Raw genomic sequence first — 115,343 nt, forward strand, 5'->3', positions numbered from 1 at the left:
GATAGGAACGGCAAAATTTTTTACACTTCTACTACTTCTTTATCACACATCAGCAAAATCACAGGGCATCAAGCAGCTTATGAGTGGCGGTGGCATCATCATTGTGGCACAGACGGTAATTCCACAGCTTACCACTCTGTTCTCATAATTCATGGGCGGGATCATTGATAAGATTACTGAATTCATAAAGGAACTGTTGCAGGGGTGGGTGCTGACCAATTTTGAAACCATGTTTACCGATGTCAATGACAAGGTAGGCACGATTGCAGGGGAGGTCAGCAAAACTCCCAGCACATGGAACTCCGTCATTTTTGATATGATAAAAACATTGTCCGACAACGTGATGATTCCCATAGCGGGAATGATCATCAGCTTTGTACTCGTCTATGAGCTTATTTCCATGGTCATTGACAAAAATAATCTGCATGACTTCAATACAGCCATTTTTATCCGCTTTTTTATGAAAGCGTGTATTGCGGTCATGCTTCTTAGCAAGACTTTTGACATTGTAATGGCGGTTATTTGATGTGGGAAGCCATATCGTAAATTCTGCCGCATCAGCGATTACCGGAAGCACCAGTATTGATATGGCAAGTACGCTTCAGACGATGTTCAATGAGCAGTTTTCGGAAATGAGTATAGGCGAGCTGTTGGGACTTGGAATGGAGACCATGATCGTCAGTTTATGTATGAAAATCATGTCAGTCCTTATCACCGTTATTCTTTATGGGCGAATGATTGAAATATATCTTTATGTATCAGTAGCACCTGTTCCCTGTGCAACCGTAACCAACCGGGAATGGGGAACAATAGGAACCAATTATTTTAAGGGACTTTGTGCCCTTGCATTTCAGGGATTTTTTATGATGGTGTGTGTCGCTATCTATGCAGTGCTTGTGGCTGGTGTGGCGGTATCCGACAACCTGCATACGGCACTCTGGTCGGTGGCAGCATATACCGTTATTTTATGCTTTTCACTCTTTAAGACTGGTTCATTATCGAAATCTATCTGGAATGCGCACTAAGGGAGGAACGATATGGCAATATCCGTACAAGTGACGAAGGATTTGTCCGGTATCAAGACAAAAGTGGCACTGAACTTGACAAAGAGACAGATCATCTGTTTCAGCGATGCGGCAGTAGCCGGGGTACCCTTGTATTTTTTAACCAAGGGACTGATCGGAACATCAGCCGCATCACTTCTTATGATGGGAGCAATGCTTCCGTTCTTCTTTTTTGCAATGTATGAGAAAAACGGATTTCCGGCGGAGAAGATTTTGTATTTTATGCTCCGGCAGAAGATACTCACACCGGGCATAAGACCATACCGGTCAGAGAACTTATACAAGCAGTTGGAAGAAAAAGAAAAATTACGAAGGGAGGTTCGTTATCTTGAAGAAAAAGCAAAAGGCAGAACCGGGAAGCCGCAGGAAAAGCAGTTATAAAGGCAATAGCAGGAACAACAGCAAAAGTGGCGGTCTTACCTTTTCAGAAAAGAAGCGTCTTATACAGTTAAAGCATATTTTATCGGGAAAGATCATTGAGAAAGAAAAGCCGACTACCGCACAAAGGACGATCACTTTTGAAAAGATGTTCAGGGACGGTATCTGTCAGGTCAGTCACCATTATTATACAAAGATGGTGGAATTTTTTGATATAAACTATTCGCTTCTGGAAGTAGATGAGCAGGCGGATATACTGGCACAGTACAGTAAGCTCATCAATTATTTTGATCCGTCTGTGAAATTTGAACTGGTGTTATTCAACCGGCAGGTCAACGAGCAGATGCTTACGGAACAGTTTGACATTCCGTGGCAGGAGGATGATTTTAACGACATTCGTGAAGAATATACGGAAATGTTAAAGAATCAGGCGGCAAAGGAAAACAATGGTATCATCAAATCAAAATATCTGATTTTTGGTGTAGAAAGCAACGGCTACAAGGAAGCCAAGAGCCGCCTTAACAACATTGAAAAAGATGTCATACGGAACTTAAACAACATAGGAACCCTTGCGAGGGGACTGGACGGAAAGGAAAGACTGCGCATCCTGCATGAATATTTTAACCAGGATACCATGGAGCCTTTCCGTTTTTCATTTAAGGACTTGGCAGAATCCGGCAAGTCGGTCAAGGACTATATTGCACCGCCGGGATTTGATTTCCGCTATCCGAACCGCTTCAAGTCGAGAAATATGTATGGCTGCGTATCCTATCTGGATATTATAGCTCCGAAGTTTACGGACGAGCTGATCAAGCAGCTTCTTGATATTGATGCCAACCTTACTATCTCCATGCACATGCAGACGGAAGATCCGGTAAAGGCAATCAAGAAGTTAAAAGCGGTCATTTCCGATATCCAGAAAATGAAGATTGAGGAACAGAAAAAGGCAGTCCGGAGCGGTTACGATATGGATATTCTTCCAACGGATATTGTGACCTATGAAAAGGACACGCTGGAATTTCTGGATGACCTGAATACGAGCAACCAGAAGATGATTAACATGACATTCCTTATTACCTGTTATGGCAGAACCAAGCGGGAATTGGAGAGTTTAATGCAGAGGGTGTCCGGTATCATTCAGCAGGCAAACTGTGACCTTAGATGTTTACAGTATTTACAGGAGCAGGGCCTTATGGCATCTGCACCGATTGGGTGCAATGAAACCGGAATTGAGCGTACCCTTTCCACAAAGAGTACCGCAATCTTAGTACCATTCTGCACACAGGAATTGTTTATGCCTGCATCGGCAATCTATTACGGATTAAATGCACTCAGCAACAACATGATTATGGCAGACCGCAAAAGGCTCCGTACACCAAACGGAGTTATCTTAGGTACTCCCGGAAGTGGTAAGAGTTTTAGTGCAAAGCGTGAGATTTTAAGCTGTTTTCTTATCACAAAGGACGATATTATCATCTGCGATCCGGAGGGAGAGTATTTTGCTCTTGTGGCAGCACTACATGGACAGGTGGTAAAACTTGCCACCAATTCCAAAGACTATCTGAACCCTATGGATATACAGTTATCCCATAAGGGGGATAAGGAAGCGTTAAAGCTGAAATCCGATTTTATTATTACTCTGTGTGACCTGATTGCAGGCGGCAAGGATGGATTGCAGAACGATGAAAAAGGTATCATCGACGAGTGTATCCGTCATATTTATGATAAGTATTTTGAAAATCCGGTGCCAGAAAATATGCCGCTGCTGGAAGATTTATATGATGCCCTGTTAGCACACAAAAATCCAAAGGCGGAGCGTATCGCAAACAGCCTTGTGCTGTATGTGCATGGTTCCCAGAATTACTTCAACCACCATACCAACGTAGACAGCGGCAATCGTATCATGTGCTTTGACATCAGAGACTTGGGAAATCAGTTGAAAGAGCTGGGTATGTTAATCGTGCAGGATGCGGTTTGGAACAGGGTATCGCAGAACAGGGAGCGAAAGATTGCTACCCGTTATTACTGTGATGAGTTCCACCTTCTTCTGAAGGAGAAGCAGACAGCTATTTACTCCGTGGAAATCTGGAAGCGTTTCAGAAAATGGGGCGGTATTCCGACAGGTTTGACGCAGAACGTGGGCGATTTTCTTCATTCTGAGGAGATTGAAGGTATTTTGGGTAACAGCGATTTTGTGTATCTGTTAAATCAGAATGCCAAAGATCAGGCAATTCTCGCTGATAAACTGGGACTTTCTGATAAGCAACTTTCCTATGTCACCAACTCCGAGCCGGGAAGTGGTCTGATACTGTTTGACAATGTGGTAATTCCATTTGTAGACAAATATCCGACAGACACCAAGACTTACAGAATTATGAATACCAAGCCGGAGGAATCGGTGCAGAAGGAGGACGCAGTATAAAATGGCAGAAAAAAGACAGAAGAAGCAGGTGGCAAAGGCATTTGAAAAAGAGACATTTTCCAAGGATAAGGAAGTGACTGGAGCAAAACACACAGAACACAGGCAGGATAACACCTTTTCTGTGGAAAACCAGTTTAGTGCCAGCGAGAAGCCTGTGAGCAATCTGCCAAGGGATGCGAACCATGGCAGTCGTACAGGAAAAGCAACTTCTGGTCACAGCATCCAGAAGTCGGAAGCCGAAGCGGAAAAGGCATTCTTAAAGGAAAACAGCTTCATGCAGGAGGAACAGTCAGAAGATTTTGACACGGTTTCTGATAACATGATTGAAAACAAGGTTCATGTCAGGGACACCTACCAACGGTCTGAGGAAAAAGGAAAATATCACAAAAGGCGTGTGCAGAGAGAACACGCACACAGAGAGCGTGCAAAGTCAGAAAATGCAAAGCAGTCCGATTATGGAGATTTTCAGACAAAGGATGCCACATTTTCGCAGGGGCAGACGGAAGAATTTACCGACAGAAAAGTACAGAAGGCTTTTGATAAGTCAGAAAAGAACCGCCGGAAGTTACAGAAGGCAAAGGACAAGATGCCGAAAAAGCGGCAGTATGAGATGAAACGTGTCTTTGATGAACAGACCGGAAAAGCAAAGTATGTGGTGGTTCCGGTGGAAGTGGAGAAGCCATTCAAGCCTGACGGACTTGGGAAAGCTGCGGTTCACAAACTCCAAACCGAAAATATGTATTTTGTGCATCGAAAGATTGCAGAGACAGAAAAGGACAATTCCGCAGTTGAGGGCGCACATAAGACAGAACAGCGGGCAGAAGATGTTTATCATTACATGAAATACCACAGAAAGAGTAAAGCACAGAGAAAGCGTGACCGCCTAGAGCGATTGCAGAAAAAGCAGGTCACAGCAGATATGAAGCTGGAGTATGAGAAATTCATCAGTGAAAATCCACATCTAAAGGGCAACAGTCCTAAGAAGCAGTTACAAAGGCAGCTACAGAAACAGCGTATCAAGCGTGAGTATGCCAAGGCAAGGTGGGCAGGAGCAGAAGCCAAGACTGTAAAGGAAACATTTACAAAGACAGCCAATGTTGCAACCGGGATTGCAAAGAAGTTACAGGAAATTGCCACGAAAAATAAAACACTGATTATCACAGTGGGTATTTTTGCACTTCTGCTCATTATGATCATGTCGGCATTATCAAGCTGCGGTTCCATGTTTACCGGAACTGTGACAACAACGATGGCAAGCACATATCTTAGCCTTCCGGCAGAGATTGATGCAGCAGATTTATCTTTTACAGAAAAGGAAATGGAGCTGCAAAACAAGATTGACCGGATTGAAACTGATTATCCGGGATACGATGAATACGATTATAACCTTGGTGCAATCGGGCATGATCCGTACACACTGATCAGTTATCTTTCCGCAGTCCATACGGAATTTACTGCCGCAGGAATGGAGAGTGAGATTCAGGAATTATTTGATGCCATGTATTCACTTACTACTGAGGAAGTGGAGGAGACACGGACAAGGACAGTCACAAAGACCGGAACCAGAACAGTAACAAATCCGGATGGAACTACCTGTACCGAGGAATACGAGTATGAGGAGGAAGAAGAATATACCGTAACAATTCTTCGTGTCATACTTACGGTCACACCGCTTGAGAGCATTGTTGCTGGACGCATGGACAGCGAGCAGACGGAAATTTTTGGAGCTTATACGGAGACAAAGGGCGGCTTACAGATCTTTGCTTCTCCGATTGATTATTACTGGTATTACTATATCAGCAGTTATTATGGCTACCGGAAAAATCCAAATACAGGAGACGAGGAGCTTCACAGGGGTGTGGATATAGCAGTACCGACCGGAACCATGGTACATGCAGCACATGACGGAACGGTAATAGAAGCGGCTTACGATTCCTACTATGGGAATTATGTGGTGATTACGGACAGCAAGGGATATACCACGAAATATGCCCACATGGACAGCCTGAATGTGTCCGCAGGGCAGAGCGTTAAAAAGGGTGCTAACATTGGAAAAAGTGGCAATACGGGAAGTAGTACTGGAAGTCACCTTCATATCGAGTGTTTGTATAACGGGGAGTATTATAACCCGTTATTTTACTTTGAAGCAGGAGAGCAGACCATTTATGGAGAAACACCGGGCGGCACCGGAGGAGGAGCCGGCAATGTGATACCACCGGAATCTTATGATGATGCAACCGTACAGACGCTTATGCGTGAAGCAAACAGGTATCTGGGAATGCCATACACCTTTGGAGGAACAGCTCCGGCAAATTTTGATTGTTCAGGCTTTGTATGTTGGGTATTTACAAACAGCGGCGTACATAACCTGCCAAGAACCACCGCACAGGGCATTTATGACCAGTGTACTCCGGTATCAACGGCAGACGCAAAGGCAGGGGATATTATCTTTTTTACCGGAACTTATAATGCGGGACGTCCGGTTACACACGTTAGCATTTACTGCGGAAACGGTACGATGGTGCATTGCGGAGATCCAATCCAGTATACCTCAATCAATACCTCTTACTGGCAGAGCCATTTTTATGGTTTTGGAAGATTGAATTAGCGAAGGGAGGAATTATTTTTGTCAGTAGAGCGAATCAATTCACAGCTTAAAAAGGTCAGGGAGCAGATAACACAGCTACAGGCAAAGGAAAAAGACCTTGCAGAGCAGAAACAGATGGCGGAGGATGCCGAAGCCATGAAGATCATACGAAAATATAAAATCTCATCCGAGCGATTGCAGATGCTTAATAAGCTCAGTGAGGATGAAGTCAGAAATTTATTACAGAAACGGGAACAGGAAAAGGAGGATTCGACCAATGAAAATGAAGAAGTTATCCGTTAAGGTACTAATGTCCCTGATACTGTCGGCAATACTTTTTTGTATGCCGGTCGGGGCATTTTTTGCAAACAGGGCAAATACTGTGGAGGTTCATGCGGAGGATACAGCAGAGCAGAAAATAGAAAGTGCGGCAGAGGAAAGCAGTGCAGAAAGCACAGCGTCCGGTAATGATAACAAGGACAGTTCCGGTAGTGGAGAAAATCACACAGAGCAGTCCACAGAGAATACAACGGAAAATTCCACAGAAGGCACAACCGAGGAAACACAGCCTTCCGCAAAATGCATCTGCAAGGAAAAATGCAGTCAGTATGCGGTGGATGAGGATTGTGAGGTGTGTGCAAAGGATTATAAGGAATGTGCTTATATCAATCCGAGCGTAAAAATTACAATCAATACACCTTCTGGGTGGCATAACGATACCACGAAAGTAACAGTCAAGGTGGAGGATACTATTGTATCCGGCAATTTTACCATTCAGACAGTAAAGGCAAAAGTCGGACAGAATGGAAGCTGGACAGATATTACCGAGGATATGTACATAGAGATTTTCGAAAACAGCACCATTTATGTGCAGGTCACAGACCAGAAGGGCAAGACCTACGAGAAAAACCGCTATATCAAGTGCTTTGATTTTACCAAGCCTACCTTAAATGCGGCAGTCAGCGATGGTCTATTGAGTATTCAGGCACATGATACGGATTCCGGTATCAAGGCAATCTATGTCAATGGCTATGAGTTTACGGAGCATACGAATGGAGCCTTGAATATCCGTCTGCAACAGTTCGATTCAGGGTATCAGTATTTCACGATTTCAGCAATGGATAATGCAGGAAATACCTCAGAAATCTATAAAACAGCCAATCCGTATTACACCGATCCGGAGAATAAGGACAGCAATGAAAAAGATTCGGCACAGCAGCTTCCGGTGGATGCGTCAGCAACCAAGCCAAGCTCTGCAACCGCACAGGTCACAGAACATACAAAAACGGATGTGAATGGAAATACAGTTTCCCAGACAGGCAGTGGAGCAACTTCAGGCAGTTCCGCAACAGCAAAGCAGTCTCCAAGTACGGGAGATACTTCTAAGGATGCAGACCAGAGCAGTGACAGCCAGACCACAGAAAAAGGCAAGGAATTTTACACAATCCAGACTGCATCAGAAAAGGTATTTTATCTTGTGATTGATCGTGATGGGGAAGATGAAAAGGTGTATTTCCTTACAGAAGTCAGTGAAAACGACCTGCTGAATACCACAACGGATAACAGCGAGACACTTCCGAAAAACTCTACGGCTTTGGAATCTGCAATTCCTACCAAAGACAGTGTATTGTCAAATAACAATGCAGATACCACAGGAGAGAAAAAACAGGGAACGGAAAGTGTTGAGGGCAGTACCGAAGAAAGCACGGAGGATACAAGTAAGCCGAAAGAGGATACCGCAAAAGCAGATGGTTCCGGCTTTACATATATTTTAATAGGCATTGCTGCGGTAGCTGTGATCGGAGTGGTATATGTTGTGAAGTCCAAGAAGAAAAAGGAAAACTTCATTGATGAGGATGAAGATGAGCTTGACGAGGACTACGATTATGATGACGAGGACGAAGCCGAGCAGGATTCCGATGAAGCATTCTTAAATGGTGGAGACGACAGCGACAACGATAATGATGTAGAAAATGGGGAGGAATAGTGATGGAGCTTGTAATTGCAGAGAAGCCGAGTGTGGCACAGAGCATTGCGGCAGTTCTTGGTGCCACACAGCGTAAGGACGGATATTTGGAAGGCAATGACTATCTGGTATCATGGTGTGTGGGACATCTGGTAGAACTGGCACAGCCGGAAAGCTATGAGGAAGCATGGAAGAAATGGAGCTATGAGAGCCTTCCAATCATTCCGCAGGAATGGCAGCATGAAGCGAAAAGTGATACAAAAGCACAGTATCAGATTTTGAAAAAGCTCATGCATGATGACGGGGTGGACGCAGTTGTGTGTGCTACTGATGCCGGAAGGGAGGGGGAGCTGATCTTCCGCCTGACCTACAACATGGCAGGGTGCAGAAAACCGATGAAGCGGTTATGGATTTCTTCCATGGAGGAGAGTGCTATCCGTGACGGCTTCCATAATCTTCGCCCAGGCAGCGACTATGATAACTTGTATCATTCAGCATTATGCAGGCAGGAAGCAGACTGGCTTGTGGGTATCAATGGAACAAGACTTTTTACGGTATTATATGGCGGTAAGGCATTGAAGGTTGGCAGAGTGCAGACACCGACACTTGCTATGCTGGTGGATCGTGAAAGTAAAATCATGAATTTCAAGAAAGAAGCCTATTATATGACTCACATCATGGGAAATGGTCTGGATGCGGTACTAGAGCATATCAGTGATAAAACGGAAGCAGAAAGAATTGCAGGAGTCTGTGAAAACGGACAGGCTCTTGTCACTTCCGTGGTAAAGGAAGAAAAGTGGGTAGCACCGCCGAAACTCTATGACCTTACCACTCTCCAGAGGGATGCAAACCGTCTGTTTGGTTTTACTGCCAAGCAGACATTGAAATATACGCAGAGCCTTTATGAGAAAAAGTTAGTGACTTATCCAAGAACAGACAGCCAGTATCTTTCCGATGACATGGAAGGTACTTCAAAAAATGTGATCGAAGCGATTTTCAATTCTCTGTTATTTGAGCAGAATATCATGTTCAATCCAGATATAAAAAGGATTTTGAACAGCAAGAAAGTGACGGACCACCACGCAATCATTCCTACCATGGAGATCATCAAGCAGGACTTAAAAGCAATACCGGAGAGTGAGATGAAGATACTTTCCCTGTGTGCCAACCGTCTGCTGTGTGCGACCGAGGAGAAGCACATTTATAATTCCACAAAGGCAGAGCTTACCTGCAATGATACAGTATTTAAGGTATCCGGCAAGGAAGTATGGAAGAATGGATGGAAGGAATTTGAGGATTTCTTCAAAACTTCCTATAAGACCACAGAAGATAAATCAGATGCCGAGGAAGAAAAGAAGCTGCCGGAGCTTTGTGAGGGCATGACGATTGCAGTGGAGCAGACAAAGGTTTCCGAGCATTTCACACAACCGCCAAAACATTACACTGAGGACAGCCTGCTGTCCGCCATGGAGCGAGCCGGAGCAGAGGATATGGGCGATGAAGTGGAGAGAAAAGGACTTGGCACATCTGCCACCAGAGCCGATATCATAGAAAAGCTGGTAAAAGACGGATTTGTAAAGCGTGAGAAAAAGCAGATGATTCCGACAGAGGATGGAATGAAGCTGATCACGATACTTCCGGATGTAGTAAAATCTCCGAAACTGACTGCTGACTGGGAGAATGAGCTTACTCTGGTATCTAAAGGAGAAGTTGCTGCAGAACAGTTTATGTCTGGTATTGAAACTATGGTAAGTGATCTTGTAAAGACCTATCATAGCGTTAGCGATGAGCAGAAAGCCATGTTTGGTGCAGGAAAGAGAACGCAGGAAGTGCTTGGCAAATGCCCGAAATGTGGAGCCGATGTAGTCAAAGGAAAATTCGGAGCGTACTGTACCGGAAAGTGCGGTATGAATGTTGGTAAGGCACTGGGAGTTACACTTTCAGATGCACAGGTCAAGAGCCTGCTTCAAGGGAAAAAGATACTTGTAAAAGGATTAAAAGGCAAGAAAGGCAGCTATGATGCTTATTTGATTCCGGAGAGCATAGAGGAGTTTTCCTATACGAAGGATGGAAAAGAAATCAAGGGATTCCAGTATAAGTTTAAGATAGAATTTCCACCGAAAAAGGACAAATAGAAGAAAACAATTCCAAAATAATTTGTAAGATTTTATCGAAAACTGTCATGTATATAGTGAAGGGAGGACTTTGGCATGAATAAGGAAAAAGAAATAGATATGCTGAAAGAAAAACTTGACTATTATACGTTGGTAGCCACCGATGAGGAATTTGATGCCGAGGAAGTTATAAAAATTGTAAAAAGGCTGGAAGAACTTGAACCGACAGAAGCACCGGAAAAATCTGTCGATGAATTTTTGGACGATTTCTGGAAATATTGCGAGGAACGAGGAAGGGAGGAAAAAATACTAGAAGAATTTCGGAAGCAGAAATAGCTGTATCTATGATGAAAAAAGTGTGGTATTATGAGAGAAAGAAATTTGCAAATCGGAATTGACAGAGGTAATGAAATGTTTGAAGAATTAGGAATTAGTTTTGGCACAGCACTAATCGTCTTACTTGCATTATATTTTATAATTAAGTGGGCGGTCAAAAATGGAATAAAAGAAGCCTATAGGGATATTACAGGGAAAGTCACTACCGAGGATATTGAGGCAGAACAAATATGTAACGAAGAGGAAAAATAGTTAATAAAGAGAGGTGCATATGCTATGCCAGGTATACTCGTGGTTGAAGATGATGAAAATTTAAATCGTGGAATTACATTTTCACTGAAAAAATTCGGATATGAGGTTTTTTCAACAGAATCAGTGAAAAAAGCGAAAAGAATTGCAAGTGATAATAATGTGGATGTTACCATTTGTGATGTGAATCTTCCGGATGGGAATGGACTGGAATTTGTAAGGTGGATGAGATGCAATTATAATACATACATTATTTGTCTTACAGCACTAGATCAGGAGATGGATCAGGTCATGGGATATGAAGCAGGGGCAGATGATTATATTACAAAGCCGTTTAGTCTTTCGGTACTTCTTTTGAAAATAGAAGCACATTTCCGCCGCAGACAGGAGAAAACGGAAGCCGGAAAGATGATTTCGGGAGATATCGTATTTATCGCAGGAGAAATGAAAGTCCTGATAAAGAGTCGTGAAATCAGTCTGACAAAAACGGAGTTGAAAATGCTGACTTTTTTTCTTCAGAATCCGAAACAGATTCTTTCAAAAACACAAATATTGGAAAATGTGTTTGATCTGGAAGGGGATTTTGTGGATGAAAATACAATCGCTGTCAATATCAGAAGACTCCGTGAGAAAATCGAAGACAATCCGGCTGCACCGGTCTATATAAAGAATATCAGAGGTCTTGGGTATATATGGAATCAGGAGGTAAGGCAGTGACAAAGAGATATCGCAAGAAGATTACAGTAGTGCTCTCCTTGGTATTACCTGTCATATTATTGTTTGCAATATTAAATTGCTTTACCACGTATGTGTTTTATGAAGATTATAAATATAAAATAAATCTTATGACAAAGATTGCTGCAAAGGGAGAATTTTCTGGGCTGGATGCTGTTTCGGAATTGCTTAAGGATAAGGATATTGAAACTAACGAACAGGGAAGGCGATTATTGGAGCAATATGGATACTGGGGGAATAAAGGGAATGCATTTTATTCGCAATTCCGGCATCAAGTTATGGTGACCGGTGCTGTAAGCACTGTGATATGCGTGCTTCTTTTGACTTTTTTACTTTATTGGAAGAAAAAAGAAGATGCGTGTCATCAGAAAATTTTAGACCAGTTGGAAGAAATTCTGATCAGATTCCGTGAAAATAAATTTGATGATTTACTGAAAACGGAAAATCATGCAGAACTGGAAAAATTGAATGACCAGCTTGAAGCAATCGGACATCATATTCAGTTGATAAAGGAAGAAGCAAGGGCAGAAAAGGAGAACACGAAAGAAATGGTTTCTGATATTTCTCACCAGTTAAAGACACCGGTTGCAGCTTTGGATACATGTTTTAGTGTGCTGATGCAGAATGACTTAAGTGCCACAGAACAGGAGGAGTTTCGTATCCGTTGTCGGAGTGCTCTGGATGGACTGGAGACATTATTGCAGTCGCTTCTTGAAATATCCAAGATGGAAACTGGACTGATTCAGATTAATAAGAAAAAACTTCCGCTTATGGATACTGTCATATCTGCTGTGAACCGCACTTATCCTAAAGCGGATGAGAAAGAAATTGAATTCGTTTTTGACTATGAAAAAGAGCTGGAAACATGCACGATTATGCAGGATAAAAGGTGGCTTGGTGAAGCTGTGATCAACGTTCTGGATAATGCGGTCAAGTACAGTCCGTGTGGTTCAAAAATATTTATCCGGTTACAAAAAAGAAACTATCTTGTAAGAATGGAAATTGAGGATCAGGGAATTGGTATTCCGCAGAATGAGTATCACAAAATTTTTCAACGATTTTACAGAGGAAGTTCCAAGGAGGTCATGGAAAAGAGTGGTACAGGAATCGGACTTTTTTTATCGAGAGAAATTATCGAAAAACACGCAGGTACGATTACGGTAACCTCCGGCAAAAAGAAAAAAGGAAGCACATTTGTGATTCAATTACCATATGTTGGTTAAATTTTAAGTGAGCAGAAATCTTACAATTCTGTAAGATTTCTGCTCGTTTTTTGAAAGTGAAATGAAAGATTGTCCTGATACAATTTGGATGTAGGTTGAAAAATGACCAAATATATAAACAGGCAAAGAAAGCGTGCTGAAAAGGTACGCTTTACAGAATTGAAAAGGAGGCAACACATGAGTGTGATATTAGAAACCAAGCAGCTTTGTAAGTTTTATGGCGCAGGTGAGAATCAGGTCAAAGCGGCCAATCAGGTGGACATTCAGATTGAGCAGGGAGAATTTGTCGCAATTGTTGGAAAGTCAGGTTCCGGTAAAAGTACATTACTTCATATGCTTGGAGGGCTAGACACCCCAACAAAAGGCAGTGTTACTTTAGCAGGGAAAGATTTATACAGGATGAAGGAAGATGCCCTTGCTGTTTTCCGCAGAAGAAAAATCGGATTTGTTTTTCAGGCATTTAATCTGGTTTCATCTGTTAATGTCTGGGAAAATATTGTACTGCCACTGGGGCTGGATGGAAGAAAAGTGTATGAAGCGTATGTAAATGATATTATTGCAACTCTGGGGATTGAAAACCGGATTTATAATCTGCCAAATCAGTTATCCGGAGGACAGCAGCAGAGAGTAGCAATTGCAAGAGCACTGGTGAATCGTCCGGAAATTATATTTGCAGATGAGCCGACAGGAAATCTTGATTCTAAGACCAGTGATGAGGTAATCGCTCTGCTTAAGATGACAGCAAAAAAATATGGACAGACAATTGTAATGATTACCCATGATGACGAAATTGCACAGGTCGCTGACCGTATTCTGGTGATTGAGGACGGACAGGTGGTGGATTTCAGATGAAGACAATAAGCAGGATTGCATATAGCAATGATAAAAGGAACAGGACAAGAAGTATACTGATCATGATGGCAATCTGTCTGACCACGATGCTGCTTGTTATCATCAGTACTGTGGGAAATGGGGTAATTCATTTACAGAAAAGTCAGGCGGCAGGATCATATGGAAGCAATTATGGTCTGTTTGTTTCCGCAGACGGATCGCAGTTAAAAGAAGTAAACCACCGTGCGGAAATAGATGCTACAGGCACTATGTGCACCGAAGGTATCATAAAAGACAATGAAAAAGGCGGGTTTGTCTGCATGGATGAGACTGCAAGAAAAATGCTTCCTTATAATAAAGAATATGAGTTGAAGGAAGGAAAGTATCCGGAAAAAATGCAGGAAATTGCCGCAGGAAGAGCATTTTTTCGTGCAATGGGGTATGGTGATGTAAAGATCGGAGATACGGTTACACTGGATTACCGCGCAGGGATGCAGTCAGAATATAAGCCGGAAGAATTTGTTGTCAGCGGAATCCTATATGATCGGGATGAGTATACCATCGAGGCATCTTATGTTGCTTTCGGGTCACAGGAGTTTTATGATGAGCACGTCGCAGAGAATGACAGACAGTATAATATTTATTTTACTTTAAATGATTCTGCAAATGTATCTATGAATAATATTGATTCGGTTATAAAGCAGATTGCAGCAGCTTGTGGGATCGAAGAAAAAAACGTTATAGTCAATGATCTCTATTTGCAATGGGTCTTGCAGCCGAGTTATGAAACGATTGCGGTATGCGGGGTTTTGATTCTTGCAATTGTACTTTTCTCTGTTGTGGTCATTTATAATATTTTTCAGGTCGGTATTGCCAACAAGATACAGGAGTATGGAAAAATCAAGGCTCTGGGAGCGACAAAAAAGCAGATGAAACAACTGATCTTCAGAGAGGGTATGTTTTTGACAATTTCTTCAATACCAGTTGGATTGCTTCTTGGTTTTCTGATTGCAAAATGCGGTTTTAACTGGCTGGTAGAACAGGGAAACCTTGTATCAACCGGAACTGGCTCTATGGGAGTCCAAAATCAGCAGATGCCACTGTTTTCCCTGCCTGTTATGCTTCTATGTATTTTCGTGTCATTTTTTACCGTTGCTTTGGCGCTGTGTAAACCAATGAAAATTGTTTCACGGATTTCACCTATCGAAGCAACACGGTATTTAGAAAATGCAGAAACACACAAAAAAGGAAAACGAAATGGCAGAAAAAATGTCACCGTGTTTTCTATGGCAATGGCAAATATAACGAGTAATCCAAAAAGAACCATTGGTACCATCCTCACACTGGGGCTTTCCTGCGCATTGTTTGTGATTATCTCTAATTATGTAGGAAATATTGATACGGAGCATGAAGCATGTCTTTCCGTTAATCATGGACAATTTGAACTGCAGCTTGACTATTCTGCTGAGTACGATGAAAGATATCCGGAGAATAATCTGGATACGATTCTGACGGATAATCCATTGAATGATTCAATGATTGAAGAAATCAAAAGCATTCCAGGAGTGACAGATGTCATGACGAGAGAGATTGTATCTGTAAATCTGAACGGAACAAGATTTCCGGCTGATATTGTGAGTAAAAATGATTTTGATTTTATGCGCCAAGACGGGGATATTGGCTCTATGGACTATGATCAGGCGGTAAAGAATGGTGAAATTTTCTTTGGTTGGTTGATGTGGATGGAACAAGATGGATATGCTCCGGGTGAATCCATTGTATTTGACTTTGAGAATGGAAGTGAAACCTATACCTATCAGGGAAAGATTGCAGGATCCTTTGTAAGCGCGGACACTTATCTTGTCATTCCGGAAGGTGTATACCGTTCCATGAATCCGAGGGGGACAGCCTATAGCTATCTGTGGGTGGACTGTGATAAAAAAGATGTTGCATCTGTGGAACAGAGTCTGAATACTTTGATTTCTAATACTTCGCATATAAAAATGGATACCTATCATGCACAGTTACAATCTGCAGAATTCACAGCTCGCATGATGAATCTTGGCTGTTATCTGTTTATGGCGGTTGTAGGACTCATCGGTTTTATGAATATGGCAAACACCATAATCATGAATATTACGACAAAAAAGCAGGAATATGGTGTATTACAGGCTGTGGGTATGACAAATAAACAATTAAATTTATGTCTGCAGTTACAAGGAATGATGTTTACGGTTGGTACCATATGCGTAGCTTTGATCATTGGTCTGCCGCTCGGCTATGCACTTTTTTCCTATGCAAAACATAATGGAATATTTGGAATGAATATCTATCATGTTCCAATCGTACCAATTTTTATTATGATTTTTTTGGTCGGTCTGTTGCAGATTGTACTTTCCTGCGTTTTAAGCAGTAATCTGAAAAAGGAAACGCTGGTAGAAAGAATAAGGTATGATGGATAGCAAGTAATATGTAATGAACTAGGTCTTAACGAAGAGGAGAAATAGATAACTTCCAGTTGTGCGCCCAGCTAAGGGTGTGTAGTCAAGCCGGTGGGATTCCGGTTTATCCAAGGTTTAGCCAACCAGATAATAGCGAGTCTTGGGATGATGCCGGTAACGGCATCTGACAAGCGTAGACAGCAAGAAAGCAGGGTTGAATAGTGATTGAGCTTCGAAACATTAACTTCAGTCGGTCGACGTCTTAATTGGTGCGGAAGACAATATCATGTAATGCGATATGGCGAGTGTTATGTGGCACTGCGGAGTCAGAGAACCAATCATGTTTTACATTGTGAATACACATCAACTGGGGAGAACCTGCCATTTCTCGAAGAAGAGTATGAAATTGCAACTGAAAACGGAGTATTTCAAATGAATGATAGGTGGTCGGACAATCCCATAGTACTGTAGAAATCGGGCAATGCCGATGGAGGGAAGGGGATTGCATAGTAAAGGTCTTACTGAGGACACATTATCCGTACTCAGGGACGGAGGAAATAATGGAAACGAAATTAGTAAGAATAGCTGAGATATCGGCAACATCAAAACATCCTATATTTACATCAGTGTACCACTTGATAAATGAAGATATGCTAAATCAATGCCATAAGGAATTAGATGGGAACAAAGCAGTCGGAATTGACAAGGTAACTAAGGATGAGTATGGGAAGAACCTTGATAGAAATATCAAGGAACTGGTACAGAGGTTGAAAAACAAATCCTTTAAGCCACTTCCGTCACTGAGGGTATATATACCTAAAGGAAATGGAAAGAAACGACCATTAGGGATTGCTTCCTATGAAGATAAGATTGTACAAATGGCAGTGAAGAAAATACTGGGAGCTATTTATGAACCGAGATTCCTAAACTGCATGTATGGATTCAGACCGAATAGAGGGTGTCACGAAGCAATAAAAGAAGTATACCAACGGATAGGCTATGGAAAAATCAGCTATATCGTAGATGACGATATCAAAGGTTTCTTTGACCATATCGACCATGATTGGATGATGAAGTTCCTTGAATGGAATATACAGGATAAGAACTTATTGTGACTAATACGTAAATACCTTAAAGCAGGAATAATGGAGCAAGGAAAATTCGAGCCAACAGAGGAAGGTTCGGCACAAGGCTCAGTAATGAGTCCGATGCTTGCAAATATATACATGCATCATGTGCTGACGTTGTGGTTTAAGCTGGTGGTGCAAAGGGAAATGCAGGGAGAGTGTTTTCTCGTCAACTTTGCGGATGATTTTGTTGCAGGATTTCAATATAAGTCAGAAGCTGAAAGATACTATAAAGAGTTAAAGGAACGAATGGAAAAGTTTGGACTGGAGCTGGAAAGTAGTAAAAGCAGACTGATTGAATTTGGGAGATTTGCAGAGCAGAATCGTAGAGCAAGAGGATAATGTAAGCCTGAAACATTTGATTTTCTGGGATTTACCTTCTACTGTAGCAAAACTCGAAAGGGAGGTTTCGTGCCAAAGGTACAGACTTCAAGGAAGAAGTTTGAGCAAAAGGTTAGAGCATACAAGAACTGGATTTACGATAATCGAAATCGACCAATGCGAGAAATAATTAAAGAGTTGAACGTAAAACTAATTGGACACTATCGGTATTATGGTGTTACATGGAATTTTCGGAAGATAACAACATTCCGGCATAGAGTACAACAGTTTCTATTCAAAGCCATGAATCGGAGAGGTTGTAGACGGGCATACACATGGAATGGATTTGTGGGAATGCTCAAGTATTACCCGTTAGCAAAACCTAAAACGTACTATTGTTTATATTGAAGTGAATGTTACTATGAGGAGCCGTATGCGGGAAAGCCGCACGTACGGATCTGTGAGGGGCTAAGATTGAGAGGTCTTAGTCTACTCGACTGTCGGTGCAACACTAATACCACACATAACTAAATAACAACACAGCGTCAGAGCGTATGGGAAAACTGTACGCTCTATTTTTTTATCAAAAACGGAGGAAAACACATGGAAGAAACAAATGTAACAATGACTACAGAGGAAATGCAGGGTGAGCCTGCAACAAAAGAAAATGAGACAAAGGCGGAGAAGTTTATCCGTATTGGCGAGTACCGCATGAACAAAGCGGTGGATGCCATTGGTAGGTTGGAAAATCTTGCAAACCGAGGTTCCTATGAGTATACATAGGAACAGGTAAATGTTATGTTTCAGGCATTAGAGGGGAGGGTTGCAGAAGTTAAGGCAAGGTTTATGCCTAAGAAAGTGGCTGAGAGTAAGACTTTCAGCTTCGGTACAACGGAATAGGAAAGTAACGGGAAGCAAAGGAAAGGCAGTCATGTAGTGTATGTGGCTGCCTTTTTGTCGTATCTATGACAGGAAGGAGAACTGTGTGAGAAAATATGATTTTATATCGGCTCTGGCAAAAGAGACAGCAGCCGAGGTTGTCAAAAATCGTGAGGAATGGATGAAATACCTTACTACAGCGGCGAGATTATACAAGTATCCGTTCCGGGAACAGCTTTTAATCTATGCACAAAGACCGGACGCAACAGCGTGTGCTTACATAGAGCTGTGGAATGAGCGTATGCACTGCTGGGTAAATAAAGGTGCAAAAGGTATCGCACTTTTGGATGAGGATGATGCACATGGAAAGCGCCTGAAATATGTTTTTGATGTTTCAGATGTCCATGCGGCAAGGAGAATCGGACGCTATCCGGAACTTTGGGAATTACATGAGGAACATAAGGAAGATGTAATTAGGCGTTTGGAGCAGACTTATGGTGCCACAGATGATAAGAAGCTGTTTGAAGAAAGACTTATGGAGATAGCTGAGAGGATTACGGCAGATTATTATGAGGAATTGTTGTTGGATTCGCAGTACATGATCGAGGGCAGTTTTTTAGAGGGACTGGACGAGCAGAATGTCGGTATCCGCTTGAGGGAGACATTATCGGACAGCATTTCCTTTACAATTTTATCTGCCTGCGGTGCAGATATGCAGGAGTATGGTTCGGAGTTTGCTTTTGATTTTATTCACGAATTTAATTCCATGGATACCCTTGCGGTACTTGGGGATGCAGCCAATGAGCTTGCAAAACCGGTACTTTTAGAGATTGGAAGAACCATAAGGGCATATAACAGGAGCCACGAACAGGAACAAACAGAAAATTTAACGCAGAAAGGACTTGCAAATACTTCTGAAATAGACTACAATGCGTTAAAGCGAGAGCGGATATGAGGAATATATTGACAACAATCAAAACAGCGTAGAAAGGGGCAATAGCGATGAATCTGACATACGAGAAGAACGGGGATTATCTGATTCCGACATTACAGGCGGACATTCAGCCGGAGGGAACGATAACGAAGTACGGAATGATGAGGGGGAGTTATCTGAAGGAGAACCACAGGGGCGTGTACTCAGCGTTTCTTCTGAAAGGGACATTGAAAGAACACCTGCTGACGATCCAGAAGCAGGCAGAGGAGAGAATGGAGAAGCTGATAAGCCAGATGGCGGCAACCGAGGGAGTGACCGAACAGCTCAAGGAAGCCGATCAGATGCTCTGGGTAGCGAAGATGAACAACATTCAGAGCAGAGCCGAGGAAGTGGTATTGAGCGAGCTGGTATACAGCCTGTAACAGATACCGATGATCTTCTCCGGGGAGACGCAGCGGAACATACCTTTACACAACTTAGCCTGTTTCCTTCTTTTGAGGAGCAGGTCGGAACAGTCGCAGCAGCGGAAGCAAGTATGAAATATACCATGCCCGCTGCTTTTTCTTTGCCACAGAATGAACTTGAAACCATTCTTCGCAGTGGCGGAGGAAAACAGCATAGCAGGAAGCGTATTTTTGCAAAGTACACCGAGGGCAGAAATGCCGAGCAGATGGTAGAGTTTCTGAAAAATGAGTACGGACAGACCGGAAAAGGTTTTGAGATTAACGGCAATCCCGTATCGGTGTGGTTCGATGCGCATGGTATGAGTGTCGGCTATGGAACACAGGCAAGGGAAACACCGATTGTCACGATGGATTGGGAAGATGTGGAGAGCAATATCCGCTCTATGATTGAAAATGGTACATATATGAGTGCCAGTGAAGCATTTCTTGTGGACACACAGGAGAGAAATCGGGTTGCAAACCAGATCTATTTCTTCCTGCGAGATGGAATGGATGAAATGCCGGAGGAGCTTGGCTTAAAAGCAGGAAATTATCCGGAAAGTGAAGCAAAGCTCATGGAGCTTCTTTCCAAGCATGAGGGCAGGTAACAGCTTAAAAATATCTTGGAAGATGCGGCGGAGCGTCTTGCGTCTGGTGAAGCCACGCTAAAATGGCGGCATGTGAAATCACCGGAATATCTGTTATCGGAGATTGCAGACCTTGACAGGGAGAGACTGGAGTTTCCTTTGCCGGATACTGTTGATGTGAAGCAGGAAGATTTTATCACACAGGATGAAATCGACTATGCACTTGGCAGGGGAAGTGGATATGAGCATGGTGCTTTTCGTATTTATGAGTATTTCATGGAAGGGCATGACCAGAAGGAAGCGGTAGCCTTTCTGAAAAAAGAATATGGCATCGGTGGCGGTTCAGGTGGACTTCCGGGCAATGATGATTCCCATAATGAACATGACGGAAAAGGTATCCGGCTGGAAAAGGGAAGTTATGGCAATCCGTATGCAAAGGTGCTTTTGAACTGGAATGTTGTGGAGAAAAGGCTTCGTGAGCTGATCAAAGAGGATAAATACTTATCTCCACAGGGGAAGGAAAACTATAAGGCTTACAAGGAAGAACAGGCAGAAAAGGCAAGACAGCGTGAGCTTTCCCGTCTGGAGCATGGACAACGGCTTGAATGTAAGAAGGACATCGAAGCTCTGATTGCTGAGAAATTCAACGGTTTTGTGCTTCCGAGGAATACCGCAGATGAAATCGTCGATAAATATGGTATTGACTGTGTGGAATTTGTTCTTGCAAATACGGTTACGCATTTTGATTATGACGGTCGCTTTTCTCAGAACAATAAGGACTGGGCAAAGGGCATCGTTGCGGAAAACGAGTGGCAGAACAATGACCTGATTTTAAGTACGCACCCAGCGGTGTTAGATGGCTTTACCAATCAGGCAAGAAGATATATCAATGTGATTCGGGAAAAAGAGAAAGAAGCACAGGAAACAGTCACGATTGATGGATATGAATGTATTCCGGTTGATGAGTGGGGCAGTGAAAAAGAGAAATATCTGCTTGGAAACGGCATTGAGGACAGCAGTTTTTATTATGCACAGGTTAATGGGAAAACTTTTGAATACGACCATAAGCCGGAGCGTAGCGAGGTAGAGGACGATTATATCAATGCCATTGCAGAGGAAGATATTGACCGACACGAAGCAGAAGTGTTTTCACGCTTTGAGGGGACGGATGGTATCGCAGAGCCGGATGAAACTGAGCCACAACAAGAATTTTCACAAGAGAAATCACAGAAATTATCATGGTATGTGGTACATGATGCAGATGATGAATATGGCAATCCGACACAGTGGAGTGCCACCTTATCAGAGGGAGTATTCCTTTGGATTGATAAGGAAGCGGACGGATATGCGATTTATGATACAGCAGACACCACCCGTCCGGCATTGGAGACATTTTCGACTTTGCAGGAAGCAATGGACTGGGGCAATGAGCTTGCAGAAAGTGGCAGGGAAGCAGAAGCGGAGTTTTCTGATGAAAGGGAACAGACCGAAGATAAACTGGACAGTATAGATATGCAGTCTGCCCGTGAGCGTCTGGAGAATGGTGAAGCAGACCGACAGACAGAGAAAATGCTGTCACAGGTGCTTACCGGAGAATGGGAGCCGCTTACACCTTCAGCAGAGGAGAATAAGACTGTACAGGAAAAAACTGTGGCTGCACCGGATAAAAGCAACGCTGCTAATTACCATATCAGTGATGATCGTTTGGGCGAAGGTTCTCCAAAAGAAAAATTCCAGAGAAATGTTGCAGCAATCAAACTGTTGGAGCAGATCGAGGGCGAAAGTAGATATGCAACACCGGAAGAACAGCAGATTTTGTCACAGTATGTCGGTTGGGGTGGTCTTGCTGATGCGTTTGACGAGAGCAAATCAAACTGGTCAGCAGAATATCACCAGTTAAAGGAACTGCTATCACCGGAGGAGTACCGCATTGCAAGGGAGAGTACCTTGAATGCCCATTATACAAGTCCGGTCATTATCCGCCAGATGTACGAAACATTGGAGAAAATGGGATTTTCCAAAGGAAATATACTGGAGCCTTCCATGGGCATCGGCAACTTTTTCGGTATGATGCCGGATTCCATGAAAGAGAGCAGGCTTTACGGAGTAGAGCTGGACAGCATTACCGGACGCATTGCAAGGCAGCTTTATCCGCAGGCAGATGTGCAGATCAAAGGCTTTGAAAAGACTGATTATCCGAATGATTTCTTTGATGTGGCAATCGGAAATGTGCCTTTTGGTCAGTATAAGGTGGCAGATAAGCAGTATGATAAAAATAATTTCCTGATACACGATTATTTCTTTGCAAAGACGTTGGATAAAGTGCGTCTCGGTGGTGTGGTTGCTTTTATCACAAGCAAGGGAACCATGGACAAGACAAGTCCGGAGATCAGAAGATACCTTGCACAGCGGGCAGACCTGCTTGGTGCGGTGAGACTTCCGAACACCGCATTTAAGGCAAATGCAGGAACAGAAGTGACTTCGGATATTTTATTTTTCCAGAAGCGTGACCGCATGGTGGAGCGTGAGCCGGACTGGGTACATCTGGGAGAGGATGCAGATGGCATTGCAATGAACGCTTACTTTGCAGAGCACCCGGAGCAGATCGTAGGAAAGATGGAAATGGTATCCGGTCCTTATGGCATGGAAAGCACCTGCAGGGCAGATGACAGCAGACCTTTTGCGGAGCAGTTAGCAAAAGCACTTGAAAATATTACAGGACAGATTGATACGATTGATCTGGATGAGGAGCTTGCGGATGACATGAGCAGGCAGAGTATTCCGGCTGATCCGTCCGTTAAGAATTTCAGCTATACCGTAGTCGATAACGAGGTATATTACCGTGAAAACTCTGTGATGAAGCCTGTGGAAGTATCGGACACCGCAAAAGAGCGTATCAAGGGCATGGTGGCAATCCGTAACTGTACACAGGAGCTGATTGATATGCAGCTTGAGGAATATTCAGATGCGGCAATCAAGGAAAAGCAGGCAGAGCTTAACAGCCTGTATGATAATTTTTCTAAGAAATATGGTCTGATCAATTCACAGACGAATAAGAGAGCCTTTAATCAGGACAGCAGTTATTGCCTGTTGTGTTCTTTGGAAAAACTTGATGATGAGGGCAATTTCAAAGGCAAGGCGGATATGTTCACGAAGCGTACCATTAAAAGGGAAGAGGTTGTCACAAGTGTGGATACCGCAAGTGAAGCGCCGGCAGTATCTTTAGCAGAGAAAGCCAAAATCGACCTTGATTATATGGGAGAGCTTACCGGAAAAGATAAGGATACACTTACCGAGGAACTTCGTGGTGTTATTTTCCAGAATCCGCTTACGGATGTGTGGGAGACAGCAGACCAGTATCTCAGCGGAAATGTGCGTGAGAAACTTGCCATAGCAGCAACTTATGCAGAAAATCACTCGGAATATGCCCCAAATGTACAGGCTCTTACGCAGGTACAGCCGAGGGAGCTGGACGCATCGGAGATTGAGGTGCGTATCGGTGCCACATGGATTGATCCAAAGTATATCAATGATTTTATGCGTGATATTTTCCAGAACCGGAACATTTATTCCGCAGGGATACGATTGGTGTGCAGTTTTCGGGTGTAACCGGAGAGTGGAACATTAAGGGGAAGAATGCAGACTTTGGTAATACGCTTGTAAACATGACCTATGGTACAAGCCGGGTAAATGCCTATAAGATACTGGAAGATTCCCTGAACCTCAAAGATACGAGAGTATATGACACCATTGAGGAGGATGGAAAGGAAAAGAGAGTCCTCAATAAAAAGGAAACCATGATTGCAAGCCAGAAGCAGGAAGCAATAAGGGAGGCATTTAAGGACTGGGTATTCCGTGATCCGGAACGCAGGTAGACACCTGTGGCAAAATATAATGAGCTTTTCAATTCCACCAGACCAAGAGAATATGACGGTTCGCATCTAAAATTTCCGGGCATGACACCGGATATTGAATTAAAGCCGCATCAGAAAAATGCGGTTGCTCATGTACTGTATGGAGATAATACCCTGCTTGCACACTGCGTTGGTGCCGGAAAGACCTTTGAAATGACAGCGGCGGCAATGGAAAGCAAGCGTCTGGGACTATGCCAGAAGTCATTATTTGTAGTGCCGAACCACCTGACTGAACAATGGGCAAGTGATTTTTTACGGTTATATCCCGGAGCAAATATCCTTGCGGCAACGAAAAAGGATTTTGAACCCGCCAACCGTAAGAAATTTTGTTCCCGTATTGCAACAGGTGATTATGATGCCGTTATTATCGGGCATAGTCAGTTTGAAAAAATCCCGTTATCACAGGAAAGACAGGCAGCCACAATCGAAAAACAGATTGATGAGATTGAGCTTGCTATTGATCAGGCAAAAAGAGACAACGGGGAGCGTTATACCATTAAGCAGATGGAAAAATCGAGGAAAGCATTGCAGATGCGGCTTGACAAGTTAAATGACCAGAGCCGTAAGGATAATGTCGTGACTTTTGAGCAGTTGGGTGTAGACAGGCTGTTTGTGGATGAGAGCCACAATTACAAGAACCTGTTCCTTTATACGAAAATGAGGAATGTGGCAGGTATCACACAGACAGAAGCACAGAAGTCATCTGATATGTTTGCCAAGTGCCAGTATCTTGATGAAATCACAGGCGGCAAGGGTGTAACTTTTGCGACCGGAACGCCAATTTCCAACAGCATGACGGAGCTTTACACGAATATGCGTTATCTTCAGTATGGAACGCTTCAGAAGCTGGGACTGGGACATTTTGACGCATGGGCGGCTTCTTTTGGGGAAACACAGACTGCCATAGAGCTTGCACCGGAAGGAACCGGATACCGGGCAAAGACAAGATTTGCGAAGTTTTTCAATCTGCCGGAGCTGATTGCACTTTTCAAGGAGAGTGCGGACATTCAGACACCGGATATGTTAAAACTTCCTGTGCCGGAAGCAGAATATGAAAATGTGGTTCTAAAGCCGAGCGAGTTCCAGAAAGACATGGTAGCGTCCCTAGCGGAACGTGCCGAAGCAGTCCGGGACAGGCAGGTACAGCCTTACGAGGACAACATGCTAAAGATTACCAATGACGGAAGAAAGCTGGCACTTGACCAGAGGTTGCTCAACGATATGCTTCCAGATGAGGAAAATTCCAAAGCGGCAATCTGTGTGGAGAAAGCCTATGAGATATGGGAAAATACCAAAGAGCAGAAGTCGGCACAGTTGATTTTCTGTGATTTATCGACACCGAAGGGCGATGGCACTTTCAATGTTTATGAGGATATAAAAAATAAGCTTATGGAAAAAGGAGTGCCGGAGCAGGAGATCGCATTTATCCACGATGCCAATACAGAACCAAGAAAAGCGGAGCTGTTTGCAAAAGTAAGAAGCGGACAGGTTCGTTTTTTATTAGGTTCCACCGCCAAAATGGAAGCCGGTACGAATGTGCAGGATAGATTGATTGCACTGCATCATCTGGATGTGCCTTGGCGTCCTTCTGACATTGAATAGCAGGAGGGAAGAATCTTACGACAGGGTAACCAAAATGATAAGGTAAAGATTTTTCGTTATGTTACGGAAGGTACGTTTGACAGTTATTCGTGGCAGCTCATTGAGAATAAGCAGAAATTCATCGGACAGATTATGACCAGTAAGTCCCCGGTGCGAAGCTGTGAAGATGTGGACGAAGCGGCACTTTCCTATGCGGAGGTCAAGGCACTTGCCACAGGCAATCCCCACATAAAAGAAAAGATGGATCTCGATATTCAGGTGTCGAAGTTAAAGCTGATGAAGGCAAACCATACCAGTCAGAAGTACAGGCTGGAGGATAACATCACACAGCATTATCCGCACCAGATCGCTGTTTTCAAGGAACGTATCGAAGGTTTTACCGCTGATATAGAAAAATATGCGAAGAATAAGCCGGAGGATAAGGAGCAGTTCTTTATGCAGATGGGCGGAAAGTCATACACCGATAAGAAGGAAGCTGGAACTGCAATCATAGCCATGTGTAAGGAAATCAAAGGCATCAATGCCAGTGCGGATGTAGGGGAATATCTTGGATTTAAGCTGAATGTAACTTTTGATTCTTTCAACAATAAATTTGTAATGAATGTCAAAGGAGCCATGAGCCACCCGATGGAAGCCGGCGCTGATCCACTTGGCAATATCACCCGTATCAACAATGTACTGGAAGCCATGCCTGCACAGCTTGAGGAAGCACAGACGAAGCTATCCAATGTGGAACATCAGCTTGAAACAGCAAAAGCAGAGGTAGAAAAGCCATTTCCACAGGAAGCGGAGCTTTCAGAGAAACTGGAGCGTCTGGCAGAGCTTAATGCCCTGCTTAACATGGACGAGAAGGGTGATGATGCGATTGTCATGGATGACGATGCTGCAGAACCGGAAAAATCACAGGAAGATGTGAAATCGGTGGATAAAAAAGGTGATGAAGTCGCTGATATGCCGGCAAAGCAGAGTAACCTTGGAAAAACGGTTACGGATAGTAAGTTGTCAGACCGACCAGCAGAACGGACTTCATTGCAAGAAAGGCTCGCAGCAATGAAGGCAAGGGTGTCCGGGACACCTGCAGGAAGGGATGCGGCAGATAAGGCAAAGAAGAAAGAAGAAATCTTATAGGAAAATCTATTTTATTCCCAAGTTTATTCCCAACCTTTCAGCACTATTTGAGTTGGGAATATTAAAAAGAATTATATCAGTTGATGTAGGGGCAGTCCGTAGTGGCTGCCCTTTATCGTACAAGGATGGAGGTCATTTATGGCAGATAATAATACAGAAAAACAGTGTGTGCAGGAGCTTACGGATAAACTGGAGCAGGGATTGCAGGACTTATTCAATAGTGATAGTTACAGAAATTATCTTGCTACCATGTCAAAATTTCATAATTATAGTTTCAACAATACGCTCTTAATTGCAATGCAAAAGCCTGACGCTACGTTAGTGGCCGGATACAAGGCTTGGCAGAAGAATTTTGAGCGTCATGTAAATAGAGGGGAAAAGGCGATCCGTATTCTTGCACCTGCACCCTATAAAATCAAAGAGGAACGGGATAAGATTGATCCGGTCACGCAGGAACTTTTACTTGATAAGCACGGAAATCCACAGAAAGAGGAAGTCGAGATAACAATTCCGGCATTTCGGGCAGTATCCGTTTTTGACCTATCTCAGACGGATGGAAAGCCGATACCGGAACTTGCCGCAAAGGAGCTTCTTTCAGATGTGGAAGGGTATCAGGATTTGATTCGTGCAGTAGAAGCCATTTCACCAGTACCGATTGAATTGGAGGAGATAGCCGGAGATTCCAAAGGCTATTATGACAGAGAAGCAAAACGGATTGCGGTACAGGAAAACATGAGCGAGAGCCAGACTTTAAAGACCATGATTCATGAGGTGGCTCATTCCAAACTTCATAGCAAGGAAGTGGAGCAGGGTGAGCAGATGAAAAAAGACCGCAATACCAAAGAGGTGGAAGCGGAGAGCATAGCTTATACTGTTTGCCAGCATTTCGGAGTTGACACCTCCGATTATTCCTTTGGGTACATTGCAGGATGGAGTAGCGGAAGAGATACCAAAGAACTTAGATCTTCCATGGATACGATACGGAGAACCGCTTCGGAACTGATTACCGGGATAGAGAAACAATTACAGGAATTGCAAAGGGACAGTGAAGTATCGCAGGAACATACAAAGGAAAATATTCTTTTGATACAGAATACCGACCTTTCAGAGTTTAGTCTGCTTGATGTTTATGGTATGGACAGACTGGAACTGATGCAGGCACTATCAGAAATGACGGATGACGACAAGTTGAGCATACAGGCGTATTTGGAAAGCAAGGGTGCATGGACAACGGAAATTGGCAATCAGGATTCCAGAGAGTACGGAGAGTATCATCTGGATGTGCGTTATAACACGGATACGGATGAGCTGATTGATATGAAGGAGAGGAAGGCGGTCTATGATAAGGCAATGGAACCAATCAATGCCGATGATGTGGTTGTTAAGTTCGCTTCCGCCTTTGAAAGCGAATGGGAGGTCTTAAAAATCACAAATATGTCGAGGGAAGATGTTGGGAAAATTCTCGAAGATATGGCTGCTCTGGATGAAAATGAATGGGATGGAAATTACCTTTCATATATGGAAAAGCAGGGAGCGAAAATTACGTTACTTGCGTCCAGTAGTAAGGGATTAAATGGAAATATGTCGGACTTTTGGGATTATGAATACAATTTTGACGCAGATCTGACGGATGTGGAGGAACTGTCTGCCATGCAATAGGCAGAGCATATCATTAATCGGTTGGAACATGGACAGCCAGCTTTTTCCGATGATAAAAGAAATTTGATTGTAAATTATGCGTACAAGCTGGGGAATGTGGAGAAAACAAGGGAGCTTGCAGAACATATCTATGCACAGGAAGTGGATGGAAATCAGGATGTTGCATTAGCAATGATTGATGCACAGGCAGAAATCGACGCACTTCCGGATAGCATGATCAGTATATCCGAAATGCAGGAATATGGCTATACATGGAATGAAATGTTTCCTCTGACACAGGAAAGGGCAATAGAACTATTTGACCATGATCTGCCTGTGTATCTTCTGCATACGGACGTCTCAGAGACTACTGTATCCGACAGAAAACAGATTGAGAAACATGACGGGATGTGCGGTATTGAAAAGGGAGACTGGCTGAATGAACGAAAGCTCCAGATGATGCAGGAAGAAATTACAGAGAGTGATTCCAACAGGGAAGCACAGCTCTTGTATGGAAATACCGATAAATATGGCATTTATCAGTTAAGGGATGATCCTAAACTGGATAAATTTCGTTTTGAGGGAACGGAAAACCTGAAGCGTATGGGAATAACCAAGGACAATTTTGATGCTGTATCACCGGAGAATTATAAGCTCGTGTATATGGGAGAACTTGCAGAATTGCAGGGACAGACACAATCGGAAACATTGGAAGCAATCTATACAAAGTTCAATATTGATCACCCGGCAGATTATAAGGCACACTCTCTTTCGGTCAGTGATATTGTAGTACTGCATGAGGATGGCGAGAACAGCGCACACTTTGTTGATTCTTTTGGATTTACGGAACTGCCGAAGTTTATGCTGACATTGGAAGGTAAGGAGAACGAAATACAGACAGAGCTTGCGGTACATATCGCAGACCGCTATATCCTTATGCATGAATGTGATGAGGGATACGATTACTCCATTCTGAATGAGCAGTATCATTTACTCGATGGTGGTGTTTATGATAATCCGGATATTACGATTCAAAGAGCAATGGATATGGTAATCGCAGACCTGAAGGAACCACGCTTTTCAGCGGTTACAGAGCAGTATTATCGTGACGAATATTTGCAGGGAGAAGTATATGCGGGTTCTGAGGTCGAGATTGTAGATTATGAGGAGCTTTCAGAAAAAGCGGAGGAAGTAGAACAGGCGGACTTGGAAGCGAAGCAGGCAGAATTTAGAGAGAACAATCCGGATGTGGTTGCAGGTTTTCGGGCAAAGACAGAAGAATTGTTTCACAGTCTGGACGGACAAAGTGCGGATGATATTGAAAAGACGGTATATGCCTATGTGCAGTCGCAGATTGATGAGTATGGACTGTACGCACAGATTGTAGATGTAGTGGTATCCGGGAGCCGATGCAGAGGTCTTGAACAGGATAATTCGGATTTGGATGTAGTTGTGGAATACACAGGCTCTACCAGAGAAGATGACCTTTTCAATATGCTACATGAGGACAGCATTTATATCGCTGGTATTCAGGTGGATATTAACCCAATTACAGAGGGCAGAACCGGAACACTGGAGACTTATCTGCCTGAGGTGGAAACCTACCTGCAGGATAAGGCACAGCAGGAGCAGATCAACAATCAGCTTGTCACGCAGGGGAGAGAATTGGTGCAGGAACAAAACGCACCTGTATCAGAAGAAAAAGTGGTTTCTGAACTGGAAAAAGAGCCTGTGATTGAACCAGAGACAGTCCATATTACATTTACGGTTGCTGAGTGTGGAGAATTTCACAATATGGGCGAATACCATGAGGGCATTGAAACGATAGAAGAAGCTATGAAACTCTATAATGCCATTGATCCATCCCAGATGCATGGGATTCCTTCGATTGGTGTTAATATGCACGTTGAAGGGACAGAAGAATGGGAAGATGAGCAGGTGGACATTTTGAGTGGAAAGTGTATTGATGTTGATTTCCTGAATTACACACCGGATCTTCGTGACACACCAAAGGTGCAAGACGCAATTAAAAAGCTGATTGCGGCATATCCGGAGAAAGATGTGATTGATATGGAGACAAAAGAGCAGAAGATACAGACACTTGCGGCAGAGCTTGACCAGTTATCCTATGATATTGACACTTTTGAATACAGAGATTCGGTGCCGGACAGGGAAGCACAGGTTCAGATGATTGCAAATGATATAAGAAGTGGCAATGTAAAGCCATTACAAATTTTTTTGCAGATATCTATTGATGAGGGGATAGATGCAGACAGCGAAAGACAGGCAAAGGAATTGCTTGCAAAGCTGGCAGAATATAAGCCACTTGCCAAAATCGAGGAGATTGAGGAACAGAATTACAACATGATTGATGACAGGCTCAACAATGGCGTGGAGAAATTCAATCGTGAGGAAGAAAAAAAAGAACAGCAGGAAAAGCCGCAGGCTCGTTCTTGCTTAAAGGAGCGACTTGCAGCAAAACAGAAGGAAGTGGCACAGGAGAAAAATAAAGATTCCAAAGAGCAGGATAAAACTAAAAAGACGAACAGGGAGGAAATATAGGAATATGAATAATACATTTACGGTTGAAGAAACAAATCTGATATGCATTTTCCAGAGTGACAGCAGAACAAAAGTAATTAAGGATATTCACAAGGCAGTCGAGCATATCGACGATGATGATCTGGTGGAATTGTCGGTACGTGTTGTGAAAAAACTGGAAAACATGAGCGATGAGGAATATGTCGGATTGGTACTGGAAGCGGCAGAATAAGGGAAGGCTCGCAGGTAGGTGTATTGTACGCCTTTCTGTGAGCTTTTTTCATAGGTGTTTTTATGGGACACCATGAAATCTATAATGAAAGCAGAAAGAGGAAAGGAAAGGATGAAAATATGATGCACAGATTATATTATTGGATGTGGAAGTCGATTGGAGATAAAAAGTTTTGTAAGCATTGTTGCCTATTCTGCAAATTCTATGAAGTTTGCAGGCAGGATGGGAGTTGTTCGTAAAAGATAAACCTACCCTATAATATTCCCTATATGATACAAATGTGGTAAAATTTAGTCAAGTTTTTATCATAAGGGGGCGAGATATGTGCCAAAGGGGACTAATCAGAAGTTAAAGCTGTATTATCTTGCAAAAATCATGGTAAACAATACCGATGATGAACACGCAATGACTTTGCAGGATATAAAAAATGCACTGGAGCAGTATGAGATTACCGCAGACAGGAAAAGTCTGTATGATGATTTTAATGTGCTGCGTGATATTGGGATAGACATTCTCGGAGAACAGCGTGGCAGGAGCTATTATTATCATGTAGGAAAGAAAAAATTTGAGCTGGCTGAACTGGAATTGTTGGTAGATGCAATCCAATCATCTAAGTTTATTACAGTGAAAAAATCACATGAACTGATTCGAAAATTATAGAGCTTTGCAAGCGGATATGAAGCATCAAAGCTTCAGCGACAAGTGGTGGTTACCGGACGTATCAAGACTATGAATGAGTGTATTTACTACAATGTGGATGCGATACATTCAGCAATCGCCAACAATCGGATGATACAGTTTCAATATTTCCAATGGAATACCAAGAAGAAAATGGAAATGCGTCATAACGGATAGTTTTATAAAATCAGTCCATGGGCATTGACATGGGATGATGAAAATTATTATCTGGTCGAATATGATGCACAGGCAGAGAAAATCAAGCATTATCGTGTCGATAAAATGCGGAAATTGTTGATAATGGAAGAAAAAAGAGAGGGCAGAGAGTATTTCAAACAGTTTAACCTTGCCTCCTATGCAAAAAAGAACTTTGGGATGTTCGGAGGGGAAGAAGTAAATGTGCGTATGCAGTTCTCTAATGATCTGGTAGGTGTTGTGATAGACCGATTTGGAAAAGATATTATTATATCTCCGGCGGATGAAGAACATTTCATAGTAAATGTGAATGTTGCAATCAGCAGTCAGTTCTTCGGATGGGTGTTTGTACTCGGAACTGGTGTAAAGATATTAGCACCTGAAAATGTAGTAGAGCGTATGAAACAGGAAATAGATGCGTTGCATGATTTTTATAACAAATAATGAAGGGAAGGGAGTTGCCATATGGGATTATATGAAGATGATGGGGAATTTATAGATGATTTAATCGCATTTGACACTGCGAATAAATATGAGAAAAGCCGTAACAGCGGAAAAAAGAATGGCTGTTATATTGCTACTTGTGTATATGGCAGCTATGATTGTCCGGAGGTATGGACACTTCGCAGATTCAGAGACGATGTATTATGGGGAAAATATTCCCAGATAAAAAGGATGATATATGGGAAAGCCGCATGTACATGGGAGTTGATTTATTCGATGTTCATTTTGTAGTTTTAGATTTACTGGAAAAGCAGGGGATAGAACTGGAAGCAAGTGATTCTGGTGATAGCTGTGGTGGTTTGCCATATTTGTATTCACTGGAGATTATAGACGAACAGTCTGAACAGTCTGAATAATCTGCAAGGGGTGTTTATAGGACACCATAGAGTTTATAATAGGAACCATGATAGGGATAGTCCCTTGAATGGTTCCTATTTTTTATGCGTGGAGGTGCTTATGTTAAAAGAACTTAAATTTTCAATACAGAGCATTTTTAGTGGTAATGGCATAAAGATATAATATTTGCTACTTTCCAAAAAAAATTACGATTTCTCATAGTAATTGAAAGACGGCTATGGTATAATATTTCTGTTATGTGGATTTATTGTAGGATTCGCAAAGGAGAAATAGATGGACGTATCATATAACAAGTTTTTTAAGATACTGATTGACCGCAAAATGAAGAAAAAAAGACATTTGCGAGCTGGCAGGGATTGGAACAAGTACTATGGCAAAGGATGAAAACGTATCCTTGGATGTTCTGGTCAGAATATGTCGAGTACTTGATTGTACGATGGATGACATCTTGGATGTACTTCCGGCAGAGAACGAGAAATAATATTGGAAAGGTGCGAAAAAATGAATAGACGAGAATATAGCGCAGGAGCAGTGAAGTTTTCGTTTTGGTTCATGGAATTTAAGACAGTGGTTATTTGATTGTTCTTTATCTCAATAAAAACGGTAATATATATGAGGTGTATAATGGCACTGGTAAGCAGCCATGGAATACTGCAAGTAAAAAAGATAGTCACAATAATCGGCACATGAGAGTGAACAAGCTCATAGAATTAGATGAAAATGTGGCAGATAACGATAGAATAGAAAAGAAACATTACATAGAAAAAATGAAGCCAGAATATAAAAACCGTAAATAAGTGTCTGGGGTGTTGTGTCTATGAGAGATTATAACCATGATGGGAAAATTGATAAAAATGATTTTGTAATTGAAGAAATGTTGAATGAAGATGATATACAGGATAATCATGGAAATTCTGATTTTATAAGTTCTATGAAAGGTTTGGGATTAGTTATAATTGGTCTGGCTGTATTATTGGGAATAGTGAAATTGATATTTTGAACCGAAAAAAATGTACTTCTGGTCATAGCGTCCAGAAGTTGAAAGGTGGATTAAGGGAAAAAAGGAATTAACAGACGAGGAAGCATTGCAGAATTTCCTCTTAGAAATAAGCTGCTTAGATGAATTGTTACCTTGGACTGGCAAATTCAATCTGTTTGATGTTTTGAAAATATCAAGGACAGAGATACGCCATAGCAACATGCTTGGCTGGCTATTGAATCCAAATGAAAATCATAATTTTGGTGACGCTTTTCTGAAAGGCATTTTGCAGCGACTTGTTGAAAAGGATACAGAAAGCAGATACGATGTATTCAAAATTCTGCTTATGGATTTATATAGCTTTTCTGTACTGCGGGAATGGAGAAATATTGATATTTTGCTTGCTTCATCCGAGGAAAAGATTGTAATTGCAATCGAAAACAAGGTAGGTTCTCATGAACATAGCAACCAATTAAATCGCTATCGTGAGATATTGGAAAAAGAATATCCCACTTATAAGCGGTTGTATCTATTTCTTATACCGGACGGAGAAAATCCGAGTGATGTCGAAAACTGGGATGTCTTGACTTATGATGATGTGATAGACGTTCTTGAAGATATTTCCAGTAGAATGGAATTACAGCCGGATGTTGATTTGATGGTCAGAAATTATATTGAGATTGTTAGGAGAGATATTGTGCAGGATCAGGCGTTGATTGATATTTGTAACAAAATTTACAATAAGCATAAAAAGGCATTAGACCTTATATTTGATAACAGAACAGATGGAAAAACACAGGTTTCAGATTCCATTAAGGAAACCTTGAGGAGCCTTGCTGATGAAGGAATGATTATATATGATTCTGATTGGGGGTATAATTTCAGGACGGAAAATATGGATAGTTACATTCCGTTATTAGACGAGCCTATTAGTTCATGGGGATCAACTAATGTTTATTCCTACTGGTTTAATGTTCGTGGAGATAGATTTTACGGAATATTTGAGCTTGCTGGAAGAAATGTTCCTGACAAAGTTATGGAGAAAATGCAGAATTTAACAGACATATTAAAGCCAAATGATAAGCGAAAATCTGATTTTACATATAAGAGAATATTTACAACCAAATGGTATGACGTATCGGATTCAGAAGATATAAGCAGAGATGCTGAGCAGGCTGTGCGTTCGGCTGTGAAAGATATTCTTGCTATGGAGAAAAATGTACTTACGCAGCTAAGGATTAAATAATAGAACTTCTGGTCACAGCGTCCAGAAGTGTAAAAGGGTGATGTGATGGAGCGTATAGTAGATATTTCCTGCCAAGTTTGTGTGGTTACATCTACAAAGGGAGAGGTAAGACCTCTTTGGTGCCGCTATCAGACAGAGCAGGGAGAATTGATTAAAATAAACATAGATGAAGCAAAGCTGACCAGTAACACCGGGAATTTGTTTTTTTGAATGTACTTCTTATGGAGAAGAAAGAAAAAACATGTTTGTCCTGATGATGGAAAGCAGGACTTACAAATGGAAGATTATACGAATATTAGTGTAGAGGTATTGCCATGTATGAGATATTAACAAACCTTTTGCCAGAGTTAAGTGATTCAAAGGCAGTGGGACAGTGGATTGCAGACCACAAAAATGATGGATCGAAAGAACATCCGATACAGTTTCCGTTCGTTGCGTATGCAGAAGCGGTTACGAAGTTGGAAGATAATATATACACATTTGAAAAAGAACACCCAGAATTATCGTTGAATAAATATCAGGCAATCTTAGAAGAACAAGGCATAGAGTGGGATATGCGTTCCATGTGTTCTGCCGATGTGTCTGATTTTACTGGACGACAGGTTGTAGCTTTGCTTCTTGGAGCAGTGAGGGCAGAGCGTTTCAGCGATGGTGCATTGAAGGAATTTGTTGAAAATGGTTCCGTGAAAAGGTGGCTGGAACGATTAGTTGAAATAGACAATTCAACAGTGTCATTTGAAGGGTACATGAATCCGCCTGAGATATAAATAGTCTACAATAGGGTAGCAAACTACTCTACAAATAAGAAATTTCGCAAATAAGCCGGGCAGTCTACAATAATGATGTACTAAGTTCCCCAGAAGGGAGGTGTATATCATGAGGTACGATCAGGTTTATGACAGGATTGATGAACTGTGTGAGCAAAGAGGCTGGAGTCGTTACAAGTTGGTTGAGGAGAGTGGAATACAACAAAGTTCCTTTTACAATATGTTCAACAGACATTCTATTCCGCAGTTAGATTTGATACAGAAAATCTGTGACGGATTCCATATTTCTCTAGCTGAATTTTTTGCAGATGACAGTAACAAGTTACAGGAATTAACTGATGAAGATCTTGTGTTTCTTGAAACAGCTAGAACACTTGACAGGAATAACAGGGACAGAGCCTTGGCATATATGCAGGCAATGAAAGATGTACAGAAAAAAGAATGAAATCCGATGTTATCAGAAAAAAGATAGCACCGGATTTTTATTTTATTTGCTATATTATTATAGAGAATGTGGCGGTTGATTTTTGTTTTGCTCCAGTTGCTTCTCTGATGGCTGTAAACCGAGATATTGGTTGAGGTTTTGTATTTTCTTTTCCATATCGGAAATATCTTTTTCGGCAGATCTGTATGATTTTTGCAGCTCTGCCTTTTTCTTTTCCATAGCGTGGAAGTCAGCTCGCATCTGATCAAGATTCATGGTTTTTATATTGATACCAGCTTTTCGAAGCATATTTTTGGCACCATCATAGAGCAGTAGTTCGCTTTCATGCCTTCGGAAATATTCATCTGGGTTCTTTGACTTTTGGGAACGCAGATGATAAGGCTTATTTGCTTCGTACTGCTCTGCATATTTGAGCAGTTCTGCATAAGGTTTGATTTCATGCTCCAGAGTAACAAGTTCTGTTCGTGCCACACTGAAAAGAGATTTCTTTTCAGCAATTTGCTGTTCCAATGCTTTGATTGACTGTGCTTCCGCATAGGCACTGGCGGCTATTTTCAAGTTTTCAATATCTGCCCAATGCTGCAATCCCGGACTATCTGTGAAGTTCTCTGAGGATGTATCTATAAGGTTACGGGTAGCATAATTCCTTTGTTTATAGTCTGTACGTTTTTTGTCTCGTGTTTTTATCCGTTCCTTGATACTTTCTCTTGTGTAGGAATGTCCCAGAGAACGATCACTGCCACGCACAAAATGCTCAGCACCAGTATGACGAAACGAAATATAGGATAAGGAATCGCCGATTTCCTCTCCTTTGATTTCGTATCCTTTCAGTCTGATAAGTCGGATGAAATCTTCGTATGAATTTGACAGTTTTATGGTCGCATCAATATCCAGACGCAGCTTATCCTTCCATGATTTCCCACTCTTTTCTGCTTCCCATTCAGTATATTTTTTACCACGCTGTTGACCGGGAACAATCGTCGAAAGCTGATGTTCTTTGTATAGTTCATCACTGAACTTCCTGATATTATAATAGCTCTTTTTACAGGTATTATATTTCTTATGTTCTATGTTATCAGTTGCACAGAAAATAATGTGATTATGCACGTGATCTTTTTCAATATGAGTTGCAATCACATAAGAATATTTTCCGCCAAGGAGTTTGTCGGCAAGCTCGGTTCCTATCTGGTGTGCTTCTTCAAAGGATACCTCTCCGGGGGCAAAAGATTGTATCAAATGGTGTGCGAGATTATCTCCAGTTTTTATATTTTTCCCATTGGCAAAAGCAAATTCCAAATGAGCAGTTTTGGCAGAACAGCCGAAGGAAGAAACATATAGTTCACCGTCTGTTTTGCTCGGATTGCAGATGTAGGCTATCGACTTATCAACGGTTGCTTTGATAGCATGGATTCGTGTGTATGCCATATCTTTTCCATTAGCTCCTTTACTTCTTTCATATCCTCCGAATATATATTTCCGGTAGTATTGGCTCTCTTTGCAATCTGATTTATAAGGTTCTCGATACGGGCAAGTTCTACGGAGTAGTCATGCAGAAATTTGTAATCTACATCATAAACATATCCATAGATAATCAGATTCCTGAGGTACGCTGACATACTACTAAGATTAGAGAGTTTTGATTTATTTTTCAAAATATACATTTCATCATCACTCAGGTAGAGCGTGATTTTATGCTTGCGGTTACGATTTGCCATAGTCAGTCCTTTCCTGATCTTGTTATGCCATATCTGGCGATTATTGTTTCAAAGGGGGTTAAGGGGAGTATCCCCTTACAAGCAAATTTCTGACGGTTTATCCGGGATGATAAATTGCAGAAATGGGGGATGTGTACGGACACATCCAATGCTTGCTGTTCTTGTGCAAATCCCCATAGGAGATTTGCGAGTTTTGGCTGCATAGGCAGCCTGTCTAAAACTCATAGTGGCATTTCTGTCACAAAAATGCAGGAAGATGAGGGAAACAGGAAAAGAAAAAACTGCCACAGGGCATAGTGATACCCGGTAACAGTTTTGCATTTTCTAAAGAAGTATTGTATTTTATCCAGATTTATTGTATCAGCAGATTTTTAGCAGGTCAACCATGTTGCAAGAGGAATTTATAGGACAGGTTTTATAGTAGAATGATAATGGGAGTAGAAACGCTTAATTTAGGTATTTTTTACATGGAGGATAATGGATGATAACGGTGGTAATACACAATCGGAATAGAATATTAAATGGTAGGCATCTGACGCAAAGTTGGATGCTTTTTTAATACTCCCCAATAGGGGGATAGAGTGAAGATTGAGAATTTGATCGTGGTTTTTTGTTATCCGGGAAAGGATGTGATTTGGTTGCACAAGAACCCACGACCACGATAGGGACAGGCTGTGCAAATTTTGCACAGCTATTTTTTTGCCTTGTCCAAAAAAGGACAGGCGGAACCAAAAAAGGACGGCGAAATGTTATGAAGCATTTGATAGAATGAACACAGAGACAAAAAGGGAGGTCTTATGATTCACCAGATAACAAGAGCAGAATTGATTGTAATTGCTGCTAGATTAAAACAGGCACAGGACATGATAGGCTATTCTGACGAGCGAATGGCATCCATGTTTGATATATCAACCGTTCAATACTCAAAAATCTTACGAGGACATAGCATGATTACGGAAGATAAGCTCATCATTTTGAAACAGGAAATGAATATAAGTCTTGATTACTTGATTACCGGACAGAGAGCTGGAAGAAATGTTCTCATTTCAAATCAGCCAATGACGGAAGTGGAATTTCGGATGTATATGGAAGAAATATCATATTATATTGAGAATCTTCCGGTAGAACTGAAGAAGGATAGAATGATGGAGATGATGCGTAGATTTTACAAAACTTTTAGCACATTGTGATGTGATTTCGTCATTCACAGAAAGCACACAAGGAGTTAAAAGTAACAGTTTACCTTGTGTGCTTTTATGGCTGATGAGGTCATGTATTTTATCCAAAAGGTCAGACGGCGTCTGACTAATTTGAACATTGATAATTGAATATTCAGATATATGCAGGACGTGTGGAATATGTGGAGCCACTATGCGGACACGCCATGAGAAGCCTGCTTTCATATATGAAGGTTCATGTGATGAAATATGGAAATAGATTCTATATTGAAACTAAGGTAGGGAGCGAGTAATGTCTGGCAAAATATACAGCAGTTGTATTAGGCAATGATACATATTTTTAATAATGATACTTCCGGAGTATTCCGGACAACAAGAATGACGGTGCGAGACCGATGTGGGCAGAGGACTGAACTGCCACCTGTATGAATTTTTATATTTATCAATAAAAGCATATTTAACGGTAAGTGTTCTTTTATTGGCAAATATGCCATGACGATAACAACAGAAAAAGTACATTTTCTTAGAAAGAGGTGAGCTATGGAAAAGAAAGTTGGTAAGAAGGACTTCATAAGATACGATGAAGGTGCTGAGAGATATTCAATGAGCAAGCACAGCTTTATGAAGCTGGCGCAGGAAACTCATGCGGTATATAAAATCAATCGTATTACGTTAGTGAATGTACCTATCTTTGAGGAATATCTTGAATCTTTTCGTGTGTAAAAATGATAGAAAAGTGGTTGCAAATTATTGTATATCAAAAAATTAGTTGACTTTTTGATATACAAGATGTATTGTGGATTTAAGGTTATGAAGGGTAGGTGATGACGGTTGGCAAGAACCGGGAGACCATGACTGGAGAATCCTAGAAGTGAAGGTGTGTTTATCCGTCTCACAAAAGATGAGCATACGGATATAACAGAGTATGCAAATGATCATAATCTGACCATAACACAGACGCTTGTTCAAGGATTTTACACGATGGTTGACAAAGACAAGTCTGAGGACGAGTGATGGCATTTGTGACCTCTTTCTTTTAGAAAGGTGGTGCAATATGTCAAAATCAAGAAAAGATTCAAAAGGCAGAGTTCTTAGAAAGGGTGAAAGCCAGAGAAAGAACGATGGCAGATACATTTACCAGTACACAGATCCAAACGGAAAAAGGCATGTGATTTATGCAAATGATCTATTGGAGCTACGTGAAAAGGAGAAAGACCTTATTCGCAACCAGTTAGATGGATTAGATTCATATTGCAATGGAAAAGTTACTCTTAATTATGTATTTGATAGGTATATATCTACTAAGTATGACCTGAAAGAACATACAAGAGCAAACTATAAGTATATGTATAATCATTTTGTCAGAGATACATTTGGTAAAAGAAGAATTGACGAGATAAAGTATTCGGATGTAAAGTTCTTTTATTATTCATTGCTGAATGAAGCTGGAATAAAAGCAAATACCTTGGATAATATCCATACAGTTTTGCACCCGGCATTTCAAATGGCGGTTCGGGACAATATCATTCGGAATAATCCGTCGAGTGGTGTAATGGCAGAGATTAAGAAAAAAGAGGGCAAGAATAAAGGTATTCGTCATGCACTTACGCTGGAGCAACAGAGAGCATTTCTAAATTATGTTGCAAACAGTCCGGTATATGTTCATTGGTTGCCATTGTTCACAGCACTTTTTGGTACAGGTTGTCGTATCGGTGAGATGTTAGGGTTACGTTGGGAAGATATTGACTGTGCAAATAAGACGATAAGCATCAATCACACTGCAATATACAGGTTTATGGAAAACGGAAAAAGTGAATTTCACATTTCTACTCCAAAAACTGAAGCAGGGATAAGGATTATTCCGATGCTTGATGCAGTAGTGCAGGCTTTTCGTGATGAGTATGAAGCACAGAAAGAGACTGGATTTAATATTCAGGTGGTCGATGGCATGAGTGGATTCGTTTTTTGCAATAAGGACGGAAATATTCATAAACCAAGCGTGATCAATCTTGCTATCAAAAGAATTTATGAAGCCTACAATGCCGAAGAAATTATTAAGGCAAAACGGGAATCCAGACGTCCCGTTTTGATTCCACATTTCTCATGTCATCATATCAGGCATACATTTTGTACTAGATTTTGCGAAAATGAAACCAATTTGAAAGTAATTCAGAGCATAATGGGACATGCAAATATTGAGACAACGATGGATATATATGCTGAAGCAACAGAGATAAAGAAAAAGGAAGCAATGAAAGCGCTGGAGAATAACAGTGATATATTTTAGGAAGAAGTCCTTGAAAGGACATTTCTTAGAACGTACATGACATCAAAACAGTAGAAATACGTCAAATTGATAACAAATTTTTGTTTTTATTTGGACTTTAGTGGATTGTCAAGAAATGCCAAAAGCAAGACAATTCATACAGTAAGTACCAGTATGGACTAATATGGACTATCGACTATTAGGTTCCCTACGATGAAGACCTTAAAATGATGTGAATAAGAAAAATGATAAAATCTAAGGATGATAAATAAGTGGAGGATGAGCATGAGAAAACTGATTTGTCTAAGATAAAGATTGAGTCTTTATTTGGAGAAGCAGTGATTTTGGTACATTTAGCGAGTCGTATTTATGTGCAGTAAAGGTTAAAAGGTGTGTTTGCAGTACCCGAAGTCAAAGAAGTTGTTACAGTTCACTCTTGATGATAGAAACAGGCACAGACAGAACCATTTTAATTGGTATTCACGCTTATTATGATCCCGAAGAACTAGTTGCGAAGAACTCTTATCGCTATCAAAAATATTTCACCGAGAGCTATGATGATAGGCATTAACTCTTGCAGTTGATGCAGAAATCGGTGCAAGCAAGAAAAAAATCGCATAATTAGTACAAGGAGTGGGCAATTCCAATTGGGATTGCCCATTTTCTAAAATGAATGGAAATGCAAACCAAAATTTGTGAGGATGGAGGCAGAGATGCTTTTTGATAAAACTTTTTCAAGAAAATTAAATGAATACAAAGATGTTTGTCGCTTAATGAGAACTGCATTTCCTCAAAATGAGCAGATACCGATGTGGCTATTGAGAGTGTTGGCATTTCGTAAAAGTGTTAATTTCAGAGTCTTTTATGAAGATAAGCAGTTCTGCGGAGTTTTTGTATACGGCTGAGGATAATAAATATGTCTTTGTGCTTTATCTGGCAGTAAATGACCGAATCAGATCAAAAGGCTATGGTACTAAGATACTTGACTGGCTGAAACAGAATACAGAAAAGATTATCGTGTTGAATGTTGAAGCAATCAATTCTTCCGCGAAAAATGCTTTGCAGAGAGAAAAAAGAATTTCTTTTTATAACAGGAACGGAATTTTTGATACTGGATGTAAATTTATTGATGAAGGCGAAACCTATTCTGTACTCACATCTGATATTGACCATTTTGACTCGAAAGAGTATGAAATGCTTCTGAGCAGATTTTCTTTTGGAACGTATAAAAAACACATTACATGATGGTAAATTCAAGTTTTTCAACGTGCCTTTTGAGAGAGGAGAAATCCTTTCCTCAAAGGGCTTTTTCTGTTTATACGGATATTCACAAACTACAATATAAAAACTTCACATACTTTAAGCACAAGGAGGTTAAGGTTTACATATGAACAACAGTTTAGCAGAAGTACATTCAGAGCTTATTTCGGAGTGTTTAGAGAATAAATTACTATTTAAAACTCGATATGATAAATGTAAAGTTGAGGAGAAATGTTTGGTGGAAATGCAGGAACAGTCATTCGTGGGGTATGAAGATAAATGAAAGCTGTTGAATTTGCGATAAGGAGTATTTATCTATATTTGTTACTTTGGATGTCGGCTAGTATTCTAATAAGAAAGTTTTGAAAGGAGAACTTGGTTTTGACCGATTACTTGGAGTTCTGATTGAAACATATACAGAGAAAGATGTGAATAAAATCAAAAATAGATTTGAAAGATGCTTTATTTCCAAATTAGTAGATAAAAATTTGTTGAGGTAGATAATATGAAAATATATAAGGTTGAAAATAGAACATCATCATTATTAAAATGACTTTTAATAATTTGGGAAAGATCTGTTAAACACACTCATTTATTTTTATTCACTGGGAGAAATTGAAAAAATTAAGAGATATGAGCCAAATTTGGGAAATTTATATGAGAGGGTATAGTGAGTTAGAAGATTAAAGTATTTAATGTTACTAAATAATGAATAAGGGATTTTAACGAATAGCTATGAGATAGTGTTTTATATATCTCATGGCTATTTGTTATTGTGTCACGTAAACATACTTATGTGTAATTTTTATAGATTATTACTCGATTAAATTGCATGTTATCAAATAGATAATTTAATATTATCTCATTAGTTTACCAACTATTAAAGTATCGATAACTTTTTTGTTGTGCTGTATTTGTATTGATATTGTTTATAATCTAATATATAATGATGCATAGATAGTCTGTGGTATGTGTGTAAGATCTGAAGAGTACTCGTTGGGGGTGATATTAAAATAAACGTATTCAACAAGGTTTTATAGCTTTACGTTTTAAAATAGGAGGAGGATGTAAGTGAACCAATACAAACGTATATTTACAATTGTGGTAGACTCTTTAGGTGTTGGGGCCATGTCAGATGCCGAAATTTATGGAGATGAAGGATCAGATACCTTAGGTCATATTTCTCAATACAATTCTGAACTTAAGATTCCCAATCTCCAAAAAATTGGTATAGCAAATTTGCACAAATTAGATAAGGTAGAAGCCTTAGATTCACCGATAGGATACTATGGATACTTAAATGAGGCTAGCGTAGGAAAAGATACGATGACCGGACACTGGGAAATGATGGGACTCCATATTACAAAACCTTTTAAAACTTTTACAGATACAGGATTTCCAAAGGAGCTTTTAGATGAGCTTTCGAAAAGAACAGGAAAGGTAATCATTGGTAATAAGAGTGCGAGTGGCACAGAAATTCTAGATGAATTAGGAGAAGAAGAGATTGAAACAGGACATATGATCGTTTATACATCTGCAGATTCGGTACTTCAAATTTGTGGAAACGAAGAGACATTTGGTCTTGAAGAGCTGTATAGGTGTTGCGAAATAGCTCGTGAAATAACAATGAAAGATGAATGGAAGGTAGGAAGAGTTATTGCTAGACCATACATTGGAAGAAAGAAGGGTGAATTTAAGAGAACATCAAATCGTCATGATTATGCATTAAAACCTTATGGAAATACTGTACTTAATGCTTTAAAGGACAATGGGTATGATGTGATTTCTGTTGGAAAAATTTTTGATATATTTGATGGTGAGGGACTTACTGAATCTAATAAATCCGAGAGTTCTGTGCATGGTATGGATCAAACTATTGAAATCGCTAAAAGAGATTTTAGAGGGCTTTGTTATGTAAATCTTGTGGATTTTGATGCTCTATGGGGACACCGTCGTGATGTACAAGGTTATGCAAGAGAGCTTGAAAAATTTGATGCTAGATTAGGAGAACTTTTGGATGTTATAAATGAAGATGATTTAATTATAGTAACTGCAGATCATGGGAATGATCCAACGCACAAAGGAACTGATCATACAAGAGAAAAGGTTCCATTTCTTGCATATTCTCCATCTATGAAGGGATTTGGGAAGTTAGATGATTCTGAAACTTTTGCGGTAGTTGGTGCTACAATTGCCGAGAATTTTGGAGTTGAAATGCCTAAGGGTACTATAGGTACTTCTATTTTAGGAAAATTGATTTAGATCGTTTATAAAGTTGGATTTTATTAATGATTAGGTTCAGATTAAGAAAGGAGTAATCAGTATTATGTTATAACGCTGATATAAATGTGGACAATGAAGATATTATTAAATATACTTGGTATTTTATTAATATTATTGATCTGTTGGTTGATCTCAAATGATCGTAAGGCAGTCAAATGGAAAAAGGTTGTATTAGCACTTACTATAGAATTAATAATAGCATTTATAATTGTTAAAGTTCCTCTTGGTCAAGCAGTAATTAATACCTTGTCTAATATTGTTACTACGGTAATTAATGCAGGTAATGAGGGACTTGAGTTTGTTTTCGGTGATTTATTTACAGGTGGTTCGATAAATATGTATATATTTATTGTGCAATCTTTAGGAAACATAATATTTATTTCTGCCCTAGTAGGTGGTTTATATTATCTTGGTGTAATTAGTTTTATTGTTAAATGGATTGGTAAGGCTATTGGTAAGCTAATGGGGACCAAAGAGGTTGAAAGTTTTGTGGCAGTCGCAAATATGTTTTTGGGTCATACAGATAGTCCAATTTTAGTTGCTAAGTATATAGGAAAGTTAACTGATAGCGAGATTTTTGTTATATTGGTTTCAGGAATGGGAAGTATGTCAGTTTCCATACTTGGAGGGTATGCTGCATTGGGTATTCCTTTAAGTTATCTGTTAATTGCAAGTGCCTTGGTTCCTATCGGAAGTATAATGTTATCGAAAATTATTTTTCCTCAAACAGAGGAGGTTGAATTAATTTCCGAAGTCAAGATGGATAATAAAGGTAATAACTCAAATGTAATAGATGCATTATCAGAAGGAGCCAATACAGGCATTCAGATGGTTATTTCTATTGGGGCATCTCTTGTAGGGTTTATTGGAATAGTAGCACTAATCAATTTAATTTTAGGGATGTTTAATTTGAGCTTATCTCAAATATTTTCTCATATTTTTGCACCTTTTGGATTCTTAATGGGATTGGAAGGTGATGCTATCTTAATGGAAGGTAGTTTGCTTGGAAGTAAGTTGATTCTCAATGAGTTTATAGCGTTTGGTGAATTGGCAGGAAAATTTTCTACATTAGATGCTAGGTCCGCTTTGGTTACCACTGTTTCTCTTTCTGGTTTTGCAAATGTTGGTAGTATGGGTATATGTATAGGAGGAATTGGTATACTTTGTCCTGAAAAAAGACCTACAGTTTCTAGACTTATATTTAAAGCTATGATTGCTGGAATGCTTGTAAGCATAACTAGTGCTTTCTTAGTGAGTATAGTTTTGTTATTTTAGTTTTGATATTTGGGGTAGAATAGTCTCGGAAGGGGAGATTTTGTTTTATGGATAGGAATAAAGTGTTAAGTATTGTTGACCACACATTATTATCCCAATCCGCTACATGGAGTGACATTTGCTTAGTTCTCGATGATGCTATAAAGTTTGGGTGTGCATCTGCATGTATACCACCTTCTTATGTTAAAGATGCGGTTAAGTATGTGGAAGGACGGTTACCTATTTGCACAGTAATTGGATTTCCAAATGGATATGCCACTACAGAGGTTAAGTTATATGAGACGGAAGATGCGATTGAAAATGGTGCAGCAGAAATTGATATGGTAATTAATATCGGCAATGTAAAGGGTAAGAAGTATTTAGATGTTGAAAATGAAATTATTAAAGTTCGTAAAGTGTGTGGAGGAAAGATATTAAAGGTAATCGTTGAAGCGTGTTTGCTTTCAAGAGATGAGAAGATAAAAATGTGTGAGGTTGTTACAAATTCGGGAGCTGAATATATAAAAACCTCAACTGGTTTTTCGATAGCTGGAGCGACTCTTGAAGACGTAGAATTAATAAAAAGACATGTTGGAAATAATGTAAAGGTAAAAGCTTCAGGTGGAATTTCATCTTTTGAGGATGCAGAAAGATTTATACGAGTTGGTGCTGATAGAATTGGAACAAGTAGGTTAGTAAAAATTGCTAAAGGGTGTGGAAATCGAGAGGAAGATTGATTAATGCACAATATACTTTCTGATAATTATTCTTAGATGATATATTGGGGGAATAAAGTTTTATATTTATTACACACTTTTATGGTTAAGAAAGGGTAGTATAATGAATTATGGATAATTCCATTTTTATAGAAATTTTTGGATATATCGGATCCATACTTATTGTTGTTTCAATGTTAATGTCATCGATAATGAAATTAAGGATTATAAATATTACGGGTTGCATTATTTCAGCTATATATGCACTTATTATTAGGTCTTTACCAGTAGCACTTATGAATATTTGCTTAATCATTATTCATATTTACAATATATATAAATTATTGAATTCTAAGGACTGACTGGGTTCAATCATTGAAAAAAATTAATTTTGCGAATGATATATTTTAAAGTTGTGTTACTTTTCAATTTTAAATTTTCTTCAAAGGCTCTTACTTATGTAGGAGCCTTTTGTATTTATAAATTTAGTTTTGATGTGTGTTTAAAATATATTCAATGTACACATAATAACACATAGTTTTTTACTTATATATTTTGCAAAGGAAGCTAATAATGAAAAAATGTATGTGTTGTTTCAAAGAAACAGATATTTATACTATAAGAGTGGATGCAAATAATGATGATCTAATATTATGCGATGAATGCGATTCCTTATTTTTTAATGAATTGGGAGATGTACAGGTAGATATTGTTTTGCCTGATGTGATAAAAGGAGAGTTAGACAAGAAAGTAATAGGACAGGAGTATGCTAAAAAAATACTATCTTTTGAGATGTATAGACACACTTTAAGAGTTAGAAATTTTAACTTTATTGATTTAAATAAGGGAAATATTATGTTGATTGGTCCTAGTGGTAGTGGTAAAACCCTTATCATAAAAACTCTTTGTGATATAGTGAAACTTCCGTTTGTGGAGGTGGATATTACATCTTACACACAGGTTGGTTATGTAGGACTTAATGTAAGCGATATAATAAAAAATTTATTAAAAGAAGCAGATGGTAATATAAAGCTTGCAGAATGTGGAATTGTATTTATAGATGAAATAGATAAAATATCTAAGAGAACATCAAGTAATGATTCTAAGGATGTATCTGGTGAGGGAGTTCAGCAAAATCTTTTAAAAATTCTTGAAGGAACTCTTGTTAGAATACAAAATGATAATAATGAGACTATTGAAATTGATACGAAAAATATATTATTCATAGGTGGGGGTGCCTTTACAGGTATTGAACATTACATAAAAGAGAGGACCTCTAGAAAGATATTTGGATTTAAGGATGGAACTTATGGAGATTCTTTAGAGAAAGATAATCTTAGAAAATACATAAAAATTGAAGATATAATTAATTATGGGATTTTAAGTGAATTTATTGGGAGATTTCCTTTAATAGTTTCTTTAAATTCTTTGAATGGATACGAGCTTAGGAAAATTACAGAAATAGAAATTCAAAGAGAGATAACAAATTATTTTAGTTTAATAGGTAAAAGTATTAAGGTTAGAGATGAAACAATCGATTCAATAGTCAATAGATGTTTAAATCATCCTTTAGGTGCCAGAGCCATAAGAACAAACATACACGATATGTTCAAAGATAGTTTGTATGAATTCGTCCTTAGTGAAGATAGAATTATAGAAATATAAATTTTGTTATTAAAGATTTAGGCTAATTTGATATAATTAGATGTATGCTTTTAAATTGGAGGAAGTTATGGATAACTTAATGGATAAAGTTGTTTCTATTTGTAAAAATAGGGGGTTTATATTTCAAGGATCAGAGATCTATGGGGGCTTGGCAAATTCATGGGATTATGGACATTTGGGCGTCGAACTCAAAAATAATATAAAAAAAGCATGGTGGAAAAGATTCGTTCAAGAAAGTACATATAATGTAGGATTAGATTCTTCAATTTTAATGAATAGAGAGGTTTGGAAAGCTTCAGGGCACGTCGGGGGATTTTCTGATCCTCTTATGGATTGCAGAGAATGCAAAAATAGGTTTAGAGCCGATAAGCTTATAGAGGAGTATTTTCTGGAAAAGGGAAAAGAACTACCAGGAATTGATGGATATTCAAATCAAGAATTAGAAAACATAATCAATGAGGAGAAAATTTCTTGTCCTAAGTGTGGTAAATTAGATTATACAGATATTCGTAGATTTAATTTGATGTTTAAAACATTTCAGGGAGTTACTGAAGATAATAAATCTGAGATTTATTTGAGGCCAGAGACCGCTCAGGGTATATTTATAAATTTTAAAAATGTTCTTAGAAGTTCTAGGAAGAAAATACCTTTTGGTATTGCTCAAATAGGAAAAAGTTTTAGAAACGAGATTACACCTAAAAATTTTATATTTAGAACAAGAGAATTTGAACAAATGGAGCTTGAGTTTTTCTGTAAGCCAGGAGAAGATTTAAAGTGGTTTAATTTTTGGAAAGATTATTGTTTGATGTTCTTAAAGGATTTGGGTATTCATAGTGAAAATTTAAGAGTTAGAGATCATTCCAAAGATGAATTATCTTTTTATTCTAACGCTACAAGCGATATTGAATTTAAATTTCCTTTTGGTTTCGGAGAGCTTTGGGGAATTGCTGATAGAACGGATTATGATCTTAAGGCTCATATGGATCACTCTGGACAGGAACTTATGTATTTTGATCCAGAATCTAGTGAAAAATACGTTCCTTACTGTATAGAGCCATCGTTGGGAGTTGATAGACTGTTTCTTGCTTTATTGTGTAATGGATATAGTGAGGAAGAGGTGAATGGAGAGATTCGCACGGTTTTGAAACTTAATCCTTTTATTGCACCTGTAAAGATTGGGGTTCTTCCTTTGTCAAAGAAGCTTTCTTCTAAAGCTCTTGAGATATACGATGATTTATGTAAGGTTTATAATTGTGAGTATGACGAATCTGGAGCTATTGGGAAAAGGTATAGACGTCAAGATGAAATAGGTACTCCTTATTGTGTTACAGTGGATTTTGATACTATAGAGAATAGGAGTGTGACTGTTCGAGATAGAGATACCATGAAGCAGGATAGGATAAATATAGATAATCTTAAAAATTATTTTGGTGATAGGATCAAGCTTTAGTTAAAAAATTAAAGTCTAGTAATTATTTACTAGACTTTATCATTTTTACAATATTCTTAAATGTTTCTCCTCTATGCTCAAAATTCCTAAACATATCGAAACTTGCTGAAGCAGGAGAGAGTAAAATAACATCATTTTCCACAGAGGTTTTGTATGCATGTAGAACAAGCTCCTCAAAATTATCAAACATGAGCGTTTCTATATGTGGGGCATGCACTTTAAATACTTCATATATTTTTTGTTTTGTGTGACCTATGAGATATAATTTTTTAATTTTATTTTCTCCATTTACGAGAGGAAGATAGGAGATATTTTTGTCATATCCTCCAGCTATTAATATGACTTTTTCATCAAAACATGAAAGTGTAGCAAGAGTTCTTGTAGGAGTTGAGGCTATGGAATCATTGTAGAAGTGAACATTATTTATCGTATCAACAAATTCATTTCTATGTTTGACACCTGGGAAGCTTACTGCAAAGTTTTTTATTATAGATGATGAGATTTCTGGAATGGTTGCTAGTATTGCAGATGCAAAATTTGATAAATTATGTTCTCCTTTAATTTTTATATCGTTTTTTGACAGTAACCTTTGATTTAGAACATAGAGATAATTATTTTTTACATAAGTACCATTTTCTATTACATGAGAAGGGACATTTTCCTTAGTTGAAAATTTGCGTATTCTACTTTTGATTTCATTTTCAAAAAGAATTGTATTTTTGCAATCATGATTTAAGATTGTAACATCACTTTCATTTTGAAATTTAAAAATATTCTTTTTACACTCTATATACTCATCCATGTTCTTGTGGTAGTCTAGGTGATTTGGGGAAATATTTGTTATTAAAGATACATTAGGGGAATTACTAACATTCATAAGTTGGAAACTTGAAAGTTCAAGTACAACTTTGTGACTTTCGTCCATTTCTTCAATTCTTTGGAACAGAGGCATTCCAATATTCCCACCTATCCATGTTTTGTATCCAGATAATTTTAAAAGATTGTATATTATTGTAGTTGTTGTAGTTTTTCCATCGCTTCCAGTTATTCCATAAATTTTAGAGGGGCAATATTTTAGGAGTTCCTCTATTTCAGAAGTTATCACACATCCATTTTGTTTAGCATTTTTAAGTTCATATATATCAGGTCTCATTGATGGAGTTTTGAATATATAATCAAAATTATTAATGTAATTCAAGTAATTTTTTCCAAAAACAAATTTAATATTAAGGCTATTAAAGGCTTTAATTTCCGAATTTGTAAATTCCTCAACATTTTTTCTGTCGAATAATGTTATTTTACAACCAAACTTAAGTAGAAAATTTATTAAAGGAGTATTGCTTATACCGAGTCCGATAATTGCAATATGTTTATTTTTAATATTGGATTTAAATATTTTGAAGTCCTGTCTCATGCATCCTCCAAATATTGCAATGAAAAAATGAATAAGAACATTATATTATAAAATTATTTGATTTGGTATATTAAAAAAGCAGATATTTATTTTATTATCTGCTTTTTGTTTCAATCTTCTACTACGTTTTCTAATATTTCTATAGTTGAGCATTCTGTATTTATTTTTGATTTTGCCCCTATTGGTATTGTAAGTCTAGGGTCACCATGTCCAGCACATAGACCATATATAGCGGGCTTATTGAACAGTTTTAATTTTTCTATGAGTACATCTTCTACTTGTGTTTTTACATCGTCAATACAATTTGTAAATTGACCGAGTATTATACCACTACATTTTTGTATTTTGCCAGTTAAGTAAAGATGAGTCAACATTCTATCTATCTTGTAAGGAGACTCATTGATTTCTTCTATGAACAAAATATTATTTTCAAAGGGTATTTCGTATTTTGTAGAAATTGTCGAGCATATTAAAGATAAATTTCCTCCAACAATATTTCCTATAGCAAAACTATTATTTTTAGAAAAGGATCTTAGATTTATATTTTTCGGATTCTTAATATAATAAGTTTTCTTTGGGACAGTTATGGTTGATATTAAACTTTCTTTAGAGTATTGGTTATTGAGATCAGATGTGAGCATAGGTGAATGAAATGTGATTATGTTAAATTTTTTAAAAATATAATTTAGAACAGGGGTTAAATCGCTGAACCCCATAAAAATTTTTGGATTGCATTTAAATGATGACCAATCTATTAAATCCATAATTCTAAGAGATCCATATCCTCCTCTTAAGCACATTATTGATTTTGTAAAATTATCCTTTATTGCAAGGTTAAAGTCATATGCCCTATCTTCATCTGTTCCGGCTAGGTAACCAATATTTTTATAGAGATTTTTGTAGGTTTTAAAGTTAAAACTTAGATCTTTGAGTTTATTTAGAGAAGATTTTATAAGAGATTTTTCAGTAGGAGATGAGGGAGATATAACAGAAATTAAATCTCCATTGATTAATTTTTTACAAGCTATACCCATTTTACAACCTCATTAAGATTAAAATTTCAAAATAGGTATATTTATTAAAATTTTAAAACATGTCTTTTTTATAAAGTACAATAGCAATTATTGAAGAAATGATTATAGATATTACGAGTATCATAGGAAAACCAACTGGATTATCTGAAAATGGCAACGGAACATTTGTTCCCCAAAGTCCGAAGATAATTGAAGGAACAGATAACACTATGGTCATAGAAGTAAGGAATTTCATGACAATATTCAGATTATTTGAAACTATTGCGGCAAAAAACTCGAGAAGACTCGAAAGTACACTTGCGTATATGTGAGCCATTTCTATTGCTTGTTTATTGTCTATAATAACATCTTCGAGAAGGTGTTTATCTTCTTCATACTTTTGTATAAAATCATATTTCAATAGTTTTTCCAAGGTTACCTCGTTGGATTTTAATGAGGTTGAAAAATAGACTAGGGATTTTTCAAGTGATAGAAGTTGTATTAATTCCTTATTTTTCATAGATTTATGTATTCTACTATGTATGAGTTGACTTTTTTTATCTATTTGTCTCAGATAAATAAGAAAATATGTAGTCAATTTATTGAGTATTTGAAGTGTGAACCTTGAACGCTTGTATGTGAAGAATGTTTTGATTTTTCCACTTATAAAATCAGTTATAACTTTATTTTTCTTAATAGATATGGTTATAATATAGTCATCGTTTGAAATTATTCCAAGGGGATATGTGCCGTAAGTTAGTGAATTTTCTTCTACACTTGTAAAAGGTACATCTACAATTATTAGGATATTTTTATCTTCTACGTCTATCCTTGAGGTTTCTTCCTCGTCTAGGGCTGCATTTAACATTTCAATGGGTATTTGAGTTTTTTTAGAGATGAATAGAAGTTCTTGTTCGGAAGGGTTTGTTATGTTGATCCAGCATCCTGATTCTATATTATCTATTTTCTCTATTGTACCGATAGTGTATGTTGTTTTGTATATACAAATCATAATAATCACCCTAAATCAAACTTAATAAGTTGATAAGAGTATATCAAATAATAGTATTTTTTAAAATAGGTGAAAAAAATTGGGGTATATATTTAATCAAATTAAAAAATTTTTAGAGGACGATTATATTTTATTTACTACACCAGGTCATAAGCAAGGTAGGGCATATTCAAATTTGGATAATATTTTGAAATATGATTTAACAGAGGTGGAAGGACTCGATAATATACACGCTCTTGAAGGATGTATACTAGATTCACTGAAGGAATTAAGTGAATTTTATGGAAGTGCGAAATCTTACTATTTATTAAATGGATCCACAAGTGGAATACATATTATGATGTTTAGTTGTTTCGATGAATATGATGAAATTTTAGTTGAGCGAGGATGTCATAAAAGTATAATAGATGCGATCTTCATTAGGAAATTGAAAATAAATTATATAAATAGAGATAAATATAATGTAGATTTATTAGTACCAAATAGTTATTCTAAGATAACCTACTCGGTAAAAAATATATTTTTAGAGGATATAATAAAAGCACTAAAGGTCAATAAAAAAATTAAGGGAGTTATCTTAACTAACCCCAATTATTATGGATTTTACATAGATCAGAAAGAGATATATGAGTATTTAAAAAATGAAAATGTACTTTTGCTAATAGATAGTGCACATGGCGCCCATATACGAGCTTTCAATAAAGAATTGAATTGTACTAATAAGTTTTGTGATATTTCAATAATGAGTGCACATAAAACTTTACCTGTATTAACTCAAGGAGCGTATATGCACGTTAATAATATTAAGTTATTACATAGTGTGGATAGATATTTTTCAATATTTACAACTACCAGTCCTTCATATTTGATAATGCTATCTCTTGAGAATGCGATATGTGAATGTAGGAGGTACTGTGACAAAAGTATTTTGCTAGATATGTGTAACAGTTTTAGAGATAGTATAAATGGGAATTTGAGTTTATATGGAATGAAAAATGAAGAAGTGTATTGTAGGACTAATGGTAATTTTTATTATGATGATTCTAGGATTTGTCTAAAACTTAGACATAATGACTTGGACGCTATGCTTCTTTATAAATACTTATTTTCTAAGAAAATAATTTGTGAGATGGTATTCTTCAATGGAGTTGTCTTAATACCAACAGTGTATACCAAAAGATGTGAAATGAGTTATTTAACCTGTGTGTTAAATGATGTGCAGTGTATATCTGGAAAAAATGTTGCACTTGATTTAATTATGAGTAGTTGTGATTCTTCTTGTAAAAAGGTTTTTGAACCGTATGAGTTGCAAAATATGAAGTTTAAATTAGTTAAGTTAGAACATAGTATTGGGGAAGTTATGTTTGAAGATATATTTTTATACCCACCCGGAACACCAATTATTTTTAGAGGAGAAGAAGTTTTAGTGGAACATGTAGAGATCATTTCTGAGTATATAAAAAATTGTTATGGAGTGGTTGGTGTTTCTATGAATGGGTATGTAAAAATTGTGGAGGATTAGTTTAGTGAATTATAATAAGAAGGGTGTCATATTTGCTTTTGAAGGATTAGATGGAAGTGGTAAAGAAACCCAAACATTACTACTTGAGAAGAGGTTGAAAAACGATGGATTTAATATTTTGAGAGTTGAATTTCCTAGCTATGATACCGAATATTCTATATTTGCTAGAAAGTATTTAGCGGGGGAATTTAACTTTAATATAGATCCTTATGTTGTTTCTATGTTTTTTTCGTTGGATAGGTTGGGAGTACACAGAACTCTGATGAAGGACTATTTAAATGATGGATATATATTACTTTGTGATAGGTATGTTTATTCTAATTTGATATATCAAGGAAGTAGGATTTTAGATTTAGAAGATAGAAAAAAATTTTTTGAGTGGATACTAAAATTTGAATATGACATGTGTGGTTTACCAAAAGAAGAGGTTACTTTTTTTATGGATATTCCAGTAGACGTAAGTTTAGAATTAGTCAAGGATAGAAAACAAAGAGATATACATGAAAAAGATTATATGTTTTTAAAAAGATGTTATGAAAATTGTAACTATGTAGTTGATAAATATAAGTTATTTCGTGTAAATTGTTTTCTGAATAATCAATTATTACCTATTGAAAAAATAAACGATTGTATATACAGTAAAATTTTGAAGACATTACAGGTATAGAGTATATTTCTAAGGGTGTAAGGTTAATAGGAATGTGTTATAGAAATATAAAAGAGTCGTTATTTAGATTGGCTTCATCGGATAGATGTCCACAATCATTTATATTTTACGGTAGAAATATTAGTGAAATAGAAAAAATTTCTAAGGAGTTTTCTTTGAAGATTTTAGGATTGGAATCTGATAATCCTAGAGACATATTAGAGTTTGGAATTAATGAAAAAGGAATTTCCGTTGAAGACATTAGAAGTATAAATTTTGAGATGTTAAAAATGCCAGATGAGTCTAAAAATAAAGTTGTCATAATTCACAATGCAGATAGGATGAGTATCAAAGCCCAGAACACTTTTTTAAAGTCACTTGAGGATTGTGTTGGTGTATTTGTAATATTGATTGTTAGAAATATTTATAAGATTATCAGTACTGTTATATCTAGATGTTTAATTATAAGGTTTAGATTGATGGATGAGCAGGAGTATATAAAGTATCTAAGTAAGTTGCATAAGTTTGATATGAATCAGCTATGCGATTTGTATTTGCAGAGTTGTGGGGATGTTGATGTATCAATATCCATATTAGACAAGAAGATAGTATATGAAGCATATAAACACGTTATAGAGTTACTTCAATTTATAATTGATGGTAAGATAATTAATGTGTTTGAATTTGGGACTCGAATAATTTCTTACAAGGAGGAAGTGAATATATTTTTTGAAGTATTTTTTAATATATTACGTGATGTCAATTTATATCTAGAAACTAGCAATTCGATTCTATTTAAAAACAAGCTTTTTGAAGATGATATAATAAAAATATGTAATAATATTTGCTCAGGCTTTTTTTACTATATTCTGAGTGAATTATATAAATTTAGGAATAAAGTGGAAAGTGGTATGAATATTGAAATATGTTATAAAAATTTTATTTTAAAGACTGTGGAGGCATACAACATTGAGGAGAGTAATTGGGGCAAGATTTAAAAGTGTTGGTAAAGTATATTATTTCTCCTGTGAGGAATTTGAGGTGAATTTAGGCGATAGTGTAATTGTTGAAACTTCGCATGGAGTTGAATATGGTAAGTGTGTTGTTGCGCCTAAGTATGTCGAAAAAACTAATTTATGTAGCTCATTGAAAAGGTGTATAAGAATTGCAAATGAAGAAGATGAAAAAGTATACATGGAGAATAAAAAAAGTGAGAAATTAGCATTTAAAATTGCACAGAGTCAGATAAGAGAACTTAGTTTGGAGATGAATTTAATAGAGGTTGAGTATGCATTTAACAGGAGCAAGATAATATTTTACTTCATAGCAGAGGGGAGAGTAGACTTTAGGGGACTTGTCAAAACTTTGGCTTCTATATTTAAAACTAGAATAGAACTCAGACAAATCGGAGTTAGAGATAAGGCAAAATCCATAGGTGGAATAGGCTCATGTGGAAGATCGCTCTGTTGTTCAACTTTTTTAGGAGATTTTACATCCGTTTCCATAAAAATGGCTAAAGAGCAAAATCTTTCCTTAAATCCAAACAAAATCTCTGGAATATGCGGGAGACTTATGTGTTGCTTAAAATATGAGCAGGATACATACGAGGATATAAAAAGGAGGATGCCGAGTATTGGGAGTATTGTTTATACGGATTTTGGAGAAGGAGAAGTTGTAGGAACAAGTATTTTAAAGGAAGCTGTTAGGGTAAGGCTTAATGTAGGTCAGGAAGAATGTATTAGAGATATAAAATTGGATAAAATAAAGATTATGCTTAATAATACGGGTTTTACAGGGGATATGCACGAAAAAAAGGACTTAAATAATAAAGAGGTTTCAAAATATTTTATAAATAATTTTATTGAAGATAATAAATAAAATTTATTATTGTTAACATCTAAATTTATATTAAAAATATTTCAATTGAAGTTGAAAATGTGATATTATTTAATCGTAAGGATCTCACTTTACAGTTTGGAGGTATTTGTAATGGCTTTTAGAATTGATGACAAGTGTATAGGTTGTGGGGCTTGTGCTAACAATTGTCCTGTTACGTGCATATCACAGAAGGATAGTGGTCAGTATGAAGTAAATGATTTAGAGTGCATAGATTGTGGCACTTGCCAGAGTGTGTGTCCGGTTGAGGCTGTAAGTCAAGCCTAATTTTAACAGAGGATTACCTCTGTTATTTTTTTAATTATGAAAATTGTAAAATTATTATGTCGTATTTTTGGAATTTAATAAATATAATACGTTTAAATGTATTTTGTGTTGATATTATAAAATGTGGATGTGAAAATTTAATTAATTGAGGAGTGAATTTGTTGGATAGATGTGAAAGGTGCAATAAATATCAAGCAAATGTCCATATTATTAAGATTTTTGATGGTATAAAAAAAGAACTCAATATATGTGAGAGGTGTGCAAAGGAGTTAGGTGAATTTAATTTAAATTCTATACTAGATGTTGAAAGCACATTTTCTACTAATATTTTAAGTGGTCTTGTTGAATATTTCAACAATAATCAACAATCTCCCATAGTTAAAATAAATGATTCTGAGTGTAACAATTGTAAGACTACTTATGTAGAATTTAAAAATACGGGGTTCTTGGGATGTGATAAATGCTATAGTCAGTTTATAAAAATACTGTCGATATTTATCAAACGTGTTCAAAATGGTACTGAGCATAATGGTAAAATTCCGTCAAGATGTGGAAAAAGTGTAATAATGAGAAAAGAGATAAGTAATCTTAAAGATAGGTTGCAACAATCAATTTTATCAGAAGAATATGAAAAGGCAGCAGAAATAAGGGATTTAATAAAAGATTTAGAAAAACGTATAGAAGGAGATAAATAGCTGTGTTAAAAAATTGGATTTATTCTGGAAATCATGGCTCGAATAATCTTGTATTAAGCAGTAGGGTTAGATTTGCTAGAAATTTAAAGAATGAAGTTTTTCCACATAAATTAGATGTTGAGCCAGCAATTAATATTGTGAATAAAGTTCAAAAAGTTTTAGATAGTTATTTAGAGAATTTCGAAAGAATTGATTTGGGGTCTAGAAGTGATTTGGACAAAAATATTTTCCTCGAGAAGCATCTTATAAGTAAAGACTTAATAAAGTTAGCATCTAAGTCTGCATTTTTTATTAATAGTGATCAAACAATAAGTATAATGGTGAATGAAGAGGATCATTTAAGGATGCAGTTTTTTAACTCTGGATATGATTTGGAAAATACGTTTGACGAAGCTGTTAAGTTAGATGATTTTATGGAGAATAGTATAGATTATGCCTTTGATGAAAAGTTAGGGTATTTAACTACTTGTCCTACTAATTTAGGTACAGGAATGAGAGCTTCCATAATGATACATCTTCCAGCACTTACTATGACCGATCATATATCCAAAGTGTATAAAGCATTGACTCAGGTTGGTATGACAATAAGAGGTCTGTATGGCGAAGGAAGTAAAGCGGAAGGGTCTATATATCAAGTTTCAAATCAGGTGACGTTAGGAGTTAGTGAGCGGGATATATTAAATAATTTACATGCTATAGTTAAAGAACTTACAGATAGAGAAAATAACATGAGGAAGACTTTATTTAGAGATTACGAAATGGAGATAAAAGATAAGATATTCAGGAGTATAGGTGTATTATCAAATAGCTATTCTATAAATTCTAAAGAAGCACTTGAATTGTTATCTCACGTTAGGTTAGGAATGGAGGAGGGTATGGTTAGAGGAGATGTGAGCATCAATGAAGTACTTATAGGTTGTCAACCTGCATCTCTCCAGGGTCATGTTCAAAGTAAAAATTTGAATCCTAAAGAAAGAGATTTTGAAAGAGCTAAATTTTTAAGAACATCGTTTAGGAGTGTTGAGGTTGTAGATAAGAAAAATGATTATAAGGAGGATAAGTAATGTTTGATAAATTGACGGAAAGAGCTAAAAGGGTTATTAGTTATTCTGGTGATGATGCTTTGAAATTGGGGCACGGGTTTATCGGTACTGAGCATTTATTACTTGGGTTATTAAGGGAGGATGGACCTGTTCAGAAAATATTAAATTCTTTTAATATTTTTTACGAAGACATGGTCAGTGAAATACGTACAGTATTATCTCCTGGTGAGATTGAAATAAAAAATAGTGAAATTCCCCTAACTCCTCGAACTAAAAAGGTTATAGAGAGTAGCATTGAAGAGGCAAAAAAACTTGGTCATAACCATGTATCTCCTGAACATATTTTGTTAGCACTCATAAATGAATCTGATGGTGTAGCGTATAAACTTTTGGATAAGAGAGGAATTTCTATTGTAAAAATATGGAATCAAACTATAAGTGCTTTGAATGTTACTGGTGACGTACAAAATCCTCATGAGCATGATCATAGGATGAAAAAGATAGCCACTCCAATTCTTGATCAGCATGGGAGAGATCTTACTAAGTTAGCAAATGATGGATCTCTTGATCCTGTTATTGGAAGAGATGTCGAGACGCAACGTGTTTTGGAAATACTATGTAGAAGGATGAAAAATAATCCTTGTTTTATAGGTGATCCTGGAGTTGGGAAAACAGCTATTGTTGAAGGATTAGCACAGAAAATATGTGAGGGTAATATACCTGAAATATTGAAGAATAAGCGAGTTATAACTTTAGACCTATCTTCTTTAATTGCTGGTACTAAGTATAGAGGAGAATTTGAAGAAAGGTTAAAGAAGATAATGGATGAGATAAAAAAATCTAAAAATGTTATTTTGTTTATTGATGAAATACATACTATAATCGGTGCTGGGGGAGCTGAAGGTGCTATTGATGCCTCAAATATATTAAAACCGGCTTTATCTAGGGGGGAAATTCAATGTATAGGTGCTACAACGATAGATGAATATAGAAAATATATAGAAAAGGATAGTGCACTTGAAAGAAGATTTCAACCAATATTTGTAGGTGAGCCTAATATTGATGAAACTATTGAAATTTTATTTGGAATAAGAGATAAATATGAAACTCATCATAAGGTTAAAATTACGGATGATGCTGTAAGGTCTGCTGTTGATTTATCTGTAAGATTTATTAATGACAGATATTTACCGGATAAAGCGATTGATTTAATAGATGAAGCTTCTGCTAAAATAAGAGTTAGAAACTTAACAGTACCTATTGAGGTAAAAGAAATAGAAGAAGAGATAGCTAAAGTAGGCAAAGAAAAACAGGAAGCTATAACTTTAGAGGATTTTGAAAAAGCAGCTTCTTTAAGAGATAAAGAGCAAAAACTTAAAGAAAAACTTGAAACCTCTAAAGAAAAGTGGAAAATAGAGAAATATGACAAAGAATTTGTATTAACTGAAAAAGAGATAGCTTCAGTTGTGGCAAATTGGACTAAGATACCAGTAGAGCGACTTACTGAGACCGAGTCTGATAAACTATTAAAGCTTGAAGATATATTGAAAAGTAGAGTCATATCTCAGGATGAAGCTGTTTCATCTATTGTTAAGGCTGTAAAAAGAGGAAGAGTTGGACTTAAGGATCCTAAGAGGCCAATAGGATCGTTTATATTTTTAGGACCTACTGGAGTTGGGAAAACTGAGCTCTGCAAGGTATTAGCTGATGTAATGTTTGGTAGTGAGGATAATATAGTTAGGTTTGATATGTCTGAATTCATGGAAAAACATACTGTATCTAAGATTATTGGTTCTCCTCCTGGATATATAGGATTTCAAGAGGGAGGTCAATTAACTGAAAAAATCAGAAGAAATCCTTATTCTGTTGTTCTATTTGATGAAATTGAAAAGGCACATCCAGATATTTTTAATATAATGTTGCAGATATTGGAAGATGGTCATTTAACTGATTCCAATGGTAAGAGAGTAAGTTTTAAAAATACAATAATAATTTTAACATCAAATGTTGGTGCTGATATTGTAAATAAAAATGTATCCTTAGGATTTACTAGTGAAGATAATGGTATAGAAAATTCGTATAATAGGATGAAAGAAAATGTTTTAAGAGATTTGAAAAAAAACTTTAGACCAGAATTTTTAAACCGTTTAGATGATATTATTGTTTTTAGGCAATTGAATAGGGAGAGTTTAATGCTCATATTAGAAAAGATGCTGAATGATTCTAAGGCTAGAATTAAAAAACAAGGTATTTTTATTGAATTTACTGAGGATGTTAAAGAATTTATACTTAATAGAAGTATTGATTATGAGTATGGAGCCAGACCTTTGAGACGTTCAATCACCAGATATGTTGAAGATACAATTTCTGAAGAAATTTTATTAGGAAATATCAATGAAAATGATAATTTAGAGGCTAGAGTTGATAAAGGTAAAATAGTATATATAAAAATATAACAAGAAATATAAATATAATTCGATAGAGTTTATTTGGTGAATAGTAATTTACTAATAATGGAAAAAGTATTATAATTTATTTTGATAAGTTTTGGTGATTTTAATGTATAAAGTGGATTGTATAATTTTAGCTGCTGGAAGGTCTACTCGTATGAATACATATTTAAGTAAACAATTTCTTGAGATTAATGGTAAACCTATAATTTATTATTCTATAGATAAATTTATACGTAATACTTACGTAAGTAAAATTATATTAGTTTTAAGCAATGATTACGTTTCATACTGTAATGAGAATATTATAGATAGATTTTTTTTAGGTGAACGAATAAGTATAGTTGTTGGAGGTAATCGCAGACAGGATTCCGTATTAAATGCTTTAAAATTTATAGAAAGTGAGTATGTTATAGTGCATGATGGAGCTAGACCTTTTGTAAGCAATAGTTGTATAATTCAGGGAATTGAATATGCTTACAGGTATGGAGCGTCTTCTTGTTATGTAGTTCCAAAAGATACTGTAAAATTGAATAATGGTGGTGAGATAGTGGCATTAGATAGAGATATGTTAATGTCTATACAGACTCCACAATGCTTTAAAACTAGTACATTGATTGATTCTTACGAATATGTTTTCAAAAATGGACTTGATATTACTGATGAAACTAGCGCCCTAGATTTAATGGGTGAAAAGACCTTTTTTTATTTAGGAGAGTACTCTAACATAAAGATAACAACTGAGGAAGATCTATATTTTGGAAGTGTGATTTTGAACAATATTTTAGGAGAATTGAAATGAAAGTATTTAACACCATGACTAGAAAAAAAGAAGAGTTCAGGGCTGTAAATGGTGGAAATGTTAATATATACGTATGTGGACCTACTGTATATGATTTATTTCATATTGGGAATGCAAGGACGTTTATATTTTTTGATGTTGTTAGACGGTATATAGAATATCTAGGATATAGTGTTAAATTTGTCCAGAATTTTACTGATATAGATGATAAAATAATTCATAAATCTAATCAAAGAAATATGAGTGTACATGAAATAAGTGACCAATATATAAATGATTACTATAAAGATGCAGATAAATTAAATATAAAGCGTGCTACACTCAATCCTAGAGCTACAGAGAATATTGATGAAATGATAGATTTGATACGTAAACTTTTAGATAAGGGTGTTGCATACGAAATTAAAGGGAATGTATATTTTTCAGTTAGTAGATTTGATAGATATGGAAGTCTTTTTGGACAAGATATAGGAACTTTAAAAGCGGGATTAAGAGTGGAACTAAATGATGAAAAAAAAGATCAATTGGACTTTGTATTGTGGAAGAGAGCCAAGGATGGAGAACCCAGTTATGAATCACCTTGGGGATTGGGAAGACCGGGTTGGCATACAGAGTGTTGCTCTATGATTAATAAATATTTTGGTGGAAATACTATAGATATACATGGTGGTGGAATAGATTTGGTATTTCCACATCATGAGAATGAGATTGCACAAGTAGAGTCTTTAAAAGATAGGTCTTTAGCTAATTATTGGATGCATTGTGCATTCCTGAATATTGATAAAAAAAAGATGTCTAAATCACTTAATAACTTTCTAACGGTTAGAGATTTATTAAATAAATACTCAGGTAACTCGATAAGATTTTGTATGCTTTCTTCTCATTATAGAAGCCAATTAAATTTTTCAGAGGAACAAATAATTTGGGCTGAAAAGTCTTTAGATAGAGTTTTTAAGTGCTATAATTCTATTTTAGATGATGAAATATGTACTAAAATCGATGGATGTGAAAAACACACATCTAAGATGAATTATTTTAAAGGGAAGTTTATAGATAAAATGAATGACGATTTTAATACATCAGATGCTATTTCTGTAATGTTCGAGCTAGTTAAGTATGTAAATTTTTACAGGAATGATTTAGGGGTATGTCAATTAAATAATTGTAAGGATATTATGGATGTTTTTTTTGAGATTTTAGGAATTTGTGTTAACAATGATATTTGTTTAAATTTGGAAAAAGTTCTAAGTAAAGAGACTAGGGAAATTATTTTAAAAAGGTATGAGTTTAAAAAAAATAAGCAATTTAAATTTGCAGATTCGATTAGGGAAACGCTATTATGTGATGGAATAATTTTAGAAGATATTGTTAATGGTGTTAGAGTTATAGATTCTGGTACAGGTTCTTTAATTGAGACTATTTTATACTAATGTTTAAGTATTTTTATAAAATTTTTAATTGATTGTAATTTGATGTCATTTATAAAATTATTTAAGGGGAGCTTATCTTGGGAAAGGAAAGTGTAATTTATGGTAGGGGTGTTATTAGAGAAGTACTGAAGAGTAATATAAATATTAACACTTTGTATATAGATAAAAATATAAACACGGAATCTATAGAGGATATATTATTTAGGGCTAGAGAAAATGATATAGATATAAGATTTGTTTATAAAAATGATGTATATAATATTTGCAAAAATGAAACTAATCAGGGAATTGCAGCTAAAATAAGTGAATATAGATATTTAAAATTTGATGAATGTTTAAGAAATTTGGAAAGTGAAGAGTTTCCATTTGTACTAATTTTAGATAGAATTCAGGATCCGAGAAATTTGGGTGCAATTTTGAGAAGTGCTGAATGTACTGGAATAAGGAATATAATAATACCTCAAAAAAGGAGTACTAATATAACGAGTGTTGTTTGGAAAACATCTATGGGTGCTGTAGCTCACTTGAATATATGTAGAGTGAATAATATATTAAATGTATTGCGAAGACTTAAAAGAAGTTCATTTAAGGTAGTTGCGACTGATATACAGACTAGCAAGAATGTGTGTGATGTACAATATGATTTTCCATTAGCTTTAGTAATAGGGAGTGAACATGATGGTGTAAGTGATAGTTTATTAAGAGAATGCGATATTAGGATCAAAATCCCTATGTTTGGCAATATCGTGTCTTTCAATGTTTCTGTAGCAACTGCGATTATTATGTATGAAATTCGAAATATTCAAAGAGGTAAAAAGAAAAATTGAAATTAATATTTGTTGATGCGTATAATGTTATAAATTTGTGGCCTAGCTTTAAAGAAATTAAAAATTTTAATATCAGTGTGGTTAAGCAAAGATTAATTGAAATTATGGAAAATTATGCTGTATTTATTGGTTGTAAAATATTTTTAGTGTTTGATGCTCATAGCTCCAATAGAACTGGAAGTAGAAAAATAGAAATTTCTAGAAATGTAAGTGTTATATTTACTAAATATGAGGAGCTTGCGGATACTTACATAGAAAGAATAGTTCATAAAATAGGTAAAAAATATGAAGTTTTAGTTGTTACATCTGATTACTTAGAGCAGCAAGTAATATTCCAAGGAGGAGCTTATAGAATATCTTCCCTTGAATTTTACAGAGATGTTAATGATATCAGTAATAAGATAAAAAAAGAAATTATTAAGGTAAACTATTTAAAGAATAGGTTTTTCTTGTAGATAGTTTAGATGATGATGTAATTGATAGATTGGAAAGAATTAGGAAGGGGAATTAAATAATATAGTTTAAAGGGGGATATTTCATGATTGATAGTTTAATTGAAGAAGATGAAACGTGTTGTGATATATGTGAAACTGATGAAGATATGATTGTAAAGTATGCTAAAAACGGGAACATGGAATGTATGGAAATTTTAATTAGTAAATATAAAAGATTTATTCAACTTAAATCTAAATCTTATTTTTTAATAGGTGCTGATAGAGAAGATATATATCAAGAAGGCCTCATAGGGCTTTATAAAGCAGTTAGAGATTATGATAATCAGAGACTTTCTACATTTAAAAGTTTTGCTGAATTATGTATAACTAGACAAATAATTACTGCTATAAAGGCTGCAACAAGGCAAAAACATATACCTTTGAATACATATGTTTCGTTAAATAAACCAGTTTACGATGGTGAATCTGATAAAACTCTTTTAGATGTTATGGAATCTTTGAAAATTTCAGATCCAGAAGAATTATTTGTTGACAGGGAGCAAATAATCGAAATAGAGCACCACGTGATGCAAACTTTATCGAAGTATGAAAAGATTGTGTTACATTATTATGTTATGGGAAGAAGCTATCAGCAAATAGCTTATTTATTGAACAGACAACCAAAATCTATAGATAATGCTATTCAGAGGATAAAAAGAAAGCTTAATAAATGTTTAGATAGAAGTAATTGTTAATTTCAGTAATTTAAATTTATGTGTTTGGGTTCAATTAAATGTAAAGGTTGTTGACATAAAAATTCAAATGAATTAAAATTTAATTCATATAGTGCTCATGTAGCTTAGTGGTAAAGTGCCACCTTGGTAAGGTGGAGATCGACGGTTCAATTCCGTTCATGAGCTCCAATCTTAAAAATAATAAAATAGATATAAAGGGATGGAGGAGAAGGAAGAGTGTCTAAAGCGAGATTTGAGAGGAATAAGCCACATGTTAATATAGGGACGATAGGGCATGTAGATCATGGCAAGACGACATTAACAGCAGCGATAACGACGGTTTTGGCGAATAAGGGGTATGCAGAAGCGTTTAAGTATGATGAGATAGATAAAGCACCTGAGGAGAAGGAGAGAGGGATAACGATAAATACGGCGCATGTTGAGTATGAGACAGATAATAGGCATTATGCGCATGTAGATTGTCCTGGTCATGCTGATTATGTTAAGAATATGATAACGGGTGCGGCACAGATGGATGGAGCTATATTGGTAGTGTCAGCAGCGGATGGGCCTATGCCACAGACTAGAGAGCATATATTGCTGGCGTCAAGAGTAGGAGTGGATTACATAGTTGTTTTTTTGAATAAAGCTGATATGGTAGACGATGAAGAGTTACTAGAGTTAGTGGAAATGGAAGTAAGGGATTTATTAAATGAGTATAAATTTCCTGGTGATGATACGCCGATAATAAAGGGTTCGGCATTGAGGGCATTGGAGAATCCTACTGATGAGGCAGCGATTGGATGTATAATGGATTTAATGAATGCAGTAGATAGTTATATACCTACACCTGAGAGGGCGACAGACAAACCGTTTTTGATGCCGGTAGAGGATGTGTTTACAATAACAGGTAGAGGGACAGTGGCGACGGGTAGAGTTGAGACTGGAGTGTTGAGAGTGCAGGAAGAGGTAGAGATAATAGGGTTGAAGGAAGATAAGAGTAAGACAGTTATAACAGGGATAGAGATGTTTAGGAAGTTGTTGGATGAAGCACAGGCTGGGGATAATATTGGGGCATTATTGAGAGGTATACAGAGGACAGATATAGAGAGAGGGCAAGTGCTTGCTAAACCAGGAACGGTTAATCCACATACAAATTTTGTGGGTCAGGTGTATGTATTAAAGAAGGAAGAAGGAGGGAGACACAAGCCGTTTTTTGATGGATATAGGCCACAGTTTTATTTTAGGACTACGGATGTTACGGGGAATATAAAGTTACCTGAAGGTAAAGAGATGGTAATGCCTGGAGATCATATAGATATGGAAGTTGAGTTGATAACACCTATAGCTATGGATGAAGGTTTAAGGTTCGCTATAAGAGAAGGTGGAAGAACAGTTGGTTCAGGTGTAGTATCTAAAATAATTAAATAAGTTTACTTAATATTAGTGAACCATGGATGGGTGTTATCTATCCATGGTCATTTAGTTGACAATTATAAAAAAATATGATATCCTTTGCGGAAGACTTTATTTAGTTTTTGGAGGTGTTGGGCGGTGAGAGTTAATATAACTTTAGCTTGTGTTGAGTGTAAGCAACGTAATTATAGTACCGTTAAGAACAAAAAGAATAGTTCAGAGAGATTGGAATTCAATAAGTATTGTAAATTTTGTAGAAAACATGTGTCTCATAAGGAAACTAAATAATTTGCAGGTTAGGAAGTGTTTTTAAATTAAAAGTGAAAGTAAAGAATTAAAGAAATCAAATTTATTTTTGGATACTATAAAGGAGTTTTCCAAAATAACATGGCCTAAAGGTAGTGAATTCAAGAATATTAGCATAACTGTATTGATGTTTGTTGGTATGTACGTGGTTTATATAGGGTTTTTTGATATTTTACTTAAAAAATGTTTCGATGTTCTGTTTAAATAAATTTGTTGAAAGGATATCATAGATGAGATCATTGTCTTCTGGTTGGTATGTCGTTCATACTTATTCTGGTTATGAAAATAAGGTGAAAAATAGTATAGAGAAGTTGATTGAAAGTAATGGGCTGCATAATGAAATATTGCAAATTGTTATTCCTACTGAAGAGTCAATGGAGAAAAATGGGAATAAACTGAAGAAAGTTTCTAAAAAAATATACCCGGGTTATGTTTTTATTCGAATGATTATGAGTGATGAAATGTGGTATAGAGTTAGAAATATAAGAGGTGTTACCGGATTTGTTGGGCCTACAGGTAAAGATGCTGTGCCTCTTAGTGAAGATGAGATTGATTTTATGGGAATACGAGAAGTTTCTACTGATGTGGATTATTCAGTGGGGGATATCATAGAGATAGTGTCTGGGGCTCTTAGAGGGCATATTGCTACAATTAAAGAAATTGATGTGGATAGAAAGAGAATTAAAGCTATAGTTAATGTGATGGGGGAAAATACTGTGGATATTTCATTTTCTCAAGTTTTGTTTGTGAGGAGGTAAATCTATGGCTAAGAAAGTAGTTGCTATGATAAAGCTGCAGTTGCCTGCGGGTAAGGCTACGCCTGCACCACCTGTTGGTCCAGCTTTAGGTCAGCATGGTGTTAATATAATGTCGTTTTGTAAGGAATTTAATGCTAGGACTTCTGATAAAGTTGGATTAATTATACCTGTTGTAATTTCTGTTTATCAGGATAAGTCATTTACTTTTATTATGAAAACTCCACCTGCTGCTGTTTTGTTGATGAAAGCGTTGGGTATTGAAAAAGGATCTTCTGAACCTAATAAGTCTAAGGTTGGTAAAGTGAGTTTAGATAAAATTAGGGGTATAGCTGAGCTGAAGATGAGTGATCTTAATGCGGCTAATCTAGAAAGTGCAATTAGTATGGTTATTGGTACAGCTAGGAGTATGGGTATTGAAGTAGATGAGTAATTTTTATTTGTGAGGAGGTGTAAGATTTTACAATGGGAAAGAAATATTTAGAAAGTAGTAAGTTGATTGATAAGAGTAGTTACTATGATCCGATTCAAGCCCTTGATCTAGTGGTAAAGACTGCTAAAGCAAATTTTGATGAAACTATAGAGTTGCATGTGAAATTGGGAGTTGATCCTAGACATGCAGATCAACAAATAAGAGGTACGGTGATTTTGCCGAATGGAACAGGTAAGAGGGTTAGGATATTAGTTTTCGCTAAAGGTGATAAAGCTAAGGAGGCTGTTTCTGCTGGTGCTGATTATGTTGGAGATGAAGATTTAGTGAACAAAATACAAAATCAAAACTGGTTTGATTTTGATGTGGTTGTTGCAACCCCAGATATGATGGGAGTCGTTGGTAGAATTGGTAAAATATTGGGTCCGAGAGGATTGATGCCTAATCCAAAATCTGGTACAGTTACTGTTGATATTGCGAGAGCTGTATCTGAGATTAAGTCTGGTAAAGTTGAGTATAGAATAGATAAAACAGCTATAGTACATATTTCCATAGGAAAAAAGTCGTTTGGTACCGATTTGTTGATTGAAAATTTTAATACTGTTATGGACGCTATTATGAAATCTAAACCAACTTCATCTAAAGGGCAATATTTAAGAAGTGTTTCTGTTTGTAGTACAATGGGACTTGGTGTAAAAATTAATATTTCGAAGTTGAATTGATCCGTAGACAATAGGTATGATAAATTCATGTAAGTTTATTTTGGTAGCACCTATTTAGGAGAAATTGTCAGTGAGTCGTATTTATTTAATACTTTATTGGAATTTCTCTCTTTGATTTTAGAGAGATTTGTTTTTTGTGGAGGAGGTGCAATAGATTGACTAAAAACAGAATGAATAAAGTCGAAAAAGTTAAAGAGATAGAAGATAAATTTGATAGAGCTCAATGTATAGTTTTAGCTAATTATCAGGGAATTGATGTTGAAGAGGATACTCAGTTAAGAAAATTAATGAGAGAAGCTGGTGTAGATTATAAGGTATATAAAAATAGATTAGTAAAAATTGTTGCTCAGAAGTTGGGTTATGATTTTTTATTGGATCACTTGGAAGGTGCTGTTTCTATAGCTTTTGGATATAATGATGTGGTTTTGCCTGCTAAGATATTGAATGATTTTTCTGAAAAGTCGAGGAAGCTTTCTTTAAAAATTGGAATTGTTAGAAATGAGTTTTATGATAATGATAAAATAAAAAAATTAGCTAGTATACCTTCGAAAGATGTTCTTATGGCTAAATTACTTGGAAGTATTAGATCGCCACTTTCAAAGTTTGTTTATGTTGTTAATGCTGTAAAAGAGTCGAAAAATGAGTAAAATTAAAAATAATGAAAGTTTAAATAATAAGATTTTGGATTTAAGGAGGATGTGTTACATATGAATAAGGAACAAATACTTGAAGCTATAAAAAATATGAGTGTGTTAGAGTTGAATGATCTAGTAAAAATGTGTGAAGAGGAGTTTGGTGTTAGTGCGTCTGCTCCTGTTGCTGTGGTTGCTGGTGGAGGATCTTCTCCTGTTGAAGAAAAGACAGAATTTGATGTAGTGTTAACTAGTGTAGGGTCTGAAAAATTAAAGGTTGTCAAAATAGTGAAGGAAGTTTGTGGACTTGGACTCAAAGAGGCTAAAGAAATAGTTGATGGTGCACCTAAGGTATTAAAAGAAGGTGTTTCTAAGGATGAGGCAGAAAAAATTAAATCTCAGCTTTCTGAGGTTGGAGCAAGTGTTGATTTAAAATAGTAGTCTTAAAATGGGAAGGTAGTATGTGATTAATACCTTTCCATTTTATATTTTAAAGGTAAAATTTGTTTTGTTGACTTACTTTTTTATATATGGTAGTATGGTATAATGCATATAAATGTGTTTATTTGAAGCTTATGTGTTAACTTCTATTGTAAATTTATCTTAAAATTGGTCGTGTGTTAAGACGAAATTATCCTATAAATCTAAATAGTTTTAATTTTATATAAATTTATGTTTTTAAAAATTTAAAATAAATTTACATGATTTTACTTAGAAATAAGGAGTGAAATTCATGATATATCCAATTAAATCAGGACAAAGAACTAGAATGAATTTTGGTAAAATTAAAGATGTCATTGACATGCCAAATTTTATAGAAGTTCAGTTGAATTCGTATGAATGGTTTCTTGAAGAGGGATTATTGGAAGTTTTTAAAGATATTAATCCTATAAAAAGTTTTAATGGTAAGCATATTTTGGAGTTTATAGATTTTAAGCTGGATATTGCCTCTATAAAATATGATATAGAAGAATGTAAAGAACGTGATGCTACATATGCTGCTCCACTTAAGGTTAAAGTACGTCTTCAAAATTTAGATACAGGTGAATTGAAAGAACAAGAAGTTTTTATGGGTGATCTCCCAAGGATGACCCCTCAAGGGACATTTATTATAAATGGTGCTGAACGTGTGATAGTTAGTCAGTTAGTTAGATCTCCAGGTGTGTATTATAACTATGAAGTTGATAAAAATGGAAGAAAATTGTTCTCGGCTAGTATAATACCCAATCGAGGTGCATGGCTCGAATATGAAACTGATTCAAATGAGGTTTTATACGTTAGAATTGATAAACAAAAGAAGTTATATATAACTTGGCTCATGAAAGCTTTGGGGATTTCGAATGATAATGATATTTTGAAGTACTTTGGGGATGATGAAAGACTACAAAATACTTTGAATAAAGATGATTCAGAGGATCAAGAGCAAGCCTTAATAAAGATTTACGATAAACTAAAACCATCGGAGCCTGCAACAGCTGAAAGTGCTAAGAATTTGATAGATCAGTACTTTTTTGATACTAAAAAGTATGATTTGTCAAAAGTTGGGAGATATAAGTTTAATAAAAAATTATCTCTAAGTGGAAGAATATTTAATCATATTTCATTTAATGATATTTTTGATCCTATCACTGGAGAAATTTTGGTGGAAAAAGGAAACTATATCACGAGAGAAGTATCTGAAAAAATACAAGATTGTGGTATTAATTCGGTAGATGTTTTGGTAGACGATAAATGTGTTAAGGTTGTTGGGAATAATTGGGTTAATATTAATAATTTTGTTGATTTTGATATATCTGATACTGAAATTTCTGATTTGGTTTACTATCCTGTTTTGAGATCAATATTAGACAGTTCATCAACAAACGATGAAATAAAAGAGGGAATAAGAAAAAATATTCAGGATTTGATCCCAAAGTATATAACTGTAGATGATATATTTTCGACTATGAGTTATATCATTGGGTTAAATAGTGGAATTGGATATGAGGATGATATTGATCATTTAGGAAATAGAAGACTTAGATCTGTAGGTGAGCTTTTGCAAAACCAATTCAGAGTTGGTTTAACTAGAATGGAAAGAAATATAAAAGAGAGAATGATGTCTATAGAACCTGAGATGATAACTCCACAAAATTTGATTAATATTAGACCAGTTGCTGCAGCGGTTAAGGAGTTTTTTGGAAGCTCACAATTGTCTCAGTTCATGGATCAGACGAATCCTTTATCTGAGCTTACCAACAAAAGAAGGTTATCTGCTTTAGGACCAGGAGGATTATCGAGGGAAAGAGCAGGATTTGAAGTTAGGGATGTTCATAATTCTCATTATGGTAGGATGTGTCCAATAGAAACTCCAGAGGGACCAAATATTGGTCTTATAAATTCTCTTGCTACTTATGCTAAAGTCAACAATTACGGATTCATAGAAACACCTTATAGAAAGGTCGATAAATCAACGTGTAAGGTAACAAACGAAATAATTTACATGACTGCAGATGAAGAAGATCATTATCTCATAGCACAATCTAATGAACTTATCGATGAAAATAACGAGTTTGTTAATTCAAAAATTGTTGTTAGAAGTAAAGATGGAATGCTTTTAGTTTCGTCTGAGCAGGTTGATTACTTAGATATATCTCCAAGGCAAATAGTTTCTGTTGCTACTTCAATGATACCTTTTTTGGAAAACGATGATGCTACCAGAGCACTAATGGGTTCGAATATGCAAAGACAAGCGGTGCCTCTTATTAAGGCTAGTGCTCCTATAGTTGGTACTGGAATAGAGTATAAGGCAGCTATTGATTCAGGAGTTTTAGTCAAGGCGAGAGAGAGTGGAGAAGTTTGTTATGTAAGCTCTCAGGAAATAAGGGTAAAAAGGCATTCGGATGGACAAATAGATACATATAAATTATTGAAATTTAAAAGATCTAACCAAGGTACGTGTATAAATCAAAGACCTATAGTTGATAAGGGATATTTAGTCGAAAAGGGAGAGGTCTTAGCAGATGGACCTTCTACTGATTTAGGGGAGATAGCTTTAGGTAAAAATGTAAAAATAGGATTTATAACTTGGGAAGGTTATAATTATGAAGATGCCATGTTAATTTCTGAACAATTGGTTAGGGATGATGTGTTCACTTCCATTCACATAGAAGAATACGAATGCGATTCAAGAGATACAAAGTTGGGTCCTGAAGAAATTACTAAGGATATACCTAATGTTGGTGAAGATGCTGTAAAGGATTTAGATGCAAATGGTATAATTAAAATCGGGGCTGAAGTGAGGACTGGAGATATTTTGGTTGGTAAGGTTACTCCTAAGGGAGAAACTGAACTTACTGCAGAAGAGAGACTCCTTAGGGCTATATTTGGAGAAAAGGCTCGTGAAGTTAGAGATACGTCTTTGAAAGTTCCACATGGTGAACAAGGAATAATCGTGGATGTAAAAATATTTACGAGAGAGAATGGTGATGAACTACCTCCAGGGGTTAATCAATTAGTAAGATGTTACATAGCTCAGAAAAGAAAAATATCTGTTGGAGATAAAATGGCAGGTAGACATGGTAATAAAGGAGTAATTTCTAGGGTTTTACCGGAAGAGGATATGCCTTTCTTACCAGATGGTACTCCTCTTCAAATTTGTTTAAATCCTTTGGGAGTTCCAAGCCGAATGAATATAGGTCAGGTGTTAGAGGTTCATTTAGGTCTTGCTGCGAGTGCTAGAGGTTGGCATGTAGCTACTCCTGTGTTTGATGGTGCTACAAAGGAAGAAATAGAAAAATGTTTAGAAGATGTTGGATTTAGTAGTACTGGTAAATTGACACTGTATGATGGAAGAACTGGAGAGCCATTTGATAATCCTGTTACCGTAGGATATATGTATATATTGAAGCTTGCTCATTTGGTTGATGACAAAATTCACGCAAGATCTACAGGACCGTATTCGCTAGTTACTCAACAACCACTCGGAGGTAAAGCTCAGTTTGGTGGACAGAGATTTGGAGAGATGGAAGTGTGGGCTCTAGAGGCTTATGGAGCTGCACACATGTTACAGGAAATATTGACTGTTAAGTCCGATGACATTGTGGGAAGAGTCAAAACGTATGAGGCTATAGTAAAAGGTGAAAATATACCAGAACCGGGTGTCCCAGAATCCTTTAAAGTTCTTATTAAGGAATTGCAAGCTCTTTGCTTGAATGTTAAAGTTTTGAATAATAAATATGAAGAGATTGAAATAAAGGAAACTTTAGAAGATGATATTGGAGATATAGATGTTTCTTTTGATGAATCAATTAAGTATGAGGATAATATGCAGGAGGTATCTGAGGTAGAAGAAACTGAATATCAAGAGGAATATGAAGAGGATGATGATGATTTAATGGTAGATTCGTTGCTTTCGGAAGATATTATGGTTGAGGAAGATTTTATTTCTGATGATGACTATTAAGAATAAGAGGAGGGAATTTACTAGTGGTTGAATTGAATAATTTTGACGCTATTGGAATTGGATTAGCATCTCCTGAACAGATTAGAGAGTGGTCTAGGGGGGAAGTAAAAAAACCTGAGACCATAAATTATAGAACTTTAAAGCCCGAAAGAGATGGTTTGTTTTGTGAAAGAATATTTGGACCTACTAAGGATTGGGAATGTCATTGTGGTAAATATAAAAGAGTTAGATATAAGGGTATAGTATGTGATAGATGTGGTGTTGAAGTTACAAAATCTAAAGTTCGTAGAGAGAGAATGGGACATATTGAATTGGCTGCATCTGTTTCTCACATTTGGTATTTCAAAGGTACTCCATCTAAGATGGCTTTACTTTTAGAGATGCAAACAAGAGTTCTCGAAAAAATATTGTATTTTGCTTCCTACGTAGTTTTGGACCCTAAGGATATAAAAATACTTCAAAAAGGTCAAATATTATCTGAAAAAGATTACAAAGAGTATAGCGAAAAGTTTGGAGACGGGTCTTTTGAAGTTGGTATGGGAGCTGAAGCTATTAAGAAACTATTGTTGGATTTGGACTTAGATGATTTGTCTATAAAGCTTAAGGAAGAGCTTAAAATTAGTACAGGTCAAAAAAAAGCTAGGGTTATTAGAAGACTTGAAGTCGTAGAATCTTTTAGGAAATCCAATAATAGACCAGAGTGGATGATAATTGATGTTATACCGGTTATCCCCCCTGAACTTAGACCGATGGTAATGCTTGATGGAGGAAGGTTTGCTACATCGGATTTAAATGATTTGTATAGAAGAGTAATAAACAGGAATAATAGACTCAAGAAGCTGTTAGATTTAAAAGCACCAGATATAATTGTAAGAAATGAGAAGAGGATGCTTCAGGAGTCGGTTGATGCTCTTATAGATAATGGAAGAAGGGGAAGACCTGTAACAGGTCCTGGTAATAGGCCTTTAAAATCCTTATCCGATATGCTTAAAGGTAAACAGGGTAGATTTAGGCAAAATCTTCTTGGGAAAAGAGTTGATTATTCAGGTAGATCTGTTATTGTCGTGGGACCAGAGCTTAGATTATATCAATGTGGACTTCCAAAAGAGATGGCATTGGAATTATTTAAACCTTTTGTAATGAAGAAGTTGGTAGATTCAGGTATAGCACATAATATAAAGGCTGCAAAACGCATGGTTGAAAAGAATATGAATCAGGTTTGGGATATTTTAGAAGAAGTCATTACTGATCATCCAGTTTTGCTTAATAGAGCACCTACTTTACATAGACTAGGTATTCAGGCTTTTCAGCCTGTTTTGGTTGAGGGAAGAGCTATAAAATTGCATCCTCTGGTTTGTACCGCATATAACGCTGATTTTGATGGGGATCAAATGGCGGTTCATGTTCCTTTATCTATGGAAGCACAAGCAGAAGCTAGGTTTTTGATGTTGGCGGCAGTTAATATATTGAAACCTTCGGACGGTAAACCTGTATGTGTTCCATCTCAAGATATGATTTTGGGATCTTATTATTTAACCATGACCAATCCTAAATTGGATACTGGAAGCATTAAGCATTATTCAAGTAGCGAAGAAGCCATTATGGCTTTCGAACTTGGGCATCTCAATGTTCATGAGAAGATAAAGTTGAAAGTAACAAAGCAAATAAATGGAGAGAAAAAGTGTAGATTAATAGATACTACTGTAGGTAAGATTATATTTAATGAATCTATTCCTCAGGATTTGGGATTTGTAGATAGAAGCGAAGAGGATAATCTATTTAAGCTTGAAGTTGATTTTTTAGTAAATAAAGGTAAGTTGACAGAGATTGTTGATAGATGTTATTTAAAGCATGGACCATCAGAAACAGCATTTATGCTTGATCAAATAAAGACTAAGGGTTATCATTATTCAACTATTGGTGCTATAACTGTTGCTGCGTCGGATATGATAGTTCCGAAGGAAAAGGAAAGTATAATAAAAGAATCAGAGGAGAAGATAGAGCTTGTGAGTAAGAAATTTAGACGTGGTCTTATGACGGAAGATGAAAGATATAGCTCGGTAATAGATATATGGAATAAGACTACGGATAAAATTGCAGATGTTCTCATGAATAGCATGGATAAGTTTAATCCTATATCTATGATGGCAGATTCTGGAGCTAGGGGTTCTAAAAGTCAAATAAAGCAACTTGCTGGAATGAGAGGACTTATGAGCAACCCATCAGGTAAAATTATAGAGTTGCCTATAAAGGCTTCCTTTAGAGAAGGGCTTGATGTGTTAGAATATTTCACTTCAACTCATGGAGCAAGGAAAGGAAATGCCGATACCGCACTTAAGACAGCGGATTCAGGATATTTAACACGAAGATTGGTAGATGTTAGTCAGGATGTTATAGTTAAGAGTGAGGACTGTGGAACTAGGGAAGGAATATATGTATCTGAAATTAAGGATGATAATTCTATTGTCGAAAGTTTATCTGAAAGATTGATTGGTAGATATGCTGCACAAAATGTAGTTGATCCTGTAAATGATGAGATCATAGTAGCTGAGGGTGAATATATAACGAATGATATAGCTAAGAGAATTGATGATTTGAATGAGGATGTTTTACGTAGTCACAATGAGAAGATATTGAAAGTTAAGATAAGAAGTGTGTTTACTTGCGACTCAAGGATAGGCGTGTGTTCTAAATGTTATGGTATGAACATGGCAACAGCTAGAGAAATAAATATAGGTGAATCAGTTGGGATAATAGCTGCTCAATCTATTGGTGAACCAGGTACTCAACTTACGATGAGGACGTTTCATACTGGAGGAGTTGCCGGTGCGGATATAACTCAGGGATTGCCTAGAGTTGAAGAGCTTTTTGAGGCACGTAAGCCAAAGGGTTTAGCTATAGTATCAGAGATAAGTGGAACGGTTGAACTTGAGAACAGTAAGAAGAAGAGATTTGTTAGAATAGTTTCTGATAGCGGAGATGTAAGAGAGTATGATATACCATTTGGGTCTAGACTTAGTGTTGAAAATGGAATTTATATAGAAGCTGGTTCGGTTATTACTGAAGGCTCTATAAATCCTCAAGATATTTTGAGGATAAGAGGTATTGACGCTGTTAGGGAGTATTTATTAGCAGAAGTTCAGAAGGTTTATAGACTCCAGGGTGTTGATATAAATGATAAACACTTAGAAGTTATCATAAAACAAATGACTAGAAAAGTTAGAGTATTGGAGCCAGGAGATACAGAAATTTTACCAAATTCCATAGTTGATATTTCTTATTTTAATGATGAAAATAGAAAAGTGAGAGAAAATGGTGGCGAGGAAGCTGAGTGTGAAAGAGTTTTATTGGGAATAACTAAGGCATCTTTGGCGACGGAGTCTTTTTTATCTGCAGCATCCTTTCAAGAAACCACAAAGGTTTTGACTGATGCAGCAATAAAAGGTAAGATAGATCCTCTTGTAGGATTAAAGGAAAATGTTATAATTGGAAAGCTAATACCAGCAGGGACTGGTATGGTAAAATATAGATCTATGAAAATTATATATGATGAAAATGAGGAAAGTATAGAGTATAGTACAACTTGATGTCAATATATGTTGACATCAAGTTGGTGAAAGTGTTAAAATGATCCAGTTAATCGGTTTTAGTCTATTTAGTTATAATTTTGTTTGTTGGTTTTCGTTTGACTAATTTAAATTTCCCTGTTAAGTTTAAGAAAAGAGGTGATTGTAGTGCCGACTATTAATCAATTGGTTAGGAAAGGTCGAAAAAAAGTAATTAGCAAATCGAATGCACCAGCTATGAGGTCTTGTCCTCAAGTTAGGGGTGTTTGTACATTGGTAAAAACTATGACTCCCAAGAAGCCAAATTCAGCTTTAAGAAAAGTTGCTAGAGTTAGATTAAGCAATGGTTACGAAGTTACGGCTTATATTCCTGGAGAGGGGCATAATTTGCAGGAGCATAGCGTTGTTTTAATAAGGGGAGGTAGAGTTAAGGATTTACCTGGTGTTAGGTATCATATAATAAGAGGAGCACTTGATTCGTCAGGAGTTCAGAATAAAGCACAAGCGAGATCTAAGTATGGGACTAAGAAGGCTAAGAAATAGTTGACGAAATTTACATATAAGTGGTTTTGGCTTTTACAGCAATTTTGTTGAGTACCGTTGAATTAGATTTGAAGTTTTGAGGAGGGAAGTAGTTTGCCAAGAAAAAAAAGTGTTTTAAAAAGAGTGGTTTTACCAGATCCTGTGTACAACAGTTTGATTGTTACGAAACTTATAAATAATATAATGAAAGATGGTAAAAAAGGTGTAGCCCAGAGAATATGTTATGGTGCTTTTGAGATAATCGAGGAAAGAACATCTAAGAACGCATTAGAAGTTTTTGAGAGTGCTATGAATAATATAATGCCAATTCTTGAAATCAAGTCGCGTAGAATTGGAGGTGCTACATATCAAGTTCCGGTAGAAGTTAGATCGGATAGAAAGCAAACTTTAGGAATAAGATGGCTTTTGATAGCTTCCAGGAAAAGGAATGAGAAATATATGAGGGAAAGATTAGCAAATGAAATTATAGATGCTTCTAATAATGTGGGAGCTGCTGTTAAGAAGAGAGAGGATACTCATAAGATGGCTGAAGCTAATAAAGCATTTGCTCATTATAGGTATTAGTAAGTTTAGGGTGTTGCTGTTTTGGTTGTAATAATCGAAACAGTTTTTGTTAATACTTACATTTTATTTATGTAATCTAAAAAAAGTTATATTTGATTGGAGGCGAATTATGGCTAGAGAGTTTCCTTTAGAGAAATTTAGAAATATAGGAATAATGGCTCATATAGATGCTGGGAAAACTACAACAACTGAGAGAATTTTGTTTTATACAGGTAAAACTCATAGAATCGGTGAAGTGCATGAAGGTCAAGCAACTATGGATTGGATGGTTCAGGAACAAGAAAGAGGTATAACAATAACTTCTGCTGCTACTACCTGCCAATGGAAGGGGTATGTCATAAATATTATAGATACTCCTGGTCACGTAGACTTTACTGTTGAGGTTGAAAGGTCTTTGAGAGTTTTAGATGGTGCCGTTACTGTATTAGATGCTAAGAGTGGAGTTGAGCCTCAAACTGAAACTGTTTGGAGGCAAGCTGATAAATACAAAGTTCCAAGAATAGTCTATGTAAATAAGATGGATGCGGTAGGGGCTAATTTTTATAGTTGTGTGGACTCTATAAAAGATAGATTAAGAGCTAATGCTATTCCAGTTCAAATACCTATTGGAAGTGAATCGGAGTTTACAGGTATGATAGATCTAATAGAAAATGTAGCTATAATTTATAAGAATGACCTAGGTACTGAGATATCTAGGGAAGATATACCTGAAGATTATAGAGAGCAGGCTTCAAAGTACAGAGAAATTATGATTGAGGCTATAGCAGAGACGGATGAGAATTTGATGATGAAATTCTTAGAAGGTGAAGAATTAGGTGTAGAGGAATTGAAATTGGCTTTAAGGAAAGCAGTAATAAATATTCAAATTATACCAGTTATATGTGGTTCTTCTTATAAAAACAAGGGTGTACAAGAGATGATAGATGCTGCAGTTGAATATTTACCTTCACCTATTGATATAGATGCTGTAAGTGGAGTTGACATAGAAGGTAATATTAGTTCAAGAGATGCTTCTGATGATGTTTCAATGTCTGCTTTGGCGTTTAAGATACAAACTGATCCATTTATTGGAAGGCTTGCGTATACGAGAGTTTATTCAGGTGTTTTAAAGAGTGGATCGTATGTTTACAATTCGACTAAAGGTAGAAAAGAGCGAATAGGTCGTCTCTTGAAGATGCATGCTAATCATAGGCAGGAAGTTGAGGAATTAAGAGCAGGTGATCTTGGAGCTATTGTTGGATTAAAGGATACTACAACAGGTGATACTTTATGTGAAGATGTAAATAAAATAATACTTGAAAGTATGGAATTTCCAGAGCCTGTTATATCCGTTGCAATAGAGCCTAAAACTAAAGCAAGTCAAGAAAAAATGGGATTGTCTTTGGCTAAGCTTGCAGAAGAGGATCCAACCTTTAAGACATACACGGATCAAGATACTAATCAAACAATAATTGCTGGGATGGGAGAGTTGCATTTAGAGATTATAGTTGATAGGTTGCAAAGAGAATTTAAAGTAGAGTGCAATGTTGGTAAGCCTCAAGTTGCTTATAAGGAAACTATTAGGAAACAAGTTACTGCCGAAGGAAAGTACATAAGGCAATCTGGTGGTAGAGGTCAGTATGGACATTGTGTTATAGATCTCATACCTTATGATGGTGATTATGAGTTTGAGAATGCTATAGTTGGGGGTGTTATACCTAAAGAATACATACCAGCAGTTGATAATGGAATTAGGAATGCTGCTTTAAATGGTGTTATTGGAGGGTATCCTACTATAAATTTTAAGGTGAGATTACATGATGGGTCATACCATGACGTGGATTCATCTGAAATGGCTTTTGAATTTGCTGGTTCAATGGCATTTAAGAGTGGTATGTCTAAAGCAAATCCTGTCTTATTGGAGCCAATTGTGAAAGTAGAGGTAACTGTTCCTGAGGAATATATGGGTGACGTAATAGGAGATTTGAACTCTCGTAGAGGGAGGATAGAAGGAATGGAATCTAGAGCTGGAGCACAGGTTATAAAGTCACAGGTTCCAATGTCTGAGATGTTTGGATATGCTACGGTTTTAAGATCTAAAACTCAAGGTAGAGGAACTTATAGCATGGAATTTGATCATTATGATGAAGTTCCTAAAAATATTCAAGATCAAATAATAGGCAAATAATAAAATAGATATAAAGGGATGGAGGAGAAGGAAGAGTGTCTAAAGCGAGATTTGAGAGGAATAAGCCACATGTTAATATAGGGACGATAGGGCATGTAGATCATGGCAAGACGACATTAACAGCAGCGATAACGACGGTTTTGGCGAATAAGGGGTATGCAGAAGCGTTTAAGTATGATGAGATAGATAAAGCACCTGAGGAGAAGGAGAGAGGGATAACGATAAATACGGCGCATGTTGAGTATGAGACAGATAATAGGCATTATGCGCATGTAGATTGTCCTGGTCATGCTGATTATGTTAAGAATATGATAACGGGTGCGGCACAGATGGATGGAGCTATATTGGTAGTGTCAGCAGCGGATGGGCCTATGCCACAGACTAGAGAGCATATATTGCTGGCGTCAAGAGTAGGAGTGGATTACATAGTTGTTTTTTTGAATAAAGCTGATATGGTAGACGATGAAGAGTTACTAGAGTTAGTGGAAATGGAAGTAAGGGATTTATTAAATGAGTATAAATTTCCTGGTGATGATACGCCGATAATAAAGGGTTCGGCATTGAGGGCATTGGAGAATCCTACTGATGAGGCAGCGATTGGATGTATAATGGATTTAATGAATGCAGTAGATAGTTATATACCTACACCTGAGAGGGCGACAGACAAACCGTTTTTGATGCCGGTAGAGGATGTGTTTACAATAACAGGTAGAGGGACAGTGGCGACGGGTAGAGTTGAGACTGGAGTGTTGAGAGTGCAGGAAGAGGTAGAGATAATAGGGTTGAAGGAAGATAAGAGTAAGACAGTTATAACAGGGATAGAGATGTTTAGGAAGTTGTTGGATGAAGCACAGGCTGGGGATAATATTGGGGCATTATTGAGAGGTATACAGAGGACAGATATAGAGAGAGGGCAAGTGCTTGCTAAACCAGGAACGGTTAATCCACATACAAATTTTGTGGGTCAGGTGTATGTATTAAAGAAGGAAGAAGGAGGGAGACACAAGCCGTTTTTTGATGGATATAGGCCACAGTTTTATTTTAGGACTACGGATGTTACGGGGAATATAAAGTTACCTGAAGGTAAAGAGATGGTAATGCCTGGAGATCATATAGATATGGAAGTTGAGTTGATAACACCTATAGCTATGGATGAAGGTTTAAGGTTCGCTATAAGAGAAGGTGGAAGAACAGTTGGTTCAGGTGTAGTATCTAAAATAATTAAATAAGTTTACTTAATATTTTAAGACTAGGTATTCTAGTCTTCTTTACTTTAGGTGCGGTGTAAATAATTATTGAGTTGTGTTTTCCTTTGTAGTATAATTAGGTGGCTACGCATGTATTAGTAAGAGATAAGATGTTATATGTTTAATTACTGAGGAATGGCATATTATTTTGAAATAAGGAGGGACATTATGAGTTCTAGACAAAAAATAAGGATAAAACTTAAGGCTTTTGATTATGTTATGCTAGATAATGCAGTACTTAAAATAGTCGAGACTGCTAGCGGTACTGGTGCTAGGGTATGTGGTCCGATTCCTCTTCCAACTAGGAAAGAGAAGATTACTATACTAAGATCTCCACATAAATATAAAGATTCGAGAGAACAGTTTGAAATAAGAACACATAAAAGATTAATTGATATAGTTGATCCTACTCCTAAGACCGTAGATGCTCTTATGAGATTAGATATTCCAACTGGTGTTGATATCGAATTGAAGTTGTAAGTATTATTTTATGATTGACTGAAGTTCTATTTTTCAATCCGCTCATAAAAGGAGGAATTTTTATGAAAAAATCGTTGCTTGGTCAAAAGATAGGTATGACTCAAGTTTTTATAAAAAATGGTAATATGGTACCTGTGAGTGTTATACTTGTTGAGCCTAATTTTGTGGCTCAAATCAAAACCGTGGATAAAGAAGGATATGCGGCTGTACAGATTGGATATGGATTTATAAAAGATAAATCGATCAATAATCCTATGAAGGGACATTTTAACAAAGCGGGAATTGAATTCAAGAGATATTTGAAAGAGTTTAGGTTAGATGATTGTTCTATTTATAAGGTTGGATCTAAAATAGGAGTTGATATTTTTTCAGCCGGTGAAATAGTGGATGTTATAGGTGTTTCAAAAGGAAAGGGGTTTCAAGGGACTATTAAAAGGTGGAACGGTCATAGGGGACCTATGTCACATGGTTCTAAATTTCATCGATCCGTTGGTTCAATGGGTGCTTCATCTGATCCTTCTAGAACTTTTAAAAATAAAAAGATGCCTGGTAGAATGGGTGGTAGGAAGTGTACTATACAAAACCTTGAAATTATTGAAGTTATTGCAGAAAAGAATATTATTTTAATAAAAGGATGTATACCTGGTCCAAATAATTCTATAGTTCAAATTAGAGACTGTGTTAAGGTGTAATAAGCTTTGAAAGGAGGAAAATTATATGCTGAAAATAGATGTACATAATGTGACCGGTGAAAAAGTTGGTGAGTTGGAGTTAGCTAAAAAATTGTTTGATGTTGAGATAAAGGAATATGCGGTGCATCAGGTTGTTGTATCTCAACTTTCAAATAAAAGACAAGGCACTCAATCTGCGAAAACGAGATCTGAAGTTTCAGGTGGAGGTAAGAAACCATGGAGACAGAAAGGTACAGGTAGGGCAAGACAAGGGTCTATAAGATCTCCTCAATGGATACACGGTGGTGTTGTTTTTGCACCTAAACCAAGAAGTTATCGTAAAAGTATTTCAAAATCTTTAAGGAGAGTGGCTATCAGATCAGTTTTAACGAGCAAAGTAAAAGAGAATCAGATTTTGATTTTAGACGATATTTCTTTTGAAATTCCAAAAACTAAAGATATGATTAAAGTTTTAGAGAATTTAAAAATTGATAGTAAACTTTTATTAGTTACTGAGAATGTTAATAGAAATGTTTATAGATCTAGTACAAATTTAAAAGATGTTAAGGTTATACCGGTTAACAATATAAATGTTTATGATTTGCTAAGATATGAAAAGCTTGTTATTACTCAAGGTGCAGTAAGAAAACTTGAGGAGGTGTATTCTAGGTGAGATTAACAGATTATGATATTATAGTAAGGCCGATTATAACAGAAAAGAGTATGGCTCTTATGAGTGAGAGAAAATATACATTTATTGTACACAAGAATGCCAATAAGATTCAGATAAGGAACGCAATTTGTAAGATATTTGATGTTGATGTGGAAAGAGTTTTTACAATGAATTATTTGGGGAAGAAAAAGAGAGTCAGAATGTGTCAGGGTAAGAGGGCTGATTTTAAGAAGGCTATAGTTCAGCTTACTGAAAGTAGTAAAGCGATAGAGTTCTTTGATTCTATGCAGTAATTGATTTAAATAAAAGGAGGAAAAAGTTTTGGGAGTAAAAAAATTAAATCCAACGACCCCTTCTCGAAGAAATATGACTGTTAATTCTTATGAGGAAATAACAACTTATAAGCCTGAAAAATCTTTAATTTATGGCTTGAGGAAAAGTGGGGGGCGAAATTCGCAAGGTAAGATAACTGTAAGGCATAGAGGTGGTGGAAATAAAAAAAAGTATAGAATTATTGATTTTAAAAGGGATAAAGATGGTGTGATAGGGATCGTGAAGACAGTTGAGTATGATCCTAATAGATCCGTATTTATATCACTGATATTTTATATGGATGGAGATAAAAGATATATACTTGCACCTAGTGGAATGAAAGTTGGAGATAGAATTTCTTCTGGTATTGATGTTGATATAAAACCTGGAAATTGTTTACCTTTAGCTAATATACCAGTTGGAACTATGGTCCATAATATAGAAATAAAACCAGGTAAAGGTGGTCAAATTGTTAGATCTGCTGGATTGTGTGCACAGCTTATGGCTAAAGATGGTGGATATGCTACATTGAGATTACCAAGTGGAGAAATGAGGTACATAAGGAGCGAATGTAGAGCAACTATAGGTGTTTTGTCTAATGAATCTCATTCGATAATTAGTATAGGTAAAGCGGGAAGAAATCGATTCAAAGGTATTAGACCTACAGTTAGGGGATCAGTCATGAATCCTTGTGATCATCCTCATGGTGGAGGCGAAGGGAAAAGCCCTATAGGTAGGCCTGGTCCAGTATCACCTTGGGGTGTTCCAACGTTAGGTTATAAAACTAGAAAAAATAAAAAATATTCAAATAATTTTATAATTAGGAAGAGAAGTTAAGTATAGAAAGGAGGATTAGTCTTGGGTAGATCAACTAAGAAAGGTCCATTTATTCAAAAAGTTTTGCTAGATAAGGTAATAGAGATGAATAGGAATGGTGAGAAAAAAGTTATAAGGACTTGGTCAAGAAGTTCTACTATATTTCCTGAAATGATAGGTCATACAATTGGAGTTCATGATGGAAGAAAACATGTGCCTGTGTACATAACGGAAGATATGGTTGGGCATAAATTAGGTGAATTTGCTTTAACTAGAACGTATAAAGGTCATGCGGATCAAAGGACGTCTAAGATTAGATAAAAGAGAAAGGAGTTTTAAAAAATTGGATACTAGAGCCGTTGCAAAGTATGTAAGAATTTCATCTAGAAAGGTTAATATTGTACTAAAATTAATAAGAGGTAAGCTAGTTAAAGATGTATATGCAATATTAATGTGCGTAGATAAGAGGGCTTCTAAGATTATAGAAAAAGTTTTGAAGTCTGCTGTGGCTAATGCTGAAAATAATAATGGACTTAGTGGTAGTGATCTTATTTTGAAAGAGGCATATGTGAACAATGGTCCTATACTTAAGAGATTTCAGCCTAGAGCTCAAGGGAGGGCATTTAGAATTAATAAAAGGACTAGTCACATCACGTTAATTGTTGGAGAGAGTGTAAAATAAAGGAGGTATTGTGAAGGTATGGGTCAAAAAGTTAATCCACATGGTTTAAGGATTGGCATAATTAAGGATTGGTCTTCAAGATGGTATGCTGATAAAAAAGATTTTTCTCGCTTTTTAAGTGAAGATTTCAAAGTAAGAAAACTCTTGAAGAAAAAATACTATTCAGCTGGTATATCAAAAATAGATATAGAACGAAGTATTAAGAAAATTAAAATTAGTATATATACTGTTAAGCCAGGTGTAATAATAGGTAAAGGTGGAGCAGGTATAGAAATAGTTAAAGCTGATGTTCAAAAAATAATTTCAAGTAATAGCTTAATAATTGTGAATATTGTAGAGGTTAAAGCGGTTGATTTGGATGCCCAGTTAGTTGCTGAGAATATAGCTTTACAACTTGAGAGAAGAGTTTCGTTTAGGAGAGCTATGAAGCAAGCTATGCAAAGGACTATGAAAATGAAAGCATTAGGAATTAAAACATGTGTTTCAGGTAGATTAGGAGGAGCAGATATAGCTAGGACTGAACATTATCATGAGGGAACTATACCTTTGCAGACTTTGAGAGCAGATATAGATTATGGATTTGCAGAGGCTGATACTACATATGGAAAATTAGGAGTTAAGGTATGGATATATAAGGGAGAGGTATTTCCTAATAAAAAGGTTTCAGACGTTGTTTAGAGTTCGTGGAAAGGAGGAATTTATAGAATTATGTTGATACCTAAAAAAGTTAAATATCGTAGGATTCAAAAAGGAAGAATGAGGGGAAACTCAAAAGCTGGTAATAAGATTGCGTATGGTGATTATGCACTGGTTGCTATGGGGAGTGATTGGATAACCAGTAATCAAATAGAGGCAGCTAGGATTGCGATAAATAGGTACATCAAAAGAGGCGGTAAGTTACACATAAAAATTTTTCCTCATAAATCCGTTACTAAAAAACCGGCAGAAGTACGTATGGGGTCTGGTAAAGGAGCACCTGAGTATTTTGTTGCGGTTGTAAAACCTGGTAGAGTAATGTTTGAATTATCAGGAGTTTCTGAAGATTTGGCTAGAGAGGCAATGAGGTTAGCTTCACATAAATTACCCATAAAGACGAAATTTTTAACTAGAAAAGATTTTAATGAAATGAGTGGTGAACAAGCATTATGAAAATTAAAGAATTAGATGAAATAAGGAATCTAGATCTTAGTGAAATGAATAATAAGGTTTTAGACTTAAAGTTAGAACTTTTCAATTTGAGATTTCAATTGGCTATTGGGCAGTTGGAAAATTCTATGAGAATACGTGAGGTTAAGAAGTCTATTGCGCAGATAAAAACTGTCATTAGAGAAGAGGAAATAAAGCGATTAAAGTAATTAAATAAAGGAGGTTTTATGGTGGAAAGAAATTCTAGAAAAGTTAGAGTAGGTGTGGTTGTATCTGATAAGATGCAAAAAACTATCGTTGTTGCTGTTGAAGGAAAGAAGAATCACCCTCTATATGGTAAAGTACTCAAGGTTACTAACAAGTTTAAAGTGCATGATGAGAATGAAGATGCTAATATTAATGATAAAGTTTTGATAATGGAAACTAGGCCCATATCCAAGCAAAAGAGATGGAGATTGGTTGAGATACTAGAGCGTGCTAAATAAAATTGGGAGGTGAAAATGTATGATACAGGAGTTGAGTAGACTTAGAGTTGCTGATAATACTGGCGCTAAAGAGGTAATGTGTATACGTGTTTTGGGGGGTTCTAGAAGAAAAAGTGGTAACATCGGAGATATCATAGTTGCTAGTGTAAAAAATGCATCACCAGGTGGAGTTGTGAAAAAAGGAGATGTAGTTAAGGCTATAATAGTTAGAACAGTTAAGGGATTAGGTCGTACTGATGGATCGTACATAAGATTTGATGATAATGCTGTAGTTATATTAAAGGATGATGGTCAACCAAGAGGTACACGGATTTTTGGACCAGTTGCTAGAGAGTTGAGAGAAAAAGATTGTATGAAGATATTGTCTTTGGCTCCAGAAGTTTTGTAATTTGGAGGTTATTTATAGTATGCATGTTAGGAAAAATGATAAGGTTTTAGTTATTTCTGGAAAGGATAAAGATAAAATAGGAGAAGTGCTTAAAGTAAATCCGAAAAAAAATAGTGTGATAGTCAGCGGGATCAATATTGTTTCCAAACATAAAAAACCAAGTAAGGATAATATGCAGGGTGGAATAATAAGGGTAGAGGCAGCTATTAAAGCAGCTAAAGTTATGCTTTATTGTGAAGACTGTAAAAGAACAACAAGGATAAAGTACGAATTTTTAGAAGATGGAAGTAAGATAAGAGTGTGTAGACATTGCAAAAAGAGAATGTAATTAAAAAGGAGCTGTGAGTATTGTCTAGATTGAAAGATAGGTATACGAATGATATAGTCAACAGTTTAATTGAAAAGTTTGGGTATAAAAATAGAATGCAGGTACCTAGGGTGGAAAAAATTGTTGTAAATATGGGAGTCGGTGAGGCAAAGGATAATGCTAAGATTTTAGATTCCGTTATTAAAGACTTATCACTTATATGTGGTCAAAAGCCGGTAGTTTGTAAGGCGAAAAAGTCTATTTCAAATTTTAAGTTAAGAGAGAATATGCCAATAGGTTGTAAGGTTACTCTCAGAAAGAATAGAATGTATGATTTCATGGATAAATTGTTGAATATAGCTTTGCCTAGAGTTAGGGATTTTAGAGGAGTTCCTGAGAAAAGCTTTGATGGTAGGGGTAATTATACTTTGGGAATAAGGGAACATTTGATTTTTCCAGAAATAGAGTATGATAAAATAGATAAAATAAGAGGATTAGAAGTTGTATTTGTAACAACTACTGATAATGATGCAGAGGCAAGAGAATTATTAAGATTTCTAGGAATGCCCTTTGCAAATTAATTTAAGAAGGAGGTAAGATTTGTGGCGCGTAAGGCAATTGTAGAAAAATGGAAAAAGCCAGCTAAATTTAAGACGAGAGTTTATACTAGATGTAATTTGTGTGGAAGACCACATGCTGTGTTAAGAAAATTTGGGATATGTAGAATTTGTTTTAGAGGGTTAGCTTATAAAGGGCAAATTCCAGGATGTACCAAGTCTAGTTGGTAGGATTATGGAGAGGAGGTATTAAAATTATGGTGATGACGGATCCAATAGCAGATTTATTAACGAGAATAAGAAATGCTAACATGATAAAACGTGAAGTTTTGGAAGTGCCTACTTCGAAAATTAAAAAAGAAGTATTGAGAATATTGTTAGATGAAGGTTATATAAAGTCATATGAAGATTATAGTGATGGTGTTATACCAATGATAAAGGTTAATTTAAAATACGGTAAGAATAACGAAAGAGTTATAACAGGACTTAAGAGAATTTCTAAGCCTGGGTTAAGAGTATATTGTAAAAAAGATAATGTTCCAAGAGTATTGAGTGGACTGGGAATAGCTATAATATCTACATCTAAAGGAATTATGGTTGATAGAAAGGCGAGAGAGTTAGGTCTAGGTGGAGAGGTAATTTGTTATATTTGGTAACAATAGATTTGTAGGAGGTATTATTATGTCTAGAGTTGGTAGATTGCCTGTTACTTTGCCTGATGGAGTAGTTGTTAAGATTGATTCAGATAATGTTGTAACTGTACAGGGAAGTAAGGGATTATTGACCAAAAAGATGCCCAATGAAGTTGTTATAACTCAGGTTAATAACACTATAGTTGTGAGTAGGAAAAGTGAAACTAAAAGATACAAGCAAATGCATGGATTAGTTAGAGCACTTATTTATAATATGGTTGAAGGTGTTTCTCGAGGATATGAGAAGATTTTAGAGTTAAATGGAGTTGGATATAGAGCTCAATTAAAAGGGAAGAGTATAATTTTAAATTTAGGGTATTCTCATAATGTTGAAATTGATAATGTTGAAGGTATTACGTATGAGGTTCCAAATCAGACTCAGATAGTAGTTAAAGGCATAGATAAGCAGCTGGTTGGTGAAATTGCAGCTAAAATTAGACAATGGAGAAAACCTGAGCCATATAAAGGTAAGGGGATAAAATATTCTACTGAAGTTATAAGGCGGAAGGAAGGCAAAACAGGTAAAAAATAATAAATATTAATGAAGAAAGGAAATGAAGTGTAGATGGCACTTAAGTTTGATAAATCTAGGAAAAGGAAAAGGAGGCATCTTAAAATAAGAAAGAAAGTTTCCGGAACTGTAGATGTACCTAGATTATGTGTTTTTAAAAGTTCTAAAAATATATATGCTCAATTGATAGATGATGTTAATGGAAATACTTTGGTTTCTGCATCTACTTTAGATAGAGAATTTAATGGAGTTGGTAGCAATAAATTGGCGTCTAGAGAAATTGGAAGGATATTGGCTAAAAAAGCTCTAAGAAACTCGATTAATAAAGTTGTATTTGATAGAGGTGGGTACTTGTATCACGGAAGAGTATCTGAATTAGCTGAGGGTGCGAGAGAAGAGGGATTACAATTCTAATAATAAAGGAGGGATAGGATATGAAAAATAATGGTATGTCAGATTTAAAGGAAAAGGTAGTTTTTATAAACAGAGTTACTAAGGTGGTTAAAGGTGGTAGGAATTTTAGGTTTAGCACTTTAGTTGTTGTTGGAGATGGTAAGGGTCAGGTTGGAGTTGGGACAGGAAAATCTACTGAGGTTCCAGATGCTATTAGGAAGGGCATTGAGGAAGCTAAAAAAAATTTAGTTTTTGTACCTATAGTTAAAGATACTATACCTCATGAAGTTGTAGGTATATTTGGTAAGGCTAAGGTTTTAATAATGCCAGCTAAAAGGGGTACTGGAATAATAGCGGGTGGACCTGTTAGAAGTGTTCTTGAATTGGTTGGAATAAAGAATATTACGGCCAAGTCCTTAGGTTCTAATAATCCTAAAAATGTAGTTGAATCTACTATACGAGCGTTGCTATCTTTAAGGACACTAAGTGAAATAGCTGAGCTTAGGGGTAAGAGTGTTGCTGAGATTATAAGTTAGGAGGATTAATTAATATGAGTAAAATAAGAATTCGGTTGAAGCGTAGTTTAATTGGTAGGACTGACAAACAAAAAAATACCGTTTACTCATTGGGTTTGAGAAAAATAGGTAATGTAGTTGATCATGAAGTTAGTCCTTCTATAATGGGGATGGTAAGCAGGGTTAAGTTTTTGTTGGATGTCACTGAACTTTAAGGAGGTTAATAATGTGAAGTTACATGAATTAAAAATGGCTCCTGGTAGTAAGAAGGAGCGTAAGAGGATTGGTAGGGGTACAGGATCAGGATTAGGAAGGAACTCAGGTAAAGGAGAGAAGGGACAAAAAGCTAGAACTGGTGGTGGAGTACGATTGGGATTTGAGGGTGGTCAAATGCCTTTATATAGACGTGTTCCTAAACGTGGATTTAAAAATTTATTTAAGAAAGAATATGCTATTTTGAATTTAGATAGGCTTAATATATTTGATGATGGGGAAGAAATTACAGAGCAAATATTGATTAAAAAAGGCATTGTTGGAAATTTGAAAAATGGTGTAAAAATACTTGCAAAGGGCAATTTGGAAAGGAGTTTAACTGTTAAAGTTTCTAAATTTTCACAGTCAGCTAAAGAAAAGATTGAGGCTGTTGGTGGAAAAGCAGAGGTGATTTAAGTTAAATGTTCAGAATTTTAAGGAATGCCTTTAAAATTAGAGAACTTAGAAAAAGGATAATATTTACCCTATTTATAGTTTTTATATTTAGATTGGGGAATTACATACCTATTCCTGGAGTTAACACAGAAAGTTTAAAACAAATAACTTCTACAGGGTTATTTGGATTTTATGATCTAATATCAGGTGGGGCACTAGAAAGGTTTAGTATATTTGCGTTGGGGGTTGTGCCTTATATTAATGCTTCTATTATAGTACAGTTACTTTCTATGTCTATACCTAAGTTTGAACAGTTATCTAAAGAAGGTGAAGAGGGTAGAAAAAAGTTACAAAATATTACTAGATATTTATCTATATTGTTGGCATTTATTCAATCTTTTGGAAGCTATCTTTTGATATCTAATGTTGGTGCTATACAAAATCAATCTGTGTTTTCTTTAATATTTATAGTAGTGACTTTAGTAACTGCTTCTACTCTTTTAGTATGGATAGGGGATCAGGTAAGTTTGCATGGTATAGGGAATGGGGTTTCTTTGTTTATATTTGCAAATATAGTTTCTAGATTTCCTACAATGATTGCACAAGTACAGGCATTAAATGAATCAGGAGAGGTAGGTCTAATAGAGATTGCAATATTTTTAATTGTGGCACTGGGTATGTTGGTTTGGACTATATACATGAGTTTAGCTGAAAGAAGAGTTTCTGTTCAATATGCTGGTAAACAGTTGTCAGGGAAAAGTATGAATAATCAAGCACATATACCTTTTAGTATAACAGGGTCTGCTGTTATAGCCATAATTTTTGCTACTTCTGTACTCCAATTTCCAGCTACTATAGGGGCTTTCTTTACTGAAGATTCTTGGATTAATAAGGTTTTAGTAAATGGTACGTATAGTCCGTTTAGGATAAATTCAATATTGTATATTTTATTGTTTGCTATTTTGATAGTATTTTTTACATGGTTTTACACTCAGGTTACATATAAACCAGATGAGATGGCTGAAAATATGAATAAGTCGGCTGGATTTATTCCTGGAATAAGACCAGGTGAACAGACTGCTAAATATATCGAGAAAATACTTGATAGAATTTCTATAATAGGTGGGGTATTTGGAGCTATACTAGCTTTATTTCCCATATTTATGGATTTAGTTACTCCATTCAAAGGTCTGCAGTTTGGTGGTACAATGCTTTTGATACTCATAGGAACATCCGTAGATACTATGAGACAGCTTGAATCTCAATTAATTCTTAGGCATTATCAAGGATTTTTAAAGTAAATCGGAGATGGTTTGGTGAAGATATTACTGATAGGACCCCCAGGAGTTGGTAAAGGTACTCAATCTAAATTGGTTTGTGAATTTTTTAGTGTTGAGCATATTTCCACTGGAGATATATTGAGAAAGCATGTATATGACTGTACTGGTATAGGAAAGTTTATAAGTAGATCTGATTTGAATGAGGGAAAGTTTGTACAAGATGATACTATAAATAATCTGGTATATAAAATGAAGGAAGAAGGAATTTTAACTTCATCGTATTTGCTTGATGGTTATCCTAGGACTATGAATCAAGCATTGTTTTGTGTTACGAATATTTTAAGAGATTCCAAGTATATTGTTATATATCTGAATTCTGATAAAGCAGATATTTTGAATAGAATTTTAAGACGTAGAGTTTGTATAAATTGTGGTACCGTATATAATTTAGAAAATTTTGTCCCAAAGTCGCAAGGTGTGTGTGATAGGTGTGGAGGGAATCTTATTCATAGGTCAGATGATACGAAAAAAGTTTTTCATAATAGATTGAAAATCTATTATGAAATGACATCTGGTATTATAGAGTATTTTAGAAGTTTGAATGTTTTGTATGAAATCAAAGCTTCAGGTAGTGTTGAGGATGTTTTTAATAATATTAAGGATGTTGTAGGAGAGTATTATGATTTATATAAAAAATGATTATGAAATTTCCTTAATGAGGAAAGCAGGTGTTGTAGTTAAGGATACTTTAAATTTAGTAGAATCGATACTGAAGTGTGGAGTTAGTACGAAATATTTAGATAATAAGGCAGAAGAGTATATATTAAGTTGTGGTGCGATCCCCTCTTTTAAAGGATATTACGGTTTTCCGTCTACTCTCTGTATCTCTATAAATCATGAAGTTATACATGGAATACCTGGCGAAAGAATATTGAAAGATGGCGATGTTATTAGCGTAGATTGTGGAGCTAACATTTACAATTTTCATGCAGATGCAGCTAGAACATTTATTATTGGAGAAGCAAATAAAGAGGCACTTGATTTAGTAAGGGTTACTAAGGAAAGTTTTTTTGAATCCCTAAATTATGTAAGAGAATCTAACAGAATTGGAGATATATCTAATGCTATTCAGACTTATGTTGAGAGTAGAGGATATTCAGTTGTTAAGGACTTTACCGGTCATGGTATCGGAAAAGATTTGCATGAATTACCTGAAATACCTAATTTTGGTAAAAGGGGATATGGAGCGATGTTGAAGAAGGGTATGGCTCTAGCAATAGAACCTATGGTGAATATAGGAAAAGATGATGTTGAAGTTTTGGGTGATAATTGGACGGTTGTGACGAAAGATGGTAGTTTATCGGCTCATTATGAAAATACCGTAATAGTAACTTCGGATGAACCGGAAATTATAACCTTATAGACTTTTTGGTCATAAAGTCTGTTTGTATTTGATTGGGAGGGTTAAAGGATGGCTAAAGATGATATTATAGAGATGCAAGGTATAGTTAAAGAGTCTTTACCTAATGCCATGTTTCAAGTTGAACTTGAGAGTGGACATATAATTCTTGCACATATTTCAGGGAAATTGAGAATGAATTTTATAAGAATCATTCCTGGAGATAAAGTTAAGATAGAAATGTCCCCTTATGATTTAACCCGTGGTAGAATAACTTGGAGAGCTAAGTAATTTATAGGAGGATGTTATAATGAAGGTTAGAGCGTCTGTTAAACCGATTTGTGAAAAATGTAGAATAATAAAGAGAAAAGGAAGAGTGATGGTTATATGTGATATACCAAAACATAAACAAAAACAAGGATAAGAATAGAGGTGAATTTTGAATATGGCTAGAATTTCGGGTATTGATATACCTAAAGATAAGAGGGTTGAAGTTAGTTTGACTTATATATATGGTATAGGAATATCTACAGCTAGGAAAATATTAAAAGAAACTAATGTAGATGGGGATACCAGAGTAAAAAATTTGACTGAAGAGGAAATAAATTCAATTAGGGATTTTATAAATAAAAATCTTAAAGTTGAAGGTGATTTAAGACGAGATGTGGCTTTAAATATAAAGCGTCTTATAGAGATCGGGTGTTATAGAGGGATAAGGCACAGAAAGAGATTGCCTTTAAGAGGTCAGAGAACTAAGACTAATGCAAGAACTGTTAAAGGGCCGAGAAAAACAATAGCAAATAAGAAAAAGTAAGGGGTGAATAATTTTTATGGCAGTTCAAAAGGCTAAAAAAGTAAGTAGGCGAAAAAAGGATAAAAAAAATGTAGATTGTGGTTCAGCACATATAAAATCAACATTTAATAATTCAATAGTTACTTTAACTGATATTAGAGGAAATACATTGGCTTGGTCTAGTGCAGGTGCTTTAGGATTCAAAGGATCTAGAAAAAGTACACCTTATGCCGCACAGATGGCAGCTGAAACTGCTGCTAAGAGTGCTATGGAACATGGTTTAAAGAGTGTTGAAGTGTATGTTAAAGGTCCAGGGTCAGGAAGAGAAGCTGCGATAAGATCTTTGCAAGCAGCTGGGCTCGAGATTACTTTAATAAAGGATGTAACACCTATTCCTCATAATGGATGTAGACCACCTAAGAGGAGAAGGGTATAATTTGGAGGTGTAATATGGCTAAGTACAATGGTCCACAATGTAAATTGTGCAGAAGGGAAGGAGTAAAGTTATTTTTAAAGGGAGATAGATGCTATTCCAGTAAATGTTCAGTAATCAGGAGACAGAGTGCTGGAGCTCCAGGTCAACATGGTCAAATGAGGAAAAAGTTATCAAACTATGGTATACAATTTAGAGAAAAGCAAAAAGCTAAGAGAATTTATGGCATGCTTGAGAAACAATTTAAACTTACATATGCTAAAGCCGATAGAAAATCTGGTGTAACTGGTGAGAATTTGATTAATTTTCTTGAAATGAGGCTTGATAATGTAGCTTTTAAATTAGGTTTTGCGAACTCTAGGAGGGAAGCTAGGCAATTGGTTTCGCATGGTCATTTTTGTGTAAATGGTCGTAGAGTGAATATTCCGTCTTATACAGTTAAAATTAATGATATTATAGAAATAAATGAGAAAAGTCGTTCTATTAATAAGTTTAAATACCTGTTGGAAGGAAGTTCTTCAGTTCCTACATGGCTCAGTATAGATGGTGAGAGATATAGAGGAAGGGTGTTGTCAATACCTTCAAAAGATGATTTGAATGTACAATTTAATGAAACTTTGATCGTAGAGTTTTACAGTAAGTAATTTTTGGATCAGTTGCCCTTAAAAATTTATATTAAGGGAGGTTTTTTATATGTTTGATATTGAAACGCCTAAAATTGAATGTGTGGAGTCAAATGATAATGGAACTTATGGTAAATATGTAATCGAACCTTTAGAAAGAGGATATGGTACTACGCTTGGTAATTCTTTGAGAAGAATATTACTCTCATCTTTGCCAGGAGTTGCTACTACGTCTATAAAAATTGAGGGAGTGTTACATGAATTTTCTACAATTAAGGGTGTAAAAGAAGATGTGACAGAGATAATTTTGAATATAAAAGAGTTGGCTTTAAGGATGGATGATGACAGTAGTAAAACTTTATATTTAGATGTTAAGGGAAGTAGAATTGCTAGGGCTGAGGATATACAGGTAGCAGATGGAATTGAAATTATAAATAAAGATTTACATATAGCAACTCTTGAGGACGATGGACATTTAAATATGGAGATTACAGTAAATAAAGGTAGAGGATATGTTCCACAGAATAAAAATAAGATTGAAAATAGTATAGGATATATTCCAATAGATTCCATATATACACCTGTTAAGAGAGTCAATTTTTTAGTAGAAAATACTAGAGTAGGTCAGATTACGGATTATGATAAATTAACGGTAGAAGTATGGACTAATGGATCCATAAAAGTCGATGAAGCTATAAGTTATTCCTCTAAGATTCTAATTGAACACTTCAAGTTATTTTTAGGTTTGACCAAAGAGGCAAATGAAGTTGTTGTTATGGTTCAAAAAGAGGAAGATAAGAAAGAAAAGGTTCTTGAAATGACTATTGAGGAACTTGATTTTTCTGTGAGAAGTTACAATTGCTTGAAGCGTGCTGGTATAAATACAGTTCAAGAATTAGCTCAGAAGTCTCTTGAAGATATGATGAAAGTTAGAAACTTAGGGAAAAAATCCCTAGAGGAAGTTGAGAAAAAACTCAAAGATCTAGGTTTGAGTTTAAGACAAAGTGATGAATAATAGGAGGTGTTTAATTTGGCTTGGCAGAGAAAATTAGGTAGACCAACAGATCATAGGCTTGCTATGCTTAAAAATCTTACTGCAAGTTTTTTAAAGCACGGCAGGATAGTTACAACATTTACTAGGGCGAAGGAGACACAAAGTATAGCAGAAAAAATGATAACCCTTGCTAAGAGGGGTGACTTGCATTCAAGGCGTCAAGTTTTATCATTCGTTAAAGAGAAGCAAGTTGTTAAGGTTCTGTTTGACGAAATTGCATCTAAGTATCAGGAGAGAAATGGTGGCTATACCAGAGTCCTAAAGACGGGTCCAAGAAGAGGAGATGGATCTGAGATGGCCATTTTAGAGCTGGTTTAGTTTTATTTGGGAAATTAGGAATCTTGTCTTAATTTCTCTTTTTGTTTTTTTGGAAATTTTGGTATAATGAGATATGCATATAGATTAAAAAAGGAATTGATATGGATAATTGTATAGAAATTAAAAATGTATCATTTAAATATGAGGGAAATGAAAAGTATGTTTTAAATAATGTAAATCTTACTATAAATCAGGGAGAATTCGTTTGTATCCTTGGAGGTAATGGTTCTGGGAAGTCTACTCTATCAAAATTAATCAATGGAATTTATGAACTTAAAGAAGGAGATATTTTTGTAGACTCTATGAGCGTTAAAGATAGAGTCAATATTTTAAATATAAGAAAGGTCGTATCTATTGTATTCCAAAATCCTGATAACCAAATTGTATCTACCATTGTTATGGATGACGTGGTATTTGGACTTGAAAATACATTACGCGATAGAAAAGAAATACAGGATAGAGCATATGAAGCTTTAAGGAAAGTAGATATGTTCGAATACAAGGATCGTAATATAAATATGCTATCAGGAGGACAGAAACAGAGAGTTTCCATAGCTGGGGTTTTGTCAATGAAGCCTAGATATATAATCTTTGATGAATCTACTTCCATGCTAGATCCGAAAGGTAAAAATGAAATATTGTCTATATTGACTGAGATAAATAGGGTATATGGAATAGCTGTTGTGCTTATAACACATTTTATAGATGAATCTCTTCTTGCTGATAGAATTGTAGTTTTAAGCAATGGAGTTTTAAAATATAACGGATGTCCCAGAAAGATTCTATCAAATGAGGATTTTTTGTTTGAAAATAATTTGGATACAACATCGTCATGTAAGATTTCAAATACTCTTAAAAGGTTAGGTTTCCATAACGAGGATAATATTTTTAATTTGGAGGAACTCGTTGATTTGTTATGTCGATTGAATTTAAAAATGTAGAGTATACATATCTTAAAAATACCCCTTTTGAAAATAAAGTTCTATATAATATAAATTTTAAAATTAACAAGGGAGAAATAGTTTCTATTATTGGACACACTGGAAGTGGAAAATCAACTCTTGTTCAGCTTATGAATCTTTTATTTAAGGATTTTTCAGGTGATATAATAGTGGATTCGTTAAATGCCAAAGATAAAAAGATAAAAAATGTTGACATCAGAAGGAAGTTTGGATTTTCATTTCAGTATCCAGAGTATCAATTTTTTGAGGATAGTATATATAAGGATATTTCTTTCTCCCTTAAGATTCGTGGTCAAAATGATGATATCATAGGAAAAAAAGTTAGATCAGCAATGAATATGGTATCGTTAGATTTTGATGAATATAAAGATAAGAGTCCATTTGAGATTAGTGGTGGTGAAAAAAGAAAGGTTTCTTTGGCGTCTATGCTAGTTTTAAATCCAGATTATATTATTTTAGACGAGCCAACTGTTGGGTTGGATCCTAAAACTCGAGAAGAAATAATGTTGATAATAGAAAAATTGAATAAAGAATTTGGTAAAACTATTATTATAGTTACTCATATTATGGATTTAGCTTATAGGCTCTCTGATAGAATTATGTTGATGGATGGTGGGAGAGTTATAAGTTTTGAAGAAACGGAGAAGTTTTTTAAGAATCAGGAAATTCTATCTAAGTACAAAATCGAAAGTCCATATCTGATAAAACTATGTCTAAGTTTAAAAGATAAAGGGTTAATACTTGATAAATTTCCAAGAAGCGTTTTTGAAATGGAAAATGCTCTGTGCAATTATTTTAAAAACAAGAGGAATTAAAAATGATAGATAATATTATAATTGGTCAATATGTAAAGACGGATTCTTTTGTACATTCTCTCGATCCAAGAACTAAGATAATGCTCAATATTATATATATCTTTGGAGTATTTTTAAGTAATAGTATAATTCAATATTTAGCGTATTTTTTATTAGTTGTTGTAGTTTCTTTTCTGTCTAATATGAGGATATATTACTTATTTAAGGCTATAAAGACAATAAGTATGTTTATAGTTTTTACATATATATTCAATGTGTTTTTGATAAGAGAGGGAAATGTAGTTTTAAGCATTGGGTTTTTAAAAATATATGATAAGGCTTTGATATCTTCCTTATTTATGAGCTTTAGAGTTATATTTATGATAATTGGATCGACCATTTTAACTTTAACTACATCTCCGACAGAGCTTACTGATGGATTTGAAAGTTTGATGAGACCTCTCAAAAAATTAAAAGTACCTGCTGGTGAAATTTCTCTTATGATCAGTATAGCACTTCGATTTATCCCAACGCTATTAGATGAAACCAATAAAATAATAAAGGCTCAGAAATCACGAGGAGTAGATTTTGAAAGTGGTGGAATTATAAATAGGGTAAAAAGCATTATTCCCATTTTAGTTCCGCTTTTTATAAACTCTTTTAGAAGGGCAGATGAATTAGCTATTGCTATGGAATCTCGTTGTTATTGTGACAGCGAGAGTAGGTTTAAATTCAGAGAGCTTAAATTTTCTAAAAAAGATTTTATAAGTTTAGTTTTATTTATGTTGGTAATAGTTCTAATTTTTTTCTTGTAGGTGTTTTAGTGAATATTTGTATGAAGATTTCTTATTTAGGAACAAATTATGTTGGATTTCAAAAACAGAAAAGTGGCAATACCATTCAAGGTGTCCTTGAAAGTACGTTTAGTAACATATTTGGGAAAGATATAAGCATTTTTGGGTGTAGTCGGACAGATTCAGGAGTTCATGCACTGGAGTACTATTGTAATTTTAATATTTACAATTTTAGTGTCCCATTATGTGGTATAAGGGATGCTATGAATTCAAAACTTCCTTATGATATAAGAGTGTTTGAGTGTTATGAAGAAGATGAAAAATTTCACTCTAGATACTGTGCGAGTAAAAAACATTATGAGTATAAGATATTTAATGATCTAGTACTTCCACCATCGAAATATGTAGATCATATGCATTTCAAACATAGTTTAAATTTTGGAGAAATGCAAAGAGCATCAAAATATTTTGAGGGGGAACATGATTTTAAAGCCTTTATGAGTCAAAATTCTAGTGTTAAAAGTACAATTAGAAAAATATTTAATAGTGATTTGCGTAAAGAGGAGAATGTTATAATCTACGATGTAGTGGGCGATGGCTTTTTGTACAATATGGTCAGAATAATTGTTGGAACATTAATAATGGTAGGACAGGGGAGAATAAACTCAGAAGATATACCTTTTATAATTGAGTCTTCTAATAGAGGACTTTCAGGATTTGTGAGTGAGGCTAAAGGATTGACACTTAAAAAAGTTTTTTATGATAATTGACATATAGTGTAAAGTTTATTATAATACTAGTGTTGTTTTTGTGTTTAGAATGGTGGATTCAACTTGCTACAGGTTTTTATATTATAGATATCATTTTTACTGGGAGGGTATTATGAAGTCATATTTGCCAAAGAAAGGTGAAATTCAAAGAGAATGGTATGTTGTTGATGTAGAAGGAATGGTTCTCGGTAGGGCTTCCAGTCAGATAGCTTCTATTTTGAGAGGTAAGAATAAGCCTGAGTTTACTCCTAATATTGATGTGGGAGATTTTGTAATAGTATTAAATGCAGATAAGGTTGTTTTAACAGGTAAGAAGTTAGATCAGAAGTTTTATAGGTACCATACTCAGTATCCAGGGGGTCTTAAGGAGATCTCTTATAGGAAGCTTTTGGATAAGAAGCCGGAGTTTTTATTCTATGAGTCGGTGAGAAGGATGTTGCCAAGAGGTCCTCTAGCGAGAAGTCAAATGAAGAAGCTTAAAGTCTATAGAGGGTGTGAGCACTGTCATCATGCTCAAAATCCAAGAGAGTTAAAGTTAAGATATTAGTTTTGAATGGAGGATTTATTTTGAGTAGAATTCAATACATGGGAACAGGTGGTAGAAAGAAATCAGTTGCTAGGGTTTTTTTAGTACCTGGTAGTGGGAATGTGACCATAAATAAGAGAAGCATGGATGAGTATTTTGGATTAGATACCTTGAAGTACATAGTAAATCAGCCGTTAGTTTTAACTGATACTTTGTCTAGATATGATGTTAAGGTTAACGTGCGTGGTGGTGGATTTACAGGTCAAGCTGGAGCTATAAGGCATGGAATAGCTAGAGCATTGGTTAAGTCAGATGAGAGTTTGAGGTCTGTACTGAAGAAAGAGGGGTTTTTAACCAGGGATTCTAGAATGAAAGAGAGAAAGAAGTACGGGTTGAAAAAGGCGAGGAGAGCTCCTCAGTTTTCGAAGAGATAATTCAGAAGCAAAGATGGATCCCATGAATTCGAGATTTTTCTTGGATTCGTGGGGTTTTGTTTTTCTGATTTCTATTTTTCTTACATTGAATGTAGATTTTAGATATGAACTTAATCACAGTATTTTAAAACAATCATGGAAATTTAAGTTTTAGATTTATTCGAAAACAAGATTTGGAAAAAAGGTTAATGAATGCAAATTAGAGTATATCATACAGATGATCTTCGGAGAGATAAATTTCATATTTAAAATTAGTCTCATGAATTTAAGTGAATACTTGAGTTTATGAGATTTTCTATTTTTTGTTTATACTTACCTCTAAGTAATGGATATTTTAAAATTTTTGATGAGAATGCAATTAAGAATCTTTATTTTGCAATATCGTAACTAAGTTCTTGTTTTAAATTCGATTCGATATATTGTATAAAACCGAAAGTGAAAAAACAATAATTATAAGAGGGTGTAATAATTTGTTCAACCTACAACGTATTAGCGAGGAGTTATCCTTTTCTTGTATAAAAGGAGGGATAATGAAATTGAGGAAATATATTCTAAGGAGAAATGGAGAATATAAACAAAACCATTCTCATTTAGATGATTATGGTATTGATCAAAAATGTAAATTTAAAAAGATATTATTTGTTATACCTAACTTGAGTGGAGCAGGTGCTGAGAAGATACTCATAGATATATTGAACATAATTAATAGCAAGAAGTTTGAAATAACTTTAGTAGTTTTACAAAATGGAGGAGTTTATATAGATAAGATACCTAAAAATGTAAAAACATTTTATGTTTCAGATTATATCCAACTAATTTATATACTTCATTATATAAAGGAATGCCCTAAGATATTTTATGGTTATATTATAAACAATATAGTTAAGGAAAAATTCGATGTAGAGATTTCATTTCTAGAAGGATATGCAACAAAACTCATTTCATATTCAACAAACAAGAATAGTAAAAAGATTGCGTGGATTCATGTAGATCTGTCCGTATTGCATTGGACAAAATCTATATTTAAATTGAAAGAAGAAGAGTATTGCTACGATAGATTTGATGATATAGTTTTCGTATCAAACGATGTGAGAGAAGGATTTTTAAAATTATTTAAAAATAATTCTAGAAATCATGTTATTTATAATCCCATAATGTCTGAAAACATAGTAAGAAAATCTTTGGAAGAAGACATAATTTTTGATAAATTTACAATTATATCTATAGGAAGGTTAGATTATCAAAAAGGATTTGATAGATTAATAAGGGCACATGCTAATTTGTCAAAAAAGTATAAGCATCAGTTAGTTATTTTGGGAGAAGGACATTTAAGAGATGAATTAAGAGATTTAGCCAAGCAATTGGGCGTTTCAGAATCTGTGATCTTAAAGGAATTTGTACCGAATCTATATCCATATTTAAAGGCTGCTGATTTATTCATATCATCATCCTTAGGTGAAGGGTATCCATTGGTTATTTGTGAAGCTATTATCCTTGAAAAACCCATAATATGTACAAATGTTTCTGGTTCACGTGAAGTCCTTGGTAATGGGAGATATGGTTTATTATGTGATAATTCAGAACAAGGTATTTTAGATTCACTTGAACGTGTAATTCTAAGTGAGAAAGAGATGATATCCTTAAAAGAAAAATCAAAAATGGGGAAACATGGTTTTAATTATTGGAAAATAATAGAGGAAATAGAATTGCTATTATTTGCAGATAAATGAAAGTATCTGGAGAGTTTAGAAAAAGAGAAATTTTTGAATAATTAATACTATACTTAATTTGTATATAATATAGTCACAATTAAAATATAAGCAATTTAAATAATTTAATTTGAGATCTATTCTTATGATAATTTAAATCAAGACATTAAAAAATATATTTATAATGATAAAAACAACCCATCACACTAAACCTTTAGTGATGGGTGTTTATTTTTATATTATGATATAAATATTTTCAGAACTTCATTTAAGATATTTTTACTTAAATACATACTTGATAGCAATAATTTATAGCCATAAACTTAATTTTTGGTTTTATGTTTAGGATTTAACTAAAATAGTATACATTTTGCATGGCTCTAAAGCTTTAACACCATAATTTATATTTGCCTCTAAACACACCATTTCTCCTTCATTAACAATCACTTCAGAATTTTTATTATAAAGCACTTTTAAGCTACCTTCCAAGACTATGAATAAGGTTTCTTTTTCGTAGTACTCTTTATCTATATCTTCACCTTGAGCAAATGAAAAAAATCTAATTTCTATATAATCATTGTCTATTATGGACTTGCTTGCTATTTTTCTACCTGTAACTGAAATAATATCATTTAACTTAGATACATTGTAGGGTTCTATATTTTTGAAATATTGCATAATTCTAGTTTTCCTTTACTAAAACAAGTAACATTTTTATATTTTCTTTTGCTGTGACTTTATGCTGGATATTCGATGGCATAACTACTATATCTCCTTTTTTAACTTCCATTTCTCTGTCACCTATTGTTATATTTGCTATACCATCATGGATATAGACGAGGGCATAACCTTTTGCAGAATGTGGTCCAACGCATTCGCCTTTGCCAATTGACAATAATGTTATGCCAACTCCTGGTTCTTGAGCTAACGTTACAGTTTCAATTTGACCATCAATTGAGTTTACTAAACTGTCAAGAGCCACTGGTATTGATTTTTCAATATTTTTTATTAATTCATTCATTTACATAATTCCCCCAAGAAATTAAATAATATATAAGCTATTTCAAAAATCTAAATATTATTTTATACTAATTAAATTGTTTATATACGCATTCAATTTGAATTGAGTTTACTGTTACTCCATATATCGGTTTTCACATTTGCTTATTACTGAGAAGTATTATGGAAGATTTGTAAAATAAAGAATTTAAACTATTTGAGAGATTTTGTATTTTTATGAAACTCGAATATTTGTATAAATGCATTTACATAAAAATAAATAAAAACGTCAACCATAAGAGGTAAGATACAAATTATTAAAGGGAGTTTCGATGATGAAAATATATAATTTGTTTAGTTTACTGGTTTTAAGCGTTTTTCTGTTATGCTATTTGGGTTATGGTACGTTATGTATTGAAAAAGATAAAGTTATTTTAATAGATCCTGGTCATGGAGGTGTTGATGGAGGTGCAGTTTCTCCTTCGAATACTTTGGAAAAAGATTTGAATCTTCAGATTTCATTGATTCTTAGAGATAAGCTAATTGATAAGGGTTATAAAGTATTTATGACTAGGGATGAGGATATTTGTCTTTCTGACATATCAAATTTGAAACAAAAGAAAAGGGAAGATTTAAATAAGAGATGTAAAATGAAAAGAGAGGTTTCATGTGATATATTTTTAAGTATACATATGAATAAATTTTCAGATACTTCGGTTAAGGGTTCTCAGGTTTGGTATCCATTGTATAGTGATAAAAGCAAATATCTTGCTTTACTTATGCATGAAAAATTTAGGAATACATTGATGCAAGATGTAAATAGGCAACCGAAGGGAGTAAAAAATGATTATTTGATTCTCAGAGATGGTTATGAAGGTGTTTCTGTAATAGTCGAGTGTGGATTTTTATCAAATAAGGAGGAGGAAGAGAAACTAAAAAATAGTCTTTACCAAAATCAAATATGTGATGCTATGGTTTTGGCGATTGATGAGTATTTTAAAGGAGGTAATATAAATTGATTTTTAATTTCAAAGGAAGGATTCAGTCGAACATATTTATAGATAATTTACTTTCAAAATGTGAAGGTAATGTAGTAATAATAAGATCTATTTACTATAAAGAAACTAAAAAATCTGAAATATCACTATCAATATTGAATTTAATAATAGGAAAGTTAGAATCATTGTATACAAAGGACATGACTTTTAAAATGGTAATGAGTGATGAAGATGGTCCTATTGTTTTCCTGATAATAAATAGGAGTTCTCTAGATTTAAAACATGATATGTCTTTACTTGAAGATGAGGATGAACTAGGAAAGCTTGGGGTATACATGATTTACGATAAAGTTGAAAATAGATTTATAAAAAGAAGTGAAGTTAATATGGATTATAGAAAATGCCCCATTTGTAAGGATGAATATATAAATTGTGATATAAATAGTAAACACAAAAAGGAAGAAATATCAAAACATTTAGGGAGTAGATATCACGAGATTAGGAAAGAATTTTTTTCAGTTGTGTAATACAAAAATAAATAGAATTTTTATTGAATATATTATAGAAAAGATTTACACTAATATATGTGTGTATATAGAAAATTTTAAAAGAGCTAGTTCATGGATTTTGGATAAATGTGTTACATTGGCATTTATTTTAGGAGGATAACTATGGTAAAGGGAATTGCAGCATCCAAAGGATATGCTATAGGAAAAGTTATTATAAAAAAAGATTTGACCATAAGTATTAATGACTCTAAGGTTAATGATATAGATTTAGAAATATTAAAATTAGAAAATGCATTAGTAAAGACTAAGGGTCAATTAGAGGAGATAAGAAAAAAAATAGAAGATACAGTTGGAAAACAAGAGTCATTAGTTTTCGAAAGTCATCAAATGATATTAGAAGATCCGGAGTTTATTGATAAGATAAAGGCTTTAATGAAAGATAAAAAGTTTGATGCGGTATATTCTGTTAATTCTGTTAAAGAAGAACTTGTTGATATTATGCAGAGTATAGATGATGAGTATATGAGAGAGAGAGCTTCGGATATTAAAGATGTGGCAGATAGAATAGTGAGAAATATCTTAGGGATTCAGGAAGATATTTCGATGTTAGAAAATGATACCGTTATTGTAGCTAATGATTTAACTCCGTCTGATACAGCACAGTTGGATAAGAATAAAGTGTGTGCATTTTTAACTAATGTGGGTGGGAGAACTTCACATTCAGCTATAATGGCTAGGACGATGGAGATACCTGCAGTGGTCGGAATGAAGAACATAACGGATATAGTCAAAAATGGGGATACCGTTATAGTAAATGGGGTAGAGGGAGTTGTAATAGTTAATCCAAGTGTTCCAGAAATAGAAGAGTTTAAGATAAATATGGAGAAGTATGAAGAAGAGAAACGGAAGCTAAAGTCCTTAAAGAATGTAAAGATATATGATAAGAATGATCGGCATATTGAAATTTGTGGTAATATAGGATCTCCTAAAGATGTTGACCAGGTTTTGGGAAATGGGGGAGATGGAATAGGTTTATTTAGAACTGAGTTTTTATATATGGATAGAGACGATATGCCTTCAGAGGATGAGCAATTTAATTCTTATAGAATAGTTCTTGAGAAAATGAATGGATTACCAGTTGTTATTAGAACTTTAGATATAGGTGGAGATAAGAAACTTAATTATTTGGATTTGGGACATGAGATGAATCCTTTTCTGGGGTACAGAGCCATAAGACTTTGTTTGGATAGAGTAGATATATTTAAAACACAACTTAGAGCACTTCTTAGAGCTTCGGTGTATGGAAATCTTAAAATTATGTTTCCAATGATTTCATGTATTGAAGAGTTTAGACAAGCTAAGAAAATTTTGAAGGAGTGTGAAAATGAGCTTTTAAGCGATGGAGTTAATGTTAGTAAATCAATTGAAATTGGTATAATGGTTGAGATTCCTTCAACAGCGATTTCTGCGAGGGAATTTGCGAAAGAAGTTGATTTTTTTTCAATTGGAACAAATGATTTAATACAGTATACTTTAGCTTGTGATAGGATGAATGAAAAAGTAGCCTATTTGTATAATCCAATGCATCCTTCCGTTTTATCTCTCATAAAAATGACCATTGATGGTGCACATGCTGAGGGTAAATGGGTAGGAATGTGTGGTGAGATGGCTGGAGATGAGGAAGCAATTCCTAAGTTTTTAGAGTATGGATTAGATGAATTTTCGATGTCTTCAACTTCGATTTTGTCTGTAAAGAACCAGATTTTAAACATATTAAATAAATAATAGGTATCTTACGAGGAGGAGATCTTATATGATGACTATTATTAAAAATGTAGAGGTTTATGCTCCGAAATATTTAGGAAAGAAAGATGTGTTGTTTTTGTTTGACAAAATAGCAGGATTATATAATAGAATAAATGAAGTAAGTCCTCTTGTTGAGTGTGAAGTTATAGATGGGAGCGATTTTATTATGTTCCCAGGGATTATAGATTCTCATGTTCATATAGCTGGTGGAGGAGGGGAATCTGGTTTTAGGAGTAGGACTCCTGAAGTTAGTGTAATTGATTTAGTTTCCTGTGGAACTACTACCGTAGTTGGATGTCTTGGTACAGATAGTGTATGTAGGAATATGAATAATTTGATAGCAAAGGCTTATGGGCTTGAAGAAGAAGGTATAAGTAGTTATGTTTATACAGGTTCTTATGAGATTCCATTAAAAACTATAACGGGAGATATAAAGTCTGATCTCATGCTTATTCCTAAAGTTATAGGTGTGGGTGAGATTGCTTTATCAGATTATAGATCTTCTAGTCCAAGTTTTGAGGAATTTGTAAAAATAATCTACCAAGCTAGAGTCGGAGGTATTTTATCTAATAAAAAGGCAGTTATACATGTTCATATAGGAGATTCTCAGGAAGGACTTAGATATTTATTTGATATTTGTAAAAATAAGGATGTAAATTTATCACAGGTTATACCTACACATGTGAATAGAAATAGAAGTTTGTTGGACTCAGCTATTGAGTATGGAAGAAATGGTGGATATTTTGATTTGACGAGTAGCTATGTATGTGGGGTGAAGGAAGAGGAAAGTTTACGTGTAAGTAATGTAATTCCTGAGATTTTATCTAAAGGAGTTGATATAGCACATATTACTTGTTCTTCAGATTCTCAGGGAAGTTTACCTATTTTAGGCGATGGTGGAAGATTTATGGGTATTGGAATTGGGAAGCCAAGCTCACTTTATGATGAAATTAAGGAATTATTGAAAAATTCAAAGATACCGAAAGATAAGATTATATCACTTGTAACTAAAAATGTTGCTGATGTTCTTGGGCTTCATAATAAGGGAATGATAGATAAGCACAAGGATGCAGATGTTATTCTTGTGGATAAACAAAATTTTGAAATTAAATGTGTATTTGCCAGAGGAAGGAAAATGGTCCATGATGGCAAACTATTAATAAATGAAACTTTTATTGGGGAGTGATGTTATTTGGTTAATATCAATGATTCAAATTTTAAGCAAGAGGTATTAGATTTTGATGGTGTAGTTGTGGCTGATTTCTATGCTCAGTGGTGCGGACCGTGCAAGAGTTTTGGTCCTATATTTGAGGATTTTGCTAGAGAAAGTGCAGATGTTAAGTGTGTTAAGATAGATGTAGATGAGAGTACTATTGCAAGGAAATATAAAATTATGAGTATTCCAACTGTAGTTTTATTCAAGAACGGAGAAGTTTGCGATAAGTTTATAGGTGTTATGCAAAAGAAAGATTTGATAGATTTTATAGATAAAAATAAATGAAAAACATGCTAGAAAAATTTCTAGCATGTTTTTATATGTATATATAATTCTAAAGTAAGATTTATCTTTAAAATATAATACTTAAATATTTCTTCAAAATTTTCTGATTAAATTAGAACCAAAGTTATTTGTATACTGTCAAATTGTTAAGTTAACATTAATATTGAGGAATTTATATAGGATAATGCTAATAAGATATTTAAAGTATTTCAAAGATATAGCTATGTGTATATTTGCTTGTAATCTGAAAATTTATTTTAATAAAAATTAAGTTTAATTATAAATAGAATCTGAAATAGTTATCTTAGAATCTATCTTATGTTTAAGGTTATTATAATTATTTAATATTTTTAAGTACATATAATTTACTTGATTATAGAAATTGTATTGGTTTTCCTGATTTACTTCTAAATTTTTGGATAAGGATTCATTTTTTATTAAATATTTTAATTTTATATTATATTCTTCATATAATTCCAATATTTCCTGAATTTGATAATATATATCAAGTCCTTCTTGGGGGATAGGTATCTTTGAAATCTTAATTTTTAAATTTTTTGAAATATTTGAGTGTTTTTCTAGTGTATTTAAAATTAATTGGTAATCATATTTATCATTATTAGCTTTTTCAATATTTTCACTCATATCTTCGATTAGTGGTAAAAATTCATACATAATAGAATTTATATTATTTATAAACTTATTTAAATTTAGAGTGGATATATAGTTTATTTTATCTGAATAAAAATTATTTTCATACGTATTTTGTAGTTTTGAGATAGTAGCTATTGTTTCTTTTAAAATATTTGAATTTGCAGGTAAGTACTTTATACTATTTATTATTTCGTCAAAGTGATTTTTGAGAGCGACAATATTTTCGTTTATGTTTTCATTGTTTGATCTTAGGCTTGAAAGTTGTTTTATATAAAGTTCTGATGAATTCATTAAGTGATCAAATATTCTTGTTTCATTTATCTTCATAGATGTATTTATATTTTTTTTAGACTTTTGTAGTGCGTAGATATTTTCTAGAGCTTTCTCTGTGGTTTTATCAGATAATATGTCCTCATTTAATGTATTGAAGATACCATTTAAATAAGATATGTAAGAATCCAATTTATATTTAGGATTGTGTTCTTTATTTATAATTAGGTAAGTTATGAAACAGCATATAATAAAGAGTATAATAAATAAAAAAATTGATATTATTTTAAATAAATTTTTTTTAACATACAAAGTTTTTTCGCCCCTTTAAAAACAATTTAATTTATTATATTATTGGGGTATCTTATAAATTCTTTGAAAAAGAAAAAAGAGGTAGATACTTGGAATTTTTTAATATTATTTTTAATACTGTTAAAAATATTAGTGTACTTGATTTATTAGATATATTAATAGTTGCATATGCTTTTTATAAAGTGTATATGCTTATAAAGGAAACTAGAGCGGAACAACTATTAAGAGGGATTTTATTTATTTTATTTTTAGTACCCGTTAGTTATTTTTTGAAATTTAAAATGGTATATGCCATTCTTAGCAATACTTTGACTATAGGGGTACTAACAGTTGTTATTTTGTTTCAGCCTGAAATAAGAAAAGCACTTGAACATTTGGGAAGGAGTGCATTTTCAGATAAACATAATAAGTACTCAAGTGCATATGTAAATGGTGATTTTATAGTTGAAATATGTAAAGCAGTAGCCAACATGTCAAATAAAAATATTGGGGCACTTATTGTAATAGAGAGAAACTCAAAACTTGGAGACATAATTGAAAGTGGAACTAGCTTAGGATCTAAAGTTGTTTCAGAGGTTATAGAAACCATTTTTTTTCCTAATACTCCTTTACATGATGGAGCTATAGTTATAAGGTCAGGTAAGATAGAGGCTGCAGGATGTTTTTTACCACTTAGTTATCAAAATATTGATAAGAGTTTAGGTACTAGGCATAGAGCTGCTCTCGGAATGTCTGAAAGTAGTGATGCAGTTATTATTGTTGTTTCTGAAGAAAGTGGTATAATATCTTTGTTTGCAAATGGCAAGGTAACTAGGAATTATGATTTTGAGAGGTTGCATTCGTCTCTTAACATGATGTTCAGTTACAATAATTTAAGACCAGAGTCCTTAAAAGGTAGGTTAAAGGTTTGGATAAGAAGAAAGAGCAGCAAATAGTTATAAAAATATTATGTTTCATGATATCATTTATACTTTGGGTTTATCTATTTATATCTCTAAATCCCAAAATTACTAATAAAATTTATAATATACCAGTAAAGGTTGTGAATAGTTCAAGTTTAAAAAAAAATGGCTTAGTATTATTGCCAAGTCAAAAATTTTCAGTTAATTTGACCGTCGAAGGAAGGGCATCAGATATATATAATTTGAATGCAGAGAATTTTGAGATATTTTTAGATTTAAGTTTGCATGAATTTCGAAAAGGGGAGAATGTTGTTAGAACTTATACTCGTAGTATACCTTCTAATATATCAATAATAAAACCCAATGAGTTGGATGTAAAAATATTAGTAGATGAATTTGTAGAGAAAAGAGTTTATGTAGATAAAGCTATAGAGAAAAGTAATGAGGAGGGATTCTATTCTTTTAACCCTATAATAACTCCTGAGTATGTAATAGTTTCAGGAGCTTCGGAATTTGTGTATAGTGTGGATAAGGCAGTGGTCACTTCAAATTTTGAAAATCTCAAGCAGGATACATATCAGAGTTTAAAGGTTAAGTTTTTAGATAAAGAAGGAAATAATATAAATGAGTCTTTGGACGTTTATCCTGATATAGTCGAGATGTATATTATGGTTAGAGCTACCAAGGATGTTGAGGTAGATGTTTCTTTTGAGAATAACTTAAAAGAAGGACTAAAGTTGGATAGTATAGAAGTTATTCCAAAGCAAATAACTATAATTGGGACTGAGGATACTATATCTAATATTAATAAGATATCTACCGAAAAGCTAGATTTATCTGATATAGAGGAAAATTCTATTTTAGAAATTCCGCTAAAAATACCTAATGGAATAGAAATAATAGATAGTAGGAAATCGATTATGCTAAAACTTAAAATTAGTAAAATTAATTAGTAAATATGCTGAATTTAGGAGAGAAGTGATATGAATGTATAAAGTTGTGTTTAGGACGGAGAGGTGTAAGGGGTGTGCTCTGTGTAATTTGGTTTGTCCTAAAAAAATAATATCTATGTCGGAGGAATTAAATGAATTAGGGTATTACGTAGCTGGAGTCGATAATGAAAATCAAAAAAATTGTGTAGGATGTGGATTTTGTTTCAGGATGTGCCCAGATTCCGTCATAACTATATTATCTGATGATATTGAAAAAGGAGAATGAGGAAATTGAAAATATTAATTAAAGGATGTGAGGCACTAGGTGAGGCCACAATTAGATCAGGATGTCATGCTTTTTTTGGGTATCCTATAACACCACAGACTGAGTTGATTACATATTTGTTTGATAAGATGCCAGAGTATGGTAGGTTAATTATACAAGCTGAAAGTGAGGTCTCTGCTATTAATATGGTATATGGTGCTGCTAGTGCAGGATTTCGTGTAATGACATCTACATCGAGTCCTGGTATGAGTCTTAAGGCAGAGGGTATATCGTATATGGTAGGTGCAGAGTTACCGTGTGTTATAGTGAATGTTTGTAGAGTGGGACCCGGTCTTGGAGGTATACAACCTTCTCAACAGGATTATTTTTTTTCAACTAAGGCTCTTGGGCATGGGGGAGTTAAGACAATCATTTTGGTTCCTAATAGCATACAAGAGATTTATGATTTAACTATTGAGGCTTTTGATTTAGCAGATAAGTACAGAAATCCTGTGGTTCTTTTTTTAGATGGTACTTTGGGTCAAATGATGGAACCTTTAGAATTAGAAGATAGTTACGACAATCATACATATTCTATTAGTGATATACGTGATCTTAAGCCTTGGAGCGTAAATGGTAGATTAGATCGAAATAATAGTAATGTTATAAAGTCTTTGTACTTAGACAATGAAGAGCTTAAAGGTCACATGAAAAAACTGTGTATTAAATATGATCTTATGAAAAAAAATGAAATTAGATTTGAAAAAATAGGATTAGATAAACCTGTTGATATTATTTTGGTTTGCTTTGGAATAGTATCTAGGATATGTGAAAAGGTAATGGAAATTTTAAAAGATGAAGGTGTAAATGTAGGTATCTTAAGACCTATAACTATTTGGCCTTTTCCTTATGATGAAATAAGTGAACATAGTAGTATTACCAAATATGGATTTTTGTGTGTAGAAATAAATTTTGGTCAAATGGTTGAAGATGTAGTATTAGGGTGTTTAGGAAAGAATAGAGTATATTCTTGTGCCTATGTGTCTGGCGGCGTTATTGAGTACGATGATATATTAGAGGATGTCAGAAAAATTATTAAAGGGGAAAAAGATGAGTATAAAGTTTAAACCATCGGGTGCTGTAATTGATGTAAGGAATCATTATTGTCCTGGATGTACCCATGGTATTGTAAATAATATAATAGGTGAGGTTATGGAAGAGCTTGATATAGTAGATAAAACTATCGGAATTGCATCTGTGGGTTGTTCTGTTCTAATATATGATTATTTAAAATGTGATTTCATAAGTGCATCTCATGGGAGGGCACCTGCAGTTGCAACATCGGTATCTAGATTACTTAAAGATAGAGTAGTTTTTACTTATCAAGGTGACGGTGATTTAGC

128 protein-coding genes, 1 tRNA gene and 4 pseudogenes (1 of these 133 running past the window's edge) are annotated in these 115,343 nt (G+C 35.4%); 125 read left to right on the forward strand and 8 right to left on the reverse strand.

Features of this window, described 5'->3' with window-relative positions; genetic code table 11:
- Positions 1-79: 79 nt before the first annotated feature.
- The 35 genes and pseudogenes from AALI31_RS01820 to AALI31_RS01990 all read left to right on the forward strand — a co-directional run bounded on the left by AALI31_RS01820 (position 80) and on the right by AALI31_RS01990 (position 36,863).
- Positions 80-148, forward strand: coding sequence for a hypothetical protein (locus AALI31_RS01820; RefSeq protein WP_208913923.1), 69 nt, complete (start codon positions 80-82; stop codon positions 146-148).
- 3 nt (positions 149-151) lie between these two features.
- Positions 152-1,025 (forward strand): annotated as a pseudogene (locus tag AALI31_RS01825) (VirB6/TrbL-like conjugal transfer protein, CD1112 family).
- Between the two features lie 12 nt (positions 1,026-1,037).
- Complete coding sequence (locus AALI31_RS01830) at positions 1,038-1,445, forward strand: PrgI family protein (protein WP_489884825.1); 408 nt, start codon at positions 1,038-1,040, stop codon at positions 1,443-1,445.
- The gene (locus AALI31_RS01835) at positions 1,393-3,864 is read left to right on the forward strand and encodes a VirB4-like conjugal transfer ATPase, CD1110 family (protein WP_489884826.1); all 2,472 of its coding nucleotides are present in this window, start codon (positions 1,393-1,395) and stop codon (positions 3,862-3,864) included. Before AALI31_RS01830 ends, AALI31_RS01835 begins: the two co-directional genes overlap by 53 nt.
- Position 3,865: 1 nt before the next feature.
- Positions 3,866-6,472, forward strand: a complete 2,607-nt coding sequence (locus AALI31_RS01840) for a CD1108 family mobile element protein (RefSeq protein WP_489884827.1) — start codon at positions 3,866-3,868, stop codon at positions 6,470-6,472.
- Positions 6,473-6,490: 18 nt separating this feature from the next.
- Positions 6,491-6,754: a hypothetical protein gene (locus AALI31_RS01845; RefSeq protein WP_489884828.1), complete on the forward strand. Its 264-nt coding sequence runs from the start codon at positions 6,491-6,493 to the stop codon at positions 6,752-6,754.
- Positions 6,729-8,438, forward strand: a complete 1,710-nt coding sequence (locus AALI31_RS01850) for a CD1107 family mobile element protein (protein WP_489884829.1) — start codon at positions 6,729-6,731, stop codon at positions 8,436-8,438. Before AALI31_RS01845 ends, AALI31_RS01850 begins: the two co-directional genes overlap by 26 nt.
- Positions 8,439-8,440: 2 nt before the next feature.
- Complete coding sequence (locus AALI31_RS01855) at positions 8,441-10,552, forward strand: DNA topoisomerase 3 (RefSeq protein ID WP_489884830.1); 2,112 nt, start codon at positions 8,441-8,443, stop codon at positions 10,550-10,552.
- Between the two features lie 75 nt (positions 10,553-10,627).
- Positions 10,628-10,867: a histidinol dehydrogenase gene (locus tag AALI31_RS01860; RefSeq protein ID WP_489884831.1), complete on the forward strand. Its 240-nt coding sequence runs from the start codon at positions 10,628-10,630 to the stop codon at positions 10,865-10,867.
- Between the two features lie 30 nt (positions 10,868-10,897).
- Positions 10,898-11,119 (forward strand): DUF6019 family protein, encoded by a 222-nt coding sequence (locus tag AALI31_RS01865; protein ID WP_489884832.1) that lies wholly within the window; start codon positions 10,898-10,900, stop codon positions 11,117-11,119.
- A gap of 24 nt (positions 11,120-11,143) precedes the next feature.
- Positions 11,144-11,833 carry a response regulator transcription factor gene (locus AALI31_RS01870; protein WP_489884833.1) on the forward strand — a complete coding sequence of 230 codons (690 nt, stop codon included), beginning with the start codon at positions 11,144-11,146 and terminating at the stop codon, positions 11,831-11,833.
- A complete protein-coding gene (locus tag AALI31_RS01875; protein WP_489884834.1) occupies positions 11,809-13,074 on the forward strand; it encodes a sensor histidine kinase in 1,266 nt (421 codons plus the stop codon). Before AALI31_RS01870 ends, AALI31_RS01875 begins: the two co-directional genes overlap by 25 nt.
- A gap of 177 nt (positions 13,075-13,251) precedes the next feature.
- Positions 13,252-13,926, forward strand: a complete 675-nt coding sequence (locus AALI31_RS01880; protein ID WP_489884835.1) for an ABC transporter ATP-binding protein — start codon at positions 13,252-13,254, stop codon at positions 13,924-13,926.
- A complete protein-coding gene (locus tag AALI31_RS01885; RefSeq protein WP_489884836.1) occupies positions 13,923-16,367 on the forward strand; it encodes an ABC transporter permease in 2,445 nt (814 codons plus the stop codon). Before AALI31_RS01880 ends, AALI31_RS01885 begins: the two co-directional genes overlap by 4 nt.
- A 539-nt stretch (positions 16,368-16,906) precedes the next feature.
- Positions 16,907-18,202, forward strand: a pseudogene (gene ltrA / locus AALI31_RS01890) (group II intron reverse transcriptase/maturase).
- A 195-nt stretch (positions 18,203-18,397) separates the two neighbouring features.
- Positions 18,398-18,577, forward strand: coding sequence for a hypothetical protein (locus AALI31_RS01895; protein WP_489884837.1), 180 nt, complete (start codon positions 18,398-18,400; stop codon positions 18,575-18,577).
- A 202-nt stretch (positions 18,578-18,779) separates the two neighbouring features.
- Entirely contained in the window at positions 18,780-19,628 is an 849-nt protein-coding gene (locus tag AALI31_RS01900; protein WP_489884838.1) for a hypothetical protein, read from the forward strand.
- Between the two features lie 47 nt (positions 19,629-19,675).
- On the forward strand, positions 19,676-20,029 hold the full coding sequence (locus AALI31_RS01905) for a TnpV protein (RefSeq protein ID WP_489884839.1): 354 nt from the start codon (positions 19,676-19,678) through the stop codon (positions 20,027-20,029).
- A gap of 113 nt (positions 20,030-20,142) precedes the next feature.
- Positions 20,143-20,658, forward strand: coding sequence for a hypothetical protein (locus AALI31_RS01910; RefSeq protein ID WP_489884840.1), 516 nt, complete (start codon positions 20,143-20,145; stop codon positions 20,656-20,658).
- Between the two features lie 255 nt (positions 20,659-20,913).
- Positions 20,914-25,778: pseudogene (locus AALI31_RS01915) on the forward strand (DUF3849 domain-containing protein); the annotation flags it as partial.
- Positions 25,779-26,321: 543 nt separating this feature from the next.
- Positions 26,322-27,281 carry a helicase gene (locus tag AALI31_RS01920; RefSeq protein WP_489884841.1) on the forward strand — a complete coding sequence of 320 codons (960 nt, stop codon included), beginning with the start codon at positions 26,322-26,324 and terminating at the stop codon, positions 27,279-27,281.
- Positions 27,282-27,419: 138 nt separating this feature from the next.
- Positions 27,420-28,940 carry an ArdC-like ssDNA-binding domain-containing protein gene (locus tag AALI31_RS01925; protein WP_489884842.1) on the forward strand — a complete coding sequence of 507 codons (1,521 nt, stop codon included), beginning with the start codon at positions 27,420-27,422 and terminating at the stop codon, positions 28,938-28,940.
- Between the two features lie 21 nt (positions 28,941-28,961).
- Positions 28,962-31,481: a YodL domain-containing protein gene (locus AALI31_RS01930; RefSeq protein WP_489884843.1), complete on the forward strand. Its 2,520-nt coding sequence runs from the start codon at positions 28,962-28,964 to the stop codon at positions 31,479-31,481.
- A 4-nt stretch (positions 31,482-31,485) separates the two neighbouring features.
- The gene (locus tag AALI31_RS01935) at positions 31,486-31,692 is read left to right on the forward strand and encodes a transposon-transfer assisting family protein (RefSeq protein ID WP_489884844.1); all 207 of its coding nucleotides are present in this window, start codon (positions 31,486-31,488) and stop codon (positions 31,690-31,692) included.
- A 324-nt stretch (positions 31,693-32,016) separates the two neighbouring features.
- Positions 32,017-32,352, forward strand: coding sequence for a hypothetical protein (locus AALI31_RS01940; protein WP_489884845.1), 336 nt, complete (start codon positions 32,017-32,019; stop codon positions 32,350-32,352).
- A gap of 204 nt (positions 32,353-32,556) precedes the next feature.
- Positions 32,557-32,652, forward strand: a pseudogene (locus tag AALI31_RS01945) (WYL domain-containing protein); the annotation flags it as partial.
- Positions 32,653-33,009 carry a helix-turn-helix transcriptional regulator gene (locus tag AALI31_RS01950; protein ID WP_489884846.1) on the forward strand — a complete coding sequence of 119 codons (357 nt, stop codon included), beginning with the start codon at positions 32,653-32,655 and terminating at the stop codon, positions 33,007-33,009.
- 158 nt (positions 33,010-33,167) lie between these two features.
- Positions 33,168-33,425 carry a hypothetical protein gene (locus AALI31_RS01955; protein WP_489884847.1) on the forward strand — a complete coding sequence of 86 codons (258 nt, stop codon included), beginning with the start codon at positions 33,168-33,170 and terminating at the stop codon, positions 33,423-33,425.
- A 371-nt stretch (positions 33,426-33,796) separates the two neighbouring features.
- Positions 33,797-33,907: a helix-turn-helix domain-containing protein gene (locus tag AALI31_RS01960; RefSeq protein WP_489884848.1), complete on the forward strand. Its 111-nt coding sequence runs from the start codon at positions 33,797-33,799 to the stop codon at positions 33,905-33,907.
- 94 nt (positions 33,908-34,001) lie between these two features.
- On the forward strand, positions 34,002-34,223 hold the full coding sequence (locus AALI31_RS01965) for a DUF6998 domain-containing protein (protein ID WP_489884849.1): 222 nt from the start codon (positions 34,002-34,004) through the stop codon (positions 34,221-34,223).
- 20 nt (positions 34,224-34,243) lie between these two features.
- Positions 34,244-34,426, forward strand: coding sequence for a hypothetical protein (locus AALI31_RS01970; protein WP_489884850.1), 183 nt, complete (start codon positions 34,244-34,246; stop codon positions 34,424-34,426).
- Positions 34,427-34,511: 85 nt separating this feature from the next.
- Positions 34,512-35,651 carry a PDDEXK-like family protein gene (locus tag AALI31_RS01975; protein WP_489884851.1) on the forward strand — a complete coding sequence of 380 codons (1,140 nt, stop codon included), beginning with the start codon at positions 34,512-34,514 and terminating at the stop codon, positions 35,649-35,651.
- A 45-nt stretch (positions 35,652-35,696) separates the two neighbouring features.
- A complete protein-coding gene (locus tag AALI31_RS01980) occupies positions 35,697-35,861 on the forward strand; it encodes a hypothetical protein (protein WP_489884852.1) in 165 nt (54 codons plus the stop codon).
- Positions 35,862-35,989: 128 nt separating this feature from the next.
- Complete coding sequence (locus AALI31_RS01985) at positions 35,990-36,418, forward strand: DUF6508 domain-containing protein (protein WP_489884853.1); 429 nt, start codon at positions 35,990-35,992, stop codon at positions 36,416-36,418.
- A 109-nt stretch (positions 36,419-36,527) separates the two neighbouring features.
- A complete protein-coding gene (locus tag AALI31_RS01990) occupies positions 36,528-36,863 on the forward strand; it encodes a helix-turn-helix domain-containing protein (protein ID WP_489884854.1) in 336 nt (111 codons plus the stop codon).
- A 57-nt stretch (positions 36,864-36,920) separates the two neighbouring features.
- Here the strand turns inward: AALI31_RS01990 and AALI31_RS01995 are convergent, their stop codons facing one another.
- A complete protein-coding gene (locus tag AALI31_RS01995; protein WP_489884855.1) occupies positions 36,921-38,288 on the reverse strand; it encodes a relaxase/mobilization nuclease domain-containing protein in 1,368 nt (455 codons plus the stop codon).
- On the reverse strand, positions 38,237-38,578 hold the full coding sequence (locus AALI31_RS02000; RefSeq protein ID WP_489884856.1) for a plasmid mobilization protein: 342 nt from the start codon (positions 38,576-38,578) through the stop codon (positions 38,237-38,239). The genes AALI31_RS01995 and AALI31_RS02000 overlap by 52 nt, the downstream gene beginning before the upstream one ends.
- Before the next feature lie 610 nt (positions 38,579-39,188).
- Here AALI31_RS02000 and AALI31_RS02005 point away from each other — a divergent pair.
- The 13 genes from AALI31_RS02005 (at position 39,189) to AALI31_RS02065 (ending at position 50,650) form a co-directional block, all read left to right on the forward strand.
- Positions 39,189-39,350, forward strand: a complete 162-nt coding sequence (locus AALI31_RS02005) for a hypothetical protein (RefSeq protein WP_489884857.1) — start codon at positions 39,189-39,191, stop codon at positions 39,348-39,350.
- A 25-nt stretch (positions 39,351-39,375) separates the two neighbouring features.
- Positions 39,376-39,768, forward strand: a complete 393-nt coding sequence (locus tag AALI31_RS02010; RefSeq protein ID WP_308452329.1) for a helix-turn-helix domain-containing protein — start codon at positions 39,376-39,378, stop codon at positions 39,766-39,768.
- Between the two features lie 528 nt (positions 39,769-40,296).
- Entirely contained in the window at positions 40,297-40,479 is a 183-nt protein-coding gene (locus AALI31_RS02015) for a DUF6462 family protein (protein ID WP_489884858.1), read from the forward strand.
- Between the two features lie 156 nt (positions 40,480-40,635).
- Complete coding sequence (locus AALI31_RS02020; protein WP_489884859.1) at positions 40,636-40,770, forward strand: hypothetical protein; 135 nt, start codon at positions 40,636-40,638, stop codon at positions 40,768-40,770.
- Complete coding sequence (locus AALI31_RS02025) at positions 40,742-42,043, forward strand: tyrosine-type recombinase/integrase (protein WP_489884860.1); 1,302 nt, start codon at positions 40,742-40,744, stop codon at positions 42,041-42,043. The genes AALI31_RS02020 and AALI31_RS02025 overlap by 29 nt, the downstream gene beginning before the upstream one ends.
- A gap of 822 nt (positions 42,044-42,865) precedes the next feature.
- Positions 42,866-43,267 carry an N-acetyltransferase gene (locus AALI31_RS02030; protein ID WP_489884861.1) on the forward strand — a complete coding sequence of 134 codons (402 nt, stop codon included), beginning with the start codon at positions 42,866-42,868 and terminating at the stop codon, positions 43,265-43,267.
- Positions 43,268-43,488: 221 nt separating this feature from the next.
- Positions 43,489-43,575, forward strand: a complete 87-nt coding sequence (locus tag AALI31_RS02035; protein ID WP_489884973.1) for a hypothetical protein — start codon at positions 43,489-43,491, stop codon at positions 43,573-43,575.
- 778 nt (positions 43,576-44,353) lie between these two features.
- Complete coding sequence (locus AALI31_RS02040; protein WP_489884862.1) at positions 44,354-45,544, forward strand: phosphopentomutase; 1,191 nt, start codon at positions 44,354-44,356, stop codon at positions 45,542-45,544.
- 93 nt (positions 45,545-45,637) lie between these two features.
- Positions 45,638-46,840, forward strand: coding sequence for a NupC/NupG family nucleoside CNT transporter (locus AALI31_RS02045; RefSeq protein WP_489884863.1), 1,203 nt, complete (start codon positions 45,638-45,640; stop codon positions 46,838-46,840).
- Positions 46,841-46,887: 47 nt separating this feature from the next.
- Positions 46,888-47,556, forward strand: a complete 669-nt coding sequence (gene deoC / locus AALI31_RS02050) for a deoxyribose-phosphate aldolase (protein WP_489884864.1) — start codon at positions 46,888-46,890, stop codon at positions 47,554-47,556.
- A gap of 110 nt (positions 47,557-47,666) precedes the next feature.
- Positions 47,667-47,897, forward strand: a complete 231-nt coding sequence (locus AALI31_RS02055) for a YgjV family protein (protein ID WP_489884865.1) — start codon at positions 47,667-47,669, stop codon at positions 47,895-47,897.
- Between the two features lie 211 nt (positions 47,898-48,108).
- Entirely contained in the window at positions 48,109-49,200 is a 1,092-nt protein-coding gene (locus AALI31_RS02060; RefSeq protein WP_489884866.1) for an AAA family ATPase, read from the forward strand.
- A 67-nt stretch (positions 49,201-49,267) separates the two neighbouring features.
- Positions 49,268-50,650 carry a glycine--tRNA ligase gene (locus tag AALI31_RS02065; RefSeq protein ID WP_489884867.1) on the forward strand — a complete coding sequence of 461 codons (1,383 nt, stop codon included), beginning with the start codon at positions 49,268-49,270 and terminating at the stop codon, positions 50,648-50,650.
- Positions 50,651-50,672: 22 nt separating this feature from the next.
- Here AALI31_RS02065 and murD read toward each other — a convergent pair whose 3' ends face one another.
- The 3 genes from murD to AALI31_RS02080 form a co-directional block, all read right to left on the reverse strand.
- Positions 50,673-52,064 carry a UDP-N-acetylmuramoyl-L-alanine--D-glutamate ligase gene (gene murD, locus AALI31_RS02070; protein ID WP_489884868.1) on the reverse strand — a complete coding sequence of 464 codons (1,392 nt, stop codon included), beginning with the start codon at positions 52,062-52,064 and terminating at the stop codon, positions 50,673-50,675.
- 110 nt (positions 52,065-52,174) lie between these two features.
- Complete coding sequence (locus tag AALI31_RS02075; RefSeq protein WP_489884869.1) at positions 52,175-53,098, reverse strand: S66 peptidase family protein; 924 nt, start codon at positions 53,096-53,098, stop codon at positions 52,175-52,177.
- 52 nt (positions 53,099-53,150) lie between these two features.
- Positions 53,151-54,089, reverse strand: coding sequence for a magnesium transporter CorA family protein (locus AALI31_RS02080; RefSeq protein WP_489884870.1), 939 nt, complete (start codon positions 54,087-54,089; stop codon positions 53,151-53,153).
- 79 nt (positions 54,090-54,168) lie between these two features.
- Between AALI31_RS02080 and AALI31_RS02085 the strand changes: the two genes are divergently transcribed.
- The 66 genes from AALI31_RS02085 (at position 54,169) to AALI31_RS02410 (ending at position 104,813) form a co-directional block, all read left to right on the forward strand.
- The gene (locus AALI31_RS02085; RefSeq protein ID WP_489884871.1) at positions 54,169-55,611 is read left to right on the forward strand and encodes an aminotransferase class I/II-fold pyridoxal phosphate-dependent enzyme; all 1,443 of its coding nucleotides are present in this window, start codon (positions 54,169-54,171) and stop codon (positions 55,609-55,611) included.
- A gap of 4 nt (positions 55,612-55,615) precedes the next feature.
- Positions 55,616-56,278 carry a dTMP kinase gene (locus AALI31_RS02090; RefSeq protein ID WP_489884872.1) on the forward strand — a complete coding sequence of 221 codons (663 nt, stop codon included), beginning with the start codon at positions 55,616-55,618 and terminating at the stop codon, positions 56,276-56,278.
- A 32-nt stretch (positions 56,279-56,310) separates the two neighbouring features.
- Positions 56,311-57,255 (forward strand): hypothetical protein, encoded by a 945-nt coding sequence (locus tag AALI31_RS02095; RefSeq protein WP_489884873.1) that lies wholly within the window; start codon positions 56,311-56,313, stop codon positions 57,253-57,255.
- Positions 57,227-58,135: a PSP1 domain-containing protein gene (locus AALI31_RS02100; RefSeq protein WP_489884874.1), complete on the forward strand. Its 909-nt coding sequence runs from the start codon at positions 57,227-57,229 to the stop codon at positions 58,133-58,135. The genes AALI31_RS02095 and AALI31_RS02100 overlap by 29 nt, the downstream gene beginning before the upstream one ends.
- A gap of 111 nt (positions 58,136-58,246) precedes the next feature.
- Complete coding sequence (fdxA, locus tag AALI31_RS02105; protein WP_489884875.1) at positions 58,247-58,420, forward strand: 4Fe-4S ferredoxin; 174 nt, start codon at positions 58,247-58,249, stop codon at positions 58,418-58,420.
- A 152-nt stretch (positions 58,421-58,572) separates the two neighbouring features.
- A complete protein-coding gene (locus AALI31_RS02110; RefSeq protein WP_489884876.1) occupies positions 58,573-59,115 on the forward strand; it encodes a UvrB/UvrC motif-containing protein in 543 nt (180 codons plus the stop codon).
- A 2-nt stretch (positions 59,116-59,117) separates the two neighbouring features.
- Complete coding sequence (locus tag AALI31_RS02115; RefSeq protein WP_489884877.1) at positions 59,118-60,179, forward strand: protein arginine kinase; 1,062 nt, start codon at positions 59,118-59,120, stop codon at positions 60,177-60,179.
- Positions 60,179-62,614 carry an ATP-dependent Clp protease ATP-binding subunit gene (locus tag AALI31_RS02120; RefSeq protein ID WP_489884878.1) on the forward strand — a complete coding sequence of 812 codons (2,436 nt, stop codon included), beginning with the start codon at positions 60,179-60,181 and terminating at the stop codon, positions 62,612-62,614. The genes AALI31_RS02115 and AALI31_RS02120 overlap by 1 nt, the downstream gene beginning before the upstream one ends.
- 103 nt (positions 62,615-62,717) lie before the next feature.
- Entirely contained in the window at positions 62,718-63,410 is a 693-nt protein-coding gene (gene ispD, locus AALI31_RS02125; RefSeq protein ID WP_489884879.1) for a 2-C-methyl-D-erythritol 4-phosphate cytidylyltransferase, read from the forward strand.
- Positions 63,407-64,840 (forward strand): cysteine--tRNA ligase, encoded by a 1,434-nt coding sequence (gene cysS, locus AALI31_RS02130; RefSeq protein WP_489884880.1) that lies wholly within the window; start codon positions 63,407-63,409, stop codon positions 64,838-64,840. The genes ispD and cysS overlap by 4 nt, the downstream gene beginning before the upstream one ends.
- Before the next feature lie 77 nt (positions 64,841-64,917).
- Complete coding sequence (gene rlmB / locus AALI31_RS02135) at positions 64,918-65,667, forward strand: 23S rRNA (guanosine(2251)-2'-O)-methyltransferase RlmB (RefSeq protein ID WP_489884881.1); 750 nt, start codon at positions 64,918-64,920, stop codon at positions 65,665-65,667.
- Complete coding sequence (locus AALI31_RS02140; protein ID WP_489884882.1) at positions 65,664-66,122, forward strand: NYN domain-containing protein; 459 nt, start codon at positions 65,664-65,666, stop codon at positions 66,120-66,122. Before rlmB ends, AALI31_RS02140 begins: the two co-directional genes overlap by 4 nt.
- An 83-nt stretch (positions 66,123-66,205) precedes the next feature.
- Complete coding sequence (gene sigH, locus AALI31_RS02145) at positions 66,206-66,856, forward strand: RNA polymerase sporulation sigma factor SigH (RefSeq protein ID WP_489884883.1); 651 nt, start codon at positions 66,206-66,208, stop codon at positions 66,854-66,856.
- Positions 66,857-66,949: 93 nt separating this feature from the next.
- A tRNA-Thr gene (locus tag AALI31_RS02150) sits at positions 66,950-67,024 on the forward strand.
- Positions 67,025-67,072: 48 nt separating this feature from the next.
- Positions 67,073-68,266 carry an elongation factor Tu gene (gene tuf / locus AALI31_RS02155; RefSeq protein WP_489884884.1) on the forward strand — a complete coding sequence of 398 codons (1,194 nt, stop codon included), beginning with the start codon at positions 67,073-67,075 and terminating at the stop codon, positions 68,264-68,266.
- Positions 68,267-68,389: 123 nt separating this feature from the next.
- Positions 68,390-68,539, forward strand: a complete 150-nt coding sequence (rpmG, locus tag AALI31_RS02160; RefSeq protein ID WP_489884885.1) for a 50S ribosomal protein L33 — start codon at positions 68,390-68,392, stop codon at positions 68,537-68,539.
- 67 nt (positions 68,540-68,606) lie between these two features.
- A complete protein-coding gene (gene secE / locus AALI31_RS02165; protein WP_489884886.1) occupies positions 68,607-68,765 on the forward strand; it encodes a preprotein translocase subunit SecE in 159 nt (52 codons plus the stop codon).
- Between the two features lie 22 nt (positions 68,766-68,787).
- Positions 68,788-69,315 carry a transcription termination/antitermination protein NusG gene (gene nusG, locus AALI31_RS02170; protein ID WP_489884887.1) on the forward strand — a complete coding sequence of 176 codons (528 nt, stop codon included), beginning with the start codon at positions 68,788-68,790 and terminating at the stop codon, positions 69,313-69,315.
- Positions 69,316-69,319: 4 nt separating this feature from the next.
- Positions 69,320-69,745: a 50S ribosomal protein L11 gene (gene rplK, locus AALI31_RS02175; protein ID WP_489884888.1), complete on the forward strand. Its 426-nt coding sequence runs from the start codon at positions 69,320-69,322 to the stop codon at positions 69,743-69,745.
- Positions 69,746-69,777: 32 nt separating this feature from the next.
- Entirely contained in the window at positions 69,778-70,464 is a 687-nt protein-coding gene (rplA, locus tag AALI31_RS02180) for a 50S ribosomal protein L1 (RefSeq protein ID WP_489884889.1), read from the forward strand.
- 155 nt (positions 70,465-70,619) lie between these two features.
- Positions 70,620-71,111 (forward strand): 50S ribosomal protein L10, encoded by a 492-nt coding sequence (gene rplJ, locus AALI31_RS02185; protein WP_489884890.1) that lies wholly within the window; start codon positions 70,620-70,622, stop codon positions 71,109-71,111.
- A gap of 60 nt (positions 71,112-71,171) precedes the next feature.
- Positions 71,172-71,534, forward strand: a complete 363-nt coding sequence (gene rplL, locus AALI31_RS02190) for a 50S ribosomal protein L7/L12 (protein ID WP_489884891.1) — start codon at positions 71,172-71,174, stop codon at positions 71,532-71,534.
- Positions 71,535-71,829: 295 nt separating this feature from the next.
- A complete protein-coding gene (gene rpoB / locus AALI31_RS02195; protein WP_489884892.1) occupies positions 71,830-75,540 on the forward strand; it encodes a DNA-directed RNA polymerase subunit beta in 3,711 nt (1,236 codons plus the stop codon).
- A 23-nt stretch (positions 75,541-75,563) separates the two neighbouring features.
- On the forward strand, positions 75,564-79,127 hold the full coding sequence (gene rpoC / locus AALI31_RS02200; RefSeq protein ID WP_489884893.1) for a DNA-directed RNA polymerase subunit beta': 3,564 nt from the start codon (positions 75,564-75,566) through the stop codon (positions 79,125-79,127).
- 147 nt (positions 79,128-79,274) lie between these two features.
- Positions 79,275-79,649, forward strand: a complete 375-nt coding sequence (gene rpsL / locus AALI31_RS02205; RefSeq protein ID WP_489884894.1) for a 30S ribosomal protein S12 — start codon at positions 79,275-79,277, stop codon at positions 79,647-79,649.
- Between the two features lie 93 nt (positions 79,650-79,742).
- Positions 79,743-80,213 (forward strand): 30S ribosomal protein S7, encoded by a 471-nt coding sequence (gene rpsG, locus AALI31_RS02210; protein WP_489884895.1) that lies wholly within the window; start codon positions 79,743-79,745, stop codon positions 80,211-80,213.
- Between the two features lie 109 nt (positions 80,214-80,322).
- Positions 80,323-82,380, forward strand: a complete 2,058-nt coding sequence (fusA, locus tag AALI31_RS02215) for an elongation factor G (protein WP_489884896.1) — start codon at positions 80,323-80,325, stop codon at positions 82,378-82,380.
- Positions 82,381-82,415: 35 nt separating this feature from the next.
- Positions 82,416-83,609 (forward strand): elongation factor Tu, encoded by a 1,194-nt coding sequence (tuf, locus tag AALI31_RS02220; RefSeq protein ID WP_489884884.1) that lies wholly within the window; start codon positions 82,416-82,418, stop codon positions 83,607-83,609.
- Positions 83,610-83,795: 186 nt separating this feature from the next.
- Positions 83,796-84,107, forward strand: coding sequence for a 30S ribosomal protein S10 (gene rpsJ, locus AALI31_RS02225; protein ID WP_489884897.1), 312 nt, complete (start codon positions 83,796-83,798; stop codon positions 84,105-84,107).
- Positions 84,108-84,169: 62 nt separating this feature from the next.
- On the forward strand, positions 84,170-84,799 hold the full coding sequence (rplC, locus tag AALI31_RS02230; RefSeq protein WP_489884898.1) for a 50S ribosomal protein L3: 630 nt from the start codon (positions 84,170-84,172) through the stop codon (positions 84,797-84,799).
- Positions 84,800-84,824: 25 nt separating this feature from the next.
- Positions 84,825-85,451, forward strand: coding sequence for a 50S ribosomal protein L4 (rplD, locus tag AALI31_RS02235; RefSeq protein WP_489884899.1), 627 nt, complete (start codon positions 84,825-84,827; stop codon positions 85,449-85,451).
- Positions 85,448-85,744 (forward strand): 50S ribosomal protein L23, encoded by a 297-nt coding sequence (gene rplW, locus AALI31_RS02240; RefSeq protein WP_489884900.1) that lies wholly within the window; start codon positions 85,448-85,450, stop codon positions 85,742-85,744. The genes rplD and rplW overlap by 4 nt, the downstream gene beginning before the upstream one ends.
- Before the next feature lie 28 nt (positions 85,745-85,772).
- Positions 85,773-86,600, forward strand: a complete 828-nt coding sequence (gene rplB, locus AALI31_RS02245) for a 50S ribosomal protein L2 (protein WP_489884901.1) — start codon at positions 85,773-85,775, stop codon at positions 86,598-86,600.
- 21 nt (positions 86,601-86,621) lie between these two features.
- Entirely contained in the window at positions 86,622-86,900 is a 279-nt protein-coding gene (gene rpsS / locus AALI31_RS02250) for a 30S ribosomal protein S19 (protein ID WP_489884902.1), read from the forward strand.
- Between the two features lie 22 nt (positions 86,901-86,922).
- Positions 86,923-87,261, forward strand: coding sequence for a 50S ribosomal protein L22 (gene rplV, locus AALI31_RS02255; protein WP_489884974.1), 339 nt, complete (start codon positions 86,923-86,925; stop codon positions 87,259-87,261).
- Between the two features lie 18 nt (positions 87,262-87,279).
- On the forward strand, positions 87,280-87,939 hold the full coding sequence (gene rpsC, locus AALI31_RS02260) for a 30S ribosomal protein S3 (RefSeq protein ID WP_489884903.1): 660 nt from the start codon (positions 87,280-87,282) through the stop codon (positions 87,937-87,939).
- 30 nt (positions 87,940-87,969) lie between these two features.
- Positions 87,970-88,410, forward strand: coding sequence for a 50S ribosomal protein L16 (rplP, locus tag AALI31_RS02265; RefSeq protein WP_489884904.1), 441 nt, complete (start codon positions 87,970-87,972; stop codon positions 88,408-88,410).
- Entirely contained in the window at positions 88,407-88,616 is a 210-nt protein-coding gene (gene rpmC / locus AALI31_RS02270) for a 50S ribosomal protein L29 (RefSeq protein ID WP_489884905.1), read from the forward strand. Before rplP ends, rpmC begins: the two co-directional genes overlap by 4 nt.
- A 21-nt stretch (positions 88,617-88,637) precedes the next feature.
- Positions 88,638-88,892: a 30S ribosomal protein S17 gene (gene rpsQ, locus AALI31_RS02275; protein WP_489884975.1), complete on the forward strand. Its 255-nt coding sequence runs from the start codon at positions 88,638-88,640 to the stop codon at positions 88,890-88,892.
- Between the two features lie 19 nt (positions 88,893-88,911).
- Positions 88,912-89,280 (forward strand): 50S ribosomal protein L14, encoded by a 369-nt coding sequence (rplN, locus tag AALI31_RS02280; protein ID WP_489884906.1) that lies wholly within the window; start codon positions 88,912-88,914, stop codon positions 89,278-89,280.
- A 19-nt stretch (positions 89,281-89,299) separates the two neighbouring features.
- Entirely contained in the window at positions 89,300-89,608 is a 309-nt protein-coding gene (rplX, locus tag AALI31_RS02285) for a 50S ribosomal protein L24 (protein ID WP_489884907.1), read from the forward strand.
- Positions 89,609-89,628: 20 nt separating this feature from the next.
- Positions 89,629-90,168, forward strand: coding sequence for a 50S ribosomal protein L5 (gene rplE / locus AALI31_RS02290; protein WP_489884908.1), 540 nt, complete (start codon positions 89,629-89,631; stop codon positions 90,166-90,168).
- A gap of 21 nt (positions 90,169-90,189) precedes the next feature.
- On the forward strand, positions 90,190-90,375 hold the full coding sequence (locus tag AALI31_RS02295; RefSeq protein WP_489884909.1) for a type Z 30S ribosomal protein S14: 186 nt from the start codon (positions 90,190-90,192) through the stop codon (positions 90,373-90,375).
- 26 nt (positions 90,376-90,401) lie between these two features.
- Positions 90,402-90,800: a 30S ribosomal protein S8 gene (rpsH, locus tag AALI31_RS02300; protein WP_489884910.1), complete on the forward strand. Its 399-nt coding sequence runs from the start codon at positions 90,402-90,404 to the stop codon at positions 90,798-90,800.
- Between the two features lie 25 nt (positions 90,801-90,825).
- Positions 90,826-91,368: a 50S ribosomal protein L6 gene (gene rplF, locus AALI31_RS02305; protein WP_489884911.1), complete on the forward strand. Its 543-nt coding sequence runs from the start codon at positions 90,826-90,828 to the stop codon at positions 91,366-91,368.
- Between the two features lie 33 nt (positions 91,369-91,401).
- Entirely contained in the window at positions 91,402-91,761 is a 360-nt protein-coding gene (gene rplR / locus AALI31_RS02310) for a 50S ribosomal protein L18 (protein WP_489884912.1), read from the forward strand.
- A 20-nt stretch (positions 91,762-91,781) separates the two neighbouring features.
- Positions 91,782-92,276 (forward strand): 30S ribosomal protein S5, encoded by a 495-nt coding sequence (gene rpsE / locus AALI31_RS02315; protein ID WP_489884913.1) that lies wholly within the window; start codon positions 91,782-91,784, stop codon positions 92,274-92,276.
- Between the two features lie 14 nt (positions 92,277-92,290).
- Positions 92,291-92,470: a 50S ribosomal protein L30 gene (rpmD, locus tag AALI31_RS02320; RefSeq protein WP_489884914.1), complete on the forward strand. Its 180-nt coding sequence runs from the start codon at positions 92,291-92,293 to the stop codon at positions 92,468-92,470.
- Positions 92,471-92,483: 13 nt separating this feature from the next.
- Positions 92,484-92,924 carry a 50S ribosomal protein L15 gene (gene rplO, locus AALI31_RS02325; RefSeq protein ID WP_489884915.1) on the forward strand — a complete coding sequence of 147 codons (441 nt, stop codon included), beginning with the start codon at positions 92,484-92,486 and terminating at the stop codon, positions 92,922-92,924.
- A gap of 5 nt (positions 92,925-92,929) precedes the next feature.
- Positions 92,930-94,204, forward strand: a complete 1,275-nt coding sequence (gene secY / locus AALI31_RS02330; protein WP_489884916.1) for a preprotein translocase subunit SecY — start codon at positions 92,930-92,932, stop codon at positions 94,202-94,204.
- A 15-nt stretch (positions 94,205-94,219) separates the two neighbouring features.
- Complete coding sequence (locus AALI31_RS02335) at positions 94,220-94,882, forward strand: adenylate kinase family protein (protein ID WP_489884917.1); 663 nt, start codon at positions 94,220-94,222, stop codon at positions 94,880-94,882.
- On the forward strand, positions 94,863-95,606 hold the full coding sequence (map, locus tag AALI31_RS02340) for a type I methionyl aminopeptidase (RefSeq protein WP_489884918.1): 744 nt from the start codon (positions 94,863-94,865) through the stop codon (positions 95,604-95,606). Before AALI31_RS02335 ends, map begins: the two co-directional genes overlap by 20 nt.
- A gap of 48 nt (positions 95,607-95,654) precedes the next feature.
- Entirely contained in the window at positions 95,655-95,873 is a 219-nt protein-coding gene (gene infA, locus AALI31_RS02345; protein WP_489884919.1) for a translation initiation factor IF-1, read from the forward strand.
- A gap of 19 nt (positions 95,874-95,892) precedes the next feature.
- Positions 95,893-96,006, forward strand: coding sequence for a 50S ribosomal protein L36 (rpmJ, locus tag AALI31_RS02350; protein WP_489884920.1), 114 nt, complete (start codon positions 95,893-95,895; stop codon positions 96,004-96,006).
- Between the two features lie 21 nt (positions 96,007-96,027).
- On the forward strand, positions 96,028-96,396 hold the full coding sequence (gene rpsM / locus AALI31_RS02355) for a 30S ribosomal protein S13 (protein WP_489884921.1): 369 nt from the start codon (positions 96,028-96,030) through the stop codon (positions 96,394-96,396).
- Positions 96,397-96,412: 16 nt separating this feature from the next.
- Positions 96,413-96,811 (forward strand): 30S ribosomal protein S11, encoded by a 399-nt coding sequence (gene rpsK / locus AALI31_RS02360; protein ID WP_489884922.1) that lies wholly within the window; start codon positions 96,413-96,415, stop codon positions 96,809-96,811.
- A 14-nt stretch (positions 96,812-96,825) separates the two neighbouring features.
- The gene (gene rpsD / locus AALI31_RS02365; RefSeq protein ID WP_489884923.1) at positions 96,826-97,452 is read left to right on the forward strand and encodes a 30S ribosomal protein S4; all 627 of its coding nucleotides are present in this window, start codon (positions 96,826-96,828) and stop codon (positions 97,450-97,452) included.
- 49 nt (positions 97,453-97,501) lie between these two features.
- Complete coding sequence (locus tag AALI31_RS02370) at positions 97,502-98,446, forward strand: DNA-directed RNA polymerase subunit alpha (RefSeq protein WP_489884924.1); 945 nt, start codon at positions 97,502-97,504, stop codon at positions 98,444-98,446.
- Between the two features lie 15 nt (positions 98,447-98,461).
- Entirely contained in the window at positions 98,462-98,803 is a 342-nt protein-coding gene (gene rplQ, locus AALI31_RS02375; RefSeq protein ID WP_489884925.1) for a 50S ribosomal protein L17, read from the forward strand.
- 101 nt (positions 98,804-98,904) lie between these two features.
- On the forward strand, positions 98,905-99,744 hold the full coding sequence (locus tag AALI31_RS02380; RefSeq protein ID WP_489884926.1) for an energy-coupling factor transporter ATPase: 840 nt from the start codon (positions 98,905-98,907) through the stop codon (positions 99,742-99,744).
- Positions 99,720-100,580: an ATP-binding cassette domain-containing protein gene (locus AALI31_RS02385; RefSeq protein WP_489884927.1), complete on the forward strand. Its 861-nt coding sequence runs from the start codon at positions 99,720-99,722 to the stop codon at positions 100,578-100,580. The genes AALI31_RS02380 and AALI31_RS02385 overlap by 25 nt, the downstream gene beginning before the upstream one ends.
- A 2-nt stretch (positions 100,581-100,582) precedes the next feature.
- Positions 100,583-101,374 (forward strand): energy-coupling factor transporter transmembrane component T family protein, encoded by a 792-nt coding sequence (locus tag AALI31_RS02390; protein ID WP_489884928.1) that lies wholly within the window; start codon positions 100,583-100,585, stop codon positions 101,372-101,374.
- An 8-nt stretch (positions 101,375-101,382) separates the two neighbouring features.
- Entirely contained in the window at positions 101,383-102,123 is a 741-nt protein-coding gene (truA, locus tag AALI31_RS02395) for a tRNA pseudouridine(38-40) synthase TruA (protein ID WP_489884929.1), read from the forward strand.
- 112 nt (positions 102,124-102,235) lie between these two features.
- Complete coding sequence (gene rplM / locus AALI31_RS02400; RefSeq protein ID WP_489884930.1) at positions 102,236-102,670, forward strand: 50S ribosomal protein L13; 435 nt, start codon at positions 102,236-102,238, stop codon at positions 102,668-102,670.
- Between the two features lie 38 nt (positions 102,671-102,708).
- On the forward strand, positions 102,709-103,083 hold the full coding sequence (gene rpsI, locus AALI31_RS02405) for a 30S ribosomal protein S9 (RefSeq protein ID WP_489884976.1): 375 nt from the start codon (positions 102,709-102,711) through the stop codon (positions 103,081-103,083).
- A gap of 530 nt (positions 103,084-103,613) precedes the next feature.
- The gene (locus AALI31_RS02410) at positions 103,614-104,813 is read left to right on the forward strand and encodes a glycosyltransferase (protein ID WP_489884931.1); all 1,200 of its coding nucleotides are present in this window, start codon (positions 103,614-103,616) and stop codon (positions 104,811-104,813) included.
- A gap of 321 nt (positions 104,814-105,134) precedes the next feature.
- On the opposite strand, the gene AALI31_RS02415 is transcribed toward AALI31_RS02410, so the two are convergent.
- Both AALI31_RS02415 and AALI31_RS02420 read right to left on the reverse strand, forming a co-directional pair.
- Complete coding sequence (locus tag AALI31_RS02415) at positions 105,135-105,470, reverse strand: cupin domain-containing protein (protein ID WP_489884932.1); 336 nt, start codon at positions 105,468-105,470, stop codon at positions 105,135-105,137.
- A 4-nt stretch (positions 105,471-105,474) separates the two neighbouring features.
- A complete protein-coding gene (locus AALI31_RS02420) occupies positions 105,475-105,813 on the reverse strand; it encodes a cupin domain-containing protein (RefSeq protein ID WP_489884933.1) in 339 nt (112 codons plus the stop codon).
- A 310-nt stretch (positions 105,814-106,123) separates the two neighbouring features.
- On the opposite strand from AALI31_RS02420, the gene AALI31_RS02425 reads away from it, so the two are divergent.
- Genes AALI31_RS02425 through trxA form a run of 6 tightly spaced genes read left to right on the forward strand, consistent with a single transcriptional unit; the run spans position 106,124 to position 110,605 of the window.
- Complete coding sequence (locus AALI31_RS02425; protein ID WP_489884934.1) at positions 106,124-106,810, forward strand: N-acetylmuramoyl-L-alanine amidase; 687 nt, start codon at positions 106,124-106,126, stop codon at positions 106,808-106,810.
- The gene (locus AALI31_RS02430; RefSeq protein ID WP_489884935.1) at positions 106,807-107,316 is read left to right on the forward strand and encodes a citrate lyase holo-[acyl-carrier protein] synthase; all 510 of its coding nucleotides are present in this window, start codon (positions 106,807-106,809) and stop codon (positions 107,314-107,316) included. The genes AALI31_RS02425 and AALI31_RS02430 overlap by 4 nt, the downstream gene beginning before the upstream one ends.
- Complete coding sequence (locus AALI31_RS02435; protein ID WP_489884936.1) at positions 107,309-107,458, forward strand: hypothetical protein; 150 nt, start codon at positions 107,309-107,311, stop codon at positions 107,456-107,458. Before AALI31_RS02430 ends, AALI31_RS02435 begins: the two co-directional genes overlap by 8 nt.
- A 2-nt stretch (positions 107,459-107,460) precedes the next feature.
- Complete coding sequence (ptsP, locus tag AALI31_RS02440; protein ID WP_489884937.1) at positions 107,461-109,083, forward strand: phosphoenolpyruvate--protein phosphotransferase; 1,623 nt, start codon at positions 107,461-107,463, stop codon at positions 109,081-109,083.
- Positions 109,084-109,111: 28 nt separating this feature from the next.
- The gene (gene iadA, locus AALI31_RS02445) at positions 109,112-110,290 is read left to right on the forward strand and encodes a beta-aspartyl-peptidase (RefSeq protein WP_489884938.1); all 1,179 of its coding nucleotides are present in this window, start codon (positions 109,112-109,114) and stop codon (positions 110,288-110,290) included.
- 6 nt (positions 110,291-110,296) lie between these two features.
- Positions 110,297-110,605, forward strand: a complete 309-nt coding sequence (gene trxA / locus AALI31_RS02450) for a thioredoxin (RefSeq protein WP_489884939.1) — start codon at positions 110,297-110,299, stop codon at positions 110,603-110,605.
- A gap of 273 nt (positions 110,606-110,878) precedes the next feature.
- Here trxA and AALI31_RS02455 read toward each other — a convergent pair whose 3' ends face one another.
- Positions 110,879-111,721, reverse strand: a complete 843-nt coding sequence (locus AALI31_RS02455) for a hypothetical protein (RefSeq protein ID WP_489884940.1) — start codon at positions 111,719-111,721, stop codon at positions 110,879-110,881.
- Positions 111,722-111,930: 209 nt separating this feature from the next.
- On the opposite strand from AALI31_RS02455, the gene cdaA reads away from it, so the two are divergent.
- The 5 genes in view from cdaA to AALI31_RS02480 are tightly spaced (at most 34 nt apart) and all read left to right on the forward strand, a layout consistent with a single transcriptional unit that may run on beyond the window.
- Entirely contained in the window at positions 111,931-112,776 is an 846-nt protein-coding gene (gene cdaA, locus AALI31_RS02460) for a diadenylate cyclase CdaA (RefSeq protein WP_489884941.1), read from the forward strand.
- Positions 112,749-113,696: a CdaR family protein gene (locus AALI31_RS02465; protein ID WP_489884942.1), complete on the forward strand. Its 948-nt coding sequence runs from the start codon at positions 112,749-112,751 to the stop codon at positions 113,694-113,696. Before cdaA ends, AALI31_RS02465 begins: the two co-directional genes overlap by 28 nt.
- A gap of 34 nt (positions 113,697-113,730) precedes the next feature.
- A complete protein-coding gene (locus AALI31_RS02470; protein ID WP_489884943.1) occupies positions 113,731-113,961 on the forward strand; it encodes a 4Fe-4S dicluster domain-containing protein in 231 nt (76 codons plus the stop codon).
- 5 nt (positions 113,962-113,966) lie between these two features.
- Positions 113,967-115,067 carry a 3-methyl-2-oxobutanoate dehydrogenase subunit VorB gene (gene vorB, locus AALI31_RS02475; RefSeq protein ID WP_489884944.1) on the forward strand — a complete coding sequence of 367 codons (1,101 nt, stop codon included), beginning with the start codon at positions 113,967-113,969 and terminating at the stop codon, positions 115,065-115,067.
- Positions 115,051-115,343, forward strand: partial view of a thiamine pyrophosphate-dependent enzyme gene (locus tag AALI31_RS02480; RefSeq protein WP_489884945.1) — the 5' portion only. It continues 439 nt past the right edge of the window; the window shows 293 of its 732 coding nt (coding positions 1-293); it begins with the start codon at positions 115,051-115,053; its stop codon lies beyond the right edge, outside the window. The genes vorB and AALI31_RS02480 overlap by 17 nt, the downstream gene beginning before the upstream one ends.

This window comes from Anisomitus miae (SeqCode), assembly GCF_054906395.1.

Bases quoted from the DNA above. Each gene is read 5' to 3' on its own strand.
- AALI31_RS01880 (WP_489884835.1), top strand. From the start codon at position 13,252: ATGAGTGTGATATTAGAAACCAAGCAGCTTTGTAAGTTTTATGGCGCA.
- AALI31_RS02420 (WP_489884933.1), bottom strand. From the start codon at position 105,813: ATGAATGAATTAATAAAAAATATTGAAAAATCAATACCAGTGGCTCTT.
- rpsC (WP_489884903.1), top strand. From the start codon at position 87,280: ATGGGTCAAAAAGTTAATCCACATGGTTTAAGGATTGGCATAATTAAG.
- rplK (WP_489884888.1), top strand. From the start codon at position 69,320: ATGGCTAAGAAAGTAGTTGCTATGATAAAGCTGCAGTTGCCTGCGGGT.
- rpmJ (WP_489884920.1), top strand. From the start codon at position 95,893: ATGAAGGTTAGAGCGTCTGTTAAACCGATTTGTGAAAAATGTAGAATA.
- AALI31_RS02095 (WP_489884873.1), top strand. From the start codon at position 56,311: ATGTGTTATAGAAATATAAAAGAGTCGTTATTTAGATTGGCTTCATCG.
- AALI31_RS02010 (WP_308452329.1), top strand. From the start codon at position 39,376: ATGATTCACCAGATAACAAGAGCAGAATTGATTGTAATTGCTGCTAGA.
- rplP (WP_489884904.1), top strand. From the start codon at position 87,970: ATGTTGATACCTAAAAAAGTTAAATATCGTAGGATTCAAAAAGGAAGA.
- rpsK (WP_489884922.1), top strand. From the start codon at position 96,413: ATGGCAGTTCAAAAGGCTAAAAAAGTAAGTAGGCGAAAAAAGGATAAA.
- AALI31_RS02065 (WP_489884867.1), top strand. From the start codon at position 49,268: ATGGATAACTTAATGGATAAAGTTGTTTCTATTTGTAAAAATAGGGGG.
- AALI31_RS01855 (WP_489884830.1), top strand. From the start codon at position 8,441: ATGGAGCTTGTAATTGCAGAGAAGCCGAGTGTGGCACAGAGCATTGCG.
- secY (WP_489884916.1), top strand. From the start codon at position 92,930: ATGTTCAGAATTTTAAGGAATGCCTTTAAAATTAGAGAACTTAGAAAA.
- rplN (WP_489884906.1), top strand. From the start codon at position 88,912: ATGATACAGGAGTTGAGTAGACTTAGAGTTGCTGATAATACTGGCGCT.
- map (WP_489884918.1), top strand. From the start codon at position 94,863: ATGATTTATATAAAAAATGATTATGAAATTTCCTTAATGAGGAAAGCA.
- AALI31_RS01830 (WP_489884825.1), top strand. From the start codon at position 1,038: ATGGCAATATCCGTACAAGTGACGAAGGATTTGTCCGGTATCAAGACA.
- AALI31_RS02035 (WP_489884973.1), top strand. From the start codon at position 43,489: ATGATAAATGTAAAGTTGAGGAGAAATGTTTGGTGGAAATGCAGGAAC.
- AALI31_RS02470 (WP_489884943.1), top strand. From the start codon at position 113,731: ATGTATAAAGTTGTGTTTAGGACGGAGAGGTGTAAGGGGTGTGCTCTG.
- AALI31_RS01990 (WP_489884854.1), top strand. From the start codon at position 36,528: ATGAGGTACGATCAGGTTTATGACAGGATTGATGAACTGTGTGAGCAA.
- rplC (WP_489884898.1), top strand. From the start codon at position 84,170: ATGAAAAAATCGTTGCTTGGTCAAAAGATAGGTATGACTCAAGTTTTT.
- rplR (WP_489884912.1), top strand. From the start codon at position 91,402: ATGGCACTTAAGTTTGATAAATCTAGGAAAAGGAAAAGGAGGCATCTT.
- infA (WP_489884919.1), top strand. From the start codon at position 95,655: ATGGCTAAAGATGATATTATAGAGATGCAAGGTATAGTTAAAGAGTCT.
- rplA (WP_489884889.1), top strand. From the start codon at position 69,778: ATGGGAAAGAAATATTTAGAAAGTAGTAAGTTGATTGATAAGAGTAGT.
- rpsM (WP_489884921.1), top strand. From the start codon at position 96,028: ATGGCTAGAATTTCGGGTATTGATATACCTAAAGATAAGAGGGTTGAA.
- cysS (WP_489884880.1), top strand. From the start codon at position 63,407: ATGAAAGTATTTAACACCATGACTAGAAAAAAAGAAGAGTTCAGGGCT.
- rpmC (WP_489884905.1), top strand. From the start codon at position 88,407: ATGAAAATTAAAGAATTAGATGAAATAAGGAATCTAGATCTTAGTGAA.
- AALI31_RS01905 (WP_489884839.1), top strand. From the start codon at position 19,676: ATGAATCTGACATACGAGAAGAACGGGGATTATCTGATTCCGACATTA.
- AALI31_RS02045 (WP_489884863.1), top strand. From the start codon at position 45,638: ATGAAGATATTATTAAATATACTTGGTATTTTATTAATATTATTGATC.
- AALI31_RS01910 (WP_489884840.1), top strand. From the start codon at position 20,143: ATGAAATATACCATGCCCGCTGCTTTTTCTTTGCCACAGAATGAACTT.
- AALI31_RS01885 (WP_489884836.1), top strand. From the start codon at position 13,923: ATGAAGACAATAAGCAGGATTGCATATAGCAATGATAAAAGGAACAGG.
- rplX (WP_489884907.1), top strand. From the start codon at position 89,300: ATGCATGTTAGGAAAAATGATAAGGTTTTAGTTATTTCTGGAAAGGAT.
- AALI31_RS01865 (WP_489884832.1), top strand. From the start codon at position 10,898: ATGAGAGAAAGAAATTTGCAAATCGGAATTGACAGAGGTAATGAAATG.
- rpsE (WP_489884913.1), top strand. From the start codon at position 91,782: ATGAAAAATAATGGTATGTCAGATTTAAAGGAAAAGGTAGTTTTTATA.
- AALI31_RS01840 (WP_489884827.1), top strand. From the start codon at position 3,866: ATGGCAGAAAAAAGACAGAAGAAGCAGGTGGCAAAGGCATTTGAAAAA.
- AALI31_RS02080 (WP_489884870.1), bottom strand. From the start codon at position 54,089: ATGATTTGTATATACAAAACAACATACACTATCGGTACAATAGAGAAA.
- AALI31_RS02390 (WP_489884928.1), top strand. From the start codon at position 100,583: ATGATAGATAATATTATAATTGGTCAATATGTAAAGACGGATTCTTTT.
- AALI31_RS01935 (WP_489884844.1), top strand. From the start codon at position 31,486: ATGAATAATACATTTACGGTTGAAGAAACAAATCTGATATGCATTTTC.
- murD (WP_489884868.1), bottom strand. From the start codon at position 52,064: ATGAGACAGGACTTCAAAATATTTAAATCCAATATTAAAAATAAACAT.
- iadA (WP_489884938.1), top strand. From the start codon at position 109,112: ATGATGACTATTATTAAAAATGTAGAGGTTTATGCTCCGAAATATTTA.
- AALI31_RS01860 (WP_489884831.1), top strand. From the start codon at position 10,628: ATGAATAAGGAAAAAGAAATAGATATGCTGAAAGAAAAACTTGACTAT.
- ptsP (WP_489884937.1), top strand. From the start codon at position 107,461: ATGGTAAAGGGAATTGCAGCATCCAAAGGATATGCTATAGGAAAAGTT.
- rplM (WP_489884930.1), top strand. From the start codon at position 102,236: ATGAAGTCATATTTGCCAAAGAAAGGTGAAATTCAAAGAGAATGGTAT.
- AALI31_RS01980 (WP_489884852.1), top strand. From the start codon at position 35,697: ATGGAGCGTATAGTAGATATTTCCTGCCAAGTTTGTGTGGTTACATCT.
- AALI31_RS02410 (WP_489884931.1), top strand. From the start codon at position 103,614: ATGAAATTGAGGAAATATATTCTAAGGAGAAATGGAGAATATAAACAA.
- AALI31_RS01870 (WP_489884833.1), top strand. From the start codon at position 11,144: ATGCCAGGTATACTCGTGGTTGAAGATGATGAAAATTTAAATCGTGGA.
- ispD (WP_489884879.1), top strand. From the start codon at position 62,718: ATGTATAAAGTGGATTGTATAATTTTAGCTGCTGGAAGGTCTACTCGT.
- AALI31_RS02380 (WP_489884926.1), top strand. From the start codon at position 98,905: ATGGATAATTGTATAGAAATTAAAAATGTATCATTTAAATATGAGGGA.
- fdxA (WP_489884875.1), top strand. From the start codon at position 58,247: ATGGCTTTTAGAATTGATGACAAGTGTATAGGTTGTGGGGCTTGTGCT.
- AALI31_RS01925 (WP_489884842.1), top strand. From the start codon at position 27,420: ATGGCAGATAATAATACAGAAAAACAGTGTGTGCAGGAGCTTACGGAT.
- rpsD (WP_489884923.1), top strand. From the start codon at position 96,826: ATGGCTAAGTACAATGGTCCACAATGTAAATTGTGCAGAAGGGAAGGA.
- AALI31_RS01875 (WP_489884834.1), top strand. From the start codon at position 11,809: ATGGAATCAGGAGGTAAGGCAGTGACAAAGAGATATCGCAAGAAGATT.
- rpmD (WP_489884914.1), top strand. From the start codon at position 92,291: ATGAGTAAAATAAGAATTCGGTTGAAGCGTAGTTTAATTGGTAGGACT.
- AALI31_RS01950 (WP_489884846.1), top strand. From the start codon at position 32,653: ATGCGGAAATTGTTGATAATGGAAGAAAAAAGAGAGGGCAGAGAGTAT.
- AALI31_RS02060 (WP_489884866.1), top strand. From the start codon at position 48,109: ATGAAAAAATGTATGTGTTGTTTCAAAGAAACAGATATTTATACTATA.
- sigH (WP_489884883.1), top strand. From the start codon at position 66,206: ATGATTGATAGTTTAATTGAAGAAGATGAAACGTGTTGTGATATATGT.
- rplD (WP_489884899.1), top strand. From the start codon at position 84,825: ATGCTGAAAATAGATGTACATAATGTGACCGGTGAAAAAGTTGGTGAG.
- AALI31_RS02385 (WP_489884927.1), top strand. From the start codon at position 99,720: ATGTCGATTGAATTTAAAAATGTAGAGTATACATATCTTAAAAATACC.
- AALI31_RS02055 (WP_489884865.1), top strand. From the start codon at position 47,667: ATGGATAATTCCATTTTTATAGAAATTTTTGGATATATCGGATCCATA.
- AALI31_RS02425 (WP_489884934.1), top strand. From the start codon at position 106,124: ATGATGAAAATATATAATTTGTTTAGTTTACTGGTTTTAAGCGTTTTT.
- AALI31_RS01850 (WP_489884829.1), top strand. From the start codon at position 6,729: ATGAAAATGAAGAAGTTATCCGTTAAGGTACTAATGTCCCTGATACTG.
- AALI31_RS02015 (WP_489884858.1), top strand. From the start codon at position 40,297: ATGGAAAAGAAAGTTGGTAAGAAGGACTTCATAAGATACGATGAAGGT.
- AALI31_RS02415 (WP_489884932.1), bottom strand. From the start codon at position 105,470: ATGCAATATTTCAAAAATATAGAACCCTACAATGTATCTAAGTTAAAT.
- rpsI (WP_489884976.1), top strand. From the start codon at position 102,709: ATGGGAACAGGTGGTAGAAAGAAATCAGTTGCTAGGGTTTTTTTAGTA.
- deoC (WP_489884864.1), top strand. From the start codon at position 46,888: ATGGATAGGAATAAAGTGTTAAGTATTGTTGACCACACATTATTATCC.
- AALI31_RS01995 (WP_489884855.1), bottom strand. From the start codon at position 38,288: ATGGCATACACACGAATCCATGCTATCAAAGCAACCGTTGATAAGTCG.
- nusG (WP_489884887.1), top strand. From the start codon at position 68,788: ATGAGATCATTGTCTTCTGGTTGGTATGTCGTTCATACTTATTCTGGT.
- rpsH (WP_489884910.1), top strand. From the start codon at position 90,402: ATGGTGATGACGGATCCAATAGCAGATTTATTAACGAGAATAAGAAAT.
- AALI31_RS01895 (WP_489884837.1), top strand. From the start codon at position 18,398: ATGGAAGAAACAAATGTAACAATGACTACAGAGGAAATGCAGGGTGAG.
- AALI31_RS02075 (WP_489884869.1), bottom strand. From the start codon at position 53,098: ATGGGTATAGCTTGTAAAAAATTAATCAATGGAGATTTAATTTCTGTT.
- rplF (WP_489884911.1), top strand. From the start codon at position 90,826: ATGTCTAGAGTTGGTAGATTGCCTGTTACTTTGCCTGATGGAGTAGTT.
- AALI31_RS01970 (WP_489884850.1), top strand. From the start codon at position 34,244: ATGAGAGATTATAACCATGATGGGAAAATTGATAAAAATGATTTTGTA.
- AALI31_RS02370 (WP_489884924.1), top strand. From the start codon at position 97,502: ATGTTTGATATTGAAACGCCTAAAATTGAATGTGTGGAGTCAAATGAT.
- AALI31_RS01960 (WP_489884848.1), top strand. From the start codon at position 33,797: ATGGCAAAGGATGAAAACGTATCCTTGGATGTTCTGGTCAGAATATGT.
- rpsJ (WP_489884897.1), top strand. From the start codon at position 83,796: ATGAGTTCTAGACAAAAAATAAGGATAAAACTTAAGGCTTTTGATTAT.
- AALI31_RS02120 (WP_489884878.1), top strand. From the start codon at position 60,179: ATGTTTGATAAATTGACGGAAAGAGCTAAAAGGGTTATTAGTTATTCT.
- fusA (WP_489884896.1), top strand. From the start codon at position 80,323: ATGGCTAGAGAGTTTCCTTTAGAGAAATTTAGAAATATAGGAATAATG.
- rpoB (WP_489884892.1), top strand. From the start codon at position 71,830: ATGATATATCCAATTAAATCAGGACAAAGAACTAGAATGAATTTTGGT.
- rplL (WP_489884891.1), top strand. From the start codon at position 71,172: ATGAATAAGGAACAAATACTTGAAGCTATAAAAAATATGAGTGTGTTA.
- AALI31_RS02000 (WP_489884856.1), bottom strand. From the start codon at position 38,578: ATGGCAAATCGTAACCGCAAGCATAAAATCACGCTCTACCTGAGTGAT.